The following is a 114,914-nucleotide window of genomic DNA, read 5'->3' as shown; positions in this document are numbered from 1 at the left end:
CGAAAACATCGAACGACCAAGCAGAAACAATTTTCGCGCGGCGCTCCGCACCGGCCGTTGCGATCGTCATGCCGAAAATCCCCGTCCACCAGGACGATTAACGCGCGCATGTGGGGATTCAGGCGCTCTCGATGCGAAAAAAGTTCACGCGCGATTCAAAATCGCGCTCGTCGCAACTGACAGATTCAAAAAAATCGCTAGGTTCGAAAAAGGTGATTCGGAAAAAATTGCCGGGTGCGGAAGTCGTCTCGCGTTCATTCACACTCGGAAACAATCGCTGCTTCACGCGCTTCGCGCATGCCGCGTTCGATCACCTAGTGCCGCGTAATGTCAGCGTTTTCTCTCCACTGCATCTGTTCAGGATGGATGATCCGCCATGGCGCGAGACGATGTGATGATTGCAGGTGTGACGCGCGAGGTGATCGCGCGCTCGGCAATTATTGCCCGATACTCGGCAAAAACGACCGACTAACATCTTGAAAAATAACAAAAATTCTCCGCCTGGATTGTTTTGTCGCCGCGTTCAACGCCTGGAAGCCGTGTGGCATGTGCGCCGCCGGCATTGCGGGTTGGAGGTTGCGGGATGAGTTACGCTGCTGATGTCTGGGCTCCCGCCGAGGCCGAGATCACGGCGACGGTGCCGGCCGATGCGATCGTGCCGGTGATGCCGTCGGTGCCGCTCGCACCCGACAGCGCGCCCGTGACCGCCGAGATCGTCTTCGATGAAGACAGCGAACTCCTCGACAGGCTCGCTGCCGACGACGAAGCGGCGTTTCGCATGCTGGTCGAGCGTCACATCGACCGTGCCTATGCGATCGCGCTGCGCATCGTCGGCAATGCGGCCGATGCCGAAGACGTGGTGCAGGACACCATGCTCAAGATCTGGAGCCATCGCGGCCGCTGGCAGCACGGCCGCGCCAAATTCTCGACCTGGCTCTACCGCGTCATCTCCAATCGCTGCATCGACCTGCGCCGCAAGCCGCGCAACGAGAATGTCGAGACCGTGCCCGAAGTCGCCGACGGCCAGCCGGGCGCCGTCGAGATCATCGAGCGCAACGAGCTGAACGACATGCTGGAAGTCGCGATGCAGCGCCTGCCCGAGCAGCAGCGCCTCGCCGTCATCTTCTCGTACCACGAGAACATGAGCAACGGCGAGATCGCGCAGGTGATGGACACCACGGTGGCCGCAGTCGAGTCGCTGCTCAAGCGCGGCCGCCAGCAGCTGCGCCAATTGCTGCGCAAGCACGAGCGCGACATCCGCACCGCGTTTACCGACTGCTAACCATAAAATTGGCCCCGCGAAAATTATCGCGCCTGATCTCTTTGCGCTCCGCCGTTTGAGCGAACGGACGGGGCTGCGGTCTGCGTCGTCAATCGTCTTCAACGATGCGGCACGCCATGCCCATCAGCACAGGAGCTTGCAATGCCTGCAATCAACACCAACACCGCCGCGAACTCCGCGGTCCGCTACCTCAACATCAACTCCGCACAGGAGAGCAGCTCGCTCTCGAAGCTGTCGAGCGGTTCGCGTATCACGTCGGCCTCCGACGACGCCGCCGGCCTTGCGATTTCCACCCGCATCTCTTCGGACGTCACCACGCTGCAGCAGGCTGCGACCAACGCCTCGCAGGCGACCGCGATCCTCCAGACCGCCGACGGCGGCGCCTCCAACATCTCCGACATCCTGGCGCGCATGAAGTCGCTGGCCTCGGAGTCCGCGTCGGGCACCACGACCGATTCGAGCCGCGCCTACATCAACTCGGAATTCACGCAGCTCACCAGCGAAATCGATTCGATCGCGAGCGGCACGCGTTATTCCAGCCAGAGTCTCCTGGATGGCACGAGCGTGTTCTCCTCGGGCGTCTCCGTGCTGGTCGGCTCGTCCGGCTCCGACACCATCACCATCACCCTGACGAGCCTGACCGCGTCCTCGCTCGGCGTCTCCTCGCTCGACGTCAGCTCGCTGTCGGACGCGACCTCGGCGCTGACCGCGCTCGATACTGCGATCGACACGGTCTCCGCCGCCCGCGCCAGCATCGGTGCGCAGGAATCGCGCTTCAACTTCTCGTCCGACTCGATCTCGACCCAGACCCAGAACCTGCAGGCCGCCAATTCGGCCATCAAGGACGTCGACATCGCGGCCGAGCAGGCCAAGCTGTCGTCCGCCGAGGTGAAGACCCAGGCTGCGGTGTCGGCCGAATCCGCGGCGAACCAGATGCCGCAGTACCTGCTCAAGCTCCTCGGCTGAGGCGTGAGGCGCAAACGACCGTCATGCCGGGCCGGCTTGATGCCGGCCCGGTTCTCCCTGGGATGGAGCGGCCAGCAAAGTGACCAGCGTCAGTTCGAGCACCAGCAGCACGTCGACCACGAGCTCGAGCACGTCGAGCGCGTCCTCGGTGACCACGACCGGCACCAGCACATCGACCAGCATCGACTGGAGCGCGCTGATCACCGCGGCGGTGAATGCCAAGCTCACCCAGGCGACCACGATCTCGACGACGATCACCAACAACGAAGCCAAGATCTCGGCCTATCAGACGCTTCAGACCGATCTCTCGACGCTGTCGAGCGGACTGTCCTCGCTCGCGACCGCCGTCGTCAACTCACTGGCCACCAACGTCTTCGCCACCCGCGCGGCCACGCTGAGCTCCACCGGCGACGTGAGCGCGTCATCCGCGCTGTCCATGTCGGTCAGCAATGGCGCGGCAACCGGCGACCATACATTGACGATCAGTCAGGTCGCGACTGCGCAGAAGGTGGTCGGCACCTCGCAGTCGAGCCAGACGGACGAGCTCGGCTATTCCGGCACGTTCTCGATCGGGCTCGAGGGCGGGACGACAGCCGACATCACCGTCGACAGCACGATGTCGCTTCAGGACATCGTCGACAGCATCAACGCGCAGACCTCCACCACCAACGTCCAGGCGTCGATCGTCCAGGTCTCGAGCGGGTCGTATGAGATGGTGCTGACGGGCACCGAGGATGCCGCCGACATCACCTATTCCAGCACGTCGGGCGACGATATTCTGAACAAACTGGGTGTCACCGACAGCACGGGCGCCTTCGCCGACGTGCTCCAGACCTCGCAGGCGGCCGAATTCACGCTCGACGGGATCTCGATGACCCGCGACACCAACGACATCACCGACGTGCTCACCGGCGTGACGTTCAACCTGCTCCAGGCGACGCCTGATGGTGCCACGGTGAACATCAGCATCGAGCCTGACACCAGCCAGATCGAGTCCGCGGTCGAGACCTTCGTCACCAATTACAACACCTTTCGCGATGCGGTGATCGCGCAACAGGCGACCAGCTCGGACGGCACTGCGGATTCGAGCGCGGTGCTGTTCGGCGACGGCACCATGCGCGACATCATGGATGCGCTCCAGAACGCCCTCAACAGCACGGTGGGCGGCCTCACCATGGCCGATGTCGGCCTGTCCTTCAACGAGAAGAACGAGCTCGAGCTCGACACCTCGACACTGTCGGAGATCCTCAGCACGAACTTGAGCGGCGTCACGACGCTATTGTCGGCGCAGACCAAGACCTCGTCGAGCCAGCTCACCGTCGTCAACACCGGAACCTCGCCGCAATCCTTCACGCTCGACGTCACGGTTGATGCCGACGGCAATCTGTCCTCGGCATCGGTCGGCGGCGATTCCTCGCTGTTCACGGTCAGCGGCACGACGATCATCGGCGCGGCCGGAACGGCTTATGCCGGCATGGCCTTCACCTATTCGGGATCGACCTCGCAGTCGATCACGGTAACCTCGACCTCGGGCATCGCCACCCAGCTCTATCAGATCTCCAAGAACTACTCGTCGAGCTCGGGCGCATTGCAGACAATGATCACCAACCTGACGGATCGCGACAACGAGCTCCAGCAGAAGGTGGACGACATCGAGAGCGCGGCGTCCGCCTACCAGACGCAGCTCCAGACCCAATACGCAAGCTATCAGGCCGCGATCGAGAGCGCGAACAACACGCTCAACTATCTCAAGGCCCTGCTCAACTCCAGCTCGAGTGATTGATGATGCATAATCCGATGGCGTACATGGCCAACCAGGCCTATCGGGGAGCCGCGACCAGCGTGCCGCCGCTCAAGGCGATCTCGATGCTGCTCGGTGGCGCCGTTACCTTCCTCCAGAAGTCGCTGGCCGCGCAGGAAGCGCGTCGCTTCGAGGAGGGGCATGAGTATCTGATGAAGGCGACCGCGATTTTGCGCGGGCTCAGCCACAATCTGGATTTCACCAGGGGCGGCGCCGTGGCGGAACGGCTGTTCCAGACCTACAATGCAATGATCCTGGCGAGCCTCAAGGCGTTCGGCCGGCCGCATGCGCGCGAGAGCTTTCGGCGCATCATCGCTGGGCTGACCGAGCTGAAGGAGGCCTGGGAGCACGTCGACGCGACGGTGCGGGGCGGCAAGGCCGCGCCGGCCGATTCGGCCCACAAGGGCTGACGAGGCCCGGCTCGCCGATCCCGCATGCGTCCCCGCGATCGACACGACCGCCGTTTTGGCCGCTTTCCGTAGCGCCGCGGGCGTTTTGGCGCGGAAGACCGCTGAAATCCGGTTTCCGCCGCGCCTACAATGCTTTATGACGGGCCTGACCGAGGCGGGATCGGCGGGCGATGGACGTCACCGAGTTTGAGGAACTGATCGATCGGCTGGGCGAGGATCTCGCGCTCTGGCCGGATGATCGACGCCTGCCCGCCCAGGAGCTGCTGGCGCGATCGTCCGCCGCGCAAGCCCTGCTCGAAGAGGCGCGCACCTTGCGCCAGGCGCTCGCTGCGCCCCCGGTCCGCGCGCCCAAGGGCCTCGCCGACCGCATCGTCGCCGCTGCTGCAAAAATGAAGAGCGACCCCGCCGAGCCGCGCAAGGAAGGCGAGACGGCGGAGAGCTGAACGGCTTCCGCTGAATTCTCTTTTGACAACTTCGCGGTTGCGGCAGCAAATAGCTTACTGATCACGAGAGGTCGTCATGCCCGGGCTTGTCCCGGGCATCCACGTTCTTCGTGCCGTGCGGCAAGTCGTGGATGGCCGGGTCAAGCCCGGCCATGACGCTTGTGGAAGGTCAACGTCTCCAACACGCAGCTCAGATCCGGTTGCTTTGCTCTGACCGAGGCGAGAACGTGCGGCTCGATCGCTACAACACATCAAACTGACTTCCCTCGCACGCGGCAGATTTTGCCGTGTCGAAAGCGGCTTTTCGCGCGCGCGAATCCTCGCCTGAAACCGCGCGCCCACGCGTTTCATCAGCACACAGATTTCAAGCGCAGCCAAGCGACACCTGATCGCCGGCGGCGCGAGAAAGTGGAGTTTTCTGATGACCGTTTCCGCCACGAGTTCAGCAACGACCGCGACCACGACGTCGTCGTCATCGAGCACGTCGTCGAGTTCGTCACTCACCTCGAGCGATTTCCTCAGCCTGCTCGTCAGCGAGCTTCAGAACCAGGATCCGTTGAACGCGACGTCGACCACGGACTTCATCAATCAGCTCACCTCCTATGCGAATTTCACCCAGCAGCAGTCGATCAACTCCAACATGTCGTCGCTGGCGAGCTCGTTCTCGAGCCTCGTGACGCTCAACTCGGTGAACTATATCGGCCACACCGTCGAGGCGAAGGGCGACACGTCGACCTTGAGCAACGGCTCGGCGACCTACGGCTACTCGCTGTCCTCGGCCGCCTCCAACGTCTCGATCAGCATCTCGGACTCCTCCGGCAATGTCGTCTACACCGGCACCGGCACGGGCAATTCCGGCTCCAACAGCTTCACCTGGGACGGCAAGGACTCCAGCGGCAATCAGCTCGCGGACGGCGGCCAGTACACCATCTCGGTGACCGCGACGAACTCCGCTGGCACCTCGGTCCTCAACTACACGACCGTCAGCGGAACGGTGACCGGCATCGACACCTCGACTTCCACGCCCTCGCTCACGGTGAACGGTGTCGCGATCAGCGCCGCCAACATCCTCGGCGTCACGTCCTGATCTCACGTTCTGATTTTCTCGGAGTTTCACCATGAGTCTCACCGGTGCATTGTCCTCGGCGATCTCGGCGCTCAGCGCCCAGAGCCAGTCCCTGTCGATGATCAGCGACAACATCGCCAACTCCGATACGACCGGCTACAAGACGACGTCGGCGATGTTCGACGCACTCGTGACGGCTTCGAGCAACACCACCTCCTACGCATCGGGCGGCGTCACCGTCTCGGGGCGCTCCAACATCACCCAGCAGGGCCTGCTCGCCGCGACCTCCAATGCCACCGACGTCGCGATCCAGGGCTCGGGCTTCTTCGTGGTGACCAGCGCCACGACCGGCGGCATCACGTCCTACACCCGCAACGGCGCCTTCACGATCAACAACGCCGGTTATCTCGAGAACAACGGCAGTTACCTCGAGGGTTGGCGCACCGATGCGGACGGCAATGTCGTCGGCAGCGAGTCCGCCAGCAACCTGGAGGCCATCAACACCCAGGTCGCCTCGACCAGCGGCAGCGCCACGACCAAGACCACGATCGCGGCCAATCTGCCGTCCGATGCCGCCACCGGCGACACCTATACCAGCTCGATGACGGTCTACGATTCGCTGGGCGCCGCGAATACGATGCAGATCACCTGGACCAAGACCGGCACCAACGCCTGGAGCGCGAGCTTCGCCAATCCGACCTCGACCTCGGACACCACGACCGCGACCGGCACGGCCTCGGGCACGATCGACATCACCTTCAACAGCGACGGCTCGCTTGCGAGCACCAGTCCCGACCCGGCGACGGTCTCGATCACGGGCTGGACCGATGGTGCTGCCGACAGCACCGTCACCATGGACCTCGGCACCGCCGGAGGCACCGACGGCCTGACGCAGTATGCCTCGGGCGAGACCACGCCCTCCGTCAACGTCACCAGCATCGACTCCGACGGCCTGTCCTACGGCAAGCTGTCCAGCATCTCGATCGGCAAGAACGGCGTGGTCGACGCCACCTATTCCAACGGCGAAACGATCGCGATCTACAAGATCGCCGTAGCGACATTTGCCGATCCCAACGGACTTGCGGCCGCGAGCGACGGTCTTTACTCGGCGACCGTGGCATCGGGCAACGCCGCCTTGCAGGCCTCCGGCGAGAACGGTGCGGGCACGATCTACGGCAGCGAGCTGGAATCCTCGACCACCGATACCTCCAGCCAGTTCTCGAGCATGATCTCGGCGCAGCAGGCCTACTCCGCCGCGTCCCAGGTCATCTCGACCGTCAACAAGATGTACGACACCCTGATCTCGGCGATGAGGTGAGCGATGCGCGGCGAAGAAGCCAAGGCTGCGGGAGAGGCGCTGTTGCGCCGACTGCGGCGGCTGTTGGTTCGAGCAGCCAGCGCCAAGGGCAGCGACCGCAAGCAATTGCTCGCGCTGATCGACGACATCGAGACGACCCGTCGCGGCCTGTTGGAAAGGCGCGCCGAAGTCGAAGGCGAGATGCGGCAGGCGACCGTCAGGACCACCGCGATCGGCGCTTATCTGCGCAACTCGCAAGTCCAGCGCGGCAAACGGCACAACTAGAAGAAGGCGACGACCATGAGTGCAGCTCAAGCCAAGATGACGGACGCCGCGAATGGCGATATCAGGATCAAGTCGCTGATCACGCTGATCGAGACGCTCACCGCGCTGGTCGCGGAGGAGAACGCCGAGCTCGCCAAGGGCCTGCCGGCCTCGCGCCTGAAACAGGTCGACGAGAAGAACCGGCTGGCGGAGATCTTTGAGCGGACCGTTGCCGAGTGTGCGGCGGGGACGACCAGCCTGACCGTCAGGGATCGTGTCTTGCGCGAGCAACTGATGGAGCGGATCCTGAAGCTGCGCATGGCAATGGACGAGAATCTGGTGCGGCTGCGCGCGGCGATCGAGGCCAGCAACCGCCGGATCGAGGCCGTCATGCAGGCGATCCGCGAGCAGATCGCGGCGGTGTCGCCCTATGGTGCGTCCGGTCGCGTTGCCGCCGCCCGCGCCGTCTCCAGCGGCACCAGCCGCAGCGCCTGACGGTTCGAGGGGCCCGCCATGTCGCTCGATATCGCACGATCGATCGCCTTCAGCGGGCTGTCGGCAACGTCCGTGCAGATCAGCGTGACGTCGTCGAACATCTCGAACGCCGACACGACGGGTTACACCAAGAAGACCGCGAGCCAGTCGAGCAGCGTCACCAACGGCGTCGGCACCGGCGTCACGGTGACGGGCATCACCTCGACGGTCGACAAGCTGCTGCTCAAGTCGCTGGTCTCCGCCGATTCCGCTCTCGGCTCGGCTGACACCACCAACACCTATCTGACCTCGCTCGAGAAGCTCTATGGTTCGGTCAGCAGCAGCGACGATTCGTCGTCCGGAACGTCGCTGGCCAACAGCATCGCCTCGCTGGAATCGGCGCTGTCCTCGCTGGCGAGCACGCCGAGCAGTGCCTCGCTGCAATCCAACGTCATCAGTGCGCTCGACGACGTCGCAAGCCAGCTGCGGGAGACCTCGAGCGGGATCCAGAAGCTCCGTTCCGACGCCGACCAGAACATCGCCTCCTCGATCGATGACGTCAACACGGATCTGCAGCAGATCGCGGACCTCAACGCCCAGATCAAGCAGACCGCGGCGACCGGCCAGTCGACCGCGGACCTGGAGGACCAGCGCAACACGGCGCTGCAGGACCTCGCCTCCAAGATGAACATCAGCTATTTCACGGCGTCCAACGGCGATCTCCAGATCTACACCACGTCCGGCCAAGCCCTGGTCGACTCGTCCGCGCACACCATCAGCTATACTGCGGCGTCGAACGTGACCGCGTCGACGACCTACACCGCCGGTTCGTCATCGAGCGGTTTCAGCGCGATCACGGTGAACGGGGTCGATATCACGTCGCAGATATCAGGCGGCGACATCGGCGCGCTCATCACGCTCCGCGACGACACGCTGCCGGACGCGCAGTCGCAGCTGGATCAGCTCGCGCAGCAACTGTCCTCCGCGGTGAATAGCGTCTCGAACGGCGCGTCCTCCGTGCCGGCGCCGACCAGCCTGACCGGAACCACCAGCGTCACCAGCAGCACCGCGCTCTCCGCCACCGGAACGGTACGCATCGCCGTCACCGACCAGAGCGGCAACCTGGTCTCCTATGGTGATCTCGACCTGTCGTCCTATTCCACGGTCGGCGATCTCGTCAGCGCCATCAACGGCATCTCCGGCCTATCCGCATCGGTCGACGCCGACGGCCATCTCGCGATCACGGCGACAGGCTCAGGCAATGGCGTCGCCATCAACGAGATGACGAGCTCGGTGGGAAGTGCGAGCGAAGGATTTTCCGAGTATTTCGGCCTCAACGACCTCGTCACCGGAACCAGCGCGTCCGATATCGCGGTCAACAGCAAGATCCTGTCCGGCACCAACGAGCTCCAGCTTGCGACGCTGGACTCCTCGTCGAGCCTCACGGTCGGCAGCTCGGTGCTGTCGTCGGGCTCGGCGACGGTGGTCAACGCTTTCTATGACGCGTTGACGGCGTCCCGGACGTTTTCCGCCACCGGCGGTCTTGCTGCCAGCACTGGCTCTCTTGCCGATTACGCCTCGGCAGTCGTCGCCGACGTCTCGAGCAAGGCCTCGCAGGCATCCACCGACTACACCGCCAAGGAGACCGCGCAGTCGACCTATGCGAACTCGCTGTCGTCGCAGTCCGGCGTCAACCTCGACGAGGAATCGGCCAATCTGAGCACGCTCCAGAACAAATATTCGGCGGCCTCGGCGCTGATCCAGGCCATCAACTCCATGTACTCGGCGCTGCTCACCGCCGTGCAATCGACCTAAGAGGGGCATGCCGATGGTCGCGATGCGGGTGGCTACCTTCGCGCAGTCGAACAGGATGATCGCCGACGCGATGCGCGTCGAGTCGGTCATGGCGAGCAAGCAGATCCAGGAATCCTCGGGCGTCGTCTCGACCGATTTCGGCGGCTATGGCTCGGATTCGCAGCATGTCGTCAACCTCCAGGTCTCGGTGACGCGCGCGCAGTCCTATATCGATGCCGCGACGCTCGCCGACAGCAAGGTCCAGGTGATGTATTCGGCCGTCGGCTCGGTGACCGACATCCTTACCCAGCTGCGTTCCCAGCTCAGCGCCGCATCGACGGGAAGCTCGACCGAGGTGAATTCGGTGATCAGCTCCGCCCAGCAGATGCTTGAGCAGATGGGCTCGCTGATGAACACGCAATATGACGGCCAGTACGTCTTTGCCGGCGGCAAGACGGAGACGGCGCCGGTCGATCTCACGAGCTTTTCGTCCGGCAGCGGCTCGCTGACCACGACCGATACCAGCTACTACGATGGCGACGACGAGATCGCCTCGGTGCGGGTCGGCTCCGACGAAACCGTGTCATACGGCGTCACGGCCGATAATTCGGCGTTCGAGGAGGTGATGCGCGTGCTGAAATTCGTGGCGAACAGCACCACGCTGTCGTCCTCGGATATCACCAGCGCGCTGGATCTCGCCAGCACGGCGCTCGACGACACCGCTGCTGTGCAGGCCAAGCTGTCGCGCTCGGCGTCCTCGATCGAGACTGCGAGCTCGCGCCAGGCCGACTACAAGAGTTATGCCGAGACGCTGTCGAACGACCTCACCGGCGTCGACGTAGCCGCACTCACGGCGCAACTGTCGACTTACCAGACCCAGCTCACGGCTTCCTATTCCGCACTCGGCAAGATCCTGAGCATCAATCTTGCGAGCTATCTGAAGTAGGCCAATACACTCAGTGTCATTCCCCGCGAAGGCGGGGAATCCAGTACGCCACGGCCTCCTGGTCCTATTAACACTGTCTCTGGAATACTGGATGCCCCGCTTACGCGGGGCATGACAGCGCGTTGTGTGGAGGCTTCTCGCCGGCCTATTCGGCCGCGATCCGCTCCATCGCCATGGCACGAAGCCGCGCACGCTGGATCTTCACGCCATTGGCGCTGTCGGTGACCGGGAAGGCGTCGACGAGATAGATCCGCGCCGGCACCTTGTAGCCGGCGAGCCGCTCGCGCAGGCGCGCCGTCAACGCCTCCTGCTGCGGCGGCTCCGCAGCCGCAATCACGAAGGCGACGCAGCGCGCCTGGCCCTTCAGGTCGACCGCGACCACCTGGGCGTCCGCCACGCCTGGACAGGATTTGAGCTCGTCCTCGATCTCGCCGGGGGCAACGAGAAAGCCGCCGAGCCGCATCGCGTCGCCCGCGCGGGTCTCGTAGACGAAGGCGCCATCGCCGCGCAGCCGGCCGATATCGCCGGTGCGGAAGAAGCCGTCGGTGGTGATCGCATCGCCCGTAGCCTCGGGATTGTTGAAATAGCCGAGGAAGCGCGAGGGCGCGCTGATCTCGATCTCGCCGGAGACGCCGTGGGCGGCAAGCTCGCCGGTCTCGGTGTCGCGGACGCGCACTTTTGCGGCAGGCGACATCGGCCAGCCGCCGCCTTCGATGCGGTCGGCGAAGGCGTCGCTGACGCGGGCGATCGAGAACAGCGCCTGCACCTCGCTCGAGCCGTACAGGCCGAACAGCGGCAGGCCGCGTGCCTCGGCCTCCGCGGCCAGCTCGCGCCAGCCGGGCTGGAACGCGGCGAAGCCGCAGATTTCGAGATGCGGGAACGGCCGCGGCGCATCGGTCAGCGCGAGGATGCGGCGGAACATTTCGTCGGACCCGAACGAGTGCGTGATCCGGTGCTCGCTGAGAATCTTCAGCGCCGGTGCCGCTTCGAAGGCATCGAGCACATGGATGGTCGCGCCCGCGGCGATGAAGCCGAGCAGGCTCGTCATGCCAAACGTGCCGCAGAACGGCAGCATGGCCAGCAGCGAATGACGCTGCGGCGAAAGCTGGAGCGCATTGGCAACGGAGACGGCGTGGCTCGTTAGTGTCCGCTGCGAATGCGCAACGAGCTTTGGTCCCTTGGTCGTGCCCGATGTGGTGTAGAGCAGGACCGGCAGATCGACGTCGTCTTGAGCCGGCGGGGTGGGCGGATGGACGGCGTCGAAGGCATCGAAGGGCACGCACGGCCACTGCGCGGGAATCCTGTCTGCGCCGACCACGGCAAGCTGTTGCAGCGCGGGGACCTCGTCCTTGGCAATGTCGGCAAGGATGGCGGCGAAATCGATCGAGCGGAACGCGGCCTCGACCACCATCAGCTTCGCGCCGGAGACCTTGAGCAGATGCGCGACCTCCGCGCTGCGGTAGCGCGTATTGACGGCGGCGACGATTGCGCCGAGGCGGGCGGCCGCGAACAGCAGCGCGATCCATTCGACCCGGTTGACCAGCCAGACCGCAACGACATCGCCTTTGCCGATGCCTTGCGCGGCAAGCCAGGCGGCGGCCTGCTCCACCCTCGCAGAGAATTCCGCGTGCGAGACCGGTGTGCCGTCGAACACGAAGGCGGGCTCGGCAGCCTCAGGGCGGATCAGCGATCGCAGCGAAAAATCGTTGGCGCTCATGGCAACCGGAGTAACCCGGCAGCGCGCGGCTGTCTACTTGGTGCCGAACATCCGGTCGCCGGCGTCGCCCAGGCCCGGCACGATGTAGCCGTGGTCGTTGAGCCGCTCGTCGATCGCGGCGGTCCAGACCGGCACGTCGGGATGCTCGCTCTGGAATTGCGCGATGCCCTCGGGTGCTGCCAGAAGGCAGACGAAGCGGATGTCGCGGGCGCCGCGCGCCTTGAGCAGGGAGGCGCCGGCGCAGGCCGAGTTGCCTGTCGCCAGCATCGGGTCCATCAGGATCACGGTACGGTCGGACAGGTCCTGCGGCGCCTTGAAGTAATATTCCACGGCCTGCAGTGTCTCGGGATCGCGATAGAGTCCGATATGGGCGATGCGCGCCGAGGGCATCAGCGCCAGCATGCCGTCGAGGAAGCCGACGCCGGCGCGCAGGATCGGCGCCAGCGTGAGCTTCTTGCCGGCGATCTTCGGCGCCTGCATCGGCGCGATCGGCGTCTCGATCTCGACCAGCTCCAGCGGCAGATCGCGCGTCACCTCGTAGCAGAGCAGCATCCCGATCTCGTTCAGGATCTCGCGAAAGCTCTTGGTCGAGCGGTCCTTCTCCCGCATCAGGGAGAGCTTGTGCTGGACCAGGGGGTGGGCGACGACGTGGACGTTGGTGCTGCTCATGAAACCGCTCTACACGGTTCCGTGAAATTGCGCCAGATCGGCCGGGTTTTTTCCGCGGGATACGCGGCCTCAGGCGGGCATCGCAACCGCCGTGCGGGCCCGGCTGCTTGCCTCGTAGGCAGCCATGGTCAATTCACGGTCGATCGCCGCGCGCATGGCGTCCATGGCGGGCTGGCGCAGCCGCTTCTTCGCGATCGCATGCGACGGCTTGTGGATCGCGCGCAGGGCCGCGATGATCTCCTCGAGGGTGCCGTCGACGGCCTCGGGCGCAACTATGCGGTCGAGGAAACCTGCCGCGAGCGCGTCCTCGGGCTCGTACATTTCGCCCAGCGTCGCCGTGCGGCTGAGCCAGGCCGGGTGCACGCGGCTGCGCGCCAGCTCGATCGCAAAGCTGGGCGGCGCAATGCCGATCGCGACCTCGTTGAGCCCCATGCGGTGCGGCCCGCGCGCGCCGAGCCTGACGTCGCAGGCGAGCAGCAGGAACGTTCCCATTGGATAGGCATGGCCCTCCATCAAGCCGATGATCGGATGCGGAAACGACATCAGCCGCAGCGCAAGCTCCGCGCCGGCCCGGACCATCTCAAGGCTTTTGGCGGCATCGCCCGAGGCGAACACCTTCAGATCGAAGCCGGCGGAGAAGATGCCGGGCCGCGCCGAGCGCAACACCACCATCTCCGCCTCTGTCTCGGCCCGGTCGAAGGCGGCGCCGATCTCCGCCAGCATCGCAGTCGACATCACGTTGACCTTGCCGTCGTCGAGCCCGATCCGGGCCACGCCGTCGTTCAGCTCGTAGCTCACTGCCTTGGGCATCTGCCTCTCCTTGTCGTTGGTCGTGCCTTGACTGTCGGAAGCTGATGTAGACCAATCAATATAATTTTCGACCGGAGGAGCGCGCCATGCCGGCCGTGCCGAAACACCGCCAGCCCATCATCAATGCCGCCGTGACGTTATTCCGTCGCCAGGGATTTGCCCGCACCGGCCTTAACGACATCGTCGATGTCAGCGGCGCGCCGAAGGGCTCGCTCTATCATTACTTTCCGGACGGAAAATCCTCGATCGCGGTGGCCGCAGTCGAGGAGGCGGGCCGCCGGGTCGCGGACACCGTGGCCAAGCTCGCGGCCGAGTGTGGCTCGACCGGCGAACTCTTGCGGGCGCATGCGAGATTGCTGGCGGGCTGGATGCAAAGCTCCGGCTTTCGTAACGGCTGCCCGATCACGACCGTGCTGCTGGAGCTTGCGCCGCGCGAGCGCGCGGTGTCCGACGCCGGCCGCAAGGCCTATGCAGCGCGGCTATCGATCCTGCGCGAGAAGCTGAGTGCCGATGGATTTGCCCGGCCGCGCGCGGAGGCGCTCGCCGTGCTCTGCACCTCGGCGCTCCAGGGCGCACTGATCCAGGCGCGCGTCGAGCGCAGCGGCCGGCCGATCGAGACCACGGCGGCAGAGCTGGCGCGGCTGATCGAGGCGGAGGCGGAGAGGGGCTAGACGCCGAGCCCGCGAGCCAGAAGCGTGATCACGAGCGTCAGGACCGCGCCCCAGATCAGGCTCAGCGTCATGGTCAGGATCGTCGTCGTGACCGCGTGCTCAAGATTTCCCTTGAGGAGCTGCATGCTAGCGGTCCGGCGCCGCGGTGAGGCGCAGGCCGAGCAGCAACGCACCCATCAGCGCAACCAGGATGGCGATCTTGAGCTCGATCATGTCGGCCGCCTCGTGGTCATGCGCGCCAGGAGCCGCATGGCGCCCTGCGCCAGCACGATCAGCGGATTGCCGCGGTTCTCGACGTCGAGCTCGATCGTCTCGGTGGGAAACACCAGCGCGCAGCGCGCCGGCGCGCTCTGACGGTTGGCGAAGTCCATCGCCGAGCTCTTGAACAGGAACAGACCGCCGATGCGGCCGTTCGCCTCGCGCGCGACCCAGAGGCCGGCGCTGTTGCGCCCGATGAAGAAGGCCGGAATGGCGGCGCTGACGACATCCGGGTCGATCGGTCCAAGCATCGCCTGCACCTGCCGGGGCTCCGGCCGGTGATGGGCGGTTTGAAGAGCGATTGCGGCCATCGCGGCCTCTTCACACATTTGCAAGGTCATGGGGACCTCCTTGCGGCTCAGGCGTGCAGGTGCCAGACATAGATTGCGGTCTTTAGCGCGATCAGCGCGGTGAGCACGCTGCCCATCGAGAGCAGGGTCAGCGCGCCGAGTGCGAGGCGCTTGAGCCGGGCCTTGCGTGCCGTTGACAGCCGCACCGGGCGTTCGACGGGGAAGGGCCGGTCAAGGCCATGCGTCAGGATCGACATGTTGGAAGTCCTTGTCCTTGGTGCGGCGAGACGGCCGCTCCAATCTGCTTGGTAATGATGTCCATCGCTGCGTAGGATTGCGAGATGACCGCCGGGCTGCCGGCATAGGAATCTCATAAAGACGCCGACCGTCGCGCCGGCAGCCCTCTGAAGAGATCGGGGTTCCGCTTCGGCCGCAGCTGCGACGGCGCAGGATCCGAATGCGTCATCCCGATCGCCGCCGCAAAGGCAAGCCGCAGCCGCGGCTCCTCGATCTGCTTGCAGAAGCCGTCCAGGATCGCATCGGCATTCTGGTGCTGCCCGCCGATGGCCGCGCAGAGCTGCGAGCTGGTGCGCCGGAAGAAGTGTAGCGAGTCGTCGGCGTGACGCCGCCCGCCGAGGTGATCGAGCTCGGCCGCGAGCGCCGCGACGTTGAGCCTGTCGGGCTCATCACGTGTCACGGCAAAGCGCAGCAGCGCCAATTGCCAGGCGTGGAGCAGCCTCTGAGTTCCTTCGACCAATGTCGGCATGCGATGCCCGCCCGCGACGCCTCAGGCCCCGACGCCGTCGATCAGTTCCTCGTCGGCGATCGCGGCGAAGGCGCGGACCACCTCCCGCTGCCTGGTCGCCTCCAGCGGCACGATCGGCAGCCGTGTGGCTTCCGACATCAGGCCGAGCACGCTGAGCGCATATTTGAGTGCCGCCGGGCTCTCCTTCGACAGGCAGGCGATCAGGGGAATGAGGCGCTTGTGCAGGTAGCGCGCCGATTGCAGGCGCCCCTGCCTGACATGCGAGAAGATCGTGCGGCAGAGATCCGGCGCGATATTGGCGACCTCCGAGATCGCGCCATCGCCGCCGTCCGTGATGAAGCCGAACGCGGTGGCGTCGTCGCCGGACAGGAAGCGAAACCCCGCCGGCAGATGCCGCGACAGGCGCATGGGGCGGGTGATGTCACCGCTTCCATCGCGCAGGCCCACGAACCGCCGGGATTCGACGAGACGCAGCAGCGTCTCGTCGGCCAGTGGGCGCAGCGTGCGGGAGGGAATGTCGTGCAGGATCACCGGCAGGCCGATCGAACCTGCAAGGCTGCGGAAGTGCGCGAGCATGCCCTCCTGCATCGGTTTGTTGTAGGCCGGAACGACCGACATGATGGCGTCGGCGCCGGCCGCCTCCGCGCGCCGCGCGAGCTCGATGGCATGGCTCGTTGAATTCGAGACGGCGCCGGCAATGACCCGGACGCGGCCGCGGGCGACATCGACCGCAGTGCGGATGACCAGCTCCTGCTCGGCCGGCGAGAGTGTCGATGCCTCGCCGGCCGTCTCGCAGACCACGATCGCGGGAGCACTCGCGGCGATCTGGCGCTCGCAGAGCGCGGCGAACGCGTTGATGTCAACCGCGTCCGCCGTGTCGAACGGTGTCGGCAGGTCCGGAATGAAGCCGGTGAACCAGGCTGAGGGAGGGATGAACATGGTGCCTCGCGGCAAACGCGCTCAGGCGGCGCGCTGTGAGAGGATGCTGTTGGGATTCTTGCCCATGTCGAGCTCGAGCTCGCGCGGCAGCTCGACGATGGTTTCAGGGTGCTGCCCGTTCTCGAACAGCGCATATTTGATGGCCTGGGCGCGGCTGACGAACAGGCCGCCATAGAGGCCGCTCTGCTCCTGCGCGACCCATTGTCCCCTGTGGTTGCGGCCGACGAAGACGATAGTCGAGGGGGAGCTGCACGAGGGCGGTTCGACCAGCTTCATGGACGTAGTCCTTTCCGATTGACAGAGGCGGCGGACGCAAGCCCGCAACCGTCCGATCAATATCTTTTCAAGCGAATATGATTTCGAGTGAGGCGGTGCGGCGATCTCATAGGAAGCGCATAAAGCCGCGTGATCAGCCCAGCTCGCTGGCGAGATGAACCAGCGCGAACAGCGCGCCGAACGCGGCGCATTCGTCCCAGTGATTGAGGACGGCACCGAACAGCGGCTCACGCCTGAGAAGGCCGACGGCCGCACACAGGATGATCGACATCCAGAGCAGGGCGGCCAGGCCGCGTCCGAAGCCGATGCTGCCGAATGCGGCAAAGCCGGCGAGGAGAACGACGCGCACGGCAAAGCGCGCGATCACCCGCGCCGGGCTCAGGGCCCGCGATATGTCTGAGGTTTGCGGCAAGGCACGAACGCTGGCTTAGCTGAAGTTCTCGCAGGCAACCGGCTCGTAGAGCGAATCCATGGCAGGCCGCACCGTGGGAACGCTTGGCCGCGACGCCTCCACGGCGAGCGCCTGCACCTCGATGAACGCCGATAGCAGCGCGAGCGCGAGATCGGCGTGGTGCGCCTCGACCGCCGTGTCCAGCCAGTCCGGCAGCTCTCGTTCGCGCGAGAGCGCGCAATGCCATTCGCCTTCGTCATAGGCGATGCGGCGGACCTGCCAACGCGGAAGCTCGATCTCTATCAGCGCCAGCGCGGCATCGGTCCAGGCCTCCGCGTCGATCAGGCGCATGAGGCGTGCCGTACGCTCGTTCTGGCCGAGCGAGGGAAATCGCCGGCAGGCGTGATCGATGATGTCGAGCATCAACGGTCGCGTCATCGCATGCGCATTGGCCAAACGCTTGCCGAGCGACGGCGGGTCGTAGTGGCGGAGAGCGGCGGTCATGTCAGGCCTCCTGGAATGGGCGTCGGTCAGTCGGCCGGCCTCTCCAAGATGGCGGGAACGGCATTTGAAAACGAGATGAGGAGGAGGCGAGAGATATAGGGATTTCATAAAGGCACGGGCGCCGCCGGACAGGGCGCGCGGCTAGCGCCCATGTCCGATCGTCGTTTTTGCGAAATGCCCGCAGCAATTTGTGGCAGGCGTTTATGGAAGACCAGGGCGAGGGTCCGCCATAATTATCGGCAGTGAAGGTGATGCCTGATCGGCATCGCTGCCGTCTCGGGCCAATATCCGGAGTACCTTGCCGGTGTCATTTCGGCCGCCCTCAGCGACGGTCGGTCTTTATGGGATTCCTATAAGGTCGCCATAGGGCTCATCTCGAAAACCTATGCGCGTGATGGCATCTCGGTGCGGTGAAAGCTCCGGCCGTTCGCCGGAGACATGCATTGCATTGGCGCGGAGCCGGGATCCGGAGACAGGCCGGATATTCGTCGCGCAACGAGGAGCAATCCGATGATGGACATTCTGATGCTGGCGCTGGGCTTCGTCTTCTTCGCCCTTGCGATCGGCTACACCTATGCCTGCGAACGGCTGTGAGGGAGCGGGCCATGATCTTCGACTATGCCCTCGCCGGCGCCGTCTCGTTCGGCCTCCTGGTCTATCTCACCTATGCGCTGCTGCGGCCGGAACGGTTCTGAGCCGTGTTGCTGCTTGTCGAATTGCTGCTGGCGGACGTCCTGCTCGTCGCCGGCCTGCTTGTGCTGCTCCTGCCGCTGCTGCGCAGGACGGAAAGCCTGAAAGGTTGATTCCATGACCATGATCGGTTGGCTCCAGATCATACTCTTCTGCCTTATCATCGTCGCGCTTACGAAACCGCTGGGCGGGTACATGACGCGCGTTTTCAACGGCGAGCGGACCTTCCTGTCGCCGGTGCTGCGCCCGATCGAGGCCGGCATCTACTGGATCTCCGGCGTCGACGAGAGGCGCGAGCAGCATTGGCTGACCTACACGGTCGCCATGCTGCTGTTCCATGTCGGCGGCTTCCTCATCATCTACGGCGTGATGCGGCTCCAGGCCATGCTCCCGTTCAATCCGGCAGGGCAGGGCGCGGTCGCGGAGGATCTCTCCTTCAACACCGCGATCTCCTTCATCACCAACACCAACTGGCAGAACTACGGCGGCGAGAGCACGGTGTCCTATCTCGTGCAGATGCTCGGCCTGACGCACCAGAACTTCCTGTCCGCCGCAACCGGCATCGCGCTCGCTGTCGCCCTGATCCGCGGCTTCTCGCGCGCCTCGATGCGCACGGTCGGCAATTTCTGGGTCGACGTCACCCGCACCACGCTCTACGTGCTGCTGCCGATCTGCGTGGTTTACTGCCTGTTCCTGGTCTGGCAGGGCATGCCGCAGACGCTCGGCCCGTATGTCGAGGCGACGACGCTCGAAGGCGCCAAGCAGACCATCGCGGTCGGCCCGGTCGCCTCGCAGGTCGCGATCAAGATGCTCGGCACCAATGGCGGCGGCTTCTTCAACGCCAACGCGGCGCATCCTTTCGAGAACCCGACCGCGCTGTCGAACTTGGTGCAGATGCTGTCGATCTTCCTGATCGGCGCCGCCATGACCAACGTGTTCGGCCGCATGGTCGGCAACCAGCGCCAGGGCTGGGCGATTTTGGCCGTGATGGGCGTGCTGTTCATCGCCGGCGTCACCGTCACCTATTGGGCGGAAGCGCACGGCACCGAGACCATGCAGGCGCTGGGTCTGACCGGCGGCAACATGGAGGGCAAGGAGGTCCGCTTTGGCATCGTCGCGTCCTCGTTGTTTGCCGTGGTCACCACAGCCGCCTCCTGCGGCGCGGTCAACGCCATGCATGACAGCTTCACCGCGCTTGGCGGCATGATCCCGCTGATCAACATGCAGCTCGGTGAGATCATCATCGGCGGCGTCGGCGCCGGCCTCTATGGCATGCTGCTGTTCGTCGTGCTCGCGATCTTCGTCGCAGGCCTGATGGTCGGCCGCACGCCGGAATATGTCGGCAAGAAGATCGAGGCGCGCGAGGTCAAGATGGCGATGCTCGCGATCCTGGTGCTGCCGCTGATGTATCTCGGCTGGACCGCGGTCGGCGTGGTCTATCCGGCGGCGGTGGCCTCGATGGCCAATGCCGGCCCGCACGGCTTCACCGAGGTGCTCTACGCCTTCACCTCGGCGACCGGCAACAACGGCTCGGCCTTCGCGGGCCTCACCGGCAACACCCTCTTCTACAACCTCACGCTCGCATCCGCGATGTTCGTCGGCCGCTTCTTCATGATCGTGCCGGCGATGGCGATCGCGGGTTCGCTCGCGGCCAAGAAATCGATCCCGCCCTCGGCAGGCACGTTCCCGACCACCGGCGGACTGTTCGTCGGCCTCGTCGTCGGCGTGATCCTGATCATCGGCGGCCTGACCTTCTTCCCGGCGCTCGCGCTCGGTCCGATCGTCGAGCATCTCGCGATGAACGCCGGCCAAGTGTTCTGAGCCAAATGTTCTGAACCAAGTGTTCTGACAGACTTCTGATTGTTGGAGTGACCTCCATGGAAACGATGAAACTGCAAAAGCGCGCTCCGATGTCGGCCATGCTCGATCCCAAGATCGTGCTGCCCGCGATCAGCGCGTCCTTCACCAAGCTGAACCCGCGGCTGATGGTGAAGAACCCCGTGATGTTCGTGGTCGAGATCGTCGCCGCGCTCACCACCGTGATCTTCCTGCGCGACCTCGTCACGGGCGGCGCCGGCCTCGGCTTCACCTTCCAGATCATCCTCTGGCTCTGGTTCACGGTGCTGTTCGCCAACTTCGCCGAAGCGGTCGCCGAAGGCCGCGGCAAGGCGCAGGCCGACTCCTTGCGCAAGACCCGCACCGAGAGCCAGGCCAAGCTGCTGACCGGTGCAGGCCAGGCCTTCAAGCTGGTGCCGGGCACCAGCCTGAAGGTCGGCGACATCGTGCTGGTCGAAGCCGGCGATACCATCCCCTCGGACGGCGAGGTGATCGAGGGCGTCGCCTCCGTCAACGAGGCCGCCATCACCGGCGAATCCGCACCCGTCATCCGCGAATCCGGTGGCGACCGCTCGGCGGTCACCGGCGGCACTCAGGTGCTGTCCGACTGGATCCGCGTGCGCATCACCGCGGCGCAAGGCTCGACCTTCATCGATCGCATGATCAAGCTGGTCGAAGGCGCCGAGCGCGCGAAGACGCCGAACGAGATCGCGCTCAATATCTTGCTCGCGGGCCTCACCATCATCTTCGTGTTCGCCACCGTCACCATTCCGAGCTATGCGGCCTATGCCGGCGGCTCGATCTCGGTGATCGTGCTGGTCGCATTGTTCGTGACGCTGATCCCGACCACGATCGGCGCGCTGCTCTCGGCGATCGGCATCGCCGGCATGGATCGTCTGGTGCGCTTCAATGTGCTGGCGATGTCGGGCCGTGCGGTCGAGGCCGCCGGTGACGTCGACACGCTGCTGCTCGACAAGACCGGCACCATCACCCTCGGCAACCGCCAGGCCACTGCGTTCCGTCCCGTGCGCGGCGTCACCGAGCAGGAACTCGCCGACGCAGCCCAGCTCGCCTCGCTTGCCGACGAGACGCCGGAAGGCCGTTCAATCGTCGTGCTCGCCAAGGAGAAATACGGCATCCGCGGCCGCGACATGGCCGAGTTAGGGGCCACCTTCATCCCGTTCACGGCACAGACCCGCATGAGCGGCGTCGATGCCGGCGGCTCGTCGGTGCGCAAGGGCGCGGTCGAGGCCATGCTGAATTATGTCGGTGGCGGCACGCCGCTGGCGGTCGCGTCGGGCAATGCCGCTCGGGTCATTCAGCCCGCGCCGCTGTCGGACGTCGGCCGCGAGATCCAGGCCATTGCCGACGAGATATCGAAAGCCGGCGGCACGCCGCTGGCGGTCGCCAAAGACGGCAAGCTGCTCGGCGTCATCCAGCTCAAGGACATCGTCAAGGGCGGCATCCGCGAACGCTTTGCCGAGCTGCGCCGCATGGGCATCCGCACCATCATGATCACCGGCGACAACCCGATGACGGCGGCTGCGATCGCGGCGGAGGCGGGTGTCGACGATTTCCTCGCGCAGGCAACGCCCGAGGACAAGCTCAAGCTGATCCGCGACGAGCAGGCCAAGGGCAAGCTGGTCGCCATGTGCGGCGACGGCACCAACGACGCACCGGCGCTGGCGCAGGCCGACGTCGGGGTCGCCATGAACACCGGCACGCAAGCGGCCCGCGAGGCCGGCAACATGGTCGACCTCGACTCCAACCCGACCAAGCTGATCGAGGTGGTCGAGATCGGCAAGCAGCTCTTGATGACGCGCGGTGCGCTGACGACCTTCTCGATCGCCAACGACGTCGCAAAATACTTTGCGATCATCCCGGCGATGTTCCTGGCGTTCTACCCGCAGCTCAACGTGCTCAACATCATGAACCTGTCGAGCCCGCAGAGCGCCATCCTGTCGGCGATCATCTTCAATGCGCTGATCATCATCGCGCTGATCCCGCTGGCGCTGAAGGGCGTCGCCTATCGCGCCGTCGGTGCCGGCGCGCTGCTCCGCCGCAATCTCCTGATCTACGGCCTCGGCGGCATCGTCATTCCCTTCATCGGCATCAAGGCGATCGATCTCGTCGTGGTCGCCTTGCACCTGGCATAACGCCGTCATGCGAACAGCAAATCTCCCCGTCATTCCGGGGCGCCTCGAAGAGGCGAACCCGGAATCTCGAGGTTCCGGGTTCGATGCTTCGCATCGCCCCGGAACGACGGCAGGGATGCTTCGCTCGCAATGACGGGAGAACTGGAGAAATCACATGCTCAGAGAAATCCGCCCCGCCATCGTTCTGTTGCTGGTGCTCACTGCGATCACGGGCCTGGCCTATCCGCTCGCGATGACCGCCATTGCCGGCACGCTTTTCCCGACGCAGGCGCAAGGCAGCCTGATCGAGAAGGACGGCAAGGTGATCGGCTCCGCCCTGATCGGGCAGGAGTTCAAGGAAGATAAATACTTCCACGGCCGTCCCTCGGCGACGCTGGCGCCGGACCCCAATGATTCGACCAAGACGGTGTCGGCGCCCTACAACGCCGCCAACTCCGGCGGCTCCAATCTCGGCCCGACCAGCAAGGCGCTCGCCGACCGGATGAAGGAGGATGTCGACAAGCTCAAGGCTGAGAATCCGAACGCCGCCGTGCCGGTCGATCTGGTCACCACCTCGGCCAGCGGTCTCGATCCCGACATCTCGCCGGAAGCCGCGCAATTCCAGGTGCCGCGCGTGGCCAAGGCGCGGAATATGCCGGAAGACCAGCTCAAGCAGCTCGTGGTCGCCAACACCCAGGGCCGTCTGCTCGGCCTGCTCGGCGAACCCCGGGTTAACGTTCTCGCGCTGAACCTTGCGCTCGATCGCGCGTCGGCGAAGTAGCGGTCTATGCCCATGGCATCAGGATGATTATATTGCCCTGATGGTCCGAGAGCGCCGCGATCCCGAACAACGTCCCTCGCCCGAGGCGCTGCTGGAAGCAGCGCGGCGGGAGGAGAGCGCGAGCGGCAAGTTGAAGATCTTCGTCGGCGCTGCTCCCGGCGTCGGCAAGACCTATGAGATGCTGCAAAGCGCCCATGCCCGGCGCAAGGCCGGCATCGACGTCGTGGTCGGCTTCGTCGAGACCCATGGCCGCGCCGAGACCGAGGCGCTGGTTCGCGGGCTCGAAGTGGTCCCGCGCAAGCGGCTCGACTATCGCGGCCAGACGGTCGAGGAGATGGACCTCGACGCCGTGATCGCGCGCCGGCCGCAAATCGCGCTGGTCGACGAGCTCGCCCACACCAACGCCGCAGGCAGCCGCCATCCCAAGCGCTATCTCGACGTCGAGGAGCTGCTCTCCCGCGGCATCGACGTCTACACCGCCGTCAACATCCAGCACATCGAGAGCCTGAACGACGTCGTCGCCCAGATCACCCATGTGCGGGTCCGCGAGACCGTGCCGGATTCGATCTTCGACCGCGCCGATGCGATCGAGCTGATCGACCTCACGCCGGACGACCTGATCCAGCGGCTGAAGGAGGGCAAGGTCTACGTCCCCAAGCAGGCCGAGCGGGCGCTGGAGCATTATTTCTCGCCAGGCAACCTGACCGCGCTCCGCGAGCTCGCGTTGCGGCGCACGGCCGAGCGGGTCGACGAGCAGCTGCTCACCCACATGCAGGCCAATGCCATCGCCGGCCCCTGGGCCGCGGGCGAGCGCATCCTCGTCTGCGTCAGCGAGGATCCGCGCGCGGCCGGCCTCGTCCGCTACACCAAGCGGCTGGCCGACCGGCTGCACGCGCCGTTCACCGCGGTCTCCATCGAGACGCGGCGATCCCTGCAATTGTCCGACGAGGAGCGCGATCGGCTCGCCGATACGCTGAGGCTGGCGGAATCGCTCGGCGGCGAGGCGCTGACCATTCCCGCCGTCGGCCGCCGCATCGCCGACGACGTCGTCAATTTCGCGCAAGCCAATAACGTCACCCAGATTGTGATCGGCAAATCCACGCGCTCGCGCTGGTTCGAGATCACGCGCGGCTCCGTCGTGCATGATCTGGTGCGCCGGGCCGGCAACATCAGCGTTCACGTCATTCCCGGCGATGAGCTCGCGAGCGAGCCGCCGCCGAAGACCGCGGTGCAGACCGCTGCGCGGTCGGAGCCGTTCGACGCACGTCCCTATCTGAAGGCGCTCGGGATTACCGCGCTTGGCCTTGCGGCAGCGGTGCTCATCAAGCCGTATTTCGGTGTCGAGAACGTCGATCTGATGTTCCTCACCGCGGTGGTGGCTGTCGCCGTGCGCTACGGGCTGTGGCCGTCGCTGCTTGCGAGCATCGCGGCGTCGCTGGCCTACAATTTCTTTTTCCTGCCGCCGGTCTACACGTTCACTATTACCGATCCGACCAATGTCGCGGCGTTCTTCTTCTTCATGCTGATTGCGTTCGTGGTCTCGAACGTCGCGGGACGCGTGCGTACGCAGGCCGACACCGCGATCGGCCGCATCAGGACCACCGAGCAGCTCTATGCGTTCAGCCGCAAGCTCGCCGGCACAGGCACGCTCGACGACGTGCTGTGGGCGACGGCCTACCAGATCGCGCTGATGCTGAAGGTGCGCGTCGTGCTGTTGCTGCCGGAGGACGGCCTGCTCACGGTGAAGTCAGGCTATCCGCCCGAAGACCAGCTCGACCAGGCCGACCTCGCCGCCGCCAACTGGGCCTGGAGCAATGACCGTCCCGCAGGCCGCGGCTCGGATACGCTGCCGGGCGCCAAGCGGCTGTTCCTGCCGATGCGCACCGGACGCGGGCCGATCGGCGTCATCGGCATCGACAACGACCGCACCGGGCCGCTGTTGACGCCGGACCAGCGCCGGCTGCTCGATGCGCTGGTCGACCAGGGCGCGCTCGCGATCGAGCGCGTGCTGCTGGTCGAGGACATGGACCGCGTCCGGCGCACCGTGGAATCCGAGCGCTTACGCTCCGCGCTGCTGACCTCGATCTCGCACGACCTCAAGACGCCGCTCGCCTCCGTGCTGGGCGCGGCCTCGACCATGCGCGATCTCGCCGGCGCGCTGTCGGACACCGAGAAGCGCGACCTGCTCGCCACCGTGATCGACGAATCCGAGCGGCTCAACCGCTTCATCGCCAACCTGCTCGACATGACCAAATTGGAGTCCGGCGCCATCGTGCCGAACACGGCGCTGCACGATCTCGGCGAGATCGTCGGCAGCGCGCTCAGGCGCGCGAGCAAGATCCTCACGGCGCACAAGGTGGAGCTGGTGCTGGCCGCCGATCTGCCGATGCTCCAGCTCGATGCCGTGCTGTTCGAGCAGGTGCTGTTCAACCTGCTCGACAATGCTGCCAAATATTCGTCGCCGGAGACCACAATCTCGATCAAGAGCCGGCGTGAGCGTGATCAAGTGGTGCTCGATATCGCCGACGAGGGCGGCGGCATTCCGCCCGGCGAGCTCGAGAGCGTGTTCGACAAGTTCTATCGGGTGCAGAAGGGTGACCATGTCCGGCCCGGCACCGGGCTCGGTCTCGCCATCTCCCGCGGCTTCGTCGAGGCGATGCGCGGCACGATCTCGGCGGCCAATCGCAGCGACCGCAGCGGTGCCGTGCTCACCATCCGTCTGCCCGTCCCGGCACAGACCCCAGCATTGGATACCGCCGCATGAGTGCCGCCCCGATCAAGGTCCTTGTCATCGACGACGAGCCGCCGATCCGCAAATTGCTGCGGATGGGACTCTCGACGCAGGGCTACGAGATCCTGGAGGCGTCGAACGGCAAGATCGCGCTGGAGAAGCTCACTGAGGAGCCGGCGCTGATCATTCTCGATCTCGGCCTGCCCGACATCCAGGGCCATGAGCTCCTGCGCACCATCCGCGCCCGCAACGAGGCCGTGCCGATCGTGGTGCTGTCGAGCCGCGGCGACGAGGCCGGCAAGGTGCAGGCGCTCGATCTCGGTGCCGACGACTATCTGACAAAACCCTTTGGCATGGACGAGCTGCTGGCGCGCCTGCGCGCCGCGCTGCGGCACCAGCTTCAGGTGCAGGGCGAGCGCCCGATCTTCCGCACCGGCGATCTCTCCGTCGATCTCGTCCGCCGCATCGTCAAGGTCGGCGAGCGCGACGTGAAGCTTTCGCCGAAGGAGTATGATCTCCTGCGCGTGCTGGTCCAGCACGCCGGCAAGGTGCTGACCCATCGTTTCCTGCTCAAGGAGCTCTGGGACGAGCTGACCGATGCGCAATATCTACGCGTCTATGTCCGCCAGCTCCGTCAGAAGATCGAAGCCGATCCGGAGCGTCCGCAATATGTGCTGACCGAGACGGGCATCGGGTACCGGCTGAAGGCAGGGGATTGATTTGGCCGTCGTTCCGGGGCGATGCGAAGCATCGAACTATGGTGCGCACTTGCGCACCTGAGAACCTCGAGATTCCGGGTTCGCCTCTTCGAGGCGCCCCGGAATGACGGTGGGGTTGCTACCCAGCCTTCCGATGCCGTGCGGTCGTCCGATGCGTCTTCCGCGCGCTGCGCTGCCGCCCCGTCGCCCGCCGCGCGTGCGACTTCGCCGCCGTCTTCTTGCCGCCGCGTCCTTTCAGGCTCTGCTTCAGCGCGTCCATCAGGCTGACGACGTTGCTCGGGCGCTCCTCGGGCTCCGGCAGCTCGATCTTCTTGCCGCTGGCCTTGCGCTTCACCAGCGCCTTCAGCGCGGTCTCGTACTCGTCCTTGAACTTGCTGGGATCGAAGTGCGCCGCCTTGGTGTGGAGGATGTGCCCGGCGAGCTCGACCATGTCTTTGGTGATCTTCGGGCTCTTGATGTCAGCGAAATACTCGCCCTCGTCGCGCAGCTCGTAGGGAAAGCGCAGCGTGGTGCCGAGCAGACCCTTGCCGAGCGGCTCGATGGCGATGATATGCTCGCGGTTGGTCAGCACGATCTTGGCGAGCGCGACGCGATCCTGGTCCTTCATGGCGTCGCGGATCACGGCAAAGGCGTCGACCGCCGCCTTGCCGTCGGGCGCGATGTAATAGGGGTGGTTGAGATATCGCTGGTCGATTTCCTCGCTCGGCACGAAACTCTCGATATCGATGGTGTGGTTGCTCTCGATCTGGACGGCTTCGAGCTCCTCCGGTTCGATCTCGACATATTTGCCCTTGCGCAGCTCGTAGCCGCGGCCCTTCTGGTCGCTCTCGACGACGTCGCCGGTCTCGGCGTCGATCATCTGCTGCTTGAGCCGGTTCCCGGTCTCGCGGTTGATCAGGTGAAACCGCGTCTTCTCGGCCGCCGTCGTCGCCGGGTAGAGCACGACCGGGCAACTGACCAGCGACAGCTTCAACGTTCCCTTCCAATAGGCGCGCGGAGCCATTCCATTCTCCAGTGATTTCAAGGCGTTTTGGAACCCCAACCGCGCCATCGGGTTTTGGTTCCGGGCGGGACTTTTGCCGTGATAGGCTTTGACTCTGACAAGAGAAGCGGGACCGGTCGTGCTGCAAAAACTCTCCACTTACCGAAAAAAGCGTGATTTCGGAAAGACGCCGGAGCCGTCGGGCAAGACGGCGGTGACGCCGTCGGAACAGCGACGTTTCGTGATCCAGAAGCATGACGCGACGCGGCTGCACTACGACCTCAGGCTCGAATTCGACGGCGTCTTCAAGTCTTGGGCGGTGACCAAGGGACCCTCGCTCGATCCTCACGACAAGCGGCTGGCGGTCGAGGTCGAGGACCATCCGCTCGACTATGGCGATTTCGAAGGCACGATTCCGGAAGGTCAGTATGGCGGCGGCACGGTGATGCTATGGGACCGCGGCACCTGGGAATCGGACGATCCGGACGCCGGCTTCAAAAAGGGCGACCTCAAGTTCACCCTGCATGGCGACAAGCTGCACGGCAGCTGGGTGCTGGTGCGCATGCGTAACCGCGGCGGCGAAAAGCGCACCAACTGGCTCCTGATCAAACACCGCGACGACTACGCCAGCGAGAGCGAGGATATCCTCAGCGAGGACAAGTCGGTCGCCTCCGGTCGTGCGATGGATCAGATTGCCGATGGCAAGGGCCGCGCGCCAAAACCGTTCATGCTGGCGAAGGGCGCCAAGGCCAAAGCGGATGCGGTCTGGCAATCCAACCGTGCCGAGGAGGCGAAGGGGAAGACGGTCAAGCCGGCGCCGCGCACCGCGTTGAAGGCGGGCAAGACTGCAAAGACCGCGAAGAAAAAAGCCACGACCGCGACGAACGCCAAGGAGGTCGCGGAGATGCCGGATTTCGTGGCGCCGCAGCTCTGCACCTCGGTCGAGCGTCCGCCGGCCGGCGATGGCTGGTGCCATGAGATCAAGTTCGACGGCTATCGCGTCCAGCTCCGGGTCGAGGACGGCACGGCGACGCTGAAGACGCGCAAGGGCCTCGACTGGACCGACAAGTTCGCTTCAATCGCGAAGGAGGCAGGCGCGCTGCCGGACGCGATGATCGACGGCGAAATCGTCGCCCTCGATCACAACGGCGCACCGAATTTCTCGTCGCTCCAGGCCGCGTTGTCGGACGGCAAGACCGAAGACCTGATCTTCTTTGCCTTCGACCTCTTGTTCGCCGAAGGCCTCGACTATCGCCGCCTGCCGCTCGGCGAGCGCAAGGCGCGGCTGAAGGAGCTGCTGGAAGCGCGCAAGCGAAAGTCGACGCAGATCCGCTATGTCGAGCATTTCGAGAGCGGCGGCGATGCCGTGCTGCAATCGGCCTGCAAGCTTGAGCTCGAGGGGGTGGTGTCGAAGAAGCTCGACGCGCCCTACCGCTCGGGGCGCACCGAGAGCTGGACCAAGGCGAAGTGCCGCGCCGGCCATGAGGTCGTGATCGGCGGCTACAAGACAACTAATGGCAAATTCCGCTCGCTGATGGCGGGCGTGCATCGTGGCGATCATCTCGTCTTCGTCGGCATGGTCGGCACCGGGTTCGGTGCCGACAAGGTCAAGCGCATCATGCCATCGCTGAAGGCGATGGAGGCCAAGGAGAGTCCGTTCGGCGGCAAGAACGCGCCGAAGAAGACGCGGGACGTGCACTGGCTGAAACCCGAGCTCGTCGCCGAGATCGAGTTCGCCGGCTTCACCGCCGACGGCAACATCCGTCAGGCTGCGTTCAAGGGCCTGCGCCAGGACAAGCCCGCCGAGGAGGTCGAGGCGGAAACGCCCGTCGATACCGAGCTCGCAAAGCCTTCGACGAGAAAGCGCGCCGTGCCGAAGACAGGCAAGAAGGACGCCGGCGCGGCCGAGGTGATGGGCGTCGTCATCTCAAAGCCGGACAAGGAGCTGTGGCCGGATGTCGGCGACGGCGAGGGTGTCACAAAGCTCGATCTCGCGCGCTATTTAGAGGCGGTCGGCAGCTGGATGATCGAGCATATCAAGGGCCGCCCCTGCTCGATCCTGCGTGCGCCTGACGGCATCGGCGGCGAAAAATTCTTCCAGCGTCATGCCATGCAGGGGACGTCGAACCTGCTCGAGCTCGCAAAGGTCTCCGGTGATCGCAAGCCGTATTTGCAGATCGACCGCGTCGAAGGGCTTGCCGCCGTCGCGCAGATCGGCGGCGTCGAGCTGCATCCCTGGAATTGCGCGCCGGATGCCTATGATACGCCCGGCCGGCTGGTGTTCGATCTCGATCCCGCGCCGGACGTCGAGTTCGCCGATGTCGTGGACGCCGCGAAGGAGATGCGGCAGCGCCTCACTGACGTCGGCATGGAAAGCTTCTGCAAGACCACCGGTGGCAAGGGCCTGCATGTCGTGGTGCCGCTGCTCCACGGTGCGCGCGACAAGGTGAGCTGGAAAGAAGCCAAGGCGTTCGCGCAAGGCGTTTGCCAATGGATGGCCGATGATGATCCCGAGCGCTATCTGCTCAACATGTCGAAGAAGCTGCGCAATGGAAAGATCTTCCTCGATTATCTGCGCAACGATCGGCTGTCCACGGCGGTGGCGCCGCTGTCGCCGCGCGCGCGAGATGGGGCGACGGTGTCGATGCCGGTGACCTGGGCGCAGGTGAAAGGCGATCTCGATCCCAAGCGGTATACGGTGCGGACCGTGCCGGGCCTGCTGGCACGCTCGAAGGCCTGGGATGGCTATGATGATGCGGCCGCGTCGATCAAGGCGGCGATGAAGAAGCTCGCGGGGAAGGTGAAGTAAGTCGGCGCTACGGGCGCAACTCCCGTAGGGTGGGCAAAGCGTAAGCGTGCCCACGATTTCTCTCGTTAAGATAAAGAAGGTGGGCACGGCGCAAGAGCGCCTCTGCCCACCCTACGAGATCGTACGTGCGGCTAGATCCGCCCCATCAGGAGCAGGATCAGCAGGATGACGATGACGAGCCCGAGGCCGCCGCCGCCGTAATAGCCGGTGCCGTAGAACGGCCCGCCGCCGATGCCGCTGAAGCCGCCGAGCAGGGCGATGACAAGAATGATCAGAATGATCGTACCGATAGACATGCGAGTCTCCTCCAGCCCTTTATTGAAAGGGTCGTTTGCAACCTGTCCCGTTGTGCGAATGGCAACTTGCCGCAGGTTTTATAGTTCCCACATTGAAACACGGCCGGACCATCATCTTGCATGGAACCTTTGTTGGTTCGGCCGGCATGACTAAGTGAGATCAGTCAGCACAGGGCAGGGCCATGTCAGCACCGCTTGTCGTTTCCATTCCGCATCGTCTCGGCCGCGAGGAGGCGGTGCGCCGGCTCAAGAGCGGCCTTGGACGCGCGGCCGCGAGCATTCCCGTGATGCAGGTCGAGGAGGAGCGCTGGAGCGGCGACACTATGAATTTCCGCATCCGCGCGCTCGGGCAGATCGCGAGCGGGCAGGTCGACGTGGCCGACGATCATGTGAAGGTCGAGGTGGTGTTGCCGTGGCTGCTGCAGCGCTTCGCCGAGATGGCGCAGACGGCGATCAAGAAGCGCGGGCAGCTGCTGCTGACCAAGGACGGCGGGAAATGAGCTTCAGGCGCGCATGCGCTGTCGCGCCGGCCTGATGGCGCTCGCTGCGCTGGCCACGATGACAGATGCGGGAAAATCGCGGAAAGCCTGCGCGAGTGGCAATTCATTGCCGGCAAGGCCGGGCACTGTGTAGCTGTCAATGTCCACGATTGCGTCAAGCGTTTCGAATGCGGGCCACTCCCGGCCGACCCGCGTGAAGGCAGCGAACTGACGGCCGACCACGACGATCACCGCGGCGCGGCCGTAGCGCCGGGCAAACGCGATGACATGATCTGCGTGCGTACCGCGCACCTCCAGCGGCTGATAGTCGCCCTGCGCGAAGACCTCGCCGAACTCGTTGCGCAGCTTGAGCAGGTGCCGCGTCCAGGCCAGCTTGAGCCGACCGTCCGGCCAGCTCTTGATCAGGCCGCGCCAGTCCGGAGTGTCGAGCCCGCCCAGCGCGGCGTGCCGCGCGGAAAAATCCACGGGACGGCGGTTGTCGGGATCGACCAGCGAGAGGTCCCAGAATTCGGTGCCCTGATAGAAGTCGGGCACGCCCGGCAACGTCGCCTTGAGCGTGAGCTGGCTCAGCCCGTTGAGCGCGCCAAGCAGCGCAACGCGGCGGGCGAGGGTTTGCAGCGCCTCCAAAAATTCGCCTGACAGCTCGGGGTCGAGGATTTTTGCGATGAAGCTTTGAATGCCGTTCTCATAGGCCTCATGCGGATTGAGCCAGCTGGTCTCCTCCTTGCCCTCGCGCGCGGCCTTCAGCGCGTAGGCCTGGATGCGCTCGATGAAGCCGGCATCGGCCGGTCCTTCGAGCGGCCAGGCGCTGAGCAGGGTCTGGTAGAGCATGTATTCGATCGTCGCCGACGGCGCGCGCAGATTGCCGTGGAGTGCAAGGTGCGGCGCGTTGAGCACCTTCCAGCGCGACACCGCGCTGGTCCATTCGCCCGGGATCTCGCTGAGCGCCGCGATTCGCGCGCGGGCATCCTCGCCGCGCTTGGTATCGTGGGTCGCCGTCGCCGTCATCCCCTGCGGCCACTCCCTGGCTCGGGCCCGCATGGCCTCGTGGAAGGCGACAATGGTGAGGCCGTGGCTGGCGGGATCGCCGCCGACCTCGTTCAGCGCGAGCAGACGGTGGAACTGGTAGAACGCGGTGTCCTCCAGTGATTTTGCCATCATCGGCCCGGTGAACTGCTGCACCTTCAGCGCGAAGCGGCGCACGCGCGGGGCGCTGTGCGGCGGCCGGCCGGGCTTGAGCAGGTCCATGGTCAGCGCGTCGCGCAGGAAGTCGAAGATGCCCTCGTCGGCGGCGAACCATTCGGCGCGCGCGCGCTCGATGGTGTCGTCGATCAGCTTGCGGTCGAGCGTGGTCGGCCCGCTATGGGTGAGATATGTTCGATAGACCGGGAAATGCAGCACATAGAGCTCGAGCGCCTGCCGCAGGCTGTCGGCTGAGAAGTCGCGGGTCGAGTAGTGGCCGTTGGCGATGCGCGCGAGCAGGCGCGTCAGCACAGTGAATTCGGAGGTCAGCAGGGTCTCCAGCACGCGCCGCTTGGCGTCCTTGACATAAGGTGCAAGCCGCGGCGGCCGGTTGCTGATCTGCCGCCAGGTCTCGTCCAGCGCCTCCAGCCCCTTGGCATCGACCAGGACATGAGTGATCGCGTTCATCCACTCATAGCCGGTCGTGCCCTGCACGCCGGCGAAGTGCGGCAGCTTCTCGTGCTCGCACAGGATCTTCTCGATCACGGTGTAGAACGGCTTGGTGTTGCCTTGCGCATCGCGCACCAGCCGGCGCAGCCGCTGGCAATATTGCGCGGGATCGCGCAGGCCGTCGATGTGATCGAGGCGGATGCCTTGCAGCTTGCCCTCGGCAACGAGCTGCTTCACCAGGCGGTGCGTGGCGGCAAACGTGCCGGGGTCTTCGACGCGCAGGCCCGCGAGCCCGTTGACGTCGAAGAAGCGGCGATAGTTGATGTCGCTGGAGGCAAGCCGCCAGTGCCCGAGCTTGTAATGCTGGCGCTCCAGGAGATGATGCAGCGCCAGCGTCTGCGCAGGACGATCCTTGGCGGCACGATAGGCGGCAAGCCCGCGATGGATGATGTCGGCCGCACCATCGACCTCCTTCAGCTCCGCCTTGAAGGCCGGCGCTTCCTTGCGGTTTGGCCGGCGCAGCCCGGTGTAGCGCGCGGCGAGCGACAGCAGGCGCGTGCCGGCCTCCGTCTCGGCGGCGTCCGCCTCCTTCACGATGACGCGCAGCATCTCGCCATAGCGCTCCGGCGCGATCGGCAGACGATGCTCGAAATACCAGGCGGAAAAGCTGCCCTCGTCGGGATCGTAGCGCAGCTCGATCTCGCCGCGCTCCAGCGCCTCGCCATAGGACGCGCCGAGGATCGGCAGCAGCACGCCGCCGCGGGCGCGGTAGGCCAATTGATCCCAGTCGATGTCGAAGGACACCGCGTGCGGCGAGGCCTGGCCCCATTCCAGCACGTCCAGCCACCAGGGATTGTCGGCGAAATGCACGCCGACATGGTTGGGCACGAAATCGATGATGAGGCCGAGGTCGTGCTGCTTCAGCGCCTCGCTCAGCCGCGCAAAGCCGGCTTCGCCGCCAAGCTCGGGATTGAACTGGCTGTGGTCGACGGTGTCATAGCCATGGGTGGAGCCCTTGCGTGCCTTCATCACCGGCGAAGCGTACAGATGCGTGATCCCCAGCGCCTTCAGGTAAGGCACGACAGCGGCGGCCTTGTCGAAGTCAAAATCCGCGGTGAGCTGAAGCCGGTAGGTCGCAAGCGGAATGGCGGGAGGCATGTCAACCTCCGAGGCGCCAGACCACCGACCAGGGCGGGAGCCGGTCGCCGGCAGCATTGCCCCAGATCGGCGTGCCGGCATTGCTGTCCGAGTGCGCGATGTCCCGGTCCGACAGATTGGCGACGAGACGCAACGTCGTGCCGTCGCCCATGCGCCAATGAGCAGTGAGCAGGCCATTGTCGGCCGCCTCGGCATCGCCGAAGCTCGCCCCCTTCAGCCGCGGCGCGATCTCCTTGCGGCGTAGGATGAGCAGCTCCCTGACCAGCACGAGCCGCTTGTCCTGCTCCGGCGTGCGGCCGGTCCAGTCAAGCACCGCCGATTGCAGCGTGGCCGGATCGAGCGGGTCCGGCACCTCGTCGCCGTATTTCTCGTAGGCCCAGGCATATTCCTGCTTGCGCCCCTTGCGCACGGCGTCGGCAAGGCCGCCCTTGAAGTCGCAGAAGAATGGGAACGGCACGGTCGAGCCCCATTCCTCGCCCTGAAACAGCATCGGCACCATCGGCGCCAGCAAGGTCACCGCGAGCGCGGCTTCGATCTGCTGCGGCGAGGCCAGACTCTCGAGCCGGTCGCCGAACGGACGGTTGCCAATCTGGTCGTGGTTTTGCAGGAAGTTGACGAAGGTTGCGGGCGGCAGTTCGCCGCTTGGCTCGCCGCGCGGCTTCTTGCCCCAGAATTCCGAGATCTCGCCCTGATAGACGAAGCCCGACGCCAGCGCGCGCGCAAGGTCCATGCGCGGGGTCTGGTAGTCGCCATAATAGCCGTTGAGCTCACCGGTCAGCATCACGTGCCAGACGTGGTGATAATCGTCGTTCCACTGCCCGCGATATTTGCCGTTCGGCGGCTCCTGCGCGGCGTCGAGCAGGCTGGCGCGATTGTCGCCGTTCTCCAGCACGAGGTGGATGTGCCGCCCCGTCGCCTTGGCGAGCTCGCCGGCGGCGGCGCTGAGGTCTTGCAGCATCGACTGTTCGCCGGGCACCGCCATGATGTGATTGGCGGCATCCAGCCGCAAGCCGTCAAAGCGGTAGTCGCTGAGCCAGGACAGCGCGTTCTCGACCGCGAATGCGCGCACCTGCGGCACGCGATAATCGATCGCGCTGCCCCAGGGCGTATGCGCGTCGGTGAAGAAGCTAGGTGCGTAGCGGCCGAGGTAATTCCCCTCGGGGCCGAAATGATTGTAGACGACGTCGAGGAACACCATCAGCCCGCGCAGATGCGCCTCGTCGATCAGCGCCTTCAGATCCTCGGGCCGGCCATAGGCGCTGTCGGGCGCATACCAGAGCACGCCGTCATAGCCCCAGCCGCGGCGGCCGGCGAAATCGGCGAGCGGCATCAGCTCCAGCGCGGTGATGCCGGTGGCGACGAGATGATCGAGCTTGTCGATCATGGCGCGGTAGGTGCCTTCCGCGGTGAAGGTGCCGACATGGGTCTCGATCAGCACCGCCTCTTCCCAGGGATGGCCGCGCCAGTCGCGCGCGCGCCATGTAAAGGCGTCGTGGTCGATCACCTCGCTCGGGCCGAACACATCCTCGGGCTGGAAGGCCGAGGCCGGATCGGGCACGTCGATCTCGTCGTCGATCCTGAACTTGTAGGGAGTGCCGACGGCAAGACCGTCAATGTCCGCGACATACCAGCCGTCCTGCCGTCGCTGCATCGCGTGCCGTCGCTCGAGCAGCAGATCGACCCGGCGCGCACCGGGCGCCCACAGGCGGAACGACACGCCGTCTTTCGTCGGCCTCGCCCCGAAAGATGGCCTCATGGCGCCCCCGCGAAGGCGAGCACGGAGCGCGGCGGCGCCTTGCTGTCGCTACCGGGTAGGAAATCAATGCTGTTCAGCTTGGCATCCGTCGTGTTCAGGATCTGCTGCCAGCTCTTGTATTCGTCGATCTCGGGCAATTTGAATACGATCTCTTCGGGGGCGGCGTTCAGAACGATAAAGATCGCGGCCGCGCCCGGTTCCACGGGGCCCATCACATAAGAGAGGAACCGCCCTTCCGGGAATTTCCAGTCGCTTTCCGTCATTTCGTCGCCGGCCGGCGTCAGCCACAGCGCGCCATAGGAAGCGCCGTCGGCGAGGCGGCCGTCGAGCCAGCGATGACTGCGAAGCTGCGAGAATCTCTGGCGAATGCCGGCGAGCTGGCCGACGAAATCGACCATGTCCTCGCCGTCCTTGCCGAGATTGTCCCAGCCGACCCAGCCGACCTCATTGTCCTGGCAATAGGCGTTGTTGTTGCCAGATTGCGAATTACCGACCTCGTCGCCGGCCAGCAGCAGCGGAATGCCCTGCGCCAGCATCAGGCAGGCCAGCACGTTCTTGCGCAGCTGCCGCCGCAGGCCGAGGATTTGCGGATCGTCGGTCGGGCCCTCGACACCGCAATTGTTGCTGTGGTTGTCGTTGGAGCCGTCGCGATTGTCCTCGCCATTGGCCTCGTTGTGCTTCTCGTTGTAGCTGAAGAGGTCGGCGAGCGTGAAACCGTCATGCACGGTGATGTGATTGATGCTGGCGCGCGGCCGCCGTCCGTCATGGTTGAACAGGTCGGATGATGCTGTCATGCGGCTGGAGATATCGCCGATCAGGTTGCCTTCGCCGCTCCAGTAGCGGCGCATGGCGCTGCGGTAGCGATCATTCCACTCCGACCATTGCGACGGGAACGCGCCGACCTGATAGCCGCCGAGGCCGAGGTCCCAGGGCTCGGCGACCAGCTTCACGTTCGCCAGCACCGGATCCTGCCGGATCGCGGTCAGCAACGAGCTGCCGCGGTCATAACCGTTCGGCCCGCGCGCGAGCGTGGTGGCGAGGTCGAAGCGGAAGCCGTCGACATGGCAGACCTCGACCCAGTAGCGCAGCGAATCCATCACCATCTGCAGCACGCGCGGATGGGTGAGGTTCACCGACGAGCCGCAACCGGTGAAGTCGTCGTAATAGCGCGGGTTCTCGCGGTTCAGCCAGTAATAGGAGGCGTTGTCGATGCCGCGATAGCACAGCGTCGGGCCGAGATGATTGCCTTCGGCGGTGTGGTTGTAGACGACGTCGAGCATCACCTCGATGCCGGCATCGTGCAGCCGCGCCACCGTGGTGCGGAAGGAATCGAGCGCGTTGTCCTGGGCGTAGCGCGGTTCCGGCGCGAAGAACGACAGCGTGTTGTAACCCCAGTAATTGGCGAGCTTCTTCTCCACCAAAATGCGGTCGTCGACGAAGCTGTGGATCGGCAAAAGCTCGATCGTGGTGACGCCGAGCTTCTTCAGATGCTCGATCATGGCGGGCGACGACAGCCCGCCATAGGTGCCGCGCAGATTTGGCGGGACGTCATCGCGCTTCTGCGTCAGGCCCTTGACGTGGGCCTCGTAGATGATGGTGTCTTCCCAGGGGATGTGGGGCCGGATCTCGCGGCGGCCCCAGTTGAAGGTCTCGTCGACCACGACCGCCTTGGGCATGCCGCGCGCATTGTCGCGCCGGTCGAACGAGAGGTCCTCGCGCGGCGAGCCGGTGCGATAGGCGAAATGCGCATCGCTCCAGACCAGCCGCCCCGAGAGCCGCTTGGCATAGGGATCGAGCAGCAGCTTGTTGGCGTTGAATCTGTGGCCGTGCTCGGGCTCATAGGGTCCGTGCACGCGGTAGCCGTAGAGCTGCCCCGGCGAGACGTCGTTGAGATAGGCGTGCCAGACGTCCTCGGTGCGTTCAGGCAATTCGATGCGCTCGAGCTCACGCCGTCCTTGCGTGTCGAACAGGCAGAGCTCGACCTTCTGTGCGTTGGCGGAGAACAGCGCGAAATTGGTGCCACGCCCGTCCCAGCTTGCGCCGAGGCGTGCGGGCGATCCGGCGGTGAGGCGCATGGGTCAGCTTTCCGGAACGAGGAAGATCGCGCCCAATGGCGGAACGGTGAGGCGAAGCTCGCCGTCAACGGCCTGGACCTCGCCGATGTTCCCAACGTCGCCGCCGCCATAATGGGCGGAGTCCGAATTGAACACTTCCTTCCACTTGCCGGCAAAGGGCACGCGCACGCGATAGTTGCGATAGACGTTGGGGGAGAAGTTGACGATGACGAGACAGCGCGCCTGCTCGTCAAAGCCCTTGCGCAGCCAGGCGAACACGTTGCGGTTGGCGTCGTCGGTGATCAGCCATTCGAAGCCGGCCTGGTCGCAATCCATCTGGTGCAGCGCCGGCACGGCGCGATAGAGCCGGTTGAGGTCGCGGATCAGGGCCTGGATGCCGGAGTGGTATTTGTATTCGAGCAGGTGCCAGTCGAGCGACTGGTCGTGATTCCATTCGCGGCTCTGCGCGATCTCGGCGCCCATGAACAGCAGCTTCTTGCCGGGATGGCCGAACATGAAGCTGTAGTAGGCGCGCAAGTTCGCAAAGCGCTGCCATTCGTCGCCGGGCATGCGGCCGAGGATCGAGCGCTTGCCGTGCACGACCTCGTCATGCGACAGCGGCAGGATGAAGTTCTCCGAGAAGGCGTAGTGCAGGCCGAACAGGATCTCGCCGTGATGGTGCTTGCGGTGGACCGGGTCCTTGCTGATGTAATTCAGCGTGTCGTGCATCCAGCCCATGTTCCACTTGTAGCCGAAGCCGAGCCCGCCGAACTCGACCGGGCGCGAGACCTGCGGCCATGCCGTGGATTCTTCCGCCGCCGTGGTGGCCTGCGGGAAGCGCGCGAACAGTTCGGTGTTGAAGCGGCGCAGGAAGTTGATCGCCTCGATGTTCTCCCGGCCGCCATACTGGTTGGGAATCCAGGCGCCGGGCGGGCGGCTATAGTCGAGATAGAGCATGGAGGCGACCGCGTCGACGCGCAGGCCGTCGATCGCGTAGCGCTCCAGCCAGAACAGCGCGTTCGACACCAGGAAGTTCGTCACTTCGGTGCGGCCGTAATTGTAGATCAGCGTGCCCCAGTCCAAATGGCGGCCCTGGAGCGGATTGGCGTGCTCGTAGAGTGCGGTGCCGTCGAAGCTGCCGAGACCGTGAGGATCATCGGGGAAATGCCCGGGCACCCAGTCGAGCAGCACGCCGATGCCTTCACGGTGGCAGGTATCGATGAGGGCGGCGAAATCGTCCGGCGAGCCGAAGCGGCTGGTCGGCGCATAAAGTCCGGTCGGCTGATAGCCCCACGAGCCGTCGAACGGGTGCTCGCTCACGGGAAGGAATTCGAGATGGGTGAAGCCCATGTCGCGGGCATAGGCCGGCAGCTGCTCGGCGAGCTCGCGATAGGTCAGCCATTCATTGCCGTTCTTGCGCCGCCACGAGCCGAGATGGACCTCGTAGATCGACATCGGCGCCGACAGCGCGTTGATGCCGTCGGGCGCCGGGCGCGGCCGAGGCAGATGCGCCTCGTCGAACACGATCGAGGCTGTCTTTGGCCGCACCTCGCTCGCAAAGGCCAGCGGATCGGATTTCAGCGGCAGCAGATGGCCGTGCGGGCCGATGATCTCGAACTTGTAGTGATCGCCACTCTTGGCGTGCGGAATGAACAATTCCCAATAGCCGGCGCCGCGCACCCGCATCGGATGGCGCCGCCCGTCCCAGAAATTGAAATCGCCGACCACGGACACGCGCCGCGCATTCGGCGCCAGCACCACGAAGCCGATGCCGTCGATGCCTTCGAGCCGCATCGGATGCGCGCCGAGCTTGTCGTAGAGGCGCTGATGGGTGCCTTCGCCGAGCAAATAGAGATCGAAATCGGTCAGGATCGGCGGAAAGCGGTAAGCGTCCTCGAACTCGACGACGCTGTCGCCGAATTTTGCGCGCAGCTGATAGTGCTTCGAGCCATTGGGCAGCGCGCCGATGAACAAGCCGGCAGCGTGGACACGGTCGAGGGCTGCGACCTCGCCATGCTCGCCGACCGCCTCGACATTGGAGGCTTCGGGCAGAAACGCGCGCACCACGCTTTTGCCACCCTCGGGATGCAGCCCGAGATAGTGGAAGGGGTCGGAGTGACGGCCCTCGATGATGGCGTAGGCTTCGGCAGGCAGCTTAGGCATGGGCTTCGCTCTCGGTACTGGACAGAATGCGAAGCAGTCCGGTCAGCGGCGCATGGAGCCCCTCGGGCCGGTGGGACAGCTCGTACTCTACTTCGTCGAACGCTTCATCAAGCAGGAAAAACCTTAACAGGCCTTCCGAGGCTTGCGCATCGTCTGGCCAGAGCCGGCGATCCGTCATGGCTTCGTCATAGGCAGTGAGGAACGTCGCGGTCGCACGCTCGCGCCATTCGTCGAGCGCAGCGGCGAGCCGGTCCTGCTCGTCGGACGGGCCCGTGCGCGCGCGGCCAAGGGCTGCGTTAACCGAAAGATCGATCGAGCGGATCAGGCCGGCGACGTCGCGCGCGGCAGGCAGCTTGCGCCACTTGTCGGCCAGCGGCAGACGCGGATCGCCGTCGAAATCGATGATGAAGATGTCATCCTTCACGATCAGAATTTGCCCGAGGCGGAAGTCGCCATGATGACGGATGTTCAACCCGCCGATCCCGGAACGCAATAGCGCATTGAGCCGGTCGGGCAGGGTGTTGCGTGCCGCGATGATCCGGTCGATCAGCGGCCGGTCCGCCTCCCGCAGGCCGTCACGGCTCTCAGTGAGGCGCTCGAACACCTGCTCGGCACGCGCCTTGAGATCGGAGACCCAGCGCTTGATCTGTGCGGAGCCGATCGGCTCCGGGGCGAGATCGGGCGGGGTAGCCGCGGCCAGCGCGACATGCAGCTCGCCGAGCCGCCGGCCGATCTGGGCCATGAAGTGCAGATAGGGCGCCTGCTCCTGGGTCTCACGCTGCGTTTCCCCTGGCGGCAGCACGCGCTGCTCGTCGATATAGCGGTCGAGATAGCCCGTGGTCACCGTCCAGCCGTCGCCCTGGTTCTCGACATAGGCATGCAGCACCCCGAGCGCGCTGCGGTGATCGCCCTCGATCAGCTCGACGCTGCCGAGCAGTGCCGGCGCATTGGCGAAGCGAGCCACTTCCGTGAGGTAGTGGCCGATCTCGATCTCGGGACTGGTCCCGCTTTGGAGCCGGCGGTAGATCTTGGCAACATATTGGTTGTCGACCAGCGCAGTGCTGTTCGACTGCTCGATCGTGCGGATGCGCTGCGGCTCCTTGATGGTGTAATCGGCGAACCGGCTGGTGGCCTTGAACTCCAGCCGCAGATTGTTCTCGTCCACCACCAGGTTTTGCGACAGACCGCGCAGGAAAAGCCCGATGAAGATCTGCTCAGTCGCAACGTCAAGCAGTGTGCCTTCGCGCGCGCCCTGGCGCACGGCGGCGAGCGCCTTCGGGTTGAAGCGTTCGCGGTCGAAGCGCACCCACTCGATCTGCATCGGCATCACGTAGCGCGTGGTGACGTCGTCCCGCGTCGTCTCGAAGAACGCGATCCAGGGTCTGTTGTCCCCGATGTCGCTGAACGGCACCGCCGAGGTGAGCGTGGCCTTGATCTGCTTGGGATTGTGATCGGGATACCAGCGTGTCCGCGACAGGAAGCCCGGCAGCACGTCGCGTTCGAACACGCCGCGCTCGCGGGCGAGAGAAACCCAGTTCGAATTCACCGGCACCACCAGCGTCTCGAACTCCGGCACCGCGCGCGGCGTCACCGGTTCGGACTTGTCGCGCTCCTGAAGCTGGAACCAGTAGAAGCCGTAGGGCCCCAGCGTGATCATGTAGGGTAATTCGCCGATCGGGGGGAAGCGCGTGCGTCCCAGCATCTCCTGCGGGATGCGGTCCTTCCACGGCGACAGGTCGAGCTCGGTCGCCTGGGCCGCGCGCGACAGATTGGCGACGCAGAGGATCACTTCGTCGCGATATTGCCGGACATAGGCCAGCACCGCGCGGTTGGCCGGGCGGATGAAGGTCATGGTGCCGCGGCCGAAGGCGAGCGTCGACTTGCGCACGGAGATCAGGCGCTTGGTGGCGCTGAGCAGCGAGGACAGGCTGCGCGACTGCGCCTCCACGTTCACCGATTCATAGCCGTATACGGGGTCCATGATCAGCGGGGCGTAGAGCCGGGCGGGATCGCAGCGCGAGAAGCCGCCATTGCGATCCGGGCTCCATTGCATCGGCGTGCGCACGCCGTTGCGATCGCCGAGATAGATGTTGTCGCCCATCCCGATCTCGTCGCCATAATAGATGATCGGCGTGCCCGGGAAGGACAGCAGCAGCGAGTTCATCAGCTCGATCTTGCGGCGGTCGTTGTCCATCAGCGGCGCAAGGCGCCGGCGGATGCCGACATTGATGCGCGCGCGGGGATCGTTGGCATAGGTGGTCCAGAGATAGTCGCGCTCGACGTCGGTGACCATCTCCAGCGTCAGCTCGTCATGATTGCGCAGGAACAGCGCCCATTGGCAGCTCGCCGGGATATCAGGCGTCTGGCGCAGGATGTCGGTGATCGGGAAGCGGTCCTCCTGCGCGATGGCCATGTAGATGCGCGGCATCAGCGGGAAATGGTAGGCCATGTGGCACTCGTCGCCACGGCCGAAATATTCCTGCACGTCCTCCGGCCATTGATTGGCCTCGGCCAGCAGCAGCTTGCCCTTGGAGTACGCGTCGAGCTCCTGGCGCAGGCGCTTGATGATCTCATGCGTCTCCGGGAGGTTCTCGTTCGAGGTGCCCTCGCGCTCGCAGAGATAGGGAATGGCGTCGAGCCGGAAGCCGTCGACACCGGCGTCCAGCCAGCGCTTCATCACCTGGATGATGGCGCTGACGACGCGCGGATTGTCGAAATTGAGGTCGGGCTGGTGCGAGAAGAAGCGGTGCCAATAGAACGCGCCGGCCTCCGGATCCCAGGTCCAGTTCGACTTCTCGGTGTCGGTGAAGATGATGCGCGTGCCCTGGTATTTCTGGTCGGTATCGCTCCAGACATACCAGTTGCGGGCGCTGGAGCCCGGATGGCTGCGGCGCGCGCGCTTGAACCATTTGTGCTGGTCGGAGGTGTGGTTGACGACGAGCTCGGTGATGACGCGTAGGCCGCGCTTCTGCGCCTCCTGGATGAAGCGCTTGAAATCCTTCATCGTCCCGAAATCGGGATTGACCGAGCCGTAGTCGCCGATGTCGTAGCCGTCGTCGCGGCCGGGCGAGGGGTAGAACGGCAGCAGCCACAGCGCGGTGACGCCGAGGTCCTGCAGATAAGGCAGCTTCTCGGTCAGCCCGGCGAAGTCGCCGATGCCGTCATTGTTGCTGTCGGCAAAGGCCTTGACGTGGAGCTGATAGATGATGGCGTCCTTGTACCAGAGCTCGTCCACGATCTCGGCAGACTCGGCCTTCTTGGTGTCGACGGAAGACAATACGTTCATGGCGTGACCCCTTACGCCAGGCAGCGGAACAAGAGTGCCGGATCGCGGTCGGGATCGATACGCAATTTGAGCCCACCCCATTCGATGCGGCATTGTTCGCCGGTGAGGAGATTTTCGAGTGCGGTGACGTGGCGGCGTTCGCCGCCGACGTCGATGGTGAGGTCGCCGAGCGGCAACCAGAATTCGCGCGCATGGCGCGAGAGAGCGATGACCGCGATCACCGTGTTGGCCGGGTTAGTCGCCTCCTTGGCGAAGGCGATGGTCTCGCCGTCCTCGGCGCCGAGGAAGCGCAGGCTTGCTGTCTGCTGAAGCGCCGCGTTCTCGTTGCGGATGCGGTTGAGCGCGGCGATGTAAGCCTTGATGTTGCCCGGTCTGTCCCAGTCGCGCTGCCTGATCTGGTACTTCTCGGAATCCTGATACTCTTCGCGGCCGGGCACGGCCTCGTGCTCGAGCAGCTCGAAACCGCTGTAGATGCCGAAGCTGCCCGACAGCGTCGCTGCCAGCGCGACGCGCGATTTGAAGGCCCAGGTCTCGCCGCTCTGCAGATGATAGGGCAAGAGGTCAGGCGTGTTCACGAACAGGTTCGGGCGATAGAAGTCTCGCTCGGGATAGCGCGTCAGCTCGCCAAGATATTGCTCCAGCTCCCACCTCAAAGTGCGCCACGGGAAATAGGTGAAGGACTGCGCGAAGCCGAGCTTGGCAAGGCCCTTCATCAGCTTCGGCTTCGTATACGTCTTGGAGAACAGGATCACCTCGGGGTGCCGGCGGCGGATGTCGCCGATCAGCCAGTCCCAGAATGGCAGCGGCGCGGTGTCGTGGTTGTCGATGGCGAAGATGGTGACGCCATGGTCGATCCAGAACAGCATGGCGTCGCGGAACGCGTTCCACAGCCCGACCCGATCGACCGAGGCGAAATCGGGGATGACGATGTCCGAATAGGGACCATCGGCCGTCCGCACCGAGCGGTCCGGCCGCCATTTGAACCATTCCGGATGCCGCGTCAGCCAGGGATGGTCCGGCGAGCATTGCACGGCGAAGTCGAGCGCGAGCTCGAGGCCGTATTCGAGGCAAGTGGCGACCAACGCGCGGAAATCCTCGATGGTGCCGAGCTCGGGATGCAGCGCATCGTGCCCGCCTTCGGCTGAGCCGATCGCATAGGGCGAGCCCGGCTCGCCTTCGGTCGCCACCGGCGAATTGTTGCGGCCCTTGCGGCTTGTGCGCCCGATCGGGTGGATCGGCGTGAGATAGAGCACGTCGAAGCCCATCGCGGCGATATCGGGCACGCGCGAGATGCAGTCGCGCAGCGTGCCGTGCCGGCCGGGGATCCGGCTCTGGCTGCGCGGCATCATCTGGTACCAGGCGCCAAAGCGCGCTCTGTCGCGGTCGATGACAAGCGGGAAGGGCGGCGAGCGGGTCAGGTCGGGTCGCGACTGGCTTTCGGCCATGGCCTTGCCGAGCTCGGCCGCAAGCAGCGGGGCGACGTTGCCGGTCTCAAGATAGTCCTCGCACTGCCTGATGATGACCGCTGCGGCGTCCTGCCCTGCGCCATGCGCCTTGGTCAGCAGGCCAGCGCCCTCGACCGCATCGAGGCTGACATCGGCGCCGGTGCGCTGTTTTCGTGTGACACCGTTTGACCAGGTCGCGAACTCGTCGGTCCAGGTTTCGATCGCATAGGCATATTGACCGGGCTCCAGGGGCGTGAACGCGCCGGACCAGCGGTCATTGCCGTGATGGATCATCGGCTCGCTCCGCCATTCGCGGTCCTGCTCTCCTCGCCAGATCAGCGCGGCTGATATCACGGCATCGCCACCGCGATAGATGTCGGCCCAGACCTCGACGCGCTCGCGCGCAATCCGCTTCACGGCGGAGCGGCCGCCGTCGATCAAGGGGTAGACGTTTTCGATGAGGAAAGCGCTGCCGGCAGCGGCACTCTCGACAGTTTGAATTGTCTTGTTCACGGTGATGCCATTGACAAGAAAGCAGGAGCCCGTTTCCCTTGTCGGGAACCTACGCTTGGTACCATTATAGAAAGCCGCTTGTGTGTCATTGGTTCCCTCGGGAACGGCAAGCGCAGTTTGCGAGTTACCCGTGACTAACCTCTTCCGCGACCTCGTTAAAATCGATGCCACCGGCCAGACGATGGCCTGCAAGCTGCGTGCCGAATGGATCTTTTAGCTCAAGCCCGGATCAAGGGCGTTCAATCTGAATTTATCGATGCCCTCGGCAAGCTGCGGGTCACAGATCCCGTGGCCCTCAAATCCATCCTCGACGCCTTGCCGGAGAAGCGGGTCTACCGCTTCGTCGCCGGGCCGGTCGTGGTCCGTGCCCTGGGCAATCCCCGCACCGAATTGGCGACATCAGGCGCGGCGCCGCTCAGATGGAAAATCACCGGCAAGGACAAAATCATCGCGCGAGGCGAGACGCGCGAGCCCGTGATCGCCTGGCCCGCGGGCCTGCCGCTCGGCTATCACCGGCTGACGCTCACCGATGCCGAAGGCGTGAGCGAAGACGTGCCGATGATCGTGGCGCCCGAGCGCGCCTTCGGCGGCGATTTCGACCGCGGCTGGCTGCTGGCCGTGCAGCTCTACAGCGTCCGCTCGGACCGCAATTGGGGCATCGGCGACTTCACCGATCTGGCCGGGCTCCTCCGGCTGGCAAAGCAGCTCGGAGCCGACGGCGTCGGGCTCAATCCGTTGCACGTGCTGTTTGACGATCATCCCTCAGATTGCAGCCCCTATTCGCCGAACAGCCGGCTGTTCCTCAATCCGCTCTATATCGACGTCGAGGCGATCCCGGAATTTTCCGCCGATCTCGTGCCCGATGCGGCTGCGACCGCTGCGCGGCTCCGCCAGGGCGATCGCGTGCCCTACGCCGATATGGCGGCATTGAAATGGTTGGCCTTGCGCGCCGCGTTCAACAGCTTCGTGACCAGCGCGAGCGAGCCGCGCCGGAAGGCGTTCGACACCTTCCGCGCCGAACGCGCGCCGCTATTGTCGCGCTTTGCCTGTTTCGAGGTGCTGCGCCATCGCTTCACGGGGCCGTGGTGGGAATGGCCGGTGGAATGGCAGCAGCCGGATGAGACGAAGTGCGCGGGCTTGCGCACAGGACCCGACAAACGCGAGGTCGAGTTCGTCGAATTCGTGCAATGGACCGCCGATAGCCAATTGCGTGCCGCAAGGGAGCTGGCGAACCAGCTTGGCATGCGCGTCGGGCTCTATCTCGACGTCGCCGTCGGCGTGCAGTCCAACGGCTTCGATGCCTGGAACGAGCAGATGGCGATCTCGCGCCATCTGGCCGTCGGCGCGCCGCCCGACGTGCTCAACACCGTCGGCCAGGACTGGGGCCTTGCCGGCTTCAACGCCGGCGGCCTGGAGGCCCAATCCTTTGTGCCGTTTGCCGACATGCTGGCGGCGTCGATGCGCCATGCCGGTGCTATCAGGCTCGATCACGTGCTCGGTTTGAAGCGGCTGTATCTCGTGCCGCGCGGCTTCAAGCCCGACAACGGCGCCTATGTGCAGATGCCGTTCGAGGCGCTGCTCGGCGCGGTGGTGCGCGAGAGCGCAGCCCACAAATGCATCGTGATCGGCGAGGATCTCGGCACGGTGCCGGAAGGTTTCCGCGAGACCATGCAGGATTTCGGCATCTGGTCCTACCTCGTCATGATGTTCGAGCGCGACGATTCGGGCCATTTCCGCAACATCGACCACTACCGGCCGAACGCCCTGGTGACGCTGAACACGCATGACCTCTGCACCTATGCGGGCTGGCGCTCGTTCAGCGACCTCAAGATGAAGCGCTCGCTCGGGCTCGATCCCGGCGAGGACGACCAGGCGCGCTGGGACGCGCTCGGCGCGCTCGACGAGATCTTGCGGCAGAACGGCATCAACGCCAACGACCTCTATTCGGTGCTCGCCTTTCTGTCGCGCACGCCGTCGCGGCTGCTCGCGGTGTCCATGGAGGATCTACTCGGCGTGATCGACCAGCCCAACATTCCCGGCACGATCGACGAGCATCCGAACTGGCGCCAGCGCTTACCCGTTGCGCTCGACGAGATCGCCGCTAAGGTTGATCTCGCGGCTTTGAAGGCCGCAACGCGGGAACGTTCATTGGCCGGCGGGCGTTAACCCGCCGGGGTTTCCAGGCTCGAACGACATTGTCTCAGAGGATCGAGGACTATGCGCTGATCGGCGATTGCGAGACCGCTGCGCTGGTTGGGCGCAACGGCTCGATCGACTGGCTGTGCTGGCCGGCCTTCGATTCCGACGCCTGCTTCGCCGCGATCCTCGGGACAAACAAGAACGGCCGCTGGCTGATCACGCCAGCCGATGACGTCGTCAAGACCTCGCGCCGCTATCTCGGCGACACCCTCATCCTCGAGACGCGCTTCGAGACCAAGTCCGGCACCGTCGCGCTGGTCGACTTCATGCCGCCGCGCGGCAAGGCCTCCGACATCGTCCGGCTGGTGCGTGGCATCAGCGGCACGGTGAAGATGCGGATGGAGCTCGTGATCCGCTTCGGCTTCGGTGTCGACATTCCCTGGGTGCGGCGGATCGACCACTCGCTGCTCGCGATCTGCGGCCAGGACATGACGGTGCTGCGCACCCCAGTCGAGACCCGCGGCGAGGATCTCACCACGGTCTCCGATTTCGAGGTGAGGGAAGGCGAGACCGTACCTTTTGTGCTGACCTACGGTCCCTCGCATCTCGAGCCGCCCGGGCCGATCGACCCTGAGCAAGCGCTCGAAGAGACCGAAGCGTTCTGGAAGGACTGGTGCAGCCATTGCACCCGCGACGGGCCCTATCACGACCTGATCTTGCGCTCGCTGATCACGCTGAAGACGCTGACCTTCGCTCCCACCGGAGGCATCGTCGCCGCGCCGACGACGTCGCTGCCAGAGAAGCTCGGCGGCAGCAGGAACTGGGATTACCGCTTCTGCTGGCTGCGCGATGCCACCTTCACGCTGCTGGCGTTGATGAACTCGGGCTACACCGAGGAAGCCTCGGCCTGGCACAACTGGCTGCTGCGCGCCGCCGCCGGCGCGCCGGCGAACATGCAGATCATGTACGGCATCTGGGGTCAGCGGCGCCTCTTGGAATGGGAGGCGGGCTGGCTCGCCGGCTACGAGGGCGCGCAGCCGGTGCGCGTCGGCAATGCCGCGCATGCACAGCTGCAGCTCGACGTCTATGGCGAGCTGATCGACGCCTTCCACCAGTCGCGCATGGCCAAGCTGAAGCTCGACGACGAGAGCTGGGCATTGGAATGCAACGTGCTCAATCACCTCGCCGAGGTCTGGGACAAGCCCGATCACGGCATCTGGGAGCGGCGCGGCCAGCCCCGGCATTACGTCTTCTCCAAGGTGATGACCTGGGTCGCGTTCGACCGCGGCATTAAGAGCGCCGAGACTTTTGGCTTCAAGGCGCCGCTGCTGCATTGGCGCGCCTTGCGCGAGGCCATTCATCGCGACGTCTGCAACAGGGGTTTCGACGCGGGGGAGAATGCCTTTGTCGAGTCCTATGGCTCGAAGCTGCTCGATGCCAGCGTGCTGCTGCTGCCCGGCGTCGGCTTCCTGCCGGCCGACGACCCGCGCATCCGCGGCACCATCGCCGCGGTCGAACAGCACCTGATGCACGACGGCTTCGTGCTGCGCCACGATCCGCGCGAAGTCTCCGATGAGCATCAGCCGATCGAGGGCGCGTTCCTGGCCTGCAGCCTGTGGCTCGCCGACGCCTATGTGCTGTCGGGCGATCTCGACAAGGCGCAGGTCTTGTTCGATCGCGTCGCCGGGCTCGCGAACGACGTCGGGCTATTGGCCGAGGAATACGATTCCGTCGCGCGCCGCCAGACCGGCAATTTCCCGCAGGCCCTGACCCACATCGCGCTGATCAACACCGCGCACAATCTGTCGGCGGCGAGGCAAAAGAGCGAGAAGCCGGCGATGCAGCGGTCGAAGTAGTGACCGTGCTTTAGTCTTGATTGGTACCAGAGCGGAGGTGCGCTCCCTCCCCCGCTCGCGGGGGAGGGCTCGGGAGAGGGTGTTTCCGTTGGGCGAGAACCCCCAAGAGGAGAGAACCCTCACCCGCCGCTACGCCATAGCCGAGGCTGCGCCTCGGCGTTAAGTGGACGGCCGCCGAAGGCGGCCTATGCCTCTCCCGCAAGCGGGAGAGGTGAACAAGCCGGCAGCCCGCCTCACCCCACCCCATTCCACTTCAAGACCATCTCCATCGCCTCGGCAAAACCATCCTGCTCGTTGGTTGCGGTGACGTGGGTGGCTTGGTCCTTGACGTTGTCGGTGGCGTTGCCCATGGCGATCGAGGTGCCGGAGACGCGGAACATCGCGAGGTCGTTCTGCATGTCGCCGATGGTGGCGACCGCTTCGGTCGAGATGCCGAGCCGCTTGGCCATGGCCTGCACGAACGTGCCCTTGTTGAACCCGGGCGGGGTGATGTCGAGATAGTAGGTCTGCGAGCGCACCGCGGTCGCCTCGGCTCCGAGCGCCTCCTGCATCGCCTTCTCGCACCGCTCGAGGCCGGCGGCATCGGTGCTGGCGCCGACGATCTTGCAGGCGCTGGCGAGGTATGGCGAAAAATCCGTCACGATGGTCGGATCGGCGCGGATGGTGTGCTGCTCATGCGCGACGTAGCTGCCGTCGCGATTGTCGATCAGCCATTTGTCGGCGGTGAAGAGCCAGATGTCGGCGCCGAATTCGCGGAGGATTTTCAGGGTCCGTTCGGCCGCGCTCTCCGGAATCAGGTGCTGCTCGACCGGCCTCATCTCGGGATCGATGATCGAGGAGCCGTTGAACGGGCCGACCGGCAGCCACAGCGCCAGCGGCTCGATCAGGAAGCGCATGCCGATCGCGGGACGGCTGGAGGTGATGGTGAAGCCGATGCCGGCCCGGTGCAGCCGCTGCACCGCGCTCTTTGCGCGCTCGGTCAGCGTCTTGTCCTTGGTCAGCAGCGTGCCGTCGACGTCGGAGACAACGAGAGAGATTTTCGTCATGGCAGGACCTTTGGTTATGGCCTCAGCGTCGCGCCGCCCAGTTTCAGCTGCCGGACGATGCCGTCCACGATCGCCTCGACGGTCTCGTCGATCGAGACAGTGACGACGTGCTCGCCAGCCTCCGGAGGCTCCAGCGTATCGAACTGGCTGGTCAGCAATCCAGGCGGCATGAAGTGGCCCTTGCGCTGCGCGAGCCGCTCAGCGATCAGCTCTTTCGTGCCCCTCAGGAACACGAAGCGGACGTCATCGCGTCCGCGCAGCAGCACGTCGCGGTAGGTGTGCTTCAGCGCCGAGCAGGCGATGATGACGTGCCCGCCCTTGCCGCATACCCGCGCGATCTCGTCGGCGATGGCGTTGAGCCAGGGCCAGCGGTCCTCGTCGGTGAGGGGATGGCCGGCCCGCATCTTTTCGACATTGCTGGCGGGGTGAAAGCTGTCGCCGTCCTCGAAGCGCCAGCCGAGCCGCTCGCCGAGCGCCTCCGCCACCGTGCTCTTGCCCGAACCCGACACGCCCATCACGATCAACGCACAAGGTGCTTCAACGCGGCCCACGAATTCCCTCCGGAAGCGCGGCCCTGTCGACCAGCCAGACGGTCTCACGATTCGAGCACGCGCGTACAGCCGGCAAATTCTCGCCATTGAGGAGGCGCGTCAAGATCGGCTGCTTGTCGTGCCCGGCAATCTCGAACAGCATCTCGCGGCAGGATGCCAGCACGGGGAGAGTGAGCGAGACCCGCGGCACGAACGGCGCGACATTGGCTTTGGGCACGCCGACGACCCAGCGCCGGGTCTCCTCGATCTCGGGATAACCGGGAAACAGCGAGGCGGTGTGGCCGTCCGGCCCTGCGCCCATCAGGACCATGTCAAACAGCGGCCGCGCCGGATCGAGCTGGTCCGAGCCGTAGAAGGCCTGCAGCTCGCGCGCATAGGCCGCGGCGCTCGCATCGGGATTTTCGGCCGTGGTCGGGATCGGATGAACATGGCCAGCGGCCGCGTTGCGATCGAGAAAGGTGGCGCGTGCGACCGCCATGTTGTTGAGCGGATCGCTCTCGGGGACAAAACGCTCGTCGCCGATGAACCAGTGCACGCGATCCCACGGAATCCTGCCGCGCCATTCGTCGCTGCCGAGCAGTTGATAGAGCTTCTTCGGGCTGGAGCCGCCGGTGAGGCAGATCGCGATGCGCGAGGGATTGGCTGATATCCGCGCCATCACCCGTTCGGCTGCGGCTTGCGCCAGCGCCTCGGCGTCTAGCGCGACGATCAGCTCCGGCTGGCCGGCCGCCATCACGAATATTTCCGCCAGCTGCGCCCGTCGCGGCGAAGCAGCTCGTCGGCGCATTTCGGGCCGTCGCTGCCAGCCTGATAGGTCTCGATGCCGTTGGTACCGGCATTTTTCCAGGCATCCAGGAACGGCTGCACCGCCTGCCATCCGGCCTCGACGCCGTCGGCGCGCTGGAACAGGATGTTGTCGCCGATCATGCAGTCGTAGATCAGCGTCTCGTAGCCGGTCGAGGGATCGGCGCGGAAATAGTCGCCGTACTTGAACTTCATCTCGACGCCGTCGATGGTGATGCTCGGTCCCGGAATCTTGGCGTTGAACTGCAGCTCGATGGTTTCGGTCGGCGCGATGCCGATGGTGAGGAAGTTCTGCGACAGGCGGTCGACGTCCGTGCCTGAGAACATCGACAGCGGCGCCTGCTTGAACTTGATCGCGACTTCCGTGCGCTTGTGGCCGAGCGCCTTGCCCGTGCGCAAATAGAACGGCACGCCAGCCCAGCGCCAATTGTCGATCATCAGCTTCAGCGCGACGAAGGTCTCGGTGGTGCTGCCAGGCTTGACGTCCTCGGTCTTGCGATAGTCCGGAATCTCGTCCTCGCCGATGCGTCCCGCGAGATATTGCGCGCGCACCGAGCTTCTCAGGGCCTCTTCCTCGTCCGGCTGTTGGATCGCGGTGAGCACGTCGGCCTTCTCCGAGCGCACGGAATGTGCATCGAAACGTGCCGGCGGCTCCATCGCCACCAGCGACATCAGCTGGAACAGATGGTTCGGCACCATGTCGCGCAGCGCGCCGGTGGCGTCGTAGAAGCCGCCGCGATGGCCGACGCCGAGCTTCTCCTCCACCGTGATCTGGACGTGGTCGATATGATTGCGATTCCAGATCGGCTCGAACATGCCGTTGGCGAAGCGCAGCACCAGGATGTTCTGCACCGTCTCCTTGCCGAGATAATGATCGATCCGGTAGATCTGGTGTTCGTCCATGATCTTCAGCAGCTCGCCGTTCAGCGCGCGTGCCGAGGCGAGGTCGGTGCCGAACGGCTTTTCGATGACGAGCCGCCGCCAGGCGCCGTTCTCTTTCATCATGCCGGTGCGGCCAAGCTCGCGCGCGGTCGGCGCGAACGCGGCCGGCGGGGTCGCGAGGTAGAACAGCCGGTTGCCGCCGGTGTCCTGCGCGCATTCCAGCGAATCCAGATGCTCGCGCAAACGGTCGAACGAGGGCGGGTCCTTCGGGTCGGCCTCGACGAAGGTCACGCATTCCAGCAGCTTCCGGGCGATGTCGTCGTCCACGGGCCGCGTCGCGAACTTGTGCAGGCCCTGCATCAGGCTGTCGCGCAGCTCGTCATCGGACTGGCCCTTGCGGGCGACGCCGACGACACAGAACTTTTCCGGCAGCAGGTGCTCGGCGGCGAGATTGTAGAGCGACGGCATCACCAGGCGATGGGTGAGGTCTCCGGTGACGCCGAAGATGACGAAGGCGCAATTTTCCGGTTTGCGCTTGGCTTTCGGGTCTTTTGTCACGAATTGTTGGCCTTCGCTTTGTTGCTTCTGACCTGAGCTCTTATTTGGGCTTCGCGGCGCCCGGCGGCTTCGGCTCCTTGTGGCCGCCGAAACCGGCACGCATCGCGGAGAGAATTTTTTCGGCAAAGGTGTGTTCCTTGCGGGAACGGAAACGTGTGTAGAGCGCCGCGGTCAGCACCTCTGCCGGCACGGCCTCGTCGATCGCCGCATTCACGGTCCAGCGGCCTTCGCCGGAATCTTCCACGAAGCCGGAATATTCCGAGAGCTGCGGGCTGTCGGCGAGCGCGGTGGAGGTGAGGTCGAGCAGCCAGGACGGGATGACGCTGCCGCGCCGCCACACCTCGGCGATGTCGGCGAGATCGAAATCGTAGCGATGATCCGCCGGCAGCGCGTCGATGTTGGCGTTCTTGAGGATGTCGAACCCTTCGGCATAGGCCTGCATCAGGCCGTATTCGATGCCGTTGTGGATCATCTTGACGAAATGGCCGGCGCCGACGGGACCTGCATGGATGTAGCCCTGCTCGATGCAGGGATCGCGCCCGTCGCGTCCTTCGGTGCGCGGAATGTCGCCGGCGCCGGGCGCGAGCGCGGCGAAGATCGGATCGAGCCGGTCCACCACGGCCTTCTCGCCGCCGATCATCATGCAATAGCCGCGGTCGAGGCCCCAGACTCCGCCGGAGGTCCCGACGTCGACATAATGGATGCCGCGCGCCTTCAGCGCCTTGCCGCGGCGGACGTCGTCCTGCCAGAAGGTGTTGCCACCGTCGATGATGACGTCGCCGTCCTGCATAACGCCGGCGATCGTCTCGATCGTCGTCTCGGTGATGTGGCCGGCCGGCAGCATCACCCAGGCCGTGCGCGGCCGCTCGAGTTTCGAGATGAACTCTTCGAGCGTGGCCGAGCCGACCGCGCCGTCTGCGGCAAGGCCGGCGACGGCCTTGGTGTCCTTGTCATAGACCACGGTCGTATGGCCGTGGCGCATCAGGCGGCGAACGATGTTGCCGCCCATCCGGCCGAGGCCGATCATGCCGAGTTGCATGTGAGAGATCTCCTTAATTCAGCGCATCATTGAGCGCCGCATTGAGCGTCGCGAGACCTTTCTTGAGCGGGCCCTTCAGGTGCACCCGAAGCGCGCGCCGGCCGCGCTCGGTCAGCACGTCGAAATCGCCGCGCGCCTGCGCCGCCTTGATCACGCCGAAGCTCGCCTTCTGGCCCGGCACCGCCAGGTCCTTGGCGTCGTCGGCGGTGATCTGGAGGAACACGCCGCTGTCGGGGCCGCCCTTGTAGGCCTGCCCGGTCGAGTGCAGGAAGCGCGGGCCGAATTCGGCGCAGGTTGCGACATGCCGCTTGTCGCGCACCTCGAGCCGCATGGCCTGGAGCGCGTCGATCGTCGCCTTGTCGCGCGCGATGTAGCCGAGCAGGGCGACATAATCGCCGTCGCCCGAGCGCGACAGATGCGCCTTCAGCCATGAGGTGAGGTCGCCATTGGCACCGGCTGCGCGCAGCGCCGTGGCGTTGGCCTCGTCGGTGTAGAGATCGGCCTCGTCCGTGCTGACCACCGGCTCCTCGGCCGGCAGCGACCCGGTCTTCTCGAACGACGCGGTGAGCTCGCGGGTCTTGATCTTGGCCGCTTCCACGTCCGGCTGGTCGAACGGGTTGATGCCGAGGATCGAGCCCGCGACCGCGGTCGCCATCTCGAAGCGGAAGAATTCCTGGCCGAGATGGTCGATCGACTTCATGACGATGCGCACCACGGGATGGCCGGCCGCCTCGATCGCGGCGAGCTTGGAGTCATGGGCGGCATCGGCTTCGCCTTCGGTGCGGATGTCGATGAAGAAGCGGTCGTTGCCGTAAGAAGCGGACTCGCCCAGCGGCTCGCCCTCGATCGGGATCAGGCCCTTGCCTTCCTTGCCGGTCGATTCCGCGATCAGCTGCTCGGCCCAGGCGCCGAAATCGGCGATCTTCTTCGACGCCAGGATCGTCACCTTGTCGCGGCCCTCGAGGCCGGCGAGGCCCATGGCAAGGCCGAGCTGCACGCCCGGATTCTCGCTCGGCGGCACGTCCGGCCCGCAGGAGCGGGCCATCGCCTGCGCATGCTTGATGAAGGTCTTGACGTCGATGCCGGCGGTCGCCGCCGGCACCAGGCCGAACGGCGAGAGCACCGAATAGCGTCCGCCGATCGACGGTTCGCCATGGAAGATGCGGGCGTAGTTCAGCTTCTTCGCCGCCTTCTCCAGCGAGGAGCCGGGATCGGTCACCGCGATGAAGCGGTGGCCGGTCTTCACCTTCGGCCCGACCGCTTGCGCGACGCGCTCATGGAAGTAATCCTTCATCGCGTTCGGCTCGGTGGTGCCGCCGGACTTGCTCGACACGATGAACACGGTGTTGGCGATGTCGATCTTGTCTTCCATCGCCCGCACCTGCGCCGGATCGGTGGAGTCCAGCACGTGCAGCTTCGGGAAGCCGGGCTTCTTGCCAAAGGTCTCGGCGAGCACCTCGGGGCCGAGGCTCGATCCGCCCATGCCAAGGACGACGGCATCGGAGAAGTTCTGGCCCTTCACGCGGCCCGCGTAATCCTCGTAATCGGCGACGTTGGCCTTGGCCGCGCTGTCGAGCCAGCCGAGCCATTTGTTCTCGTCCGTGCCGGTCCAGACCGACTTGTCGCGCTGCCACAGCCTGCGGATTTTGGCGGCTGCGCGCCATTCCTCGGTGCTCTTGGCCACTGCCTTGCCGAGCCCGTCGCCGAGCGAAAGCTGCTGACGGTCGATCGCGGGTCCGAGCACGGTGGCGCGCTTGTGGGCGACCGCGCCGTAGAGCTTGTCGGCGGCGTCCGCAAACTGCTTGACGCCGTCCTTGACCAGCTCCTCGGTGATGGCGTCGAGCGACACGCCGGAGCGCTCCAGCTCCTCCAGCACGCGCCTAGCGTCGTCGATGTTTTCTTCCAGGCTGTCGCGCGGCTTGCCGTGATCGCGGAACGCATCCAGCGTCGCCGGCGGCACGGTGTTGATGGTGTCGGGGCCGATCAGCTCCTCGACGTAGAGGACGTCGCTGTAGTCCTTGTTCTTGGTGCCGGTGGAGGCCCACAGCATGCGCTGCGGCTTGGCGCCCTTGGCCGCGAGCTTCTCCCAGCGCGGACCGGAGAACAGGCGCTTGTAATCCTGATAGGCGATCTTGGCGTTGGCGATCGCGACCTTGCCCTTGAGCGCGGCGAGCCGCTCCTTCTCGGATGGGTCGTTGGCGCGGGCGATCTTCTCGTCGAGCTGCTTGTCGACCATGGTGTCGATGCGGCTGACGAAGAAGCTTGCAACGCTCGCTACATGCGAGGGGTCGCCGCCGCCGGCGACGTATTTCTCCAGGCCCGCGAGATAGGCCTCGGCCACCTCGAGATAGACCGCCTTGGAGAACAGCAGCGTGATGTTGATGCTGATGCCTTCGCCGATCAGCGTCTCGATCGCCGGCAGGCCCTCCGGCGTCGCCGGCACCTTCACCATCAGGTTCTTGCGGCTGACGTCCTGCCACAGCCGCCGCGCCTCAGTGACCGTGCCGGCGGTGTCCATCGCCAGATAGGGCGAGACCTCCAGGCTGACATAGCCGTCGCCGCCCTTGAGGCGGTCATAGACCGGGCGCAGCACGTCGGCGGCGTTCTGGATGTCCTCGACGGCGACTGCCTCGAACAGGTCGGCCACGGTGCGGTCGCCGCGCTTCAGCGCCTTGCCGATCGGGGCGTCATACTCGTCCGAGCTGCCGATCGCCTTCTCGAAGATGGAGGGATTGGAGGTGACGCCCTTGACGCCGTCGGTGTCGATCAGCCGCTTCAGGTCGCCGTTGGCGATGAAGCCACGGGCGAGGAAGTCCAGCCAGACGGCTTGTCCGTGCTTTTCCAGTTCTTTGACGGGATTCATGGTGCTTATTTATCTCCAAGCCTGGGGGGCGAGGGGTTTCCGCGCCGATCCTGACGCGCTATCCTCTAGCTTACATGCTCCCGGGAGGGAACCAATCAAGGGTATTTGCGTCATACTCTCAGTGTAACTCCGTCGCGATCATGGCGATCCAGGCGGCAGTGGCTGTGTTGCGTAAAAAATCGTTGGCCGAAAGGTTCGGCCGAGATCTCGTTGCGTAACGCCGGCCACGTCGCCGTAGGCCCGTCGCGAATGGTCATGCTGGGGGACTGCATGCACGCACATACTGACGGTGTTACGTTCGCCGTTGCCAATAGCCCGCAATCGATCGCGCCGGCCGCAAGCGCCGAGGCGTGCGATCTCGAAATCGGTCAATGCGCGACACGCCTGCGACTGCTGGTCGCGGCGGGCTTTGCGCTGACCCTGCTCAGTGCAAGCCTCGCCTTCGACATGTGGGACGGGCTCGGCGACTACGATACGACGGTCGGCTATGCCGGCGTCGCCTTGTTTGGCCTGGTGACCAGCTGGCTGATCTGGCTGCTCCCCGCCGAGCGTGGACCGGTGGTGATCGCCACTCCTTTCGGCATTCGCGATCTGCGCATCGGTAGTGAATTCCTGCTTTGGGACTCCATTGCGGAGATTTCGGCTGAGGAAAGCCGCGGGCACAAGATGATCGTGCTGACGCCGACGCCGGCCTTGCGGCGGCAGCTCAGCACCATCCGCGGCTCGGGCCGCCGGGCGCAGAGCGATCGGATTGTCATCCATTCGGACGGTTTGGCGACCGATTTTGATACACTGCTGCGTGCTTGTCGCGACTATCATGCTGCCGCCGGTCCGCGCACTGCATTGCAGCAGGAAGATGAACGAGCGACGCAAGCGGTGCTCAAGGCTTCGCCGTAGAAGCGTCATAAGATCGCCGCCCGCAGCTCGCTATGCTGCGGCGCCGGATGGACTCATCCCCGGTAATGCCCGGATGTTGCGACCAAGTGACATTTTCTGGAAATGAGCCAATATAGACATAGATTCGCACAAATTACAGGCATGTGCCTGTTCGTAACTCACGGAGTGCCTACGTTGTGCGTTGCGTCGAGTTGGCCCCAGGGTGTCCAATGATCGTCATGTGCTCACGCTGATTCGAAATGGCCTGAGGAACGGTCCGGTAACTGCTTTCGTTTCAGCTTGTAGCGGAACTCACGCGGAGAGGGATCATGTACAACGATTCTCTATTCAACGCTTTCGCTCGGTCGTTCGAGGCGAGAAGCCAGCACGACATGTCGATGGCGGAATATCTGGAATCGTGTCGAAGCGATCCCATGAAATACGCAAATGCGGCCGAGCGACTGCTAGCAGCGATCGGCGATCCGCAGACGATTGACACGGCCAAGGACCCACGCCTTGGCCGTATTTTTTTGAACCGCACGATCCGCACCTATCCGGCCTTCGCCGGCTTCTACGGTATGGAAGAAACCATCGAGCGCATCGTCGGTTTCTTCCGTCACGCGGCGCAGGGCCTCGAAGAGCGCAAGCAGATCCTCTATCTGCTCGGTCCGGTCGGTGGCGGCAAGTCCTCGCTCGCCGAGCGGCTCAAGTCGTTGATGGAAGTGCAGCCGATCTACGTGCTCAAGGCCGGCGATGAGCTCTCGCCGGTGTTCGAAAGCCCGCTCAGCCTCTTCGATCCCGATCATCTCGGGCCGATGCTGGAGGAGAAATACGGCATTCCGCGCCGGCGTCTCACCGGTCTGATGAGCCCGTGGTGCTACAAGCGGCTGGAAGCCTTCGGCGGCGACATTTCTCAGTTCAGAGTCGCAAAAATCCAGCCGTCGCGGCTGCGCCAGATCGCGGTCTCCAAGACCGAGCCTGGTGACGAGAACAACCAGGACATCTCCTCGCTGGTCGGCAAGGTCGATATCCGCAAGCTCGAGACCTTCGCGCAGAACGATCCTGATGCGTACAGCTATTCCGGCGGCCTCAACCGCGCCAACCAGGGCATCCTTGAATTCGTCGAGATGTTCAAGGCGCCGATCAAGATGCTGCACCCGCTGCTGACCGCGACGCAGGAGGGCAACTACATCGGCACCGAGAACATCGGCGCGATCCCGTTCACCGGCGTCATTCTCGCGCACTCGAACGAAGCGGAGTGGGCGAGCTTCAAGGCCAACAAGAACAACGAGGCCTTCATCGACCGCATCTGCGTGATCAAGGTGCCGTACGTGCTGCGGGTCACCGAAGAGCAGAAGATCTACGAGAAGCTGATCCAGGGTTCGGAGCTGGCGTCTGCGCCGTGCGCGCCGTCGACACTGGAAACGATGGCTCGGTTCTCGGTCATGTCGCGCCTGCGCAAGCACGAGAATTCGACGCTGTTCGGCAAGATGCGGGTCTATGATGGCGAAAGCCTGAAGGAATCCGATCCCAAGGCACGAAGCGTCCAGGAATACCGGGATGCCGCCGGTGTCGACGAAGGCATGGACGGCGTGTCCACGCGCTTTGCCTTCAAGATCCTGGCGGCGACCTTCAACCATGACCCGCAGGAGGTCGCCGCCGATGCCGTGCACTTGATGTATGCGCTGGAGCAGTCGATCCGCCGGGAGCAGCTGCCCGAGGAAACCGAGAAACGTTACTTGGAGTTCATCAAGGCGGAGCTGGCACCGCGCTATGCCGAGTTCATCGGCAACGAGATCCAGAAGGCTTACCTCGAATCCTATTCGGATTACGGCCAGAATCTGTTCGACCGCTACGTGGATTACGCCGATGCCTGGATCGAGGACCAGGATTTCAAGGATCCGGACACCGGCCAGTTGCTCGATCGCGAACTGTTGAACCAGGAGTTGACCAAGATCGAAAAGCCGGCCGGCATTGCCAATCCGAAGGATTTCCGCAACGAGGTGGTCAAGTTCTCGTTACGGGCCAGAGCACAGAATGCCGGCAAGAATCCAACCTGGACCTCCTACGAGAAGATTCGCGACGTGATCGAAAAGCGGATATTCTCCCAGGTCGAGGATCTGCTTCCAGTCATCTCCTTCGGGTCGAAGAAGGACGGCGAGACGGAGAAGAAGCACGGCGAGTTCGTCGCACGCATGGTGGAGCGCGGCTACACCGAGCGTCAGGTTCGCCGGCTCGTCGAATGGTACATGCGCGTGAAGCAGGCCGGTTGAGGCGGATGGGAAAGTGGCCATTCATATTATTGACAGGCGCCTGAATCCAGGCGGCAAGAGCCTTGAGAACCGGCAGCGGTTCTTGCGTCGGGCAAAATCCCTGGTGCAGGGCGCCGTCAAGAAGACCTCGCAGGAACGCGACATCAAGGACGTCCTGGAGGGTGGCGAGGTCACGATTCCGCTCGACGGCATGCACGAGCCGCGTTTCCGCCGCGAAGGCGGAACGCGCGACATGGTGCTGCCCGGCAACAAGAAGTTCATCGAGGGCGACTACCTTCAGCGCTCCGGCCAGGGCAGCGCCAAGGATTCGGGTCCGGGTGAGGGCGACAGCGAGGACGCCTTCCGCTTCGTGCTCTCCCGCGACGAGTTCGTCGATCTCTTCCTCGACGATCTCGAGCTGCCGGATCTGGCCAAGCGCAAGATCGCGCAGACCGAGAGCGAGGGCATCCAGCGCGCCGGCTACACCACGTCGGGCTCGCCTGCCAACATCTCGGTGAGCCGCACCGTGCAGCTCGCGCTCGCCCGCCGCATCGCGCTGCGCCGTCCGCGCAAGGGCGAGCTCGAGGAGCTGGAGGCCGAGATCGCCGCCTGCACCGATGAGGATCTGCGCGCCGAGCTGATCGAGAAGCTCGAAAAGCTGAAGGCGAAATCCAAGCGTATTCCCTTCATCGATCCGCTCGACATCCGCTACCGCCGCTACGAGAAGGTGCCGCGCCCGGTCGCGCAGGCGGTGATGTTCTGCCTGATGGACGTGTCGGGCTCGATGTCCGAGCACATGAAGGATCTGGCCAAGCGCTTCTACATGCTGCTCTACGTGTTCCTGAAGCGGCGCTACAAGCATGTCGAGATCGTCTTCATCCGCCACACCGATCGCGCCGAGGAGGTCGACGAGCAGACCTTCTTCTACGGCCCGGCCTCCGGCGGCACGCTGGTCTCCAGCGCGCTGCAGGCGATGCACGAGATCGTGCGCGAGCGTTTCAATCCGGCGGACTGGAACATCTACGCAGCCCAGGCCTCCGACGGCGACAATTCCTATTCCGACGGCGAGCTCACCGGCATGCTGCTGACCGACAAGATTCTGCCGGTCTGCCAGTTCTTCGCCTATCTCGAGGTCGGGGAATCCGGCGGCAGCGCCTTCGATCTCTCCGACTCCTCGCTCTGGACCCTCTATGACCGCCTGCGCAACAGCGGTGCACCGCTCTCGATGCGCAAGGTCTCGGAGCGCAGCGAGATCTTCCCGGTGTTCCACGATCTGTTCCAGCGCCGCGATACTGCACAGGAGAAAGCCGCTCCATGACGGAACGCTTGTTCGAAGGCGCGGATTGGGACTTCCGCACCTTGCAGCGCATCACCGATGCTTGTGAGGAGGTGGCGTTGAAGGATCTCGGTCTCGACGTCTATCCGAACCAGATCGAGGTCATCACCGCCGAGCAGATGCTGGATGCCTATTCGTCGGTCGGCATGCCGCTGTTCTACAAGCACTGGTCGTTCGGCAAGCATTTCGCGTTTCACGAGGCGTCCTACCGCAAGGGCCTGATGGGGCTCGCCTATGAGATCGTGATCAACTCCTCGCCCTGCATCTCCTACCTCATGGAGGAGAACACGGCGACGATGCAGACGCTGGTGATCGCGCACGCCGCCTTCGGCCACAACCACTTCTTCAAGAACAATTATCTGTTCAAGCAGTGGACTGATGCGGAAGGCATCCTCGACTATCTCGACTTCGCCAAGAACTATGTCGCGACCTGCGAGGAGCGCTACGGCCGCATCGAGGTCGAGCGCACGCTGGACGCAGCGCATGCGCTGATGTCGCACGGCATCGACCGCTATCCCGGCAAGAAGAAGCTGGATCTGCGCGCCGAGGAGAAGCGGGCAGGGCGCCGCCGCCAGCACGAGGAAGAGGTCTTCAACGATCTCTGGCGCACCGTGCCCAAGGGCGCCGCCAAGAGCCGCTCGGCGCTCAGCATCGAGCGCCGCCGCAAGCTGCTCGGCCTGCCGCAGGAGAACCTGCTCTATTTTCTGGAGAAGAGCGCGCCGCGGCTCGCCCCCTGGCAGCGCGAGCTGCTGCGCATCGTCCGCCACATCGCGCAATATTTCTATCCGCAGAGCCAAACCAAGGTGATGAACGAGGGGACGGCGACCTACGTCCACTATCGCATCATGACAAAGTTGCACGAGCAGGGGCGCATCACCGACGGCAACTTCCTCGAATTCCTGGGATCGCACACCAACGTGGTGTTCCAGCCCGAATTCGACGACCCGCGCTTCTCCGGCTTCAACCCTTACGCGCTCGGCTTTGCCGTGATGCAGGACATCGAGCGCATCGTCACCAGGCCCGAGGACGAGGACCGCGAATGGTTCCCCGACATCGCCGGCAAGAACGACGTCATGGGCGTGCTGCGCGACGTCTGGGCCAATTACCGCGACGAGAGCTTCATCGGCCAGTTCTTAAGCCCCAAATTGATGCGGCAATTCCGCATGTTCCACCTGCACGACGATCCCGAGGAGCGCGCCGGCATCCGGGTCGACGCCATCCACGACGAGCGCGGCTTCCGCCGCGTCCGCCGCGAGCTGGCGCGCCAGCACGACGTCGGCTTCATCGACGCCAATATCGAGGTGGTCGACGTCGATCTCTCCGGCGACCGCCGGCTGATCCTGCATCACCACGTCATCAAGGGCTCGCAGCTCAACGAGACCGACGCCAAGCGCGTGCTCCAGCACCTCGCCGATCTCTGGACCTACGACGTCTCGCTGATCGAGGTCGATGCCAACGACAAGGTTTTGCGCGAATACGTCGTCAGCCCACGCCCGATTCCGGCAGCGGTGGCTTGAGGCCGGTAGTTAGGCCGAGCGCCTGATGTTGTGAGCCTCAACTGGCGCTCCGACGGAGATGCGTTCCCTCCCCCCTTGTGGGGGAGGGAACGGAGAAAGTTCTGCCGTCGTTGGCCGAGCACGATCTTCAGCTGATCACGCTTTCTTCTTCGCCACCTTCTTCACCGCATTCAGCTCCACCGCCGCGCGGATCAGCGCCTTGAGCGCTTTCTCGTTGATCTTCTCACCCTCGCGAATATCGATCGCGCGCCGCACGTTGCCATCGAGGCTGGAGTTGAACAGGCCGGCGGGGTCATCCAGCGCCGCGCCCTTGGCAAAGGTCAGCTTCACCACTTCCTTGTAGGTCTCGCCGGTGCAGATGATGCCGTCATGCTCCCACACCGGCACGCCGCGCCATTTCCATTCCTCGACGACCTCAGGATCGGCCTCCTTGATCAGGCCGCGGATGCGCCCCAGCATCTCGCCGCGCCAGTCGCCGAGCTCCTTGATCCTGCCGTCGATCAGCTTCGCGGGCGAAGCTCCCTCCAAGTCCTTTGTGCTGCTCTTCTTTGCGGGTACGGCTTTCTTCATCATCTCGCCTCGTTCACGCGTTTCCGGCTGACATAGGGCAGCGCGAACAGATACAGCCCGGTCGCGAGCAGGGGGATCAGTGGGACGAATGCCACCAGCCCGATCCACGTCGCCTGAATCTGCATGGTCAGCGCAACAATGTTCGCGATCACCGCAACCGTGAACGCCATCGATAGCCACCGATGGATCTGCCGAATCCACTTATTCCCGTTCAATGAAACCTCCCTTGAGTTGATTGGATGAAGACCTGCGACGGAGCTAGCCAGCGCGCGCCAGCACCTCGTCGAGCTTGGCGAAAAACTGCTTCCAGCCGGCATGCGCGCCGCCAAACGCCTGCTTCTGCGTCGGGCTGAAGCCCGCCTGCTCGACGCGTAAGTGCGTGCCGGCGCCGGTCGGTGTCAGCGTGAAGGTGACGATGCTCTTCAGATCGAACGCCGCGTCCTCGTGCGAAAAATTCCAGGTGTAGGCGAGCGTCTTCTCCGGCTCGATGGTGAGCACCTCGCAATCCAGCACGCCGCCCCATTCGCCGCGCAGATTGAATCTGTGACCGACCGTCGGCTTGAAGTCGTTCTTCATCAGCCATTCCTCGATCAGATGCGGCTGCGTCAGCGCGCGCCAGAGCCGCTCGGCCGGAAAGGCAAATTCGCGTTCGACGACGACTGAGCGTTTCTCGGTCAATTGTTCGGTCATTGGTCCATCCTCTTCAGCAAATCATCCAGCGCATCGAGCCGGTTCTGCCAGAAGGAAGCCATCTGGCTGGTCCAGTCGATCAGCGGATTGAGCGCGCCGGGCTGCGCGCTGTAATGGGTCTGGCGTCCTTCATGACGGTCGCGCACGAGCCCGGCCTGCTTCAGCGCCCCCAGATGTTTCGAGACCGCCGGCTGGGAAACGCCGGATCGGGCCGTGAGTGCCCCGACCGTCTGCTCGCCCTCGCGGCACAGCCGCTCGAAGATCGCCCGCCGGGTCGGATCGGCGAGCGTCCTGAACAGAAGGTCGTGGGCGGCGGACATGCGGAATCCATAACCAGAAAGTTATGGATTAACTCATAACCGTAGGGTTATGGGTAAGTCAAGCGCGTTGAGGGATGAGTTGGGAGAGGGCGCCGCAGGCTCCTCTTACCTCTCCCGCTTGCGGGAGAGGTCGGCGCGTCCCGGGCGATGCGAAGCATCGTCCCGCGCGCCGGGGTGAGGGCTCTCTCCTCTTGGGGGTTCTTGACTGAGGAGACACCCTCTCCCCAACCCTCCCCCGCTGGCGGGGGAGGGGGCGCACCGATTTCGCGGCGGCCGAAGTGCTCAAGACCGCACGTAAAGATACCCCTGCGATTGCAACTCGGCCAAACGAACCACGCCGCCGCTCTCCGCGCTGACGAAGCCGGGCAGCAAGTCCGTCAGCGTGACGTTCTGCGCTTTCATGGTGTTGGCGCAGGCGGCGAGCTCGACGCCGTCCTTGGAGAATTCACCAACGCGCCTGCGGACGTCGGGATTTGCCTGCGCGGCGTGAAACGGTTTCAGCGCGGGACCGTGGATCACCAGCGCGATCGTGACGTGCGCGGGGCCGCCGACGCCGTCGATATGGTTCTGGATGTTGCCGAGCACGAAATTGACCTTCTCGGCATCGCTGAGGTGATAGACGACCTTGAGCTTGTTCGACGACGGAGTCGCGGTCGCAGCCTGTGCACGCGAGGTGCCGAGCCCTGCGCCCAAAGCCGAGGCTGCGCTCCACAACATGTTCCGGCGGTTCATGACGATTTCTTTCGACTAGGCCTGATTTCGCCGGACAAATGTCACTTGTGGCGCAGCGCGGCGAGTTCCTTGCGGTCGGTCACCAGCGAGGCGCATTCGCTGGTGTCGGTGCGGTCGAGCGGGAAAATCCCGTCGTCGGCGCCGGCCTCCAGCGATCGCTCGGCCTCGTCGTTCGGCTTGTTGTGCAGCCAGACCCTGACCCGCGCGAGGCGCACGACGGCCGATCTGTCGTCCTTGGACAGTGCGACCCCGATGCTGCCGCCCTCGCAGTCGACGCCGCAGCCGAGGCGGATCTCGTTGCCGTCTTTCACGAACACGACATGGTGGCAGTCGCCCTGGGAGTCGAAGTCGCCGCTGCGATGGCGGTATCGGAAGCCGAGGCGGAAGGAGTTGTGCAGCTCCTTGTCCTCCTTGTCCAACTCGGCCGAAACCAGCAGCTTCATCGCGGCGACCTTCTGCTTCGGATGCTGCGCCAGATGTTCGGCATCGTAGCGGCGGACGAAGCAGGCATAGGCCTTGTTGCCAGGTTTACCCGCATACATGCGCGCGTTGAAGCTCTCGGCCTCGGCCTTGCTCGCCGCGCGGATGTCGTCGGTCTCCTCGGCCCGGGCGGCGCCGACCAAGGCGGCAAGGACAAGCGGAAGGACGAGGGCAAGCTTCATGATCGCACCAGACGCGTGGGCCGTGGCCCGCCTGGAGAGGGGGGCCGATCGGCGGTTAGTCGCGGGCGGCGCGGAGCGCGTTCAAGCGGCGACCGGCCCCCTTTCCCGCGGGCAGCCTCGCGCAAGGTTCCAGGTTTAACGATCTGGAAGGAGGGGAACTGATAAACCCCAGATTGTAGCAAATGCTGGTGGCGGTCAAAAATGTCCGTAAGTCAGAACTTGCCCAATCTTGCGATCGGCTATTCCCTGGCGCGGCTGCTGAAGATATTGGCCGCCGGCGCGCTAATGACGCTCGTGTCTGCCGCGATCGCTCTCAACTGGTTTCAGATCAAGACCCTCACGCCGTTCCAGATCACGGTCTGCTATGTCGGTCTCGCGTTGTTCGGCCTTGTCACCCTGCGGACGCTCTGGACGCTGCTCTTCGCCAGGGCGCCGGTCGTCTTCATCACCCGTGTCGGCATTCGCGACACCAGGATCGCCGACGACACCATCGCCTGGAGATCGGTGCGGGAGATATCGGTCTGGCAATTTCGCAATCAGAAGATCGTGGTGCTCAAGCTTGATCCTCTCATCGCCGACCGCTTCGACGGCGGCTTTCTCAAGCGCATCGTCTCGATGATGAACAAGGCGGTCGGCGCCGAGGGCGTGCTGATCAATCCGAGCGGCCTGACTATCGACGGCGAAACACTGCTCGAGACCTGCAAGCAATACTGGAAGGCCGGCCGCCTGGCCTATTCGGGCCGCGCCGCTGTCGTGCCCGAGCCGGTCAGCTAGTCCGGACCGCGGCCGAAGCGGACCGCGCTTCTTTCACGAACACGGCGTGATGGCAGTCGCGGCATGCGTGACGCGTTCGACGCGCATACGCGCGCAGGGCGGAGCGAAGCCGCGTGGTTCCATGCACGGCCTTAGTCGAACCTGAGACCGGGAAGGTTCAATCAAGCTCGGGCCTTCGCTCCGAGGGGAACTCGATGCCGCGCGGCCTTCGATATTGTCCAAATTCGTCAATGTGATAGCGTTCACAGACGATTGCTTTCGGCAGTCTTAAGGTGGGGCCGCCTCTTGTAGTGTGTGGAGTCCCCGCAATGGGAGAAATTCGCGACTTCAGATCCGGCAATCGGGGGGAGCCGCCTCCGAGCGGGGCGCTGCCTCGGCGACTCGCTGCGATCATTGTCGGCGATATCGCGTCCTACAGTCGCTTGATGCAGGCTGACGAGGAGGGCACGCACGCCCGCGTCAAGCGGATCGAGCGGGATCTCATCATGCCCAGCATCGTCGAGCACCATGGAAGCCTGGTGAAGACGACCGGCGATGGCTTCATTGCGATTTTCGATAGTCCCGTCGAGGCTGTTCGATGCAGCATCGTCATCCAGCAAAATCTCGTCGGCCGCAACACTTCGCAGCCGAAACATTCGCGGATCGAATACCGGATCGGCGTCAATCTCGGTGATGTCATCGTCGAGCCGGACGACATCTATGGCGACGGCGTCAACATCGCCACGCGCATCGAAGGCATTGCCGAGCCGGGCCAGGTCTACATCTCCGGCGCGATCTACGAGCAGATCAAGCACAAGGTGGTGTGCGGCTATGAATCGCTCGGCGATCGCAAGGTCAAGAACATCACCGATCCGGTGCGAGTCTACCGCGTGCTGCCGGACGCAGACGCGCTCGGCAGAACGCGAAGCCGGCGCGAGAATGCCTTGATCTTTTTCCTCGGGATCAGCGTGCTGATCATCGCCACCGGCGTACTTTGGTATCTGCTGGCACAGCCGGCTGGCAGGCGGAACGAGCAGGCCGCCGCACCGACCGCCGCGCCGACCGTCGCGCCGGCCGCATCTCCAAGCCCGCAGCCCGCTCCACGCGAAGCGGCGACGCAAACGCCGGAGCCGTCTCCCTCAGTGGCTTCGGCACCTCCGCCGCCCTCGCCGGTACCCAGCCCATCGCCGATACCCGTCCGCGAACCCGACATGATCGCCATTCGCGGCGGCAGCTTCGCCATGGGGAGCAATGATGATCCGACCGAACGTCCGGTTCATCAGGTCACGATCAAGCCGTTCTCGATCGGCAAATATCCGGTGACCGTGCAGCAATGGAACGAATGCGCCGCTGCGAAGGGGTGCGCCTTCACGGCCGTGGGCAAGGACGATGCGCCGGTGAGCAATGTGAGCTGGACCGATGCGCAGCAATATGTAGCCTATCTCTCCCAGGCGGCGAAGAAGCCGTACCGGCTTCCGAGCGAAGCCGAATGGGAATATGCGGCGCGCGGCGGAACAACGAGCAAGTATTGGTGGGGCGACAAGCTCCAGCCCGGCATGGCCGGGTGCAAGGATTGCGGTGATCTCGCAGCCGAGCAGCCGGCGAAGGTCGGCGGCTTCAAGCCCAATCCGTTCGGGCTGTACGACATGGGCGGCGGCATCGACCAGTGGGTCGAGGATTGCTGGCACAGAAGCTATCAGGGCGCGCCGGCCGACGGCTCAGCATGGACCGGCGGCGACTGCTCCTCGCATGTCCTGCGCTCGGGCTCGTGGAAGAACGATTCAAGATATGTGCGGCCGTCAAACCGCGATGGTTACGACACCAATGTCCGTTACCCCACGCACGGATTCCGCGTCGCGCTCAGTCCGTGATTTCCGGAGTAGATTTGATGAAGATCATGTCCTGTGTCGCACTTGCGGCTGCGATCGCATTGCTCCCGGGTGCGGCGTACGCGCAGGGCAAGACCGCGCCTAAGGATGCCAAGCTCTACTTCATCACGCCGCGCGACGGGCAGAAGGTTCGCGGTGCATTTTGGGTCCGGTTCGGCTTGCGCAACATGGGCGTGACGCATGCCGGCGACGACTACCAGAACGCGGGTCATCACCATTTGCTGGTCGACGTCAACGACCCCATCGATCCCAAGGAGCCGATCCCGCAGGACAAGTCGCATCTGCATTTCGGCGCGGGGCAGACCGAAACCATGCTCGAACTCCCGCCCGGCACGCACACGCTGCAATTGGTGCTGGGCGATGCGAAGCACTATCCGTTCGAGCCGCTGGTCGTATCGGACAAGATCACGATACGTGTCCGGCAGCCTGTTTCCGCCAAGTGATCACCGCAGGCTGGCGTTGATCTTGTCCAGCACCGCCGAGCCCGGGCACAGCGCGTCCGCTTCCAGCGTATTGAGCGGCGTCTCGACCGTGTTGAGATGCTCGTGCAGATCTTCCGCGTCGGGATCGACATAGAGCAGCCCGGTGACGATCTGGCCCTTGGCGGCGTGCTTCGCGAGGAAGGTCTGCGCGCCGAGCCTGTCGTGCGGATCGTAATCGGCATCGATCTTGCGCAGCGCGATCTTGCTGCCGTCGTGCTGCTCGACCATCTGCACCGTGCCCGGCGCGTAGTCGACCGCGATGGGATCGCGGCCGACCAGCACGTCGAGCCGGTTCACCGCGTCATTGTGCTCGCGGACATAGTCGAAGCTCTTGGTCGAGCCGGCATGGTTGTTGAAGGCGATGCAGGGGCTGATGACGTCGATGAAGGACGCGCCCTTGTGGCGGATCGCAGCCGCGATCAGCGGCACCAGCTGGGTCTTGTCGCCGGAGAACGAGCGCGCGACGAAGGTGGCGCCAAGTTGCAGCGCGATCGCGACGAGGTCGATGGCGTTGTCGGTGTTGGTGACGCCCTTCTTGCTCTTCGAGCCGCGATCAGCCGTGGCCGAGAACTGGCCCTTGGTCAGGCCGTAGACGCCGTTGTTCTCGACGATATAGGTCATGTTGACGCCGCGCCGGATCGAATGCGCGAACTGGCCGAAGCCGATGGAAGCGGAATCGCCGTCGCCGGAGACGCCGAGATAGATCAGGTCGCGGTTGGCGAGGTTGGCGCCTGTCAGCACGCTGGGCATGCGGCCGTGCACGGAGTTGAAGCCGTGCGAATTGCCGAGGAAATAGTCCGGCGTCTTCGACGAGCAGCCGATGCCGGAAATCTTCGCCACCCGGTGCGGCTCGATCGAGAGCTCGTAGCAGGCCTCAATGATCGAGGCCGTGATCGAGTCGTGGCCGCAGCCGGCGCACAGCGTCGAGATCTTGCCTTCGTAATCGCGATGCGTGTAGCCGAGCTCGTTCTTCTTCAGCCCGGGATGATGAAACTTTGGCTTGGCAATATAGGTCATGCGAGCCTCTGCAATTCCAGCCTCGTCATGGCCGGGCTTGACCCGGCCATCCACGTCTTGGCCGGAGAAAAGGAAAGCGTGGATGCCCGGGTCAAGCCCGGGCATGACGATGGAGAGAACAAGGGGAAAATCATGACACGGCCTTGCGGAGCGGGGTCACCTTGAGGTGATCCTGGTGGTCGCCAATGGCTTTTGCGATGAAACGGGCGGTGATCGGCGAGCCGTCATAATGCACGATCGGCACGAGCCGCACCGGATCGATGCCGTTCTCGTTGACGATGAGCTGGCGCAGCTGGCTGTCGCGGTTCTGCTCGACCACATAGACGAAATCGTGCTCGGCGAGGAAGCTCGCCACGCTCGAGTGGAACGGGAAGGCGCGGATGCGGAGGCGGTCGAGCTGATGCCCGCGCGCCTCCAGGAGGCCGATCGCCTCGTCCATCGCCGGCGAGGTCGAGCCGAAATAGATCACGCCATATTTGGTCGGCCGTTCCGCGTTGGCCTGCAGCGGGCGCGGAACGAGGTCCTGTGCGGTCTCGAACTTGCGCACCAGACGCTGCATGTTGTCGGCATAGACAGGGCCTTCCTCGGAATAGCGTGCATAGCGGTCGCGCGAGGTGCCGCGGGTGAAATAGGAGCCCTTGGTCGGATGCGTGCCGGGATAGGTGCGGTAGGGAATGCCGTCGCCGTCGACGTCGAGATAGCGGCCGAAGTCGCGCCCCTCTTCCAGCATCTCCTCGGTCATCACCTTGCCGCGGTCGTATTGCCTTGCGTCGTCCCACTTCAGCGGACGGCAGAGCCGGTGGTTCATGCCGATGTCGAGGTCGAGCATCAGGAAGATCGTGGTCTGAAGCCGCTCGGCGAGATCGAAGGCAGCCGCCGCGAACTCGAAGGCCTCGGCGGGATCTTCAGGGAACAGCAGCACATGCTTGGTGTCGCCGTGCGAGGCATAGGCGCAAGCGATGATGTCGCATTGCTGGGTGCGGGTCGGCATGCCCGTCGAGGGGCCGGCGCGCTGAATGTTCATGATCACGGCCGGGATCTCGGCGAAGTAGGAGAGGCCGATGAACTCGGTCATCAGCGAGATGCCGGGGCCTGAGGTCGCGGTGAAGGCGCGGGCGCCGTTCCATGACGCACCGATCACGATGCCGATCGAGGCCAGCTCGTCCTCGCCCTGCACGATGGCGTATTTCGCCTTGCCGGTCTCCGGATCGTGCCGGTACTTCTTGCAGTGGGCGGTGAAGGCTTCCGCCACCGACGAGGACGGCGTGATCGGATACCACGCGCACACCGTGGCGCCGCCATAGACGGCACCGAGCGCGGCGGCGCTGTTGCCCTCGATGAAGATGCGGTCGCCGACCTTGTCGGACTTCTTCACCCGCAGCCCGATCGGGCATTTCAAATTCTGCAGCGCCCAATCGCGGCCAAGATGCAGCGCATGGACGTTCGAGGACAAGAGCTTCTCCTTGCCCTTGTACTGCTCGCCGATCAGCTGCTCGATCAGCTTCGGGTCCATGTCGAGCAGCGCCGAGAGGCTGCCGAGATAGATGATGTTCTTGAACAGCTGGCGCTGGCGCGGATCGGTATAGGTCGAGTTGGTGATGGCGGTGAGCGGCACGCCGATCACGGTGATGTCGTCGCGGAATTTGGTCGACGGCATCGGCTTGGTGGAATCGTAGAACAGGTAGCCGCCTGGCTCGATGCCGGCGACGTCCTTGTCCCAGGTCTGCGGGTTCATCGCCACCATCATGTCGACGCCGCCGCGGGCGCCGAGATGGCCGTCTTCCGTGACCCGCACCTCGTACCAGGTCGGCAGGCCCTGGATGTTGGAGGGGAAGATGTTGCGCGGGGACACCGGCACGCCGTGGCGCAGGATCGCGCGGGCGAACATCTCGTTGGCGCTGGCCGAGCCCGAGCCGTTGACGTTGGCGAAGCGGACGACGAAGTCGTTTACGCTGCTGATCGGCTTTTTGTCGGGCATGATGATCCTGCGTGCGTCATCTCGATGAAATATTTCTGCATGTCCCAGGCGCCGGTGGGGCAACGCTCGGCGCACAGCCCGCAATGCAGGCAGACGTCCTCGTCCTTCACCATCACGCGCCCGGTCTTGAGATCGGAGGAGACGTAGAGGTCCTGGTCCGGGTGCGGCGAGGGCGCCTTCAGCCGCTGGCGCAAATCATCTTCCTCACCGTTGTTGGTGAAAGTGATGCAATCCATCGGGCAGATATCTGCGCAGGCATCGCATTCGATGCAGAGCGAGGTCGAGAACACGGTCTGCACGTCGCAGTTCAGGCAACGCTCGGCTTCGCCCAGCGCCAGCTTGACGTCGTAACCAAGCTCGACCTCGGCGCGGATGTCCTTCAGCGCGATCACCTTGTCGCGATGCGGCACCTTGAAGCGCTTGTCGTTGGAGATGTCGTTGTCATAGCTCCATTCGTGGATGCCCATCTTCTGCGAGGAGACATGCACCTCCGGCAGCGGGCGCTCGGTGATATCCTCGCCCGACAGCATCTTGTGGATCGACAAAGCGGCGTCATGGCCGTGCGCAACCGCCCAGATGATGTTCTTCGGTCCGAACGCAGCGTCGCCGCCGAAGAAGACCTTCGGATTGGTCGAGGCGAACGTGTTCGGATCGACCTTGGGCATGTGCCATTTGTCGAACTCGATGCCGCAATCCTGCTCGATCCAGGGGAAGGCGTTCTCCTGGCCGACCGCGACCAGCACGTCGTCGCAGGGAATGGTCTGATCGGGATCGCCCGAAGGCACCAGATTGCGGCGGCCTTTTGCGTCGTATTCGGCTTTGACGTGCTGGAAGGTGACGCCGATGAGCTTGCCCGCGACATGCTTGAATGCCACAGGCACCATGTAGTTGAGGATCGGGATATCCTCGTGGATCGCGTCTTCCTTCTCCCAGGGCGAGGCCTTCATCTCCTCGAAGCCGGAACGCACGACCACCGTGACTTTCTCGCCGCCGAGCCGGCGTGCGGTGCGGCAGCAATCCATCGCGGTGTTGCCGCCGCCGAGCACGATGACGCGCTTGCCGATCTTGTCGGTATGGCCGAACGACACATTGGCCAGCCACTCGATGCCGATATGGATATTGGCAGCGGCCTCTTTCCGGCCGGGAATGTCGAGCTCGCGGCCGCGCGGAGCGCCGGAGCCGACGAAGATCGCGTCGTATTTCTCGGCGAGCAGCGACTTCATGCTCTCGATCCGGTGACCGCCCTTGAACTCGACGCCGAGACCCAGGATGTAGCCGGTTTCCTCGTCGATGACGGAATTGGGCAGGCGGAATTTCGGGATCTGCGTGCGCATCATGCCGCCGGCTTCCGGATCGGCATCGAACACCGTGCAGTGATAGCCGAGCGGCGTGAGATCGCGCGCGACGGTCAGCGAGGCCGGGCCGCCGCCGACCAGCGCAACGCGCTTGCCGTTCTTCGGCGTGGGTTTCGGCAGGCGCTGCTTGATGTCGTCCTTGAAGTCGGCGGCAACGCGCTTGAGGCGGCAGATCGCGACGGGATTTTCCTCGACGCGTCCACGCCGGCACGCCGGCTCGCATGGTCGATCGCAGGTGCGTCCCAGGATGCCGGGAAACACGTTCGATTGCCAATTGATCATGTAGGCGTCGCTGTAGCGGCCTTGTGCGATCAGTCGGATGTATTCGGGAACCGGGGTGTGCGCAGGACAGGCCCACTGGCAATCGACCACTTTGTGAAAGTAGTCGGGGGCCGCGATATCGGTCGGTTTCATTCCTACCCTGTCCGCGCAGGCTCAAAGGACCCGGCGGCCTCTTCTTGAGCTTGGCGAACGCTTAACAGGCGTCGATCTGGTTTCTGAATGACGTCATTAGGTTAGCTTATTAGAACCACTCCGAAGTACAACGGCAAATTTCCGCGCTTCCCCTCTTTCATGGGAGCTGCGCGCGCACAGCATTGACGCAGCGCGCCGGCATGCGGCGGTGCAATATGTTGCGGTGCATGTAAGCCGCGTCAGCCGCGCGCGATGTCGCTCTTCGCGAGGTCCCACATCAGGCAGTAAGTGCCGACGGAGACCGGCAGCGGGAAGGGCGATGCGGCCGGGCCGGTGAAGCGCTCGGCGATCACCGCCGAGACCGCGCCGACATGCGTGCCGTCGATCAGCACAAACCAGTCGCGCGCGCCGTCGTTGCGCGCCGCCGGAATTCCCGCCGTCGCGCCCGACAATTCCGGCTCGCTTTCGAGCAGATGCATCGAGATGATGCCCTCGCGCGTTTCCGGCGCCAGCCTTTCTTGCAGTGCATCACGCCATGCACCGGCTTTGTCGGTGTTCGGCCGCAGCCGCACCACGCCGAGCGCAGCCCCGCGTCCGGTGCCGTTGCTGATGGTGATGCGTGCGACCACGCGCAGCATGTCCTTGAAGCGTGCCATGGTCTGCCGCGACCAGTCGGTCGGGCTTGCGAGCCGCGCCTTGTAGGCGGGGCTGTCGAGCACGTCGAGCGTCGCGGTCGAGTACAGGCAGAGATATTTGGGATTGGCGGCATGCGCGACATAGCGCCGCGCCTCCAGGAAACCCTCGATCGCGACGCGCTCTTCCAGATGCTCGCGATCGTACCAGCGGTTGAAGTCGGCCTCATCGGCGGCGTCGATGTTCATCGACGTCAGCAGCATCCCTGTCCCGGCGAGTGGCATTTTCTTGTTGTCCTTCCCATGCAGACCCTCATGGTGAGCGTCCGGACGATGCTGCGCATCGCCAGGTGAACCATGAAAGGCCCCCCGCTGTTGCATCTCGGCCTTCATCCTTCGAGACGCGCTCTTCGAGCGCTCCTCAGGATGAGGGTCTAGATCTCTAGCGCGAGATTTTGGACGCGACGTCTGCGATCGCCCTCATGACCGCGTCCCTCACGCCGGCATCATAGAGCGAATGGCCGGCTTCTTCCACGATCCGAATCTCGGAACCGGGCCAGACTTTCGCGAGCGCATGAGAGGTCTCGGGCGGGCACAACAGGTCGTAGCGTCCCTGGACGATGATGCCGGGAATGCCTTCGAGCTTTCCGGCGCTGCGCAACAGCTGGTCTTCGCTCATGAAGGAATTGTTGACGAAATAATGCGCTTCCATGAACGGCGTCGCCGGTAGCGTGCGCCAGACGTTGAGCGAGGCGAGGTCCAGCCGCGTCTTGGCCGGCTTGTGCTCGGATAGTGTGCGCTCGGCGTCGTGCCAGGCCCGCGCCGCCGGCCCATGCACCGCCGGATCGGCATCGAGGATGCGGCGCCAATAGGCGTCTACCGGACGGCTGCGCTCCTCGGGCGGCAGCACGCTCAGAAAATCCTCGGAGAGCGCGGGATAGAATTGCGACAGGCGCGAGGTGAAGGCCGTCTCGACCTCGGCCCGCGTGCCGAGGAACGTCGCGCGCAGCGCGATGCCAGAGACGCGCTCGGGATGCGCCTCTGCATAGGCCAGCGCCAGCGTCGCCCCCCAGGAGCCGCCGACCAGCATCCAGCGTTCGAAGCCGAACTTCTCGCGGATCTTCTCCATATCCGCGACGAGATGCGCCGTGGTGTTGTGCTCGCGCGATCCCTTGGGACGGCTGCGGCCGCAGCCGCGCTGGTCGAACAGCACGGCGCAGAAGCGTTCGGGATCGAACAGCTTGCGATGATCGGGCTGGCAGCCGCTGCCGGGGCCGCCATGCAGATAGATCGCGGGGATGCCGTCGGGGCGGCCGACGCTCTCGACATAGAGCTCGTGGCCGTCGCCGACGTCGAGCATGTCGGAGGTCAGCGGAGCAAAGGGATCGGCGCGTTTGGCGGATACGGCCGCGTCGGCGTCAGGCACCATTCTCGGATTCCAGAGTGCCCCCGGCGAAATTGCGATAGAGGAAGCGGTTGGTCTCGCCCTCGGCCTCGCGCTCGGCCTGCTTGAAGATGGTCTCGTGCAGCGGCGACAGCGCGCAGGCGGGATCGGTGTTGGCGGCATCGCCGGTCAGCGCAAAGGCTTGGCAGCGGCAGCCGCCGAAATCGATCTCGCGGAATTCGCAAGACTTGCACGGCTCCTTCATCCAGCCGGTGCCGCGATAGCGGTTGAAGGCATCGGAGTTCTGCCAGATCCAGGCGATCGAATGGTTGGAGCGGACGGATTCGAAGTCGAGCCCGGTGATGCTCTCGGCAGCATGGCAGGGCAGCACCTTGCCGGCGGGCGAGATGTTGAAGAACTGCCGGCCCCAGCCGCCCATGCACTTCTTCGGCCGCAGGGCATAATAGTCAGGCACGACGTAGTCGATGGTCAGCCGGCCTTTGTGTTGCTCGCGCGCCTCCTCGACGAGGCGGGTGCACTCCTCGAGCTGCGCGACGGTCGGCATCAAGGCGGCGCGGTTCTTCAGCGCCCAGCCGTAATACTGCACATTGGCGACCTCGAGCCGGTCGGCGTCGAGATCGAGCGACATCTGGATGATGTCGGGGAGCTGGTGCAGGTTCTGGCGATGCATCACCGCATTGACGGTGAGCGGCAGATCGAGCTCGCGCGTCCACTTCGCGACCTCGAGCTTCTTGCGGTGGCCGCCCTTGTAGCCGGCGACGCGATCGGCAAGGCCTTCCTCGATGCCCTGGAAAGAGATCTGCACATGGCAGAGCCCGGCATCCGCGAGGTCGCCCAGCTTCTCGCGCGTCAGCAGCACGGCCGAGGTGATGAGATTGGTGTAGAGGCCGGCATCGCTCGCGTGCTTGACGAGCTCGACGAGGTCTTTCCGCGCCGTCGGCTCTCCGCCGGAGAAATGCACCTGCAGCACGCCGATCTCGGCGAGCTCGGTCAAGACCTTCTTCCACTCGTCCGTGGTCAGCTCCTTGCCGGAGCGGTCGAGCTCGACCGGGTTGGAGCAATAGGGGCATTGCAGCGGGCAGCGATGGGTGATCTCGAGCAGCACCGCGAGCGGGATGCCAAAGGTCTCAGCCGTCGAGCGCTGCTTCTCCAGCACCGCGAGGCTGTCGCTGGTCTCGGGCGGGATGTTGCCGAGCACGTCGCTCATGACGTCTTCTCCCGGGCTTCCGTGAGAAAGCCCTTGTCGGCGAGGTCCTGGAGCATGGCGATGACGTCGGTGAGGATCGCCTCGCGCGGCGCGGCGTATTTCTCAGCCAATTGATCGGCGACGTCGCCGACATTGCGCTCGCCATTGCAGAGCTGCAAGACTTCGACCGCGATCTCGTCCGGCGCCAGTACGCGTTCCGGCGCCAGGATCACCCAGACCTTTCGCGTCTCGTCATATCTCAGCTTGGCATGCCGCGGCAGCACGGGGCGGCTTGCCTCGCTGACGCTGATGTTTCGCGGCCCGGCCATAACTCTAGTCCCTCAGCTCGCCTTGGGCACGAACGCGCCCGGCGGTATGTGGCCCTCGACATAGGCGTGCTGGAGCGCATCGAGCTGCACCCACAGCACGTTGGTCTTGAAGATCAGCGCATTGCAGACCTGAGCGCGCTGCTCCGGCGTCGTGGCATGCGCCTTGACATAGTCGAGCGCAAAGCCGGCATCGCGCGGCGCCTGCGCCAGGCGGCGCTTGAAGTAGCTCATGATATCTGGATTGACGAAGTCGTAATGCTCCAGCATGCCGGAGATGCGTTCCTCGTGCAGGTTCGGCGCGAACAGCTCGGTGAGCGAGGAGGCGATCGCCTCCAGCGGGCTCTTCTCGCGGCAGTAGTGGACATAAGCCTCCACCGCAAAGCGCGTCGCCGGCAAGATGCCTTCGGTGGATTCCACGTAGGCCGTGTCGAGACCGAGCCCCTCGGTCAGCTTCAGCCAGCGCTCGATGCCGCCCTCGCTGCCGACATCGCCGTCATGGTCCTCGATGCGGTGGCGCCATTCGAGGCGCGTGGCGCGGTCGCGGAAGCGCGAGATCACGACCGCGTCCTTGATCGGGATCGTGCTCTGGTAATAGTAGCGGTTGAGCGCCCAGGCCTGCACCTGGCCCTTGTTCAGCTTGCCGCCATGCAGCAGCTTATGGAACGGATGCAGGCTGTGATAGCGCGTCGCGCCGATGTGGCGCAGCGTCGCCTCCAACTCCTCGGCGCTAGTGAGGCGGATGTCCTTGCCGATCGAGAGCGCGGTCATTCCAGTCATGGACGCGGCATTCACAGCATGATCTCCGTTCCGTCGGCGGGTATCTGCCAGCCCGCCTCTTCAGCAGTCTTGCGCTCGCTTGAGCCGGGCAGCAACGCCGGATTCGAGTTGTTGATATGCAGAAACATCTTCCTGTCGATAGTGAGATCGGCCAGCCGCGCGATCGCGCCATCGTGACCGGACATCGCGACATGGCCCATGCTCTTGCCGGTCTTGTGGCCGAGCCCGGCCCTGATCATCTCGTCGTCCTGCCAGACCGTTCCGTCGAAGAACACCAGCGCAGCGCCGTCGATCTCGGCCTTGAGCGCGTCGGTCACCTCGGCGCAGGCGGCGATGAAGTAGAAACATTTGCCGGTCGACTTGTCGGTGATCTTCAGGCCGAGCGTATCGCCGTCGCCGGTCTCGCCGCCGGGATGCGCCTTGCCTTCGAGATACCAGGCCGACTTGCCCGGCACGGCGAACGGCAGCACCTCGAGGCCCGAGCGGGCGGCGTCGGTCAGTCGCGGCTCGAACGGCTCGCCGATTCCGATCGGCTGGCGCTTCACGTTCTTCTCGTTCAGCACGTTGAAGATGCTGTTGCTCGCAAGGATCGCCAGCACCTTCTCATGTGCGTAGATCGTGAAGGGCGAGCCCTCGCGCATCGACAGCAGGCCGGCCACCGCGTCCACTTCGCCGTTGGTCAGGATCACGCCTGCCACAGGCGTATGGCGCAGCGCGCCCGGCTTGGGATGCAGCTGCGGCGTGGCATTCAATTGCTGGCGAAGGTCGGGCGAGGCGTTGATCAGGAACCAGTGCTCGCCATCGCCGCTGAAGGCGACCGAGGCTTGGGTTCTCTGGAGGTCATGCCCGTGCGCGCGGGCGGCCCGGCAGCCCTCGCAGCCGCAATTCCATTGCGGGACTCCGCCGCCGGCCCCGGCGCCCAGGACGACGACGCGAAGCATGATCCGTCTCCTGGGACAAATTCGCGAAGTGGATCTCAGGCCGACACGGTTTCCGTCATTCGGAAACCGATCGTGACCGAAAGATCCACCTGCGCAGAACGCAAATGCACCAACCGCTTACTTGCGGGTGGCGCTCACATACATATTGATTTCCATGCCGCAGGGCACTTCGACGATCTTCGGGGCTTTCCAGGCCATTTTGGCTCTCCATTTCGCGAATTCGGACGTGTCCGCCCGTGGGTTAAAGTAATGCGGGCGCAAAAGTTCGCCAGTGAAATTTTCCCGAGCACGTGCATGTTGCGCCGCGAAAAATGGTAATGGAACATCACTTCCGGCGGCGCTGCCTTGCGCTTGGCGCATTCGGTCGTGAACCCTGTCCTGATAAAGCAGTTGTGAGCGCACTGCAGCTTTCAATCCGGTACAGGCGACCCAAGTGGACCTCGTGATGCCCAAATACTTCTTCAACACCCGCATCGGCGACGAACTGATCGTGGATCCTGACGGAGAGGACCTGCGCAACCCCGATCGCGCCTGGGAAGTCGCCCGCCAGATGATCCTGGAGGTGGTGAAGTCCGAGGGCGCCCAGCCGGCGCTGCTCGAGGCCGTCATCGAGGTCACCGACGACGACGGCGAGATCGTGCTGGAGTTTCCCTTCACCGAGGCCCTGCTGGACATGCCGGACCAATCGGCGACGCGGCACTAACCCGCTCTTCCTCCCTGCGAAATCCGCATGGCTTTGCCGCGTTCCCGGCGCTAAAAGACGCCGGTTACACGGAGCAAACCATGCAAGATCTCTGGCGCCTGTCGGCCGCCGACCTCGCCGCCCTCGTCAGGTCCAAGAAGATATCCGCCAAGGAGGCGGCCAAGGCCGGTCTCGACCGCCTGGACGCGGTCAATCCCCAGCTCAACGCCGTGATCGACCACCGGCCCGAGGACGTGCTCAAGCAGGCTGATGCCGTCGATGCCGCCATCGCCCGTGGCGAGGACCCCGGCGTGCTCGCCGGCGTGCCTGTTACCATCAAGGCCAATGTCGACCAGGAAGGCTTTGCCACCACCAACGGCCTCAAACTCCAGCGCGACCTGATTGCGCGCGAGGACAATCCGGTCGTCGCCAATTTCCGCAAATCCGGCGCCATCCTCCTCGGCCGGACCAACTGCCCGGCGTTCTCTTACCGCTGGTTCACCACCAACCTCGTCCATGGCGACACCAAGAACCCCCGCGATGCCTCGCTGACGCCGGGCGGCTCTTCCGGCGGCGCCGGCTCGGCGGTCGCGGCCGGCATCGGCCATATCGCCCATGGCACCGACATCGCCGGCTCGATCCGCTATCCCGCCTATGCCTGCGGCGTGCATGGCCTGCGCCCGACCTTGGGCCGCATCCCCGCCTTCAACCCGGCACTGCCGGAGCGCCCGATCGGGCCGCAGATCATGGCAGTGTCGGGCCCACTGGCGCGCACCGTCAACGATTTGCGCATCTCGCTCGCAGCGATGTCGGCCCGCGACATCCGCGATCCCTGGTTCGTGCCAGTGCCGCTGGAAGGCCCCGCAAAGGCCAAGCGCGCCGCGCTCTGCCTCAACCCGAACGGCCTTGCGACCACGCCGGAGGTGAAGGCGGCGGTGAGCGATGCCGGCAAGCGGCTGGAGCGTGCCGGCTGGACCGTGGACGTGATCGAGGACACCCCGCCGATGCGTGAGGCGGTCGAGTGGCAAATCAAACTCTGGCTCGGCGACGGCTATGAGGCGCAGCTGGAGATGGCCGAGCGTGAGGGCGATCCCGGCGCGCTGGCGTGCCTCAACGGCAACCGCGCCAGGGTCACGCCGATGGACCAGGCCAATTACGCCAAGGCGCTGACCCGGAGAGCCACGCTGACGCGCGACTGGATGCTGTTCTTCGAAAAGTACGCCGTGCTGCTGACGCCGGTCTCGGGCGAGCTGCCATTCCCCGATCATCTCGACCGCAAGGACGACGCCTCCTTCAAGCGGGTCTGGGAAGCGCAGCTGCCGCAGATCGCGATTCCGTTCATGGGATTGCCGGGGCTCGTGGTTTCCACCGGCCTCGTCGGCAAGGCGCCGGTCGGCGTGCACATCGTCTCCGGCCGCTATCGCGAGGATCTTTGTCTTCTCGCGGGCGAAGCGATCGAGGCGGGCGGCGTGCCGCCGTCGCCGATCGACCCCGTGGGTTAGCGATGTCTGCGATCTACGACTTCAAGGCCAATTCGCTCGCCGGCGAGGAGGTCGCCCTGCGCCGCTTCGAGGGCCAGGTGCTGCTGATCGTCAACACCGCGAGCAAATGCGGTTTCACGCCGCAATATCGCGGGCTCGAGGATCTCTACCGCGATCTCTCCCCGCGCGGCTTCTCCGTGCTCGGCTTTCCCTGCAACCAGTTCGGCGCGCAGGAGCCGGGGCAGGCGAGCGAGATCCAGGCGTTCTGCTCGACCAACTACGACGTCACCTTTCCCCTGTTCGAGAAGATCGACGTCAACGGGCCGAAGGCGCATCCGCTGTACGAGTACCTGAAGCGCCAGCAATCCGGCCTGTTAGGGGCCTCCATCAAATGGAATTTCACCAAATTCCTGGTGGACCGTGCCGGCAAGGTGATCGCGCGCTATGCGCCGACCGCGCGGCCTGAAGGGCTGCGCAATCAAATCGAAACACTGTTGTGAGCGAGACAATCATGAGCGACGAATTTCCCGACCGCCTGTCGGTCGATCCGAACAGCCCCTATTACAACGCGGACATTCTGGCGCGCGACGTCGGCATCCGCTTCAAGGGCATCGAGAAGACCAATGTCGAGGAGTACTGCATCAGCGAAGGCTGGGTCCGCGTCACCGCCGGCAACGCCAAGGACCGCTACGGCAACCCGCTGACCATCAAGGTGCATGGGCCCGTGGAGCCGTATTTCAGGGATAAGAAATGACGGCGAAGCCGTCATTCCGGGGCTCGCGAAGCGAGAACCCGGAATCTCGAGATTCCGGGTTCGATGCTGCGCATCGCCCCGGAATGACGCGACAATAAATCGAAAGCCACACCCATGTCCGTCCGCATCGTCGACGTCCGCGAGATCACCAAACCGATCTCCTCCCCGATCCGCAACGCCTATATCGACTTCACCAAAATGACGACGAGCCTCGTCGCCGTCGTCACGGACGTGGTGCGTGACGGCAAGCGCGTCGTCGGCTACGGCTTCAACTCCAACGGCCGCTACGGGCAGGGCGGTCTGATCCGCGAGCGCTTTGCCTCGCGCATCACGGAGGCCGATCCGAAGTCGCTGCTGAACGCGGCCGGCGACAATCTCGACCCCGACAAGGTCTGGGGTGCGATGATGACCAACGAGAAGCCGGGCGGTCATGGCGAGCGCTCGGTCGCGGTCGGCACCATCGACATGGCGGTGTGGGATGCGGTGGCGAAGATCGCGGGCAAGCCGCTGTTTCGTTTGCTCGCCGAGCGCCACGGCGTCACCGCCAATCCGCGCGTCTTCGTCTACGCCGCCGGCGGCTATTACTATCCGGGGAAGGATCTCTCGATGCTGCGTGGCGAGATGCGCGGCTATCTCGACCGCGGCTACAACGTCGTGAAGATGAAGATCGGCGGCGCGCCGATCGAGGAAGACCGCACCCGCATCGAGGCGGTGCTGAAGGAGATCGGCAAGGACGCGCAGCTCGCGGTCGATGCCAACGGCCGCTTCAATCTCGAGACCGGCATCGCCTACGCCAAGATGCTGCGCGATTACCCGTTGTTCTGGTACGAGGAGGTTGGCGATCCCCTCGACTACGCGCTGCAGGCCGCACTCGCCGAATTCTATCCCGGCCCGATGGCGACAGGCGAGAATCTCTTCAGCCACCAGGACGCCCGCAATCTGATCCGCTACGGCGGCATGCGCCCCGACCGCGACTGGCTGCAATTCGACTGCGCGCTGTCTTATGGCCTGTGCGAATACCAGCGCACGCTGGAGGTGCTAAAAACCTACGGCTGGTCACCGAGCCGCTGCATCCCGCACGGCGGCCACCAGATGTCGCTCAACATCGCAGCAGGCTTGGGTCTCGGCGGCAACGAGAGCTATCCCGACCTGTTCCAGCCCTATGGCGGCTTCCCCGACGGCGTCCGCGTCGAGAACGGCCACATCACCATGCCGGATCTTCCCGGCATCGGCTTCGAAGGCAAGTCCGATCTGTACAAGGAGATGAAGGCGCTGGCGGAGTAGAAGGCGCTGGAGCGCAACGAACGCGCTACGCCCTCGGTGTCGTCCCCGCGAACGCGGGGACCCATAACCACAGGGAGGAGTTAGCTCGCGAGCTGACAACTCCGAGTCTTCGCCAAACCCAATCCTGTGGTTGTCGCGACGAGCGCAAGCGCTCGCGCGGAGGTCCCGGATCTGCGCTCAGCTTCGCTACGCTTGTCCGGGACGACGACTGAGTGTGTGGCTACGCGCTCGATGTCCGCGCCAAGCTCTTCGCTGTCATGCCCCGGCTTGACGGGGTATCCCAGATTCTAGCTCACCCCCGCTGCAGCAACGGCCGCAAGCTCCTTATGTCCGTCACCGCCTCGATCTCGTACACTGACTTGATCAGCCGCTTCGCCTTCTCCGCCCCCACCAACGGCGCGATGAGGTCGCGCGCCTTGTCGATGACCTCTTCGCGCGTCATCGGGTTGCGCGGTGTGCCGCGCACGGCGGTGACGCGCTCGGAGAGGCGGCTGCCATCAGTGAGCTCGATCTCGACGATGGCGACGCGCACCGGCAGCAGCTTTGCCAGCTCCTCGTCGCGCACCAGGTTCACCTTGGCGCGCTCTTTCAGCACCGCGGCATCCTGCATGCGCGGCTTGTCGTGCGCGGCGTGGAACGAGGCGGTCTTGTCGAGCAGCATCACGGCGACCATGTGCTGGAGGCAGATGTCGGGGATGTCGCGGTTGTCCACGACCTCGGCAACCGAGGGCGCAAGCCGCACCGTCACGCGCTTGACCTGATCGGCTTCGAACGCCTGCTTGCTGCGGATCGCAAAGATGGCATCGAGCGGCCCCTGGATCGGCGATCCCACGGTCCATTTCTTGATGTCGGTGCCCGCGATCTCGTAGCGCTCGCCGAGTTTTTCAACAAGCTTCGCGGTCGCGGCCTTTGGTGCATAGGCGAGGAAGTAATTGTCCGGGCCCGAGAACACGTCGTCGACGCCGTTCCAGTCCGCACGCACCAGCAGCGCCGCGGTAACGCCGTTGCGGGCCGGCATGCCGGCGAACACAAAACCCTTCTCGATGTGATCGACGTCGCGCCGCCACACGATGAAGCCGGAGGATTGCTGCGCGGCATAGTCGAGCACCCAGCGCATCCGGCGCGCGTCGAAGCCGGCAACACAGGCGGCTGCCGCGGAGGCGCAGAACGTGCCGGAAATGCTGTGCGTGCTCAGCACGCTTTCATAGCTGAAATCGGCGCCGCCCATCGCCATCACCACGCGTGTGCCGACGTCATAGCCGAGCGTCACTGCGCGCAGGAAATGCGCACCATCAATGCCGAGACCTTCGCCGAGCGCAAGCGCCGCGGGAATGACCGAGCTGCCGGGGTGCGAGCGCGAGGGGCTGTGGGAATCGTCGGTCTCGTCGGCATGCGCCATGACGCCGTTGGCGAGCGCGGCCTCGACCGGCGATGCCGTGAGCGCCGTGCCGGCAACCGTCGAGGCCCCCTGCGCGGCATTGGCGCTGATGTAACGCTGCGCGGCCTGGCCGGGCGGCAGCTCCGATCCCGATATCATCGACGCCAGCGTGTCGAGGATGTGGTGCTTTGCGTGCTCGGTGACGTCGGGCGGAAGCGCGCGGGTCTTGGCGGCGCTCATGTAGTCGCACAGCGCGGTCATCTCCGGCCCTGAAGCCGGGCCCTCCGCGAAGCTGCGTGCAGGGGTGAGGGCGAGGCCGGTGGTGGCTGCTGCCGTGAGCCTCAGAAAGTCGCGTCGTTTCATGGTGTCCCGTCTTTGGTGCAGGAATCCGATGAAACGGATAGCGCCTAAGACCGCCGTATGTCCAGTAGCTGTCCTTGGGCTGCGCCACACCCTCCGCTGTCGTGCCCCGCCTCGTGCGCAATTGCGCTCAAGGCGGGCGATGACATCGAGGTCGTAGTTACGGCGTACCTTTACGATAGCCGCATATCCAGCAACCTGCGCCCCTCACCCTTCAGCAGCTTCTTCACGGCGCTCGAGGCCACGACCTCGCCGTCATTGGCGTAGGCTTCGTGGTTCTTCTCGATGTCGTCGAGGCGGTAGAGATAGTTGACCATCACGCCGGCGGATTCACGCACGCCCTTGGGCGAGAGGTCGCCGAGCCAGTTGATGCGTTCGAGCCGGGCGCCGTTGCCGAGATGGAAGCGGGCGACGGAGTCGATCAGCTTGCCCTTCGGCGTACGCGCCTTCAGGAAATAATGCGCGGCGAGCGGCTCGATCAGGGCGCGGAGCTGCGCTGTCGTCTCGGGGTTCTCGAACCATTTGGGATCGTCGAGGCGCTTTATCAGCTCGCGGTCCTCGTCCGACAGCGGCAGGTCCCTGTCCTGTTTGATCCACTGCATGAAGCCCGGCACCGGCGACAGCGTCACGAAGGTGTCGAGCTTCGGTGTCTCGCGGCGCAGCTCCTCGACCACCTGCTTGATCAGGAAGCTGCCGAACGAGATGCCGCCAAGGCCGCGCTGGGTGTTGGAGATCGAGTAGAACACGGCGGTGCGCGCGCGGTCGATCGGCAAATACTGGCGGTCGACCGCGAGCAGCGGTTGAATCGCGCCCGGGATCGTCTCGGTCAGCGCGACCTCGACGAAGATCAAGGGCTCGTCGACCATTGCGGGATGGAAGAAGGCGTAGCAGCGGCGGTCGACCGGATCGATGCGGCGGCGCAGATCGTCCCAGTCGGAGATCTCGTGCACGGCTTCGTAACGGATGATCTTTTCGAGGATGTTGGCCGGGGTCGACCAGTCAATCCTGCGCAGCACGAGAAACCCCCTGTTGAACCACGAAGAGAGAAGATGCGAGACGTCGCGATCGAGCGCGGCGAGATCGGTGTGGCCGTTCATCATGCCGAGCAGATCGGCCCGCATGGCGACGAGATCGCCGGTACCACCGGGCGCGCGGTTGAGGCGGCGGATCAGCTCCTGCCGCCGCGGCTCGGAGGCGAAATGCAGGCTGCTTGCGTCCTCGTCGGTCGGCTTGGCGCGCCATTTCTCGATCGCTTTTGCCAGACGTTCCCGGTCCGGGCCGAAATCGCGTACCAGCCCTTCGAAGAAGGAGCGGCGTCCTGCCGCATCCAGCTCGCCATAGATGTCGAGCACCTCGCGCGCCATGGCGGTGCCCGAGGCCTCGCCCCGGCCCGACAGCAGCGCGCCGCAGAGCTCGATGAGCCCGTCGGCATCCCGTTTGGTATCGGCGGAATCCCCGCGCAGCAGCAGCGTACGGCCACGCTCGGAGATGGTGGCGAGCAGATCGGAGAAGAAGGCGTTGGCCATCTGGGCTTTCGTGTCAGGTTTGTGCGATGCGGAAGCTTACACGGGATTTAGTCGGAAGCCGATCACAATCAAGCAGGGGAGTGCGGCATCTTTAGTCGGGCCGTGCGTTTGGAGAATGGTGGCATGCCGGGTGGGGGCGGGGCATCCAGTATGCCGCGGTCTATCGGCTCAACCGGTGCCGTAGGGTGGGCAAAGGCGCACTTGCGCCGTGCCCACCACCTTTCGATGGCCGCGAGAGTCGGTGGGCACGCTTCGCCTTGCCCACCCTACGAGTTCTGCGCGCGCAATGACGGGGGTGGCGCTGCCCTACTTCCCCGCAAACTCCGTCGGCGTCCGCCCGGTCACCTGGCGGAACGCCGCCGAGAATGCCGGCACGCTGGCATAGCCGAGCTGGGTCGCGAGCTGCTTCACCGATACGCTTGCATCCATCGATATCCGCTGGATCGCGGCCGCAATCCTGGCGCGCTGGCACCAGCTCTTGAAGCTCAGCTGCGTCTCGCTCGAAAACAGCCGCGACAGCGTCCGTGCGGAGGTTCCGACCTCGCGCGCCAGCGTGTCGATGTCGTGCAGGCCGGTGGGGTCGTCGAGCACGATCATCGCGGCGCGGCGGCAGCGCGGCTCGTGCGGCAGCGGCACGAAGGTCGCTGAATCCTCGGCCTGGTGCAATTCGAGCATGACGAGGCGGACGAGCAGCCCGGTGCGCTCCTCGGTGTTGCGCGCGTCGAACAGCGCGAGGATCGCCTGGTTGAGCAGCGGCGAGACCCGCACCACGAATTCCCTGGTCAGTCCCGCATAGCGCTTTTCGCGCTTCAGCCAGGCAAGGTCGAAATACAGCGTGCGCATCTCGATGTCGGCGAGCAGGTCGATGGCGTGCTCGAGCCCCGCCGGCACCCACACCGCGCGGTCCGGCGGCACCAGCCAGCGCCCCCCTGGCGTCGTCACCTGCATGGTGCCGCGTGCCGCATAGATCAGCTGCGCCTCGCGGTGCAGGTGCGGATCGATGCGCATGCCCTTGGGGTAGTCGCGCGCGACCAGGTGCACGCCCGCGGTCGAGCGGTGGTTGCCCTGGACCTCCCGGAGGATTGGCGTTTCCAAGATTGGCGTTTCCAAGATTGGCGTTTCCAAGACAGTCATTGGCAGCATCCCGTCATTCGCCCGACATATAACTCATTTCGGAGCAGGAGAGGATTCGGGAAATGAACAGCCCCAGCCGGGTCATCAGTTTCGTCAACGCAGGCCATTTCATCGATCATTATTCGATGCTGATCTTCGCCGCCGCGGTGATCATCATGGGGCCGGCGCTGGGCATGGCCTATTCGGAACTTTTGCCGTACGCGACGCCCGGCTTCGTCGCTTTCGGCGCCGGCTCGCTGCTCACCGGCTGGCTTGGGGACCGCTGGAGCCGCCGCCACATGATGCTGATCTTCTTCGTCGGCATCGGCGCCTCCATGATCTCGGTCGGCTTCGTGCAGACCCCGGCGCAGCTCGGCACCGCGCTGCTCGCGATCGGCATTTTCGCCTCGATCTACCATCCCGTCGGCACCGCGATGATCGTGTCCTATGCCGACCGGCTCGGCCGCGAGATGGGCATCAACGGCGTCTGGGGCAATCTCGGCGTTGCCTCCTCGGCGCTGGTCACCGGCGTGATCGGCCAATATCTCGGCTGGCGCCTTGCCTTCATCATTCCCGGTATCGTCACCATCCTGATTGGCGTCGCCTTTGCGATGATGGTGGTGCATGAGGACCGCAAGGGCAGCAAGCAGGCGGCGGCGCAGGCGCGGGTGGCAAAACAGGACATGTGGCGCGTGGTGCTGTCGCTTTTGATCGTGGTGATCGCGATCTCGACCACGTTCAACGCCGTCACCGTGGCGCTGCCAAAGCTGTTCGCGGAGCGGCTCGCCGACCTCACCAAGAGCCCGGCGCTGTTAGGGGTGATTGCCGCCTGCGTCTACGTGTTCGGCGCGATGACGCAGTACACGATCGGCCGGCTGCTCGATCGCTACTCGCTGAAGACGGTGGCGCTGCCGCTCTCCTTCATGCTGGCGCCGTTCCTGTATCTGGCCGCGAGCCTGAACAATCTGCCGCTGATCGTGGTCTCGATCGGCATCGTCATGGGCGCGTTCGGGCAGGTCACGGTGAACGATGCCATGGTCGGCAAATACACCACCGAAGAGTGGCGCTCGCGCGCCTACGCCGTGCGCTACTTCGTCGGCTTCACGGCCGCAGGCGCTTCCGTCGGCCTCGTCGCCTGGCTCTACGAGCAGGGCGGCTTCGTCACCATGCTGCACGCGTTCGCCGGCCTCTGCCTGCTCGCGATCGCCGCCGCGATCATCCTGCCGCGCGAGATCCGGACGCCGCAGGCGGCGTGAGGCCTCCGTCATTCCGCGGCGCGCGTATGCGCGAGCCCGGAATCCATCGGGCAGCGGAGATGGCGGACAAACGGATTCCGGGCTCGTCGCTGCGCGACGCCCCGGAATGACGAGATGCGCGCATCTCGAAGGAGAATGGCCCGGCCGGTGGCCTCGCCCTTCGAGGCGCGCGCCAGGAGAGCGCTCCTCAGGGTGAGGGTCTTCCTCTCAATTGCTTCGCTACAGGGGATGGAGCGGCGCGTCGCGCATGCCATCCATCATGCCATTATGCCGGTGTTTTGCCCGACGGCGCAAGCGATTTTCGGTAACGCCGAAATTCCTCCAGCCTTTTCAACACCATCTCTACTGTGCATGGGGTTGTTTTCGCACGTTTGTTTTCGCCCCTGGAAACGACGCACGAGAAGGGGAACCCGCTCCGCCTCCCGCGGGTTCTATCTCCGTGGTCCCGGCACGCTGCCGGCAAATGAAGGGGGAAAGACACCTGCATGCAGTGGAGCCTGCTCCGACCGGTCGGCCTTGCCCCCGCGGCGCTCGTCCTCACCACCATTGCGGCCGGTGCCGCGGGCGGCAAACCGGCCGGCCCGTCCGAATTCCTGCTGGTGGCGCAGATCGTGCTGCTGATCGCGGTGGGGCGCGGCCTCGGCGAGCTCATGCAGCGGATCGGCCAGCCCTCGGTGATCGGCGAACTGCTCGCCGGCATCATTTTGGGGCCATCACTGTTCGGCTGGATCTGGCCTGAGGCGCAAGCCGCGATCTTCCCCAAGACGCCCGAGCAGAAGGCGATGATCGATGGCATCGCCCAGCTCGGGATCCTGCTGCTGCTGTTGCTCACGGGCATGGAGACCGACCTGAAGCTGGTCAGGAAGGTGGGCAAGGCTGCGATCGCGATCTCGATCGCCGGCATCCTCGTGCCCTTCGCCTGCGGCTTTGCGCTCGGCGAATTCCTGCCTGATGCGCTGCTGCCGAATCCCGAGCAGCGCCTGGTCGCCTCACTGTTCATGGGCACGGCGCTGTCGATTTCTTCCGTGAAGATCGTCGCCGTGGTCGTGCGCGAGATGAACTTCATGCGCCGCAATGTCGGGCAGATCATCGTCGCGACCGCTGTCATCGACGACACCATCGGCTGGATCATCATCGCGGTGATCTTCAGCCTGGCGTCGCACGGCACGCTCGACATCGCCTCGGTGGCAAAGGCGGTGCTGGGCACGCTGGCCTTCCTCGCGGTCAGCTTCACCATCGGGCGCCGGCTAGTGTTCCAGCTGATCCGCTGGGCCAACGACAATCTCGTCAGCACCGCGCCGGTCATCACCGTCATCCTGCTGCTGATGGGCACGATGGCACTGATCACGCATCTGATCGGTGTGCACACGGTGCTGGGGGCCTTCGTTGCCGGCATCCTGGTCGGCGAGTCCCCGATCCTGACGCGGCAGATCGACGAGCGTCTGCGCGGGTTGATCTCGAGCTTCTTCATGCCGGTGTTCTTCGGCCTTGCCGGCCTTGCCGCCGATCTCTCGGTGTTGCGCGATCCCCATCTCCTCCTGCTCACCGGTCTCCTCGTCGTGATCGCCAGTGTCGGCAAGTTCGGCGGCGCCTTTGTCGGCGGCACGGTCGGCGGGCTGAGCACGCGGGAGTCGCTGGCGCTGGCGAGCGGGATGAACGCGCGCGGCTCGACCGAGGTGATCATCGCAACCATCGGCCTGTCCATCGGCGTGCTCAGCCAGAACCTGTTCACGATGATCGTCACCATGGCGATCGTGACGACCATGGCGATGCCGCCGATGCTGCGCGCCGCGCTGGCGAGGCTACCGATGAACAGGGAGGAGAAGGAGCGCCTCGAGCGGGAGGAATTCGAGAAGCGCGGCTTCGTCGCCAATCTCGAACGTCCCTTGCTCGCCGTGGACGAGAGCGTCAACGCCACCTTCGCCGCGCACATTGCCGGCCTGATCGCCGGCATGCGCGGCCTGCCCATCACCGTGCTGCATATCGGTAAGCGGGCAGGCGAGCAGGAGAAGATCCGCGACCAGGAGGCGAGCCACGAGGCCGTGGTGAAGAAGGCTGCCGAAACCGTCTCCGCCAATGTTGATGGCGATGCCGGCAGCGTCGATGTCGCCACCCGTGCCAGGCGCGCCGAGCTCGGCGAGACCATCGCGGATGAGGCGCGCAAGGGCTTTGATCTCCTCGTCGTCGGCGTCGACAAGGTCGCCGCCACCAAGGATCGCTTCGACCGCAGGATCGAGGACATTGCCGCCAAGTTCGAGGGGCCGCTCGCGATCGTCGCGGCCAAGGGCAAGCATCTGAAGCAACCGATGCCGGAAGGACTCAAGATCCTGGTTCCGGTCTCGGGCAGCGGCGTCGCCAAACGCGGCGCTGAGGTTGCGGTGGCGCTGACGCAGGCCGGATCAGGCTCGCTCCGCGTGATCTATGTCGCGACGACGCGCGACAAGGGCGCGCAGCGCGGCACCTCCCGCGGGCTTAACCAGGAAACCGGCATCCTCAAGGACACCAGCGATCTCGCCGCCCGCTACGATGTCGACATCACCACGACGCTGCGGGTGAACCGGGCGCCGGAGGCTGCGATCCTGCGCGAGATCGACACCACCGACGTCGATCTCGTCGTCATGGGCGTCGACCGCATCCAGGCCGACCATCTCTCCTTCGGCGGCGTCGCCGCCGCCGTGCTCAGGCAGTCGAAAGTTTCCGTGCTCCTGGTTTCGAGCGGCGAGGCGCGGCAGGCTCCGGCGGAGAAGGCTTAAGGCTTCACCTCCGCCGCCGCCTGCGGCTTCGGCGCCTTCTTCGACGCGCGCCAGTTCTCGAAGCGCTGCACCACCACGAAGAAGGCGGGCACGAACAGCACCGCAAGGCAGGTCGAGGCGAGCATGCCCGAGAACACCGTGATGCCGATCGACTTGCGCGCACTGGCGCCGGCGCCGGTCGCGATCACCAGCGGCACGACGCCGAGGATGAAGGCGAACGAGGTCATCAGGATCGGGCGGAAGCGGGCGCGCGCCGCTTCGATCGCCGACTCCAGGATCGGCTTGCCGTCGCGGTTGTGCAGCTCGAGCCCGACCTCGACGATCAGGATGGCGTTCTTGGCCGACAGCGCGATGAGCAGGATCAGGCCGATCTGGCAATAGAGGTTGTTGTCGATCTTGAGGCCCGAGAGGATCAGCATCGGCCCGAGCAGCGACAGCGGCACCGCGAGGATCACCGAGATCGGCGCGTACCAGCTCTCATACTGGCCAGCGAGCACGAGATAGACCAGCAGCATGGCGAGCCCGAACACCCAGTAGATCTGGTTGGAGACCGCCTTCTCCTGATAGGACATCGCGGTCCATTCATAGCCGGTGCCCGGCGGCAGCGTCTTCTCTGCGATCTCCTCCATCAGCTTCAGCGACTGGCCGGACGAATAGCCCTGCGCCGGCAGGCCGATGACAGTGGAGGAGGGATACAGATTGTAGAGGCTGATCAGCGACGGGCCGGTGGCCGGCGTGATCTTGGCGACGGTCCCGATCGGGATCATGTCGCCGTTGGAGTTGCGCACCTGCATGTTGGCGATGTCGCGCTCGGTGACGCGGAACGCCGGATCGGCCTGCGTATAGACCTGGAACACGCGGCCGAACTTGTTGAACTGGTTGACATAGGACGAGCCGAGATAGGTCGACAGCGCCGCGAACACCTGGTCGGTGGTGACGTGCAGCGTCTGGGTCTTGATGCGGTCGATCTCGACGTTGAACTGCGGCACCGACGAGCGGAACGAGGACTGCACGCGCTGCAGCGCGCTCTGGCTCTGGCCGTTGCTGACCATCGCGCCGGTGATCGCCTGAAGCTTGGCGAAGTCGCTGTTGCCGTCGCGCAGCTCGACCTGCATCGAGAAGCCTGCGGCATTGCCGATGCCCTGGATCGGCGGTGGCGGCAGCACCAGCGTGCGCGCCTCCATGATGGTCGCGAGCTTGTCGTTCAGCCCGTACACCAGCGAACGCAGGTCCTCGCCGGGTCCTTTGCGCGCATCCCAATCCTTCAGGATGATGTAGGCAACGCCGGCATTGGCAAGGCTGGCGCTGTTGTCGAGCGCGGAGATGCCGGCGATGGTGATGACCTGCTGGACGCCGGGCGTGTCCCTGACGATGTCGGCGGCCTTGTCGAGCACCTTCTGGGTCCGCTCCAGCGATGCGCCGTCGGGCAGCTGCACGGCGCCGATCAGATAGCCCTGGTCCTCGATCGGCAGGAAGCCGGTCGGCACGCGCGACAGGCCGTAGCCGCTGAGCCCGATCACAATCAGCGCGAACGCGACCGAGAGGGTGGCGTGCCTGACCAGGAATGTGATCAGCCGCGTGTAGCCGCGTTCGACGCGGTTATAGACGTTGTTGAAGCCGCGATAGAAGAAGTTGCGCTGCTCCGGCGGCACCGCCGGCCGCAGCCACAGCGCGCATTGCGTCGGCTTCAGTGTCGCCGCGTTGATGGCGGAGAGCAGCGCGGTCGCCGCGATCACCAGCGCGAATTGCGAATAGATGCGCCCGGTCAGGCCGGCGAGGAACGAGGCCGGCAGGAACACCGAGATCAGCACCAGCGTGATGCCGACGATCGGCGCGAACAGCTGGTCCATCGCCCTGATCGCGGCGTCGTGGCCGTTCATGCCCTGCTCGATGTTGTGCGCCGCGCCTTCCACCACGACGATGGCGTCGTCGACCACGATGCCGATCGCGAGCACGATCGCGAACAGCGTCGACATGTTGATGGTGAAGCCGAGCGCCGCCATCGCCGCGAAGGCGCCGATGATGGTGACGGGCACCGTCGTCGCCGGCACCAGCATCGCGCGCCAGTCCTGCAGGAACACCAGGATCACGACCAGCACCAGGAGGCCGGCCTCGATCAGGGTCATGTAGACCTCGTGCACCGAAGCCTGCACGAATTTCGTGGTGTCGAACGGCGTGTCGTACTTCATGCCTTGCGGGAAGGCTTTTGCGAGCTCCGCCATCTTCTTCTCGACGGCCTGCTCGACCTCGAGCGCATTGGCGCCAGGCGACTGGAACACGCCGATGCCGGTGGCAGGCTGCTTGTTCAGCGAGAAGATCTGGCTGTAGGTCTGTGCGCCCAATTCGACCCAGCCGACGTCGCGCACCCGCGTGACGTCGCCGCTGGTGCCCGTCTTGACGATGATGTTCTCGAACTGCGTGGCGTCGTCGAGCCGGCCGTTGACGTTGAGCGTGTACTGGAACGCCTGCCCCGGCGGCGTCGGCGGCGCGCCGACCTGGCCGGCGGAGACCTGTTGGCTCTGCTGCTGGATCGCGTTGATGATGTCCTGCGGCACCAGCCCTCGCACCTGCAGCTTGTTCGGATCGAGCCAGACCCGCATCGAATACTGGCCGGCGCCGAACACGGTGACGTTGCCGACGCCGGGCAGGCGCGAGAGCTCGTCGCGGATGTTGATGGTGGCGTAGTTGCTCAAATAGAGGCTGTCGAAGGTCTTGTCCGGCGAGGTCAGTGTCACGAACAGGAGGATCGAGGTCGATTTCTTCTGGACGGTGACTCCCTGGTTCTGCACCGCCTGCGGCAGTTGCGACAGCGCGCTGGAGACGCGGTTCTGCACCAGCACCTGCGCGAAGTTGAGGTCGGTGCCGATCTTGAAGGTCACGGTCAGCGTATAGGTGCCGTCGGAGCCGCTGTAGGACTGCATGTAGAGCATGTCCTCGACGCCGTTGACTTGCTGTTCTATCGGCAAGGCAACCGTGTCGATCACGGTCTTGGCGCTGGCGCCGGGATAGCGCGTCGTCACCTGCACCGTCGGCGGCACCACATCAGGATATTGCGCGATCGCGAGGTTGAACAGCGCGACGCCGCCGATCAGGATCATCAGAAGCGCGATGACGTTCGAGAGGACCGGCCGCTCGATGAAGAACTTTGAGATCATGGCTGGCGACCCCTTACTTGGCCGACGCCTGCGGCTGGTCGATCTTGGTCACCTGCGGATCGATCTTCTGGCCCGGGATCACGCGCAAGAGTCCTGCGATCACCACCCGGTCGTCCGGCTTCAGCCCGCTCTCGATCACGCGCAGGCCGTTGTCGGTCGGGCCGATTTGCACCTTGCGCTGCTCGACCACGTTGTCGCCGTTGACCACGAGGAGATAGCGGCCGCCCTGGTCGCTGCCGAGCGCGGTGTCGGGGACGAGCAGGGCGTCCTGCTGCTGCGTGAAGGGCACGCGGACGCGGACGAAATAACCGGGCAGCAGCACCCGCTTCTCGTTGGGTATGACGCCGCGCACGGCGAGCGTGCCCGTCGACGTATTGAGGGTCGGCGAGACGTAGTCGAGGTGACCTTCATGCGGATAGCCGGTCTCGGTCTGGAGGCCCACCTGGACCGGCAACTGTCTGAGCTCGGCCACGGTCAGCCCGCGGCGGGTCGCTTCGGCGCGAATGCGCAGCACATCCTGCTCGTTGACGGTGAAGTTCACCCAGATCGGGTCCAGCGCGACGATGGTCGCGAGCTGGGTCGGGGATGAGAAGCCGACGAGCTCGCCGACCGAGACCAGATGCGCGCTGACGATGCCGTCGAACGGCGCCGCCACCCTGGTGTAGCCGTAATTGACCTCGGCAAGCCTGGTGTTGACCTGGGCCTGCTGCAGACTGGCCTGAGCGTTGTCGCGGGTGGATGTCGAGGTGTCGAGCGTGGACTGCGAGACCGCCTGGCGCTGCACCAGCTCGGCCTGCCGCTTGTAATCGGCTTCGGCCTGCTTGACCGTGGCCTGCGCGCCGACCTCGGCGGCCTTCGCCTGCTCGACCTTGAGCTTGTAGGTCTCGGGCTCGATCGTGAACAGCTGGGTGCCCTGCTTGACGAAGGTGCCGTCCTGGTAGTCGATCGATTGCAGGAAGCCTTGCACGCGCGCGACGAGATCGACGCTCTTGATCGGCGCGGTGTTGCCGGTGGCTTCGACATAGCGCGTCACCGGCCGCTGCACTGGCGTTGCCACGTCCACCTTGGGCGGCGGCGGCGCGACGAACGTGTTCTTGTCCTCGCAGCCGGCCAGCGCGACCACGGCCGCGGTGGCGGCCAATGCCTGCCCGAATTGTCTCCACGCTTCGTTGCGCCGTGCGGAAGAAGCCGGATTGGCTGAGGTCATTCGGTGGCCCCCGATGATTGTCTGTCGGTGCGGCAGGCTAGCAACAAATGCCCTTCCGTGGAACACCATAGCCATGGCGGTCAGAGGCCTTGCACTGCAAACGGCGCTGTGGCCTTTGACAGATTTGCCATGACAAACCGCTTTTCACCGAGCGCACGATCGACCAGAATTGCGGCGAGGACCGTGGGAAGCGGTCGGACGGTGCAAATTCGAAAAGAAGAAAAGGTGAGGAGAACATGATATGCCGACCTTCCTCCAATCGGCCCTCGCTGGCCTTGCTCTTGCCGCGGCGTTTGCCATGCCCGCGCTAGCCGATGGTTTGAAGGACGAGATCGCGCCGACCGGCAAGCTGCGGGTCGCGATCGCGATCAGCCCCGCGGGCGGTGCATTCTGGTCGACCAAGACCGAATCCGGTTATTCCGGCGTTCCCGTCGATCTCGGCAAGGAGATGGCCGCGCAGCTCGGCGTGGCGGTCGAATATGTCGTGCACCAGAATTCCGGGCAGATCACCGACGCGGCGGGCAAGGGCACATGGGACGTCACCTGGCTCCCGAAGGATCCCGAGCGCGAGACGAAAATGATGTTCGGCCCGATCTACGAGGTCGCGGACGCCACCTACATCGTCAAGCCGGGCTCGAGCGTCACCAATTTCGCCACGCTCGACCAGGCGGGCATCAAGGTCGCGGCGGTCAACGCCACGACTACGATGCGCGGCGCCGTTGCGCATCTGAAGAACGCGAAGGTCACCGGCTATCAGACCTATGATGAAATATTCGCGCTCCTGAAGAGCGGCGAGATCGATGCCTTCGCGCTGTCGCGCGACCAGCTCAACAAGATGGCGCAGAAGATCCCGGGCACGCGCGTGCTCGACGAGACCTTCAAGAAGACGGTGACCGCCGTCGCTGTCCCGCTCGGCCACAACCAGGCTTTGGCGTTCGTGACCAAGTTCATGACGGATGCGACCACGAACGGCACGCTCCGCAGGGCCTATGACAACAACGGCCTGAAGGACGCGCCGATCCGCACCGAGTAGGGCAGGCGGCGGCGCAGGGGGCCTGCGCCGCCCGCTGACCTTACGGCTCCGCGGTGCGAATGCCCGCAGGGCTCACCTGCAGCTTGAGCGTCGACGTCTTGGTCAGCGCCTTGCCGTCGAACGAGAAGGCGAGCAGCTCGTTCTCGACCATGCACTGCGCCACGACATGTTTGGAGTCCTTGGACCACACCATGCCCTGGCACCAATGGCCGATCTTGGCTTCCGCAACCGGCGTGAGGTCGGTGCCTGAGATCCGGTAGACCTTGAGCAGGCCGAAATCGTTGAAGAAAGGCGAGGCCGACGGCTTGTTCGAGCCGTTCATGACGGTGACGGAAACGTAGTTGCTGTCCGGGGACATTTTGACGGCCTCAGGCGTCTGTCCGACGGTGACCGTCGTGACGACCCGGATTGGCTTTGCGGTCATGTCGATCAGGCTGATCGTATCATTGTCGCCGCCGCCGGCGCCGACATTGCCGACGACGGCCGCGGCCGCGCCGGTGAGATCGATGTCGTAAGGACGCACACCCGCGGAGAGATCGCGCTTGGCGTACTCGACCTTGCTGCCGTCCACAGTGAGAAGCGAGATCTTGCTGTCGCCGTCGCGGGTGACCAGCGCGGTCGCGCCATCGCGCGAGAACACGGCGTGGCTCGGGCCCGACTTGGCGTCACCGAGCTGGATCTTGCCGCTTGCCGTCAGCGCGTTGCCGCTAATGGTGAAGACCGAAACCGTGCCTTCGCTGCGGTTCGCAACCAGCGCCAGCGTGCCTGCGCGGTTGATTGACACTCCGGCCGCGCCTGCACCGGCCTGCAATGTCGCGAGCACCTTTGGCGGTGTTGATTTGATATCGATCACCGAGAGCTTGTCGTCGGGAATAGTCTTGGTCGCATCCGCCGGATCGACCTTCATCGCGCCTGTCACCAGCGCAAACGAACCATCCGGCGCGATCGCCACGCTCGGTGGCGGGCCGACGACGCTGGCGGGTGCAGGAACCTCGCCCAGCAGTTTCAGCACGCCATCGGTGAGGTCGATCACGCTGACCGTGTCCGGCAGCGGCTGCTTGCGCACCACGGCATTGCCGTTCTCCAGAACCATCTTGCCGTCATTGGCGGTGACGACGATTTCGGCGCGGGCGGCGAAACTGGCGAGGCCAGCCAGTGACGTTGCGACCAGGGCTGACGCGGCATGGCGCGTGCGCCTGCGAAGAGCGGCTTTCATGTTTCCCCCTGAGAGCTTGTTCTTGTCCGGCAAAGCTAAATGCAACCGGGCGCGTCGCGCAACAATCTGGACGCGATCATTTTTGCCGTCGTGCAGGGAATAAAGCGACATGACGTGGCCCGGCGCGGCGGAGCAGGCGCCTGCCTAAAAAATCTTCGCTCCGCCACTGCGCAAAGTGTCTCGTGCGTCAAACTGACACAGCTCTGTCATTCGCGGTGTTTAGAACATTTCTGATCGTAAACATCCTCATTTCCGGGGCGTCAAAAAAAATGAAATCGAGACTTCTGACGACGGCTGCGATTTTCGCGGCCGCGAGCGCGCTCGCGTGCACTCTTCCCGTCCTCGCCGACGATTTCGGTCGCGATCGCGATCACGGACATGACGATCATCATCGTCATGCGCACGACATCCACACCGAGACGCCTATCAAGCATCTCGTGGTGATCTTCAACGAGAACCGCTCGTTCGACCATTACTTTGCGACCTATCCGAACGCGACCAACCCGACCGGCTCGATCCCCTTCGTTCCGAAGCCGCATACGCCAAAGGTCAACAACCTCGCCAACGCCAATCTGCTGTTGAACAACCCCAACAACAATCCGGCCAACGGCACCGGCGCGACCGACCCGTTCCGCCTCGACCGCACCCAGGCCAACACGCGCTCGCAGAACCACTCCTACACGCCCGAGCAGCAGGCCGTGGACAACGGCAAGGAAGACCTGTTCCCGAAATTCACTGGCCGCGGCACCGCCGGCGGCGCCGGCGCCTTCGGCACCAACGGTCAGGTCATGGGCTATTTCGACGGCAACACCGTCACCGCGCTGTGGAACTATGCCCAGCACTTCGCCATGAGCGACAACAACTGGACCGACACGTTCGGCCCGTCGACGCCCGGCATGCTCGAAGTGGTTGCCGGCCAGACCAACGGCGTGCAGCCGGTGGTCGGCACCACGTCGTCGATCGCCGACGGCCAGGGCGGCCTGACGCTGACCGGCGATACCGATCCGGGTAACGATGCCTGTTCGAGCACGACCAGCACGATGCTGATGGGCGGCAAGAATATCGGCGACCTGCTCACCGCTGAGCATATCAGCTGGGGCAGCTTCATGGGCGGCTTCGACCTGACGCTCAAGAACGCCAACGGCACCACCGGCTGCGCCCGCAGCACGTTCTCCAGCAACGTCAACGGCACCATCGTCGACTACATTCCCCACCACGCCTTCTTCCAGTATCACGCCTCCACGGCGAACCCGTCCCATGCCCGGCCGAGCTCGGTCCATGCGATCGGCCATACCCATGACTTCAACGGCAAGGTCGATCCGGCCAACCACAATTACGATCTCGAAGACCTCTATGCCGCGATCAAGGCCGGCAACTTCCCGGCCGTCTCCTACGTCAAGATGCCCGCCTTCCAGGACGGTCATGCCGGCAATTCCGATCCGCTCGACGAGCAGGCGGGCAATGTCGAGCTGATCAACTTCCTCCAGAAGCAGCCGGAGTGGCGCGAGACCGCCGTCATCATCACCTACGACGACTCCGACGGCTGGTACGACCACCAATACGTCGCGCCGAAGACCGCCTCGTATGATGCGGCCGCCGATCAGGTCAACGGTCCTGGCCTGTGCGGCCTCGGTCCCAACAAGCAGCCGGCGCCGAACGGTCTCGGCGGCAAGCCGGTGAACGGCCGCTGCGGTCCGGGCACCCGCGTTCCCCTGATCGTGGTCTCGCCCTACGCCAAGACGAACTACGTCAGCCACAACTACACCACGCAGGCTTCGGTGGTCCGCTTCATCGAGGACAACTGGCTGCATGGCAAGCGCCTGGGTGGCGGCTCGTTCGACGCCACCTCCGGCTCGATCATGGACCTGTTCGACTTCGACCATGATCACAGCCACGACTTGCGGGCTGACGCGCTGTTCCTCGACCCGACCGCCGGCACTGTGATCACCAGCCCGCCGGACGAGCACCACCACCACTAGTCCAACGGGACGCTACGAATGAACAGCCGCACTCTGTGGCTCCTTGGCGCCGGCCTGCTTTGTCTGGCCGGCGCCGTCTTTGCTGCCGGGCCGCAGGGATTAGCGGAGCCGAACCAGGTTGGTGTGAACCCGAATCCGGTGCGTCTCATGCGTCCGCCCGTCGCGCCGTTGTCCGCGATGGCGCTGCTCGGCAAGGAAATCTTCTACGACACCTCGCTGTCGTCATCAGGCACGCTCTCTTGCGCGTCCTGCCATAGCCCGGATCACGCCTACGGTCCGCCCAACGATGGCCCGGTCATGCTCGGCGGCGCCAATCTGTCACGGCAGGGCGCACGCGCGGTCCCGTCGCTGACCTATCTCGACCGCCACCCGAATTTCAGCATCGGTCCCGACAAGGGCGACGACGACAACATCATCGACCTCGCGCAGATGGCGGCGATCGGCCAGCAGGCGGCGCGCACGACCAAGACCGCGGGCGGCACCGGCACGTCGGCGAACATCGTGCCGCAGGGCGGCCTGTTCTGGGACGGCCGCGCCGACACGCTGCAAGACCAGGCGCTGTTCCCGCTGCTCGATCCCAACGAGATGGACGGCGGCAGCGCCGAGATCGTCGCGGGCAAGCTGCGCAACGCGCCTTACGCTGGCCGCTTCGTCGAGTTGTTCGGCGCCGGTGTGATGAGGAATCAGCGGCTGCTGATTGCGGAGGCGATGTTCGCGGTCGCGCGCTATCAGGTGGAGGAGCCGAGCTTCCATCCCTACACCAGCAAGTACGATTACTGGCTCGAAGGCAAGGCGCGGCTCTCCGAGAGCGAGCTACGCGGCCTGCAATTGTTCAACGATCCCGATAAGGCCAATTGCGCTGGATGCCACACCTCGGCGCCGACCCGCGACGGCCTGCCGCCACTGTTCACGGATCATCAGTACGAGGCACTCGGCGCGCCGCGCAACGCCGCGCTCGCCAACAATCGCGACCCCAATTATTTCGACCTCGGCGTCTGCGGCCCGCATCGCACCGACATTCCCGAGCAGACGCAATATTGCGGCATGTTCCTGACGCCGACGCTGCGCAACAGTGCGGCGCGGCACGCCTTCTTCCACAATGGCGTCTTCAGCACCCTTCAGCAGGTGATGGATTTCTACAATTTTCGCGACACCGATCCGGAGAAAGTGTTTCCGCGCTCAGCTGACGGCACGGTGCTGAAATACGACGACCTGCCGCAAAAATATCACGCCAATGTCGACGTCACCGACCCGCCGTTCGACCGCCACTCCGGCGACAAGCCGGCGATGACCGAGCAGGACGAAGCTGACATCATCGCGTTCCTGAAGACGCTGACGGACGGCTACAAGGTGGAGAACTGACACGCGGGCTCACGAACGCCCGGTTCGGGCCTGATTGCTGCGGGCGGGATGAAGCCGGTTGGCGAGGCGCAGCGTGCCGCAAGGCGAGCGGCTATGCTAGGCTCTGTAAGTCTTGCCGCATCCGGATCGAAAGGGATGGCAAATTGCTGGAGCCCCGCCATGGATCGTGTGCTTCACCTGATTGCTTCGCTCGGAATTCTCTCGTTCATGACATGGAACGAAGCCTTCGGGGAGCACGCATCGATTGTCTCGATGACGACGCCGCGCGGCGTTCAACAAGCCTTCATCCTGATAAAGCCTGAGCATCCCGTTGCATCCGTCATTCTGTTTGCCGGGGGTAGCGGTCTTCTGCGGCTGAACAGGACGCCGCCTCCGCAGGTAGGGCCATATGCTTTCGTGGCTGGAAATTTCCTCGTGCGCAGTCGCGAGAGATTCGCCGAGCACGATTTCATGGTGGCTGTGATCGACGCTCCATCTGACCAGCCGAGGGGCATGAGTGGGTCTTTCCGCCTCAGCAACGAGCATGCGATCGACATCGGCGCCGTCGTCGACTACCTGAAGTGCCAGGCCGATGTGCCGGTGTGGCTCGTCGGTACCAGCGCGGGCAGTTGGTCGGCGGCACACGGCGCCATCGCGGCCAGCGCGGTTGATGGTCTCGTGCTGACTTCGACGGTTACACGTATTGCGCCGGGGTCCTCGCTGGCCAAGGCCTTTCCGGAAATTGCCAGGGACTACCCCCAGGGCGTCATCGACATGGCGCTACCCGAGATCAGAGTGCCCACGCTCATCGTGTCGCACAGCGAAGATGCCTGCGAGTTTACCCCCGCGACCGATGCGCCGGCCCTCGCAAAGCGCCTGACGCAGGCTGGTCGGGTCGCAATCGTCCTGATCAGCGGCGGCGACCGGCCAAGGTCCGATCCATGCGAGGCCTATGCGGCGCATGGCTTTTACGGCGTCGAACAACAGGCCGTCGACAGAATTGCGGAGTTCATCGCGGCCAGGGACAAGCGGGCTCCATAGATTGCGGCGGCGCGCGCATGCGGGGCGTGGCGCAGGCGCGAGAGAGGCCGAAGCCGTGATGGCTGTGCCGATGACGTCAGTCATCGCTTGCACGAACGCTCCGACCGCGGCCGGGCGTGTTGAATCGCAGAGCGCTATTCAAAAGAACTCAAGCGAAGGAAAGTGATTGACCAGCCTGTCCCAGATCGAGAGCGGCGGCCGTGGCTGCCTTTTTGCGTCCTTGAGCGACAGACACCGCGGTGCCAGCCTCATTCCATAATAGAGGTTCGCTCCAGAGACGCTCTGGCCGCCCTGTATGCTGACGGTCGGGTCAAAATTGTTCTTGATCAAGTCTGTCGTTTGCTCCACGGAGCCTGATGCTGCGTTGTCATAGGCCGCGACGTATTTCGTCGACGCCTTGAGAACCCGCTGTCCCTGGCAAACGTATTCGCCGTTTTCAAGATACCGTCTCACTTCCCGATCGCAGGACTCGCGCTGGAACAGCTCGTCTGCAATGATCGACAGATCTTCAAGCGATATTTCCAGGACCTGAACGTCATCGAGCTCGAGCTTCAGGGTTTCCGCCAATTTTGCATCGGTATGTGACTGGATCGAATGCACGACTTTCGAGTCGAGCGAATATTGCGTCTTTCGCAGTTCGGAGGTGACCTGGGTCGCTGAAGACGAGGTGCGGGTCACGCCGATCAGTCGGTCCGGCGAGACCTCGCACAGCATGTCGTAGTCCTGGCCGTTCGACGAGACATGGTAGATCGAGCCTGGAGCGCGCAAGAGCACTGGTGGCGTTATTGGGTGAAAGCCGATCGCGGTGATGGCTTCGTTGAGCTTGTTCGGGGGCTTGTGGAGATGTATCGCAGCCACGGATGCCAAGGGTGCGATGCTCACGATCGCCACTAATGCCCCCCATTTCAGGAATGGGCGCATTGGAGTTCTCCGCCGATTATCCGCAACAATAGTGCCCACAAGGGCGCGCGCACGCGTTGGCCGAGCCTGCAGGCACAGTCGTCGTGAGTGCGGCGAGAGCGAAGACAAAAAACAGTGCTGCGAACTTCATGACCTGTCCTCCTATGGATTGACAGATGTTCGCTCGACGTGACGTCCGGAAACCCGCAACGCCTTGGCGTCGGGAGGCGAGACATCTTCCTGCTTCTTGCGAAGCTACTCTCGGCGCAAGGCCGCAGATATGAACTGGCTCACACTCTATCTTGAATTGTGCCGGCGCTGGGTGTCCGGTGTCATCGCCTGCACGTCGTCGTTACGATGCGTCAGCGCGGCTTGATCTCCGCGTACTTCGCCATCGCGCGCTCGAACTTCCGGTTGAACAGCCACATCGCGGCGAGGATTTCCCGGAAGCTGGCGGACGTTCGAGCCCGGTCGGCCTGCCCGAACGCGAAGATGCTGTTGTTGCGCAGGTGCTTCATGATCGCAGGGCTGGACACCCGATAGCTCAGGAGATCGCCGGATTTGAGCGCGGACCTCGTGGGGGTGGGGACAATCTGGATCAGCTCGAACAGCTTCATCTGGTCGACCGGGTCGGGCAGCGTCTTCACGATTCCCGGGATCTCCCGGAACAGATCCGCATGTGCGTTCATCAGGCCGTCGCGCACATTGGTCCAGTGATTGAAGCGGTAGTCGGTGCCGCGGGCGCGCGCCTCTTCCTTGTCGTCGCGCGCGCTCAGCTCGGGATCGAGACCTGCGATCTCGCCCTTGATCGCGTCCCATTTCCTGCGGCCGTTGCGGTCTTCGGACGGGCCGGTCTGGAAGCTGCCCATATAGGTGTTGGAGCGACCGTTACGGACATTCTGCTTGCCGTTGGTCTCCGCAAAGAACAGCCCGAGGCTGATGCGGCCCGCAGCTTCGGCGTGAACCGGTGCCAGCCCCTTGGCGCGCGCAATCGCGACCGCGAGATCGACCACGTCCTTGAACGGCGTCGGCGAGTTCTGCGCGCCGGCCGGCGGCGCCTCCATGATGTCGAACAGCTTTCCGTATTCGTCGATCAGCGGTTCGATGTCGGCATCGAAATAGGCCGGCGGGATCTCGAACTTGTTGGGCCGTCCGATCCGCGACGGCATGGCGTCGGTGAGATCCTTGTAGCTACTTATGACCGCGACGCGCGCGAGATAGAGCGCCTGGCCCGGCAGGTTCGGTAGCGGCTGCTTCGCGTCGATCTGCTTGCGCCGCTCGGCGAGAACGGCCTTGAACTCGCCGAGCGCGCGCTCATAGGTCGCGAGCGCCTCGGATTGCCGCGTCGTCAGCGCGCCCGTCTGTGCAACGGCTTGCGCCGTGACGAAGAGGGCAACAGCCGCAAGGGCCGCGGCGGCAAGTCGTCTCGATCCCATGGCTGGTTCCTGTCGATTCGATGGCCAGGGAGATCGTAAGCATCAGAGGCGCGCAGCCGCAATTCTCCTCTCATGCCGCCCGGTAGTCCGGCGCCGTCGCCAGGAACTTCGCATAGGCATCCGCATCCGGCGGCTGGAAGCGCCCCTTGAGCCCGCCGCGCTTCTGCTCCTTCGCGCCGATGTCGGCCATCAGCTCGTCGAAATGGCGGTAGTGATAGGGTGCGACACACAGGCCGCCATAGACGCCGGCAGCCGGACGCTCGACGCGCTTGAAGTGCAGCATCATCTCGATGTTGTCGCGCATCTGGTGCGCCGTCGGCTGCTTGGCGAGCTGGCCGTCGGCATAGCGCACCAGCCAGTTCGCGGCCAGATCGGCGCAGAGCACGGTGCAGAACGAGGAATTGAAGCCGACGAAGCCGAGTTCCGGCAGGTCGGGGTTGGCGATCAGCCGGTAGAGCCGGTACTGCCCGTCGGCGTCGACCAGCTTTTCTTGATATGCCGCCGGCAGGAACGGCACGCCGAGCTTGTAGCCGATCGCGAGCACCGCGACGTCGGCGCCAATGCGCTCGCCGCCGCTCATCACGATGGTGTCGCCTTCATAATGATCGAACGTGCCGAACACGGCCTTGATGCGGCCGTCGGCGACCATCGGATAGAAGCCGGGCGTTGCGATCGGCACCGAGCAGTTGACGCCGTCCTCGATCCGCTCCTTCGGCACCATCTTGCAGCGGCCGAGCTTGAGCTGCGCCTTGAGCAGGCTTTCGAGCCCGCGCCAGTTCGCCCAGACCAATGGCGCGGCAATGCGGTGGGCAAGCCGCGCCATCGCGCTGGCGCCCCAGCCTGGAAACATCTCCTCCTGCGCGCGGATGTAGAGGATGCGCTTGAAGTTCACGAGCCCGCCGATGAAGTAGGGGATGCGCCAGACCGGCTCGCGCATCGCGATGGTGACCTCGCGCGCGCCTGATTTCACCGCGTTCACGGCGATGTCGGTCGCCGATTTCGAGCCGCCGAGCACGACGACGCGGCGGCCTTTCGCCAGCGCGGGATCGCCGTATTTCGACGAATGCAGGATCTGGCCGCCCTGGCCCAGGAAGCTGCCTTCGCCGCGGCAATGCAGCTCGCGCGGTTCGTTGAACTGCCCGGTGCAGACCGCGACGAAATCGAACTCCTCGTTCGACGGCGTCCCGCCCTTGCTCGTCAGGGTAAGCGTCCAGCCCGGCTTGCCGTCAGTGCGGCGCGCCATGCCGGCGACTTCAGTATTGAGGCGCAGCATGCGGTCGAGGCCAAAACTCCTGGCGTAATCGGCGAGATAGGCGTGGACCTGCGGCCCGGTTGGCCATTCCGGATAGGCGTCCGGCATGGCGCGGTCGGTGTAGCGGTAGAGATCCTTCGGGCTCTGGGTCTGCACCTCCGGATAGGAGCGCGCCGGCTCCCAGACGCCGCCGAGATCGGCGCTCCGCTCGACGATGGTGACGCGGTGGCCGCGGCTGGAGAACGCTTTTGCAGCGGCAAGGCCGGAGACGCCGGCGCCGATCACGCAGACATGCTTGGGACTGACCATGGGATGGCTCGCAATCAGGTGTTTCGCGCGCAAGCGGCCACGTTCGGCCGCAAGGCGCGGCCGGCGGAGCTGCAAGCAGATGGAGGTGGGCGAGGAGGCGCGCTGCGCCTAGTCGTTGGCCTCGGGCGGCAGAAAGTCGACCTCGTGCAGCGCCGAGATGCGCACGACTTCAGCCGGGTCGGTCAGATTGTGCAGCTGGTTGAACAGCGCCTCCAGCTTCTGCATCGGCGAGACCCAGAACAGCGCGCGGCACGGCTTGTCGGATTTGTTGAAATAGCCATGCGGGATGCCGCGCGGCATGCGCACGAGGTCACCGGCATGGGCCTTGACCCATTTGCCGTCGAGCTTGAGGTCGAGCGTGCCTTCCTGCACCAGGATGAACTCGTCCTGGGTCGGATGGATGTGCACCGGCACGAACTGGCCGGGGTCGCTGTTGGTCTCGAACGCGAAGGTAGAGTCGGTGACGGCCTTGGGGAAGTAGACCTGGCCCAGGATGTTCCAGCTCTTGCCCCCATAGCCCGTGCCATTGGCGGTAATGCCCTTTTCGAGTGCAGTCATGGCTTGCTCCTCATGGATTCCGGCGGGGACGGAGCTTCGGCCAGCCTTGGGCCGCCTGTCTATCCGCTAAACGAATCCGGGCATGGCTGTTGCCATGCAGCACGACGATTTTGCAGCCGCGGCCCTTCTCGCGTCCGGGGAACTATTATAGGCTTAAAGCAATTCCGTGACGCGAAGCGTGGTCGACGATGTCCGCAGCCGTGCTGGAGACGAGCGCAAGGGGAGCCACAGCCGAACGGCTGGCGGCTTTCGCCCGCGTCACCACCGATGATGTCGACGAGGCTGCCGAGCAGATCGGGCGCATCTTCTGTCCCCACGATCTCAAGCCGGCGCAAGCGCGCGCAGCCGGCTTCTCGGCCCGGCACAATTGCGCGGCATTCGCAGGGTTTTCCATCAACTACGTCGCCTATGGCGGATCGGTGAGCATCGATCCCGGCTGCCTCGACCGCTTCTTCCTGGTACAGATCCCGCTCACCGGCGCCGCCCGCATTCGTGCCGGAGCCTGCGAGATCGAGACCGCAGCGGGCCGGACGGCGTCGCTGCTGTCGCCGACCATTCCGACCCGGATGGTGTGGACGGATTGTGCGCAAATCATCCTGCTGCTTGACCGCCGCATGGTCGAGCAGCGCGCTGCGGCGCTGTCGGGCAAGGCGGCGGGGCCGGTCGAGTTCGATCCTGTGATCGACCTTGATGCGCCGTCCGGGCACGATCTCCGCACGAAGCTCAATGAACTGATGCAGCTCGCCGAGCGTCTTGGTCCCCCCGGTAGGCTGTCACCGGTCGCGATGACCGATTGGCGCGAGGCGCTGCTCGATCGTCTCCTCAATGGCCAGCGCCATGGCCTCTCGGATGCGATCACGACATTCTCTGGGCAAGCGGAGCGTCTGCCGCGCGCGCTTCGTGCCGCGCGCGACCATCTTGCCGACAATGCCGGCGAGCCGCTCGATCTCGCAGAGCTCGCCTGCGCGTCCGGCGTCGGCATCCGCGCGCTCCAGCTCGGCTTCCGCCGTCACTTCGGCGTGTCGATTTCGGAGATGCTGCTCGACATGCGCCTCGCCGGCCTGCATGGGCGCCTCTCGCAGGCCGCGCCCGATGCCTCGATCACCGAGATCGCGTTCGATCTCGGCTTCACCCATCTCGGCCGCATGGCCGGCGCCTACCGCGAAAAATTCGGCGAGACGCCGTCTGCGACGCTGCGGCGTAGGATGAGCTAGGCGCAGTTATTTTCGCGGCCAGGTCGTGCGGCGGTCTTCGGCGGCCTGCCTGCGCAAGAAGCCCTCGACATCGGCCTGCACCGAATACGGCGTGGGAATCGGATCGCCCGCGGAATCGACCGCGGTATCGAGCGAGCGGCGCAGCATGCGCGCGAGCTCGGCCTTGCGGTAGGGTTTTGTCAGTAACGGCGCGCCCATGGTGGCGCGTCCCTGCGCATGCAGGGAGTCGTAGGCGTAGCCCGACGTGAACAGGACCCGCAGCGAGGGACGTTCCGCAACCATCCGCTCCGCGAGCTCGCGCCCGTTGATGCCGCCGGGCATCACGATGTCGGTGAAGAGCAGGTCGAACGGCGTGCCTTGCGCCGAAATGGCGAGCGCTTCAGCAGCGTTGACGGCGGGGATGACCTTGTAGCCGAGGCTTTCGAGCTGCACCGTGACGTATTGGCGGACATCGTGGTCGTCCTCGACGCACAGGACGGTCTCCGTTCCGCCGACGATCTTGCGCTCGTCATAACCGGTCGGGCGAAGCGTGCTCGTCTCCGCCTTCGGCAGGTAGATCGTGAAGATCGTGCCGCGGCCTTCGGTGGAGGAGACCTTGATGCCGCCGCCTGACTGCTTGACGAAGCCGAACACCATGCTGAGGCCGAGCCCGGTGCCCTTGCCGACATCCTTGGTAGAGAAGAAGGGATCGAAGATGCGTTCGAGGATGGCTTGCGGAATGCCGGTGCCGGTGTCGGCGATCTCGATCTCGACATAGTCGCCGGCATAGCCGGCGCCGACCGCCACCGCCTCGCGCACGCCGAACACGACGTTGCGTGTCGTCAGCGTCAGCCTGCCGCCGTCCAGCATCGCGTCGCGGGCATTGATCGCAAGGTTGAGCAGCGCTGAGCTCAATTGGCCGCGGTCGGCGAAGGCGAGCCAGACATTGCCGTCGAGCCTGGTCACGATCTCGATCTTCTTCTCGAAGGTCGCCAGCAGCAGCTTTGCCAGCTCCTCGAGCAGTTCGTTGACGTCGATCTCGGCCGGCTGGAGCGCCTGCTTGCGCGCAAAGGACAACAGGCTCGACGTCAGCACGGCGCCGCGGTCCGCCGCCTCGCTGATCAGCTTGGTGATGGTCGCAAGCGGCGGGTTGTCCTTCACGGCGTCGGCGAGGATCTCGATCGTGCCGGTGATCACCGTGAGCATGTTGTTGAATTCGTGCGCGATGCCGCCGGTGAGCTGCCCGACCGCCTCCATCTTTTGCGCCTGGATCAGCTGCTCCTCGGCGGCGCGCTTCTGGGTGACGTCCTTGACGAAAATGTTGATGAGGTGGCGCGTCCCGACGTGGAGCGCCGTGCTGGAGCCTTCGATCAGGATCTCGTCGCCGTTCCGGTGCAGCAGGGTTGCCTCGAACCGGATGCCGATCGGCGTATGCGACAATTCCGGCAACAGCCGCATCATCCGCTGCCGGAAGCCGGCGCGGAGTGGTTCGGCGATGAGGAGGTCGACGACATCGGTGCCGAGCGCCTCCTTGCGCGACCATCCGGTCAGGGCTTCGGCCTGAAAGCTCCACTCCAGCACGACGCCGTTCGCGTCGGTCTGGATGAAGGCATCGAGCGCGGTCTTGATGACGCCTTGCGTTGCTTGCGCGCCGGCCTGCGCCTGCTCGGCCAACGCTGCGGCCGTATGCTTCATCTGCGCCGTCTCGATCGCGCCCGTGCACAGCCGCGCAAGCAGCACCGCAACGACGACGCTTGCGAAGAGGGCGATGACCTGGGCGATGCCGAAGCCGCCGGCGGCGCCGGCCACGGCATAAGAGATAAGGAGAGCGGCACTGGTCACGACGGCCTGCGTGGCGATCGCGAGTGTCAGAAGCCTCCTGAGTTTCATGCTCTCATACCAAAGACGCCAGAAGCGCACCGTCCCGCCGCCCTGTCGACGAGGCCGGCATCACGTGAGCTACAGACTGCCCGCGTCTCCGTCGATGGTCAATTTGCGGCGCCGGGGGCCGCCGGGAACTTAGCAGGTGGCTCAACCTGCCGGCGAATCGGTCTGGCGCAGCGTCGTGACCCAGATCGCGCGCGCCACCTGCTGGGTCGGGTTGTCGAACATGTGCGGCACGATGCTCGGAAAACGAAAACTGTCGCCGGCTTCCAGCACATGGGCCTGGTTGTCGAGCCACAGCCGCAGGCTGCCGGAGAGGATGTAGCCGGCCTTCTCGCCGGTGTGCTGCAGGAAGTCCGTGCCTGAGGAGGCGCCGGGGTTGAGCGTGAGCTCGTAGAGTTCGAGCTGGCCATTGCCGTCAGGGGTGAGCGCTTCCTTGACGACGCCGCTGGCGGTGAGTCGCAGCAGGCGCCGGTTGTTCTTGCGCACGATGTAGCGCTGCACATCGGTGGGATCGCTGGTCTCGAAGAAGTAGGAGATGGGAACGTCGAGCGCGATGCTGAGCAGGCGCAGCGTGCGGATCGACGGCATCGCGCGTGCGCGTTCGAGCTGGCTGATCATGCCGTTGGAGAGGCCGGTCTTGTTGGCGACGTCCTGGATCGAGAGTCCGGCGCGCTGACGCAGCAGCCGCACGGTCTCGCCGAGGCGCTGGTCGACCGCATCGTCGGCCTCGATCGCCGGTGCGTCCTTGGTGCCGTTGGTATCGCCGCGACCATCCATGTCGCTCTCCCATGCATCGTATCACCCCGGGACCGCGTCGATCCGAGGTTCAGTCACAGTGAAAAGGTCGCGCATACTAGCAATGCGATTGACAGCTGTATTTAGTCATGATGAACTTTTGATCGAAAAATTTAGAAGCACTAAAGCCCACTTCCTGTCCCTTTGCCGGGGTCTCGGGGGCGCGGGAGACGGTGCCGCGTGCGGGAACGGAGACTGGTCATGGCAGATGACATGGGCAAGTTCGGCATTGAGGCAGTGCGTCTCGGCAGTCCGAACCGCCGTCAGTTCTTCCAGCTCGGCGCGGGCGCCGCAGCGGGATGGAGCCTCGCAGGCAGCGCCATCGCCCAGACCGAACGCCCGACCAATCCGCCGGACAAGCCGCGCGGTCAGGTGATCGCGGCGCTGTCGCAGGAGCCGACGGTGTTTCATCCGCTGATGCCCGGCATCGAGGTCGATCAGGGCGTCTGGTGGCAGGTGTTCTCGCTGCTCTGGTACATCGATCCCGAGGGCAATTTCGTTCCGGACCTCGCGCGCGAAGTGCCGACCATCGAAAATGGCGGCCTGTCGGCCGACGGTCTGACCTGGAAGATCAAGCTGCGCAACGACGTGAAGTGGCATGACGGCACGCCGTTCACGGCCGAGGACGTCAAGTTCTCGCTCGAGCTGATCAACGATTCCAATTTCCGCGCGCGCAGCCGCGTCGGCCACAGCCTCGTCAAGGACATCAAGGTCGTAGCGGCGGACGAGATCCACTGGCGGATGGAAGCGCCGTATTCGCCCTACATGTCCATCCTGGGATCGCTGACCTTCATCGTGCCCAAGCACATCCTGGAGAAGGTGTCCGATCCGAACGCCTCGCCGTTCCACAATGCGCCCGTCGGCACCGGGCCGTTCCGCTGGGGCGAGCGCGTGCCCGGCGACCACATCCTGCTCAATGCCCACACCGGCTATCACGGCAAAGGACCTTACGTCGAACGCGTGGTGTTCAAATACATCCCCGACCTCACCGTGCTCTACACCCAGTTCCGCACCGGCCAGGTCGACTACACCGGCCTGCAAGGCATTTTGCCGAACTTCGTGCAGGAGGCGAAGACGCTGAAGGGCCGCAAGATCTTCGTCTCCGCGACCTCTTCGGTGGAGCACATCGCGCCCAACCTGGAATTCGGTCCCTTCGCCGACCGCGCGGTGCGCGAGGCGCTGTATCTTGCCATCAACAAGCAGGCGATCATCGACGCGCTCTATTACGGCCTGCCGACGCAGACCGAGAGCTTCGTGCCGCAGCAGGCCTGGTCGTTCCAGCAGGGGCTGCCGCAGCACAAATACGATCCCGCCAAGGCCAATGCTCTGCTCGATGCGGCCGGCTGGGTGCGCGGCTCCGGGGGCGTGCGCGAGAAGGGCGGCGTCAAGCTCGAATTCACCAACTCGACGACCTCAGGCAATGCCGTGCGCGAGCAGACCCAGCAGCTCCTGATCCAGGACTGGCGCGCGATCGGTGCTGCGATGCGTGTCAACAACATGCCGGCCGCGGTGATCTGGGGCGATTTCTGGCAGCAGTCGAAGTTCAATTCGGTGCTGGTGTCCGTGAACTTCATGCTCGGCAGCGACCCCGACGTGACGCCGCGCTTCGGCTCGGGCGCCATTCCCGCCAAGGGCGGCCGCGGCTACAACACCTATCAATACAAAAATCCCGAGGCCGATCGTCTCCTCGCCGAGGGCGCGAAGCAATTCGATCTGGGGCAGCGCAAGACCACCTATGGTGATCTGCAAAAGCTGATCCGCAACGATCTTGCGATCCTGCCGATGTTCCAGGGCTTCATCGCCGAGGGTGTAAAGGAGGGGCTGCAAGGCTTCCGTCCCAACATCAACACCTCCATCAACTGCTGGAACATCCGCGAATGGTATTGGGCCTGATGCGTCTGGCTCGCTGGACCGCCTGACATGGCCCGCTACGTCGTCAACCGCCTGGCGCAGGCGGTCATGCTGCTGGTGATCGTCTCCGCGATCGGCTTCGCCCTCCTGCATCTGGCGCCCGGCGGTCCGCTCTCGCAGTTCGCCGTTTCCGGGCAGATGACGCAGGAGGATCTCGACCGCGTCACCAGGCAGCTCGGTCTCGATCGTCCGCTGCCGATCCAGTATCTCGACTGGTTCGGCCGCATGCTGAAGGGCGACTGGGGCAAGTCCTATCGCGACGGTGAAGCGGTGCTGTCGGTGATCTCCTCGCATCTCGGAGCGACGCTGGAGCTGATGGCGACGGCGACGATTATCGCGGTGCTGCTCGGCTGCTGGATCGGCATCCTTGGCGCGCTGCGCCGTTACTCGCTGTTCGATTCGCTTGCCACGGTCGGCGCCATGATCGCGCTGTCGATCCCGACCTTCTGGTTCGGCCTCGTCACCATCTACGTGTTCTCCGTCAAGCTAGGCTGGCTGCCGGCGGGCAACCGCCAGACCATCGGCGACGGCTCCTTCCTCGACCTGCTGCATCATCTGATTGCGCCGGCGATGGTGCTGGCGCTGGTCGAGACCGCGATGTGGGGCCGCTTCATGCGCTCCTCCATGCTCGAGGTGATCAACCAGGACTACATCCGCACCGCGCGCGCCAAGGGCATGCCGGAATGGCGCATCCTCACCGTGCACGCGCTTCGCAATGCGCTGTTGCCGATGATCACGGTGGCCGGCCTGCAGTTTCCGACGCTGCTCGGCGGCGCGCTGGTGGCGGAGACCGTATTCACATGGCCTGGCATGGGGCGTCTGTTCCTCGATTCCATCGGCTACCGCGACTATCCCGTCGTGATGGGCATCTTGATGTTCTCGGCGACCATGGTGCTGATCGGCTCGCTGCTCGCCGACATCCTCTATGCCGTCGTCGATCCGCGCATCCGGGTGGGCTGAAGCGATGGCGACCGCGACGCTCACCACCGTTCAGCTCGCGCCTGGCCAGGCCGCCTGGCGGCGTTTTCGGCGTCATCGGCTCGCGCTCGCAGGCGCTGTCATCATTCTCGTGCTCGTGCTCGGCTCCGCGATCGGGCCTTATCTGCTGCCGTTCGACGACACCTATATCGACATCATGAAGCGGTTCGCGCCGCCGCTGTCCGGCGCGCATATCCTCGGCACCGACGAGCTCGGCCGCGACGTGCTGGCGCGGCTGATGATGGGCGGGCGCATCTCGCTCTCGATCGGCATCGTCGCGATGGTGATCGCGATGGCGGTCGGAATCGTCGTCGGCGCCTTTGCCGGCTTCTATGGCGGCGCCCTCGGCGCGGTGCTGATGCGGCTCGTCGACGCCGTGCTGTGCTTTCCGACCATCTTCCTGCTGCTCGCGCTCGCGGCGCTCACCGAGCCCGGCCTCGTCACCACCACAGTGCTGATCGCCGCCACCGCCTGGATGGCCGTGGCGCGCGTCGTCGAGGCCCAGGTGCGCTCACTGCGCGAGCGAGAATTTGCCGTGGCCGCGCTCGCCTTCGGCTCCTCGAACCTGCGCATCATGTTCCGCGAGCTCGTGCCCAACGCGATCGCGCCGATCGTGGTGGCGGCGACGCTGAACGTCGCCAAGGCGATCCTGCTGGAATCCTATGTCAGCTATCTCGGCTACGGCATCCAGCCGCCGGCCGCGAGCTGGGGCAACATGCTCAACAACGCGCAGATCTACCTGACCAGCGCGCCGTGGCTTGCGAT

At 64.7% G+C, this 114,914-nt stretch carries 101 protein-coding genes (2 of these 101 only partly in view); 46 read left to right on the top strand and 55 right to left on the bottom strand.

All coding sequences use genetic code 11. The features are described 5' to 3' along the window. Positions 1-70, bottom strand: partial view of a hypothetical protein gene (locus tag WN72_RS38185; RefSeq protein WP_092212921.1) — the start only. It extends 2,345 nt beyond the left edge of the window; 70 of the gene's 2,415 nt are visible here — the first part of the coding sequence; it begins with the start codon at positions 68-70; its stop codon lies beyond the left edge, outside the window. Positions 71-131: 61 nt separating this feature from the next. On the opposite strand from WN72_RS38185, the gene WN72_RS38180 reads away from it, so the two are divergent. The 3 genes from WN72_RS38180 (at position 132) to WN72_RS38170 (ending at position 2,248) form a co-directional block, all read left to right on the top strand. Then, positions 132-395 (top strand): hypothetical protein, encoded by a 264-nt coding sequence (locus WN72_RS38180; protein ID WP_156950829.1) that lies wholly within the window; start codon positions 132-134, stop codon positions 393-395. A 188-nt stretch (positions 396-583) separates the two neighbouring features. Next, on the top strand, positions 584-1,282 hold the full coding sequence (locus WN72_RS38175; RefSeq protein WP_027560835.1) for an RNA polymerase sigma factor: 699 nt from the start codon (positions 584-586) through the stop codon (positions 1,280-1,282). Positions 1,283-1,423: 141 nt separating this feature from the next. After that, complete coding sequence (locus WN72_RS38170) at positions 1,424-2,248, top strand: flagellin (RefSeq protein WP_027560834.1); 825 nt, start codon at positions 1,424-1,426, stop codon at positions 2,246-2,248. 21 nt (positions 2,249-2,269) lie between these two features. Here WN72_RS38170 and WN72_RS47255 read toward each other — a convergent pair whose 3' ends face one another. After that, on the bottom strand, positions 2,270-2,476 hold the full coding sequence (locus WN72_RS47255) for a hypothetical protein (RefSeq protein ID WP_231164439.1): 207 nt from the start codon (positions 2,474-2,476) through the stop codon (positions 2,270-2,272). Between WN72_RS47255 and fliD the strand changes: the two genes are divergently transcribed. The 9 genes from fliD to WN72_RS38125 all read left to right on the top strand — a co-directional run bounded on the left by fliD (position 2,397) and on the right by WN72_RS38125 (position 10,743). Beyond that, positions 2,397-4,031: a flagellar filament capping protein FliD gene (gene fliD, locus WN72_RS38165; RefSeq protein ID WP_231164108.1), complete on the top strand. Its 1,635-nt coding sequence runs from the start codon at positions 2,397-2,399 to the stop codon at positions 4,029-4,031. The two genes, WN72_RS47255 and fliD, sit on opposite strands and share 80 nt — an antisense overlap. After that, positions 4,031-4,459, top strand: a complete 429-nt coding sequence (locus WN72_RS38160; protein WP_027560832.1) for a flagellar export chaperone FliS — start codon at positions 4,031-4,033, stop codon at positions 4,457-4,459. The genes fliD and WN72_RS38160 overlap by 1 nt, the downstream gene beginning before the upstream one ends. A gap of 170 nt (positions 4,460-4,629) precedes the next feature. Then, entirely contained in the window at positions 4,630-4,902 is a 273-nt protein-coding gene (locus WN72_RS38155) for a hypothetical protein (RefSeq protein WP_027560831.1), read from the top strand. Positions 4,903-5,323: 421 nt separating this feature from the next. Continuing rightward, a complete protein-coding gene (locus WN72_RS38150) occupies positions 5,324-5,989 on the top strand; it encodes a flagellar hook assembly protein FlgD (protein ID WP_092212917.1) in 666 nt (221 codons plus the stop codon). 31 nt (positions 5,990-6,020) lie between these two features. After that, positions 6,021-7,286 (top strand): flagellar hook protein FlgE, encoded by a 1,266-nt coding sequence (gene flgE, locus WN72_RS38145; protein ID WP_027560829.1) that lies wholly within the window; start codon positions 6,021-6,023, stop codon positions 7,284-7,286. A gap of 3 nt (positions 7,287-7,289) precedes the next feature. Next, the gene (locus WN72_RS38140; RefSeq protein WP_027560828.1) at positions 7,290-7,550 is read left to right on the top strand and encodes a hypothetical protein; all 261 of its coding nucleotides are present in this window, start codon (positions 7,290-7,292) and stop codon (positions 7,548-7,550) included. Positions 7,551-7,565: 15 nt separating this feature from the next. Then, on the top strand, positions 7,566-8,024 hold the full coding sequence (locus WN72_RS38135) for a flagellar protein FlgN (protein WP_092212915.1): 459 nt from the start codon (positions 7,566-7,568) through the stop codon (positions 8,022-8,024). An 18-nt stretch (positions 8,025-8,042) separates the two neighbouring features. Then, positions 8,043-9,818 carry a flagellar hook-associated protein FlgK gene (gene flgK, locus WN72_RS38130; protein ID WP_092212913.1) on the top strand — a complete coding sequence of 592 codons (1,776 nt, stop codon included), beginning with the start codon at positions 8,043-8,045 and terminating at the stop codon, positions 9,816-9,818. Between the two features lie 13 nt (positions 9,819-9,831). Next, complete coding sequence (locus WN72_RS38125; RefSeq protein ID WP_092213099.1) at positions 9,832-10,743, top strand: flagellin; 912 nt, start codon at positions 9,832-9,834, stop codon at positions 10,741-10,743. Positions 10,744-10,888: 145 nt separating this feature from the next. Here WN72_RS38125 and WN72_RS38120 read toward each other — a convergent pair whose 3' ends face one another. The 3 genes from WN72_RS38120 to WN72_RS38110 form a co-directional block, all read right to left on the bottom strand. After that, positions 10,889-12,460, bottom strand: a complete 1,572-nt coding sequence (locus WN72_RS38120) for an AMP-binding protein (RefSeq protein WP_092212911.1) — start codon at positions 12,458-12,460, stop codon at positions 10,889-10,891. A gap of 33 nt (positions 12,461-12,493) precedes the next feature. Beyond that, complete coding sequence (upp, locus tag WN72_RS38115; protein ID WP_092212909.1) at positions 12,494-13,129, bottom strand: uracil phosphoribosyltransferase; 636 nt, start codon at positions 13,127-13,129, stop codon at positions 12,494-12,496. A 69-nt stretch (positions 13,130-13,198) separates the two neighbouring features. Continuing rightward, entirely contained in the window at positions 13,199-13,939 is a 741-nt protein-coding gene (locus tag WN72_RS38110; RefSeq protein WP_092212907.1) for a crotonase/enoyl-CoA hydratase family protein, read from the bottom strand. Positions 13,940-14,025: 86 nt separating this feature from the next. Here WN72_RS38110 and WN72_RS38105 point away from each other — a divergent pair, with 86 nt between their 5' ends. Beyond that, positions 14,026-14,610, top strand: a complete 585-nt coding sequence (locus WN72_RS38105; protein WP_092212906.1) for a TetR/AcrR family transcriptional regulator — start codon at positions 14,026-14,028, stop codon at positions 14,608-14,610. On the opposite strand, the gene WN72_RS47550 is transcribed toward WN72_RS38105, so the two are convergent. From WN72_RS47550 to WN72_RS38070, 8 genes are all read right to left on the bottom strand, one after another. Further along, entirely contained in the window at positions 14,607-14,735 is a 129-nt protein-coding gene (locus WN72_RS47550; RefSeq protein ID WP_265441509.1) for a hypothetical protein, read from the bottom strand. The two genes, WN72_RS38105 and WN72_RS47550, sit on opposite strands and share 4 nt — an antisense overlap. A gap of 84 nt (positions 14,736-14,819) precedes the next feature. Further along, positions 14,820-15,209, bottom strand: coding sequence for a hypothetical protein (locus WN72_RS38100; protein WP_027560820.1), 390 nt, complete (start codon positions 15,207-15,209; stop codon positions 14,820-14,822). 17 nt (positions 15,210-15,226) lie between these two features. After that, positions 15,227-15,415, bottom strand: a complete 189-nt coding sequence (locus WN72_RS38095; RefSeq protein WP_027560819.1) for a hypothetical protein — start codon at positions 15,413-15,415, stop codon at positions 15,227-15,229. A gap of 113 nt (positions 15,416-15,528) precedes the next feature. Beyond that, the gene (locus tag WN72_RS38090) at positions 15,529-15,876 is read right to left on the bottom strand and encodes a hypothetical protein (RefSeq protein WP_231164107.1); all 348 of its coding nucleotides are present in this window, start codon (positions 15,874-15,876) and stop codon (positions 15,529-15,531) included. Between the two features lie 69 nt (positions 15,877-15,945). Beyond that, positions 15,946-16,863: a 4-hydroxy-tetrahydrodipicolinate synthase gene (gene dapA, locus WN72_RS38085; protein ID WP_092212904.1), complete on the bottom strand. Its 918-nt coding sequence runs from the start codon at positions 16,861-16,863 to the stop codon at positions 15,946-15,948. A gap of 21 nt (positions 16,864-16,884) precedes the next feature. Further along, positions 16,885-17,139 carry a hypothetical protein gene (locus tag WN72_RS38080; RefSeq protein WP_027560816.1) on the bottom strand — a complete coding sequence of 85 codons (255 nt, stop codon included), beginning with the start codon at positions 17,137-17,139 and terminating at the stop codon, positions 16,885-16,887. Between the two features lie 133 nt (positions 17,140-17,272). Then, positions 17,273-17,551, bottom strand: a complete 279-nt coding sequence (locus tag WN72_RS38075; protein WP_167380627.1) for a hypothetical protein — start codon at positions 17,549-17,551, stop codon at positions 17,273-17,275. A 15-nt stretch (positions 17,552-17,566) separates the two neighbouring features. After that, positions 17,567-18,034, bottom strand: coding sequence for a hypothetical protein (locus WN72_RS38070; protein WP_167380626.1), 468 nt, complete (start codon positions 18,032-18,034; stop codon positions 17,567-17,569). 438 nt (positions 18,035-18,472) lie between these two features. Here WN72_RS38070 and WN72_RS38065 point away from each other — a divergent pair, with 438 nt between their 5' ends. The 7 genes from WN72_RS38065 to WN72_RS38035 all read left to right on the top strand — a co-directional run bounded on the left by WN72_RS38065 (position 18,473) and on the right by WN72_RS38035 (position 26,926). Beyond that, positions 18,473-18,628 (top strand): hypothetical protein, encoded by a 156-nt coding sequence (locus tag WN72_RS38065; RefSeq protein WP_167336462.1) that lies wholly within the window; start codon positions 18,473-18,475, stop codon positions 18,626-18,628. Between the two features lie 11 nt (positions 18,629-18,639). Next, positions 18,640-18,729: a K(+)-transporting ATPase subunit F gene (locus WN72_RS38060; RefSeq protein WP_018641117.1), complete on the top strand. Its 90-nt coding sequence runs from the start codon at positions 18,640-18,642 to the stop codon at positions 18,727-18,729. A gap of 112 nt (positions 18,730-18,841) precedes the next feature. Continuing rightward, complete coding sequence (gene kdpA / locus WN72_RS38055; RefSeq protein ID WP_027560813.1) at positions 18,842-20,545, top strand: potassium-transporting ATPase subunit KdpA; 1,704 nt, start codon at positions 18,842-18,844, stop codon at positions 20,543-20,545. A gap of 56 nt (positions 20,546-20,601) precedes the next feature. Continuing rightward, the gene (gene kdpB / locus WN72_RS38050) at positions 20,602-22,716 is read left to right on the top strand and encodes a potassium-transporting ATPase subunit KdpB (RefSeq protein ID WP_027560812.1); all 2,115 of its coding nucleotides are present in this window, start codon (positions 20,602-20,604) and stop codon (positions 22,714-22,716) included. Positions 22,717-22,870: 154 nt separating this feature from the next. Then, positions 22,871-23,476: a K(+)-transporting ATPase subunit C gene (locus WN72_RS38045; RefSeq protein WP_092212900.1), complete on the top strand. Its 606-nt coding sequence runs from the start codon at positions 22,871-22,873 to the stop codon at positions 23,474-23,476. 40 nt (positions 23,477-23,516) lie between these two features. Continuing rightward, on the top strand, positions 23,517-26,240 hold the full coding sequence (locus tag WN72_RS38040) for a sensor histidine kinase (RefSeq protein WP_092212899.1): 2,724 nt from the start codon (positions 23,517-23,519) through the stop codon (positions 26,238-26,240). Continuing rightward, positions 26,237-26,926, top strand: a complete 690-nt coding sequence (locus tag WN72_RS38035; protein ID WP_027560809.1) for a response regulator — start codon at positions 26,237-26,239, stop codon at positions 26,924-26,926. The genes WN72_RS38040 and WN72_RS38035 overlap by 4 nt, the downstream gene beginning before the upstream one ends. A gap of 118 nt (positions 26,927-27,044) precedes the next feature. Here WN72_RS38035 and ku read toward each other — a convergent pair whose 3' ends face one another. Continuing rightward, positions 27,045-27,929 carry a non-homologous end joining protein Ku gene (gene ku, locus WN72_RS38030; protein ID WP_092212897.1) on the bottom strand — a complete coding sequence of 295 codons (885 nt, stop codon included), beginning with the start codon at positions 27,927-27,929 and terminating at the stop codon, positions 27,045-27,047. Between the two features lie 118 nt (positions 27,930-28,047). On the opposite strand from ku, the gene ligD reads away from it, so the two are divergent. Then, the gene (gene ligD, locus WN72_RS38025) at positions 28,048-30,717 is read left to right on the top strand and encodes a DNA ligase D (RefSeq protein ID WP_092212895.1); all 2,670 of its coding nucleotides are present in this window, start codon (positions 28,048-28,050) and stop codon (positions 30,715-30,717) included. Positions 30,718-30,848: 131 nt separating this feature from the next. Here ligD and WN72_RS38020 read toward each other — a convergent pair whose 3' ends face one another. Beyond that, positions 30,849-31,013, bottom strand: coding sequence for a DUF3309 family protein (locus WN72_RS38020; protein WP_018318514.1), 165 nt, complete (start codon positions 31,011-31,013; stop codon positions 30,849-30,851). A gap of 182 nt (positions 31,014-31,195) precedes the next feature. On the opposite strand from WN72_RS38020, the gene WN72_RS38015 reads away from it, so the two are divergent. Then, a complete protein-coding gene (locus WN72_RS38015) occupies positions 31,196-31,513 on the top strand; it encodes a polyhydroxyalkanoic acid system family protein (RefSeq protein WP_092212893.1) in 318 nt (105 codons plus the stop codon). A 3-nt stretch (positions 31,514-31,516) separates the two neighbouring features. Here WN72_RS38015 and treY read toward each other — a convergent pair whose 3' ends face one another. From treY to WN72_RS37985, 6 genes are read right to left on the bottom strand one after another with little or no spacing between them, the layout of a single operon-like run. Then, entirely contained in the window at positions 31,517-34,303 is a 2,787-nt protein-coding gene (treY, locus tag WN72_RS38010) for a malto-oligosyltrehalose synthase (RefSeq protein WP_092213095.1), read from the bottom strand. A 1-nt stretch (position 34,304) separates the two neighbouring features. Next, positions 34,305-36,059 carry a malto-oligosyltrehalose trehalohydrolase gene (treZ, locus tag WN72_RS38005; protein ID WP_092212891.1) on the bottom strand — a complete coding sequence of 585 codons (1,755 nt, stop codon included), beginning with the start codon at positions 36,057-36,059 and terminating at the stop codon, positions 34,305-34,307. Then, positions 36,056-38,134, bottom strand: coding sequence for a glycogen debranching protein GlgX (gene glgX / locus WN72_RS38000; protein WP_092212889.1), 2,079 nt, complete (start codon positions 38,132-38,134; stop codon positions 36,056-36,058). The genes treZ and glgX overlap by 4 nt, the downstream gene beginning before the upstream one ends. 3 nt (positions 38,135-38,137) lie before the next feature. Next, the gene (gene glgB, locus WN72_RS37995; protein ID WP_092212887.1) at positions 38,138-40,276 is read right to left on the bottom strand and encodes a 1,4-alpha-glucan branching protein GlgB; all 2,139 of its coding nucleotides are present in this window, start codon (positions 40,274-40,276) and stop codon (positions 38,138-38,140) included. Continuing rightward, a complete protein-coding gene (gene treS, locus WN72_RS37990; RefSeq protein WP_027560801.1) occupies positions 40,269-43,562 on the bottom strand; it encodes a maltose alpha-D-glucosyltransferase in 3,294 nt (1,097 codons plus the stop codon). Before treS ends, glgB begins: the two co-directional genes overlap by 8 nt. An 11-nt stretch (positions 43,563-43,573) precedes the next feature. Continuing rightward, positions 43,574-45,520, bottom strand: a complete 1,947-nt coding sequence (locus WN72_RS37985; protein WP_092212885.1) for a maltotransferase domain-containing protein — start codon at positions 45,518-45,520, stop codon at positions 43,574-43,576. 204 nt (positions 45,521-45,724) lie between these two features. Here WN72_RS37985 and malQ point away from each other — a divergent pair, with 204 nt between their 5' ends. After that, entirely contained in the window at positions 45,725-47,686 is a 1,962-nt protein-coding gene (gene malQ / locus WN72_RS37980) for a 4-alpha-glucanotransferase (protein ID WP_092212883.1), read from the top strand. A 29-nt stretch (positions 47,687-47,715) separates the two neighbouring features. Further along, positions 47,716-49,515 (top strand): glycoside hydrolase family 15 protein, encoded by a 1,800-nt coding sequence (locus WN72_RS37975; protein WP_092212881.1) that lies wholly within the window; start codon positions 47,716-47,718, stop codon positions 49,513-49,515. A 233-nt stretch (positions 49,516-49,748) separates the two neighbouring features. Here WN72_RS37975 and WN72_RS37970 read toward each other — a convergent pair whose 3' ends face one another. Genes WN72_RS37970 through WN72_RS37945 form a run of 6 tightly spaced genes read right to left on the bottom strand, consistent with a single transcriptional unit; the run spans position 49,749 to position 57,258 of the window. Next, the gene (locus tag WN72_RS37970) at positions 49,749-50,561 is read right to left on the bottom strand and encodes an HAD family hydrolase (RefSeq protein ID WP_092212879.1); all 813 of its coding nucleotides are present in this window, start codon (positions 50,559-50,561) and stop codon (positions 49,749-49,751) included. A 14-nt stretch (positions 50,562-50,575) separates the two neighbouring features. Then, entirely contained in the window at positions 50,576-51,076 is a 501-nt protein-coding gene (locus tag WN72_RS37965) for a gluconokinase (protein WP_430640357.1), read from the bottom strand. 22 nt (positions 51,077-51,098) lie between these two features. Further along, entirely contained in the window at positions 51,099-51,848 is a 750-nt protein-coding gene (gene pgl, locus WN72_RS37960) for a 6-phosphogluconolactonase (RefSeq protein ID WP_167380625.1), read from the bottom strand. Next, the gene (gene zwf / locus WN72_RS37955) at positions 51,845-53,356 is read right to left on the bottom strand and encodes a glucose-6-phosphate dehydrogenase (RefSeq protein ID WP_027560794.1); all 1,512 of its coding nucleotides are present in this window, start codon (positions 53,354-53,356) and stop codon (positions 51,845-51,847) included. The genes pgl and zwf overlap by 4 nt, the downstream gene beginning before the upstream one ends. Before the next feature lie 40 nt (positions 53,357-53,396). Next, positions 53,397-54,395 carry a phosphogluconate dehydrogenase (NAD(+)-dependent, decarboxylating) gene (gnd, locus tag WN72_RS37950; protein WP_092212873.1) on the bottom strand — a complete coding sequence of 333 codons (999 nt, stop codon included), beginning with the start codon at positions 54,393-54,395 and terminating at the stop codon, positions 53,397-53,399. Between the two features lie 13 nt (positions 54,396-54,408). Continuing rightward, positions 54,409-57,258, bottom strand: coding sequence for a bifunctional transaldolase/phosoglucose isomerase (locus tag WN72_RS37945; protein ID WP_092212871.1), 2,850 nt, complete (start codon positions 57,256-57,258; stop codon positions 54,409-54,411). 210 nt (positions 57,259-57,468) lie between these two features. Between WN72_RS37945 and WN72_RS37940 the strand changes: the two genes are divergently transcribed. The 4 genes from WN72_RS37940 (at position 57,469) to WN72_RS37925 (ending at position 63,239) form a co-directional block, all read left to right on the top strand. Then, positions 57,469-58,155: an STM3941 family protein gene (locus tag WN72_RS37940; protein WP_231164106.1), complete on the top strand. Its 687-nt coding sequence runs from the start codon at positions 57,469-57,471 to the stop codon at positions 58,153-58,155. Positions 58,156-58,463: 308 nt separating this feature from the next. After that, positions 58,464-60,407, top strand: a complete 1,944-nt coding sequence (locus WN72_RS37935; protein ID WP_027560791.1) for a PrkA family serine protein kinase — start codon at positions 58,464-58,466, stop codon at positions 60,405-60,407. A gap of 19 nt (positions 60,408-60,426) precedes the next feature. Continuing rightward, positions 60,427-61,704 carry a YeaH/YhbH family protein gene (locus WN72_RS37930; RefSeq protein WP_194483054.1) on the top strand — a complete coding sequence of 426 codons (1,278 nt, stop codon included), beginning with the start codon at positions 60,427-60,429 and terminating at the stop codon, positions 61,702-61,704. Further along, positions 61,701-63,239, top strand: coding sequence for a SpoVR family protein (locus tag WN72_RS37925; protein WP_027560789.1), 1,539 nt, complete (start codon positions 61,701-61,703; stop codon positions 63,237-63,239). Before WN72_RS37930 ends, WN72_RS37925 begins: the two co-directional genes overlap by 4 nt. Before the next feature lie 135 nt (positions 63,240-63,374). On the opposite strand, the gene WN72_RS37920 is transcribed toward WN72_RS37925, so the two are convergent. The 6 genes from WN72_RS37920 to WN72_RS37895 all read right to left on the bottom strand — a co-directional run bounded on the left by WN72_RS37920 (position 63,375) and on the right by WN72_RS37895 (position 66,213). Next, positions 63,375-63,809, bottom strand: a complete 435-nt coding sequence (locus WN72_RS37920; RefSeq protein ID WP_092213093.1) for a DUF1801 domain-containing protein — start codon at positions 63,807-63,809, stop codon at positions 63,375-63,377. Next, positions 63,809-64,024: a hypothetical protein gene (locus WN72_RS37915; protein ID WP_167380624.1), complete on the bottom strand. Its 216-nt coding sequence runs from the start codon at positions 64,022-64,024 to the stop codon at positions 63,809-63,811. The genes WN72_RS37920 and WN72_RS37915 overlap by 1 nt, the downstream gene beginning before the upstream one ends. 43 nt (positions 64,025-64,067) lie before the next feature. After that, on the bottom strand, positions 64,068-64,499 hold the full coding sequence (locus WN72_RS37910; RefSeq protein WP_027560786.1) for an SRPBCC family protein: 432 nt from the start codon (positions 64,497-64,499) through the stop codon (positions 64,068-64,070). After that, positions 64,496-64,819, bottom strand: coding sequence for an ArsR/SmtB family transcription factor (locus tag WN72_RS37905; RefSeq protein ID WP_027560785.1), 324 nt, complete (start codon positions 64,817-64,819; stop codon positions 64,496-64,498). The genes WN72_RS37910 and WN72_RS37905 overlap by 4 nt, the downstream gene beginning before the upstream one ends. A 282-nt stretch (positions 64,820-65,101) precedes the next feature. Then, positions 65,102-65,551 carry a DsrE family protein gene (locus WN72_RS37900; RefSeq protein WP_092212865.1) on the bottom strand — a complete coding sequence of 150 codons (450 nt, stop codon included), beginning with the start codon at positions 65,549-65,551 and terminating at the stop codon, positions 65,102-65,104. Positions 65,552-65,592: 41 nt separating this feature from the next. Next, on the bottom strand, positions 65,593-66,213 hold the full coding sequence (locus tag WN72_RS37895) for a hypothetical protein (RefSeq protein ID WP_092212863.1): 621 nt from the start codon (positions 66,211-66,213) through the stop codon (positions 65,593-65,595). Positions 66,214-66,414: 201 nt separating this feature from the next. Between WN72_RS37895 and WN72_RS37890 the strand changes: the two genes are divergently transcribed. From WN72_RS37890 to WN72_RS37880, 3 genes are all read left to right on the top strand, one after another. Beyond that, positions 66,415-66,987: an STM3941 family protein gene (locus tag WN72_RS37890; RefSeq protein ID WP_092212861.1), complete on the top strand. Its 573-nt coding sequence runs from the start codon at positions 66,415-66,417 to the stop codon at positions 66,985-66,987. Positions 66,988-67,295: 308 nt separating this feature from the next. Next, the gene (locus WN72_RS37885) at positions 67,296-68,837 is read left to right on the top strand and encodes an SUMF1/EgtB/PvdO family nonheme iron enzyme (RefSeq protein WP_027560781.1); all 1,542 of its coding nucleotides are present in this window, start codon (positions 67,296-67,298) and stop codon (positions 68,835-68,837) included. Positions 68,838-68,854: 17 nt separating this feature from the next. After that, entirely contained in the window at positions 68,855-69,298 is a 444-nt protein-coding gene (locus WN72_RS37880; protein WP_092212859.1) for a DUF4399 domain-containing protein, read from the top strand. On the opposite strand, the gene WN72_RS37875 is transcribed toward WN72_RS37880, so the two are convergent. The 10 genes from WN72_RS37875 to pqqA all read right to left on the bottom strand — a co-directional run bounded on the left by WN72_RS37875 (position 69,299) and on the right by pqqA (position 79,569). Continuing rightward, positions 69,299-70,354, bottom strand: coding sequence for a 2-oxoacid:ferredoxin oxidoreductase subunit beta (locus tag WN72_RS37875; protein ID WP_027560779.1), 1,056 nt, complete (start codon positions 70,352-70,354; stop codon positions 69,299-69,301). A gap of 130 nt (positions 70,355-70,484) precedes the next feature. Then, positions 70,485-72,332 (bottom strand): 2-oxoacid:acceptor oxidoreductase subunit alpha, encoded by a 1,848-nt coding sequence (locus WN72_RS37870; RefSeq protein ID WP_027560778.1) that lies wholly within the window; start codon positions 72,330-72,332, stop codon positions 70,485-70,487. Continuing rightward, entirely contained in the window at positions 72,302-74,101 is a 1,800-nt protein-coding gene (locus WN72_RS37865; RefSeq protein ID WP_092212855.1) for an FAD-dependent oxidoreductase, read from the bottom strand. Before WN72_RS37865 ends, WN72_RS37870 begins: the two co-directional genes overlap by 31 nt. A 239-nt stretch (positions 74,102-74,340) precedes the next feature. After that, entirely contained in the window at positions 74,341-75,018 is a 678-nt protein-coding gene (locus WN72_RS37860) for a DUF4286 family protein (RefSeq protein WP_092213091.1), read from the bottom strand. Between the two features lie 157 nt (positions 75,019-75,175). Beyond that, positions 75,176-76,162, bottom strand: coding sequence for a prolyl aminopeptidase (gene pip / locus WN72_RS37855; protein ID WP_027560775.1), 987 nt, complete (start codon positions 76,160-76,162; stop codon positions 75,176-75,178). Next, on the bottom strand, positions 76,152-77,345 hold the full coding sequence (gene pqqE / locus WN72_RS37850) for a pyrroloquinoline quinone biosynthesis protein PqqE (RefSeq protein ID WP_092212853.1): 1,194 nt from the start codon (positions 77,343-77,345) through the stop codon (positions 76,152-76,154). Before pqqE ends, pip begins: the two co-directional genes overlap by 11 nt. After that, positions 77,342-77,653 carry a pyrroloquinoline quinone biosynthesis peptide chaperone PqqD gene (gene pqqD / locus WN72_RS37845; protein WP_092212851.1) on the bottom strand — a complete coding sequence of 104 codons (312 nt, stop codon included), beginning with the start codon at positions 77,651-77,653 and terminating at the stop codon, positions 77,342-77,344. Before pqqD ends, pqqE begins: the two co-directional genes overlap by 4 nt. Positions 77,654-77,665: 12 nt before the next feature. Continuing rightward, positions 77,666-78,421: a pyrroloquinoline-quinone synthase PqqC gene (gene pqqC, locus WN72_RS37840; RefSeq protein WP_430640356.1), complete on the bottom strand. Its 756-nt coding sequence runs from the start codon at positions 78,419-78,421 to the stop codon at positions 77,666-77,668. Between the two features lie 20 nt (positions 78,422-78,441). Continuing rightward, complete coding sequence (pqqB, locus tag WN72_RS37835) at positions 78,442-79,371, bottom strand: pyrroloquinoline quinone biosynthesis protein PqqB (RefSeq protein ID WP_092212847.1); 930 nt, start codon at positions 79,369-79,371, stop codon at positions 78,442-78,444. Between the two features lie 117 nt (positions 79,372-79,488). Next, positions 79,489-79,569 carry a pyrroloquinoline quinone precursor peptide PqqA gene (pqqA, locus tag WN72_RS37830; protein WP_007595659.1) on the bottom strand — a complete coding sequence of 27 codons (81 nt, stop codon included), beginning with the start codon at positions 79,567-79,569 and terminating at the stop codon, positions 79,489-79,491. Positions 79,570-79,816: 247 nt separating this feature from the next. Here pqqA and WN72_RS37825 point away from each other — a divergent pair, with 247 nt between their 5' ends. The 5 genes from WN72_RS37825 to tarD all read left to right on the top strand — a co-directional run bounded on the left by WN72_RS37825 (position 79,817) and on the right by tarD (position 83,572). Next, a complete protein-coding gene (locus WN72_RS37825) occupies positions 79,817-80,074 on the top strand; it encodes a DUF6894 family protein (protein ID WP_027560770.1) in 258 nt (85 codons plus the stop codon). 80 nt (positions 80,075-80,154) lie between these two features. Further along, a complete protein-coding gene (locus tag WN72_RS37820) occupies positions 80,155-81,555 on the top strand; it encodes an amidase family protein (RefSeq protein ID WP_092212845.1) in 1,401 nt (466 codons plus the stop codon). A 2-nt stretch (positions 81,556-81,557) separates the two neighbouring features. Continuing rightward, positions 81,558-82,034 carry a glutathione peroxidase gene (locus WN72_RS37815; protein ID WP_092212842.1) on the top strand — a complete coding sequence of 159 codons (477 nt, stop codon included), beginning with the start codon at positions 81,558-81,560 and terminating at the stop codon, positions 82,032-82,034. A gap of 11 nt (positions 82,035-82,045) precedes the next feature. After that, positions 82,046-82,288 carry a DUF3297 family protein gene (locus WN72_RS37810; protein ID WP_035730878.1) on the top strand — a complete coding sequence of 81 codons (243 nt, stop codon included), beginning with the start codon at positions 82,046-82,048 and terminating at the stop codon, positions 82,286-82,288. Between the two features lie 114 nt (positions 82,289-82,402). Then, the gene (gene tarD, locus WN72_RS37805; protein WP_092212840.1) at positions 82,403-83,572 is read left to right on the top strand and encodes a D(-)-tartrate dehydratase; all 1,170 of its coding nucleotides are present in this window, start codon (positions 82,403-82,405) and stop codon (positions 83,570-83,572) included. Between the two features lie 292 nt (positions 83,573-83,864). Here the strand turns inward: tarD and WN72_RS37800 are convergent, their stop codons facing one another. The 3 genes from WN72_RS37800 to WN72_RS37790 form a co-directional block, all read right to left on the bottom strand. Continuing rightward, a complete protein-coding gene (locus WN72_RS37800; protein WP_092212838.1) occupies positions 83,865-85,313 on the bottom strand; it encodes an MmgE/PrpD family protein in 1,449 nt (482 codons plus the stop codon). Between the two features lie 170 nt (positions 85,314-85,483). Beyond that, the gene (locus WN72_RS37795) at positions 85,484-86,836 is read right to left on the bottom strand and encodes a malonyl-CoA decarboxylase (RefSeq protein WP_092212836.1); all 1,353 of its coding nucleotides are present in this window, start codon (positions 86,834-86,836) and stop codon (positions 85,484-85,486) included. Between the two features lie 306 nt (positions 86,837-87,142). Continuing rightward, positions 87,143-87,979 carry an AraC family transcriptional regulator gene (locus WN72_RS37790; RefSeq protein WP_167380623.1) on the bottom strand — a complete coding sequence of 279 codons (837 nt, stop codon included), beginning with the start codon at positions 87,977-87,979 and terminating at the stop codon, positions 87,143-87,145. A 53-nt stretch (positions 87,980-88,032) separates the two neighbouring features. On the opposite strand from WN72_RS37790, the gene WN72_RS37785 reads away from it, so the two are divergent. Both WN72_RS37785 and WN72_RS37780 read left to right on the top strand, forming a co-directional pair. Beyond that, complete coding sequence (locus tag WN72_RS37785; RefSeq protein ID WP_027560762.1) at positions 88,033-89,205, top strand: MFS transporter; 1,173 nt, start codon at positions 88,033-88,035, stop codon at positions 89,203-89,205. Between the two features lie 485 nt (positions 89,206-89,690). Then, positions 89,691-91,958 carry a cation:proton antiporter domain-containing protein gene (locus WN72_RS37780; protein WP_092212832.1) on the top strand — a complete coding sequence of 756 codons (2,268 nt, stop codon included), beginning with the start codon at positions 89,691-89,693 and terminating at the stop codon, positions 91,956-91,958. Here WN72_RS37780 and WN72_RS37775 read toward each other — a convergent pair. Both WN72_RS37775 and WN72_RS37770 read right to left on the bottom strand, forming a co-directional pair. Beyond that, positions 91,955-95,113, bottom strand: coding sequence for an efflux RND transporter permease subunit (locus WN72_RS37775; protein WP_092212830.1), 3,159 nt, complete (start codon positions 95,111-95,113; stop codon positions 91,955-91,957). The two genes, WN72_RS37780 and WN72_RS37775, sit on opposite strands and share 4 nt — an antisense overlap. 13 nt (positions 95,114-95,126) lie before the next feature. After that, a complete protein-coding gene (locus WN72_RS37770; RefSeq protein ID WP_027560759.1) occupies positions 95,127-96,320 on the bottom strand; it encodes an efflux RND transporter periplasmic adaptor subunit in 1,194 nt (397 codons plus the stop codon). Positions 96,321-96,561: 241 nt separating this feature from the next. Here WN72_RS37770 and WN72_RS37765 point away from each other — a divergent pair, with 241 nt between their 5' ends. Beyond that, a complete protein-coding gene (locus WN72_RS37765) occupies positions 96,562-97,353 on the top strand; it encodes an ABC transporter substrate-binding protein (protein ID WP_092212828.1) in 792 nt (263 codons plus the stop codon). A gap of 40 nt (positions 97,354-97,393) precedes the next feature. Here WN72_RS37765 and WN72_RS37760 read toward each other — a convergent pair whose 3' ends face one another. Beyond that, positions 97,394-98,569, bottom strand: coding sequence for a YncE family protein (locus tag WN72_RS37760; RefSeq protein WP_092213085.1), 1,176 nt, complete (start codon positions 98,567-98,569; stop codon positions 97,394-97,396). A gap of 269 nt (positions 98,570-98,838) precedes the next feature. Between WN72_RS37760 and WN72_RS37755 the strand changes: the two genes are divergently transcribed. From WN72_RS37755 to WN72_RS37745, 3 genes are all read left to right on the top strand, one after another. Next, positions 98,839-100,548: a phospholipase C gene (locus tag WN72_RS37755; RefSeq protein WP_092212826.1), complete on the top strand. Its 1,710-nt coding sequence runs from the start codon at positions 98,839-98,841 to the stop codon at positions 100,546-100,548. Positions 100,549-100,566: 18 nt separating this feature from the next. Then, positions 100,567-101,910, top strand: a complete 1,344-nt coding sequence (locus WN72_RS37750; protein WP_092212824.1) for a cytochrome-c peroxidase — start codon at positions 100,567-100,569, stop codon at positions 101,908-101,910. A gap of 159 nt (positions 101,911-102,069) precedes the next feature. Then, a complete protein-coding gene (locus WN72_RS37745) occupies positions 102,070-102,930 on the top strand; it encodes an alpha/beta hydrolase (RefSeq protein WP_092212822.1) in 861 nt (286 codons plus the stop codon). Positions 102,931-103,068: 138 nt separating this feature from the next. On the opposite strand, the gene WN72_RS37740 is transcribed toward WN72_RS37745, so the two are convergent. The 4 genes from WN72_RS37740 to WN72_RS37725 all read right to left on the bottom strand — a co-directional run bounded on the left by WN72_RS37740 (position 103,069) and on the right by WN72_RS37725 (position 107,385). Beyond that, positions 103,069-103,851, bottom strand: a complete 783-nt coding sequence (locus WN72_RS37740) for a hypothetical protein (RefSeq protein WP_141263090.1) — start codon at positions 103,849-103,851, stop codon at positions 103,069-103,071. Positions 103,852-104,192: 341 nt separating this feature from the next. Continuing rightward, on the bottom strand, positions 104,193-105,266 hold the full coding sequence (locus WN72_RS37735; RefSeq protein ID WP_027560753.1) for a hypothetical protein: 1,074 nt from the start codon (positions 105,264-105,266) through the stop codon (positions 104,193-104,195). A gap of 70 nt (positions 105,267-105,336) precedes the next feature. Further along, complete coding sequence (locus WN72_RS37730) at positions 105,337-106,827, bottom strand: flavin-containing monooxygenase (protein WP_092212820.1); 1,491 nt, start codon at positions 106,825-106,827, stop codon at positions 105,337-105,339. Between the two features lie 108 nt (positions 106,828-106,935). Next, positions 106,936-107,385 (bottom strand): cupin domain-containing protein, encoded by a 450-nt coding sequence (locus tag WN72_RS37725; protein WP_027560751.1) that lies wholly within the window; start codon positions 107,383-107,385, stop codon positions 106,936-106,938. 188 nt (positions 107,386-107,573) lie between these two features. On the opposite strand from WN72_RS37725, the gene WN72_RS37720 reads away from it, so the two are divergent. Beyond that, complete coding sequence (locus tag WN72_RS37720; protein WP_092212818.1) at positions 107,574-108,599, top strand: AraC family transcriptional regulator; 1,026 nt, start codon at positions 107,574-107,576, stop codon at positions 108,597-108,599. A 6-nt stretch (positions 108,600-108,605) separates the two neighbouring features. Here WN72_RS37720 and WN72_RS37715 read toward each other — a convergent pair whose 3' ends face one another. Both WN72_RS37715 and WN72_RS37710 read right to left on the bottom strand, forming a co-directional pair. Then, positions 108,606-110,468, bottom strand: coding sequence for an ATP-binding protein (locus WN72_RS37715; protein WP_092212816.1), 1,863 nt, complete (start codon positions 110,466-110,468; stop codon positions 108,606-108,608). A gap of 141 nt (positions 110,469-110,609) precedes the next feature. After that, complete coding sequence (locus WN72_RS37710; protein WP_028146178.1) at positions 110,610-111,242, bottom strand: cupin domain-containing protein; 633 nt, start codon at positions 111,240-111,242, stop codon at positions 110,610-110,612. Positions 111,243-111,461: 219 nt separating this feature from the next. Between WN72_RS37710 and WN72_RS37705 the strand changes: the two genes are divergently transcribed. The 3 genes in view from WN72_RS37705 to WN72_RS37695 are tightly spaced (at most 27 nt apart) and all read left to right on the top strand, a layout consistent with a single transcriptional unit that may run on beyond the window. After that, on the top strand, positions 111,462-113,153 hold the full coding sequence (locus WN72_RS37705) for a peptide ABC transporter substrate-binding protein (protein WP_092212814.1): 1,692 nt from the start codon (positions 111,462-111,464) through the stop codon (positions 113,151-113,153). 27 nt (positions 113,154-113,180) lie between these two features. After that, positions 113,181-114,131, top strand: a complete 951-nt coding sequence (locus tag WN72_RS37700) for an ABC transporter permease (protein ID WP_092212812.1) — start codon at positions 113,181-113,183, stop codon at positions 114,129-114,131. Between the two features lie 4 nt (positions 114,132-114,135). Next, a protein-coding gene (locus WN72_RS37695) for an ABC transporter permease (RefSeq protein WP_027560745.1) crosses the window boundary here: on the top strand, positions 114,136-114,914 show its 5' portion. Its footprint extends 97 nt past the window's final position; only the first 779 of its 876 coding nucleotides appear in the window; the start codon lies at positions 114,136-114,138; the stop codon falls past the right edge of the window.

This window comes from Bradyrhizobium arachidis, assembly GCF_015291705.1.
Lineage (GTDB): Bacteria > Pseudomonadota > Alphaproteobacteria > Rhizobiales > Xanthobacteraceae > Bradyrhizobium > Bradyrhizobium arachidis.
Note: the sequence above shows the minus strand (reverse complement) of the source record. Positions and strands in the feature narration are given on the sequence as shown.

What these genes read in the sequence shown, in the direction of transcription:
- WN72_RS37735 (WP_027560753.1), bottom strand. Translation starts at nt 105,266, where the DNA reads ATGGGATCGAGACGACTTGCCGCCGCGGCCCTTGCGGCTGTTGCCCTC.
- pqqB (WP_092212847.1), bottom strand. Translation starts at nt 79,371, where the DNA reads ATGCTTCGCGTCGTCGTCCTGGGCGCCGGGGCCGGCGGCGGAGTCCCG.
- WN72_RS37800 (WP_092212838.1), bottom strand. Translation starts at nt 85,313, where the DNA reads ATGAAACGACGCGACTTTCTGAGGCTCACGGCAGCAGCCACCACCGGC.
- WN72_RS37745 (WP_092212822.1), top strand. Translation starts at nt 102,070, where the DNA reads ATGGATCGTGTGCTTCACCTGATTGCTTCGCTCGGAATTCTCTCGTTC.
- WN72_RS38110 (WP_092212907.1), bottom strand. Translation starts at nt 13,939, where the DNA reads ATGCCCAAGGCAGTGAGCTACGAGCTGAACGACGGCGTGGCCCGGATC.
- kdpB (WP_027560812.1), top strand. Translation starts at nt 20,602, where the DNA reads ATGGAAACGATGAAACTGCAAAAGCGCGCTCCGATGTCGGCCATGCTC.
- WN72_RS37810 (WP_035730878.1), top strand. Translation starts at nt 82,046, where the DNA reads ATGAGCGACGAATTTCCCGACCGCCTGTCGGTCGATCCGAACAGCCCC.
- WN72_RS38180 (WP_156950829.1), top strand. Translation starts at nt 132, where the DNA reads ATGCGAAAAAAGTTCACGCGCGATTCAAAATCGCGCTCGTCGCAACTG.
- WN72_RS38170 (WP_027560834.1), top strand. Translation starts at nt 1,424, where the DNA reads ATGCCTGCAATCAACACCAACACCGCCGCGAACTCCGCGGTCCGCTAC.
- glgB (WP_092212887.1), bottom strand. Translation starts at nt 40,276, where the DNA reads ATGCCTAAGCTGCCTGCCGAAGCCTACGCCATCATCGAGGGCCGTCAC.
- WN72_RS38035 (WP_027560809.1), top strand. Translation starts at nt 26,237, where the DNA reads ATGAGTGCCGCCCCGATCAAGGTCCTTGTCATCGACGACGAGCCGCCG.
- WN72_RS37710 (WP_028146178.1), bottom strand. Translation starts at nt 111,242, where the DNA reads ATGGATGGTCGCGGCGATACCAACGGCACCAAGGACGCACCGGCGATC.
- pqqE (WP_092212853.1), bottom strand. Translation starts at nt 77,345, where the DNA reads ATGAGCGACGTGCTCGGCAACATCCCGCCCGAGACCAGCGACAGCCTC.
- flgK (WP_092212913.1), top strand. Translation starts at nt 8,043, where the DNA reads ATGTCGCTCGATATCGCACGATCGATCGCCTTCAGCGGGCTGTCGGCA.
- WN72_RS37770 (WP_027560759.1), bottom strand. Translation starts at nt 96,320, where the DNA reads ATGACCTCAGCCAATCCGGCTTCTTCCGCACGGCGCAACGAAGCGTGG.
- WN72_RS38070 (WP_167380626.1), bottom strand. Translation starts at nt 18,034, where the DNA reads ATGACCGCCGCTCTCCGCCACTACGACCCGCCGTCGCTCGGCAAGCGT.
- WN72_RS37880 (WP_092212859.1), top strand. Translation starts at nt 68,855, where the DNA reads ATGAAGATCATGTCCTGTGTCGCACTTGCGGCTGCGATCGCATTGCTC.
- WN72_RS37750 (WP_092212824.1), top strand. Translation starts at nt 100,567, where the DNA reads ATGAACAGCCGCACTCTGTGGCTCCTTGGCGCCGGCCTGCTTTGTCTG.
- WN72_RS37795 (WP_092212836.1), bottom strand. Translation starts at nt 86,836, where the DNA reads ATGGCCAACGCCTTCTTCTCCGATCTGCTCGCCACCATCTCCGAGCGT.
- malQ (WP_092212883.1), top strand. Translation starts at nt 45,725, where the DNA reads ATGGATCTTTTAGCTCAAGCCCGGATCAAGGGCGTTCAATCTGAATTT.
- flgE (WP_027560829.1), top strand. Translation starts at nt 6,021, where the DNA reads ATGAGTCTCACCGGTGCATTGTCCTCGGCGATCTCGGCGCTCAGCGCC.
- WN72_RS38095 (WP_027560819.1), bottom strand. Translation starts at nt 15,415, where the DNA reads ATGTCGATCCTGACGCATGGCCTTGACCGGCCCTTCCCCGTCGAACGC.
- WN72_RS37755 (WP_092212826.1), top strand. Translation starts at nt 98,839, where the DNA reads ATGAAATCGAGACTTCTGACGACGGCTGCGATTTTCGCGGCCGCGAGC.
- WN72_RS37945 (WP_092212871.1), bottom strand. Translation starts at nt 57,258, where the DNA reads ATGAATCCCGTCAAAGAACTGGAAAAGCACGGACAAGCCGTCTGGCTG.
- WN72_RS38015 (WP_092212893.1), top strand. Translation starts at nt 31,196, where the DNA reads ATGTCAGCACCGCTTGTCGTTTCCATTCCGCATCGTCTCGGCCGCGAG.
- WN72_RS37790 (WP_167380623.1), bottom strand. Translation starts at nt 87,979, where the DNA reads ATGCTGCCAATGACTGTCTTGGAAACGCCAATCTTGGAAACGCCAATC.
- WN72_RS37890 (WP_092212861.1), top strand. Translation starts at nt 66,415, where the DNA reads ATGTCCGTAAGTCAGAACTTGCCCAATCTTGCGATCGGCTATTCCCTG.
- WN72_RS38020 (WP_018318514.1), bottom strand. Translation starts at nt 31,013, where the DNA reads ATGTCTATCGGTACGATCATTCTGATCATTCTTGTCATCGCCCTGCTC.
- WN72_RS37885 (WP_027560781.1), top strand. Translation starts at nt 67,296, where the DNA reads ATGGGAGAAATTCGCGACTTCAGATCCGGCAATCGGGGGGAGCCGCCT.
- upp (WP_092212909.1), bottom strand. Translation starts at nt 13,129, where the DNA reads ATGAGCAGCACCAACGTCCACGTCGTCGCCCACCCCCTGGTCCAGCAC.
- dapA (WP_092212904.1), bottom strand. Translation starts at nt 16,863, where the DNA reads ATGTTCATCCCTCCCTCAGCCTGGTTCACCGGCTTCATTCCGGACCTG.
- WN72_RS37725 (WP_027560751.1), bottom strand. Translation starts at nt 107,385, where the DNA reads ATGACTGCACTCGAAAAGGGCATTACCGCCAATGGCACGGGCTATGGG.
- WN72_RS37785 (WP_027560762.1), top strand. Translation starts at nt 88,033, where the DNA reads ATGAACAGCCCCAGCCGGGTCATCAGTTTCGTCAACGCAGGCCATTTC.
- WN72_RS37705 (WP_092212814.1), top strand. Translation starts at nt 111,462, where the DNA reads ATGGCAGATGACATGGGCAAGTTCGGCATTGAGGCAGTGCGTCTCGGC.
- WN72_RS37905 (WP_027560785.1), bottom strand. Translation starts at nt 64,819, where the DNA reads ATGTCCGCCGCCCACGACCTTCTGTTCAGGACGCTCGCCGATCCGACC.
- WN72_RS38135 (WP_092212915.1), top strand. Translation starts at nt 7,566, where the DNA reads ATGAGTGCAGCTCAAGCCAAGATGACGGACGCCGCGAATGGCGATATC.
- WN72_RS37700 (WP_092212812.1), top strand. Translation starts at nt 113,181, where the DNA reads ATGGCCCGCTACGTCGTCAACCGCCTGGCGCAGGCGGTCATGCTGCTG.
- WN72_RS37775 (WP_092212830.1), bottom strand. Translation starts at nt 95,113, where the DNA reads ATGATCTCAAAGTTCTTCATCGAGCGGCCGGTCCTCTCGAACGTCATC.
- WN72_RS38065 (WP_167336462.1), top strand. Translation starts at nt 18,473, where the DNA reads ATGCATTGCATTGGCGCGGAGCCGGGATCCGGAGACAGGCCGGATATT.
- tarD (WP_092212840.1), top strand. Translation starts at nt 82,403, where the DNA reads ATGTCCGTCCGCATCGTCGACGTCCGCGAGATCACCAAACCGATCTCC.
- gnd (WP_092212873.1), bottom strand. Translation starts at nt 54,395, where the DNA reads ATGCAACTCGGCATGATCGGCCTCGGCCGGATGGGCGGCAACATCGTT.
- WN72_RS38040 (WP_092212899.1), top strand. Translation starts at nt 23,517, where the DNA reads ATGGTCCGAGAGCGCCGCGATCCCGAACAACGTCCCTCGCCCGAGGCG.
- WN72_RS37935 (WP_027560791.1), top strand. Translation starts at nt 58,464, where the DNA reads ATGTACAACGATTCTCTATTCAACGCTTTCGCTCGGTCGTTCGAGGCG.
- WN72_RS37715 (WP_092212816.1), bottom strand. Translation starts at nt 110,468, where the DNA reads ATGAAACTCAGGAGGCTTCTGACACTCGCGATCGCCACGCAGGCCGTC.
- WN72_RS38100 (WP_027560820.1), bottom strand. Translation starts at nt 15,209, where the DNA reads ATGACCTTGCAAATGTGTGAAGAGGCCGCGATGGCCGCAATCGCTCTT.
- WN72_RS37825 (WP_027560770.1), top strand. Translation starts at nt 79,817, where the DNA reads ATGCCCAAATACTTCTTCAACACCCGCATCGGCGACGAACTGATCGTG.
- WN72_RS37870 (WP_027560778.1), bottom strand. Translation starts at nt 72,332, where the DNA reads ATGCCCGACAAAAAGCCGATCAGCAGCGTAAACGACTTCGTCGTCCGC.
- WN72_RS37860 (WP_092213091.1), bottom strand. Translation starts at nt 75,018, where the DNA reads ATGCCACTCGCCGGGACAGGGATGCTGCTGACGTCGATGAACATCGAC.
- treS (WP_027560801.1), bottom strand. Translation starts at nt 43,562, where the DNA reads ATGAACGTATTGTCTTCCGTCGACACCAAGAAGGCCGAGTCTGCCGAG.
- pip (WP_027560775.1), bottom strand. Translation starts at nt 76,162, where the DNA reads ATGGTGCCTGACGCCGACGCGGCCGTATCCGCCAAACGCGCCGATCCC.
- WN72_RS37765 (WP_092212828.1), top strand. Translation starts at nt 96,562, where the DNA reads ATGCCGACCTTCCTCCAATCGGCCCTCGCTGGCCTTGCTCTTGCCGCG.
- WN72_RS37910 (WP_027560786.1), bottom strand. Translation starts at nt 64,499, where the DNA reads ATGACCGAACAATTGACCGAGAAACGCTCAGTCGTCGTCGAACGCGAA.
- pqqC (WP_430640356.1), bottom strand. Translation starts at nt 78,421, where the DNA reads ATGACCGCGCTCTCGATCGGCAAGGACATCCGCCTCACTAGCGCCGAG.
- WN72_RS37820 (WP_092212845.1), top strand. Translation starts at nt 80,155, where the DNA reads ATGCAAGATCTCTGGCGCCTGTCGGCCGCCGACCTCGCCGCCCTCGTC.
- treY (WP_092213095.1), bottom strand. Translation starts at nt 34,303, where the DNA reads ATGCCTCCCGCCATTCCGCTTGCGACCTACCGGCTTCAGCTCACCGCG.
- glgX (WP_092212889.1), bottom strand. Translation starts at nt 38,134, where the DNA reads ATGCGCCTCACCGCCGGATCGCCCGCACGCCTCGGCGCAAGCTGGGAC.
- WN72_RS37965 (WP_430640357.1), bottom strand. Translation starts at nt 51,076, where the DNA reads ATGGGCGTGTCGGGTTCGGGCAAGAGCACGGTGGCGGAGGCGCTCGGC.
- WN72_RS37815 (WP_092212842.1), top strand. Translation starts at nt 81,558, where the DNA reads ATGTCTGCGATCTACGACTTCAAGGCCAATTCGCTCGCCGGCGAGGAG.
- WN72_RS37730 (WP_092212820.1), bottom strand. Translation starts at nt 106,827, where the DNA reads ATGGTCAGTCCCAAGCATGTCTGCGTGATCGGCGCCGGCGTCTCCGGC.
- WN72_RS38060 (WP_018641117.1), top strand. Translation starts at nt 18,640, where the DNA reads ATGATCTTCGACTATGCCCTCGCCGGCGCCGTCTCGTTCGGCCTCCTG.
- WN72_RS47550 (WP_265441509.1), bottom strand. Translation starts at nt 14,735, where the DNA reads ATGCAGCTCCTCAAGGGAAATCTTGAGCACGCGGTCACGACGACGATC.
- WN72_RS38045 (WP_092212900.1), top strand. Translation starts at nt 22,871, where the DNA reads ATGCTCAGAGAAATCCGCCCCGCCATCGTTCTGTTGCTGGTGCTCACT.
- WN72_RS37970 (WP_092212879.1), bottom strand. Translation starts at nt 50,561, where the DNA reads ATGACGAAAATCTCTCTCGTTGTCTCCGACGTCGACGGCACGCTGCTG.
- WN72_RS37740 (WP_141263090.1), bottom strand. Translation starts at nt 103,851, where the DNA reads ATGCGCCCATTCCTGAAATGGGGGGCATTAGTGGCGATCGTGAGCATC.
- WN72_RS38140 (WP_027560828.1), top strand. Translation starts at nt 7,290, where the DNA reads ATGCGCGGCGAAGAAGCCAAGGCTGCGGGAGAGGCGCTGTTGCGCCGA.
- WN72_RS38150 (WP_092212917.1), top strand. Translation starts at nt 5,324, where the DNA reads ATGACCGTTTCCGCCACGAGTTCAGCAACGACCGCGACCACGACGTCG.
- kdpA (WP_027560813.1), top strand. Translation starts at nt 18,842, where the DNA reads ATGACCATGATCGGTTGGCTCCAGATCATACTCTTCTGCCTTATCATC.
- pqqA (WP_007595659.1), bottom strand. Translation starts at nt 79,569, where the DNA reads ATGGCCTGGAAAGCCCCGAAGATCGTCGAAGTGCCCTGCGGCATGGAA.
- WN72_RS37895 (WP_092212863.1), bottom strand. Translation starts at nt 66,213, where the DNA reads ATGAAGCTTGCCCTCGTCCTTCCGCTTGTCCTTGCCGCCTTGGTCGGC.
- WN72_RS38155 (WP_027560831.1), top strand. Translation starts at nt 4,630, where the DNA reads ATGGACGTCACCGAGTTTGAGGAACTGATCGATCGGCTGGGCGAGGAT.
- WN72_RS38125 (WP_092213099.1), top strand. Translation starts at nt 9,832, where the DNA reads ATGGTCGCGATGCGGGTGGCTACCTTCGCGCAGTCGAACAGGATGATC.
- pqqD (WP_092212851.1), bottom strand. Translation starts at nt 77,653, where the DNA reads ATGGCCGGGCCGCGAAACATCAGCGTCAGCGAGGCAAGCCGCCCCGTG.
- WN72_RS37780 (WP_092212832.1), top strand. Translation starts at nt 89,691, where the DNA reads ATGCAGTGGAGCCTGCTCCGACCGGTCGGCCTTGCCCCCGCGGCGCTC.
- WN72_RS38160 (WP_027560832.1), top strand. Translation starts at nt 4,031, where the DNA reads ATGATGCATAATCCGATGGCGTACATGGCCAACCAGGCCTATCGGGGA.
- WN72_RS38175 (WP_027560835.1), top strand. Translation starts at nt 584, where the DNA reads ATGAGTTACGCTGCTGATGTCTGGGCTCCCGCCGAGGCCGAGATCACG.
- WN72_RS38120 (WP_092212911.1), bottom strand. Translation starts at nt 12,460, where the DNA reads ATGAGCGCCAACGATTTTTCGCTGCGATCGCTGATCCGCCCTGAGGCT.
- treZ (WP_092212891.1), bottom strand. Translation starts at nt 36,059, where the DNA reads ATGAGGCCATCTTTCGGGGCGAGGCCGACGAAAGACGGCGTGTCGTTC.
- WN72_RS37920 (WP_092213093.1), bottom strand. Translation starts at nt 63,809, where the DNA reads ATGAAGAAAGCCGTACCCGCAAAGAAGAGCAGCACAAAGGACTTGGAG.
- WN72_RS37875 (WP_027560779.1), bottom strand. Translation starts at nt 70,354, where the DNA reads ATGACCTATATTGCCAAGCCAAAGTTTCATCATCCCGGGCTGAAGAAG.
- WN72_RS38105 (WP_092212906.1), top strand. Translation starts at nt 14,026, where the DNA reads ATGCCGGCCGTGCCGAAACACCGCCAGCCCATCATCAATGCCGCCGTG.
- ku (WP_092212897.1), bottom strand. Translation starts at nt 27,929, where the DNA reads ATGGCTCCGCGCGCCTATTGGAAGGGAACGTTGAAGCTGTCGCTGGTC.
- WN72_RS38080 (WP_027560816.1), bottom strand. Translation starts at nt 17,139, where the DNA reads ATGAAGCTGGTCGAACCGCCCTCGTGCAGCTCCCCCTCGACTATCGTC.
- WN72_RS37720 (WP_092212818.1), top strand. Translation starts at nt 107,574, where the DNA reads ATGTCCGCAGCCGTGCTGGAGACGAGCGCAAGGGGAGCCACAGCCGAA.
- WN72_RS37760 (WP_092213085.1), bottom strand. Translation starts at nt 98,569, where the DNA reads ATGAAAGCCGCTCTTCGCAGGCGCACGCGCCATGCCGCGTCAGCCCTG.
- WN72_RS37925 (WP_027560789.1), top strand. Translation starts at nt 61,701, where the DNA reads ATGACGGAACGCTTGTTCGAAGGCGCGGATTGGGACTTCCGCACCTTG.
- WN72_RS37865 (WP_092212855.1), bottom strand. Translation starts at nt 74,101, where the DNA reads ATGAAACCGACCGATATCGCGGCCCCCGACTACTTTCACAAAGTGGTC.
- WN72_RS37900 (WP_092212865.1), bottom strand. Translation starts at nt 65,551, where the DNA reads ATGAACCGCCGGAACATGTTGTGGAGCGCAGCCTCGGCTTTGGGCGCA.